Annotated in this window: 80 protein-coding genes and 31 pseudogenes (2 of these 111 only partly in view); 41 read left to right on the top strand and 70 right to left on the bottom strand. The window is 61.0% G+C overall.

Features of this window, described 5'->3' with window-relative positions; translation table 11 throughout:
- Together ACFQAU_RS07520 and ACFQAU_RS07525 are read right to left on the bottom strand one after the other, a co-directional pair.
- Positions 1–793: the 5' portion of a glycine C-acetyltransferase gene (locus tag ACFQAU_RS07520; RefSeq protein WP_132443917.1), read on the bottom strand. 395 nt of this gene lie to the left of the window's left edge; the window shows 793 of its 1,188 coding nt (coding positions 1–793); the start codon lies at positions 791–793; the stop codon falls past the left edge of the window.
- A 94-nt stretch (positions 794–887) separates the two neighbouring features.
- The gene (locus ACFQAU_RS07525; RefSeq protein WP_132443918.1) at positions 888–1,454 is read right to left on the bottom strand and encodes a helix-turn-helix domain-containing protein; all 567 of its coding nucleotides are present in this window, start codon (positions 1,452–1,454) and stop codon (positions 888–890) included.
- Positions 1,455–1,569: 115 nt separating this feature from the next.
- Between ACFQAU_RS07525 and ACFQAU_RS07530 the strand changes: the two genes are divergently transcribed.
- Positions 1,570–2,751, top strand: coding sequence for an acetyl-CoA C-acyltransferase family protein (locus tag ACFQAU_RS07530; protein WP_120352095.1), 1,182 nt, complete (start codon positions 1,570–1,572; stop codon positions 2,749–2,751).
- 27 nt (positions 2,752–2,778) lie between these two features.
- Here ACFQAU_RS07530 and ubiB read toward each other — a convergent pair.
- Together ubiB and ubiE are read right to left on the bottom strand one after the other, a co-directional pair.
- Positions 2,779–4,310 (bottom strand): annotated as a pseudogene (gene ubiB / locus ACFQAU_RS07535) (2-polyprenylphenol 6-hydroxylase).
- Positions 4,310–5,062, bottom strand: coding sequence for a bifunctional demethylmenaquinone methyltransferase/2-methoxy-6-polyprenyl-1,4-benzoquinol methylase UbiE (gene ubiE, locus ACFQAU_RS07540; RefSeq protein WP_132443920.1), 753 nt, complete (start codon positions 5,060–5,062; stop codon positions 4,310–4,312). The pseudogene ubiB and the gene ubiE overlap by 1 nt, the downstream one beginning before the upstream one ends.
- A 100-nt stretch (positions 5,063–5,162) precedes the next feature.
- Between ubiE and mutM the strand changes: the two are divergent.
- The 8 genes and pseudogenes from mutM to gyrB all read left to right on the top strand — a co-directional run bounded on the left by mutM (position 5,163) and on the right by gyrB (position 14,719).
- Positions 5,163–6,012, top strand: a pseudogene (gene mutM, locus ACFQAU_RS07545) (bifunctional DNA-formamidopyrimidine glycosylase/DNA-(apurinic or apyrimidinic site) lyase).
- 64 nt (positions 6,013–6,076) lie between these two features.
- Entirely contained in the window at positions 6,077–6,853 is a 777-nt protein-coding gene (locus tag ACFQAU_RS07550) for an enoyl-CoA hydratase (RefSeq protein ID WP_067622966.1), read from the top strand.
- Between the two features lie 174 nt (positions 6,854–7,027).
- Positions 7,028–7,291, top strand: a complete 264-nt coding sequence (rpsT, locus tag ACFQAU_RS07555; protein WP_120352099.1) for a 30S ribosomal protein S20 — start codon at positions 7,028–7,030, stop codon at positions 7,289–7,291.
- Between the two features lie 517 nt (positions 7,292–7,808).
- Positions 7,809–9,170, top strand: a complete 1,362-nt coding sequence (gene dnaA, locus ACFQAU_RS07560; protein WP_132443922.1) for a chromosomal replication initiator protein DnaA — start codon at positions 7,809–7,811, stop codon at positions 9,168–9,170.
- 162 nt (positions 9,171–9,332) lie between these two features.
- Positions 9,333–10,451: a DNA polymerase III subunit beta gene (gene dnaN / locus ACFQAU_RS07565; protein WP_067622958.1), complete on the top strand. Its 1,119-nt coding sequence runs from the start codon at positions 9,333–9,335 to the stop codon at positions 10,449–10,451.
- Between the two features lie 59 nt (positions 10,452–10,510).
- A complete protein-coding gene (gene recF, locus ACFQAU_RS07570; protein ID WP_067940382.1) occupies positions 10,511–11,608 on the top strand; it encodes a DNA replication/repair protein RecF in 1,098 nt (365 codons plus the stop codon).
- Positions 11,605–12,225: a LysE family translocator gene (locus ACFQAU_RS07575; RefSeq protein ID WP_067940379.1), complete on the top strand. Its 621-nt coding sequence runs from the start codon at positions 11,605–11,607 to the stop codon at positions 12,223–12,225. The genes recF and ACFQAU_RS07575 overlap by 4 nt, the downstream gene beginning before the upstream one ends.
- Positions 12,226–12,304: 79 nt before the next feature.
- The gene (gyrB, locus tag ACFQAU_RS07580) at positions 12,305–14,719 is read left to right on the top strand and encodes a DNA topoisomerase (ATP-hydrolyzing) subunit B (protein WP_120349727.1); all 2,415 of its coding nucleotides are present in this window, start codon (positions 12,305–12,307) and stop codon (positions 14,717–14,719) included.
- A 113-nt stretch (positions 14,720–14,832) separates the two neighbouring features.
- Here the strand turns inward: gyrB and ACFQAU_RS07585 are convergent.
- The 12 genes and pseudogenes from ACFQAU_RS07585 to cysQ form a co-directional block, all read right to left on the bottom strand.
- Positions 14,833–17,021, bottom strand: a pseudogene (locus tag ACFQAU_RS07585) (NADP-dependent isocitrate dehydrogenase).
- Positions 17,022–17,192: 171 nt separating this feature from the next.
- On the bottom strand, positions 17,193–17,849 hold the full coding sequence (gene yczE / locus ACFQAU_RS07590; protein ID WP_120349751.1) for a membrane protein YczE: 657 nt from the start codon (positions 17,847–17,849) through the stop codon (positions 17,193–17,195).
- Between the two features lie 85 nt (positions 17,850–17,934).
- Positions 17,935–19,362, bottom strand: coding sequence for a nodulation protein NodH (locus ACFQAU_RS07595; RefSeq protein WP_132443924.1), 1,428 nt, complete (start codon positions 19,360–19,362; stop codon positions 17,935–17,937).
- A 3-nt stretch (positions 19,363–19,365) separates the two neighbouring features.
- Positions 19,366–21,062, bottom strand: a pseudogene (locus tag ACFQAU_RS07600) (DUF5927 domain-containing protein).
- A complete protein-coding gene (locus ACFQAU_RS07605; RefSeq protein ID WP_206054277.1) occupies positions 21,059–22,045 on the bottom strand; it encodes a glycosyltransferase family 2 protein in 987 nt (328 codons plus the stop codon). The pseudogene ACFQAU_RS07600 and the gene ACFQAU_RS07605 overlap by 4 nt, the downstream one beginning before the upstream one ends.
- Before the next feature lie 68 nt (positions 22,046–22,113).
- Positions 22,114–22,662, bottom strand: a complete 549-nt coding sequence (locus ACFQAU_RS07610) for a glycosyltransferase (protein WP_386281499.1) — start codon at positions 22,660–22,662, stop codon at positions 22,114–22,116.
- A complete protein-coding gene (locus ACFQAU_RS07615; protein WP_386281502.1) occupies positions 22,593–23,309 on the bottom strand; it encodes a glycosyltransferase family protein in 717 nt (238 codons plus the stop codon). The genes ACFQAU_RS07610 and ACFQAU_RS07615 overlap by 70 nt, the downstream gene beginning before the upstream one ends.
- Entirely contained in the window at positions 23,302–24,285 is a 984-nt protein-coding gene (gene galE, locus ACFQAU_RS07620) for a UDP-glucose 4-epimerase GalE (protein WP_132443928.1), read from the bottom strand. Before galE ends, ACFQAU_RS07615 begins: the two co-directional genes overlap by 8 nt.
- Before the next feature lie 17 nt (positions 24,286–24,302).
- Positions 24,303–25,196, bottom strand: coding sequence for a UTP--glucose-1-phosphate uridylyltransferase GalU (gene galU / locus ACFQAU_RS07625; protein ID WP_067916371.1), 894 nt, complete (start codon positions 25,194–25,196; stop codon positions 24,303–24,305).
- Positions 25,197–25,257: 61 nt separating this feature from the next.
- The gene (locus tag ACFQAU_RS07630; protein WP_386281507.1) at positions 25,258–26,532 is read right to left on the bottom strand and encodes a glycosyltransferase family 2 protein; all 1,275 of its coding nucleotides are present in this window, start codon (positions 26,530–26,532) and stop codon (positions 25,258–25,260) included.
- Positions 26,529–27,329, bottom strand: a complete 801-nt coding sequence (locus tag ACFQAU_RS07635) for a 3-deoxy-manno-octulosonate cytidylyltransferase (protein WP_132443930.1) — start codon at positions 27,327–27,329, stop codon at positions 26,529–26,531. The genes ACFQAU_RS07630 and ACFQAU_RS07635 overlap by 4 nt, the downstream gene beginning before the upstream one ends.
- On the bottom strand, positions 27,329–28,126 hold the full coding sequence (cysQ, locus tag ACFQAU_RS07640) for a 3'(2'),5'-bisphosphate nucleotidase CysQ (protein WP_132443931.1): 798 nt from the start codon (positions 28,124–28,126) through the stop codon (positions 27,329–27,331). The genes ACFQAU_RS07635 and cysQ overlap by 1 nt, the downstream gene beginning before the upstream one ends.
- 116 nt (positions 28,127–28,242) lie before the next feature.
- On the opposite strand from cysQ, the gene ACFQAU_RS07645 reads away from it, so the two are divergent.
- Positions 28,243–29,067, top strand: a complete 825-nt coding sequence (locus ACFQAU_RS07645; protein ID WP_120349760.1) for an ABC transporter permease — start codon at positions 28,243–28,245, stop codon at positions 29,065–29,067.
- Positions 29,064–29,672: an SH3 domain-containing protein gene (locus tag ACFQAU_RS07650; protein ID WP_132443932.1), complete on the top strand. Its 609-nt coding sequence runs from the start codon at positions 29,064–29,066 to the stop codon at positions 29,670–29,672. The genes ACFQAU_RS07645 and ACFQAU_RS07650 overlap by 4 nt, the downstream gene beginning before the upstream one ends.
- A 50-nt stretch (positions 29,673–29,722) precedes the next feature.
- Here the strand turns inward: ACFQAU_RS07650 and ACFQAU_RS07655 are convergent.
- Positions 29,723–30,323 (bottom strand): annotated as a pseudogene (locus ACFQAU_RS07655) (alpha-ketoglutarate-dependent dioxygenase AlkB family protein).
- 207 nt (positions 30,324–30,530) lie between these two features.
- Here ACFQAU_RS07655 and dnaK point away from each other — a divergent pair.
- The 3 genes and pseudogenes from dnaK to radC all read left to right on the top strand — a co-directional run bounded on the left by dnaK (position 30,531) and on the right by radC (position 34,555).
- Positions 30,531–32,450 (top strand): molecular chaperone DnaK, encoded by a 1,920-nt coding sequence (dnaK, locus tag ACFQAU_RS07660; protein WP_067939593.1) that lies wholly within the window; start codon positions 30,531–30,533, stop codon positions 32,448–32,450.
- An 80-nt stretch (positions 32,451–32,530) separates the two neighbouring features.
- Positions 32,531–33,678 (top strand): annotated as a pseudogene (dnaJ, locus tag ACFQAU_RS07665) (molecular chaperone DnaJ).
- A 116-nt stretch (positions 33,679–33,794) separates the two neighbouring features.
- Positions 33,795–34,555: pseudogene (gene radC, locus ACFQAU_RS07670) on the top strand (RadC family protein).
- A gap of 12 nt (positions 34,556–34,567) precedes the next feature.
- Here the strand turns inward: radC and ACFQAU_RS07675 are convergent.
- The 3 genes from ACFQAU_RS07675 to secA form a co-directional block, all read right to left on the bottom strand.
- Entirely contained in the window at positions 34,568–36,127 is a 1,560-nt protein-coding gene (locus tag ACFQAU_RS07675; RefSeq protein WP_067939590.1) for a phosphate ABC transporter substrate-binding/OmpA family protein, read from the bottom strand.
- A gap of 19 nt (positions 36,128–36,146) precedes the next feature.
- Positions 36,147–37,118, bottom strand: coding sequence for a hypothetical protein (locus ACFQAU_RS07680; protein WP_132443935.1), 972 nt, complete (start codon positions 37,116–37,118; stop codon positions 36,147–36,149).
- 102 nt (positions 37,119–37,220) lie between these two features.
- On the bottom strand, positions 37,221–39,923 hold the full coding sequence (gene secA / locus ACFQAU_RS07685; protein WP_132443936.1) for a preprotein translocase subunit SecA: 2,703 nt from the start codon (positions 39,921–39,923) through the stop codon (positions 37,221–37,223).
- Between the two features lie 173 nt (positions 39,924–40,096).
- Here secA and ACFQAU_RS07690 point away from each other — a divergent pair, with 173 nt between their 5' ends.
- The 6 genes and pseudogenes from ACFQAU_RS07690 to ACFQAU_RS07710 all read left to right on the top strand — a co-directional run bounded on the left by ACFQAU_RS07690 (position 40,097) and on the right by ACFQAU_RS07710 (position 44,498).
- The gene (locus tag ACFQAU_RS07690; RefSeq protein WP_132443937.1) at positions 40,097–40,945 is read left to right on the top strand and encodes a peptidylprolyl isomerase; all 849 of its coding nucleotides are present in this window, start codon (positions 40,097–40,099) and stop codon (positions 40,943–40,945) included.
- 3 nt (positions 40,946–40,948) lie between these two features.
- On the top strand, positions 40,949–42,175 hold the full coding sequence (gene argJ, locus ACFQAU_RS07695; RefSeq protein ID WP_132443938.1) for a bifunctional glutamate N-acetyltransferase/amino-acid acetyltransferase ArgJ: 1,227 nt from the start codon (positions 40,949–40,951) through the stop codon (positions 42,173–42,175).
- A gap of 4 nt (positions 42,176–42,179) precedes the next feature.
- Positions 42,180–42,578 carry a (deoxy)nucleoside triphosphate pyrophosphohydrolase gene (locus ACFQAU_RS07700; RefSeq protein ID WP_067627863.1) on the top strand — a complete coding sequence of 133 codons (399 nt, stop codon included), beginning with the start codon at positions 42,180–42,182 and terminating at the stop codon, positions 42,576–42,578.
- A 320-nt stretch (positions 42,579–42,898) separates the two neighbouring features.
- A pseudogene (locus ACFQAU_RS22125) lies at positions 42,899–43,215 on the top strand (diacylglycerol/lipid kinase family protein); the annotation flags it as partial.
- Complete coding sequence (locus ACFQAU_RS07705; protein ID WP_465320618.1) at positions 43,198–43,815, top strand: diacylglycerol/lipid kinase family protein; 618 nt, start codon at positions 43,198–43,200, stop codon at positions 43,813–43,815. The pseudogene ACFQAU_RS22125 and the gene ACFQAU_RS07705, both read left to right, overlap by 18 nt.
- On the top strand, positions 43,812–44,498 hold the full coding sequence (locus ACFQAU_RS07710) for a metallophosphoesterase family protein (RefSeq protein WP_386281520.1): 687 nt from the start codon (positions 43,812–43,814) through the stop codon (positions 44,496–44,498). Before ACFQAU_RS07705 ends, ACFQAU_RS07710 begins: the two co-directional genes overlap by 4 nt.
- 128 nt (positions 44,499–44,626) lie before the next feature.
- Here ACFQAU_RS07710 and infB read toward each other — a convergent pair.
- The 6 genes and pseudogenes from infB to pip all read right to left on the bottom strand — a co-directional run bounded on the left by infB (position 44,627) and on the right by pip (position 51,932).
- Positions 44,627–47,094, bottom strand: a pseudogene (gene infB / locus ACFQAU_RS07715) (translation initiation factor IF-2).
- A gap of 9 nt (positions 47,095–47,103) precedes the next feature.
- Positions 47,104–47,724, bottom strand: a complete 621-nt coding sequence (locus ACFQAU_RS07720; RefSeq protein WP_120349771.1) for an RNA-binding protein — start codon at positions 47,722–47,724, stop codon at positions 47,104–47,106.
- 20 nt (positions 47,725–47,744) lie between these two features.
- Positions 47,745–49,371: pseudogene (gene nusA / locus ACFQAU_RS07725) on the bottom strand (transcription termination factor NusA).
- Positions 49,371–49,949 (bottom strand): ribosome maturation factor RimP, encoded by a 579-nt coding sequence (rimP, locus tag ACFQAU_RS07730; protein ID WP_067627882.1) that lies wholly within the window; start codon positions 49,947–49,949, stop codon positions 49,371–49,373. Before rimP ends, nusA begins: the two are co-directional and overlap by 1 nt.
- 152 nt (positions 49,950–50,101) lie before the next feature.
- Positions 50,102–50,968, bottom strand: coding sequence for an ABC transporter substrate-binding protein (locus tag ACFQAU_RS07735; protein ID WP_132443941.1), 867 nt, complete (start codon positions 50,966–50,968; stop codon positions 50,102–50,104).
- Positions 50,965–51,932 (bottom strand): annotated as a pseudogene (gene pip, locus ACFQAU_RS07740) (prolyl aminopeptidase). Before pip ends, ACFQAU_RS07735 begins: the two are co-directional and overlap by 4 nt.
- Before the next feature lie 48 nt (positions 51,933–51,980).
- Here pip and ubiG point away from each other — a divergent pair.
- Positions 51,981–52,739, top strand: coding sequence for a bifunctional 2-polyprenyl-6-hydroxyphenol methylase/3-demethylubiquinol 3-O-methyltransferase UbiG (gene ubiG, locus ACFQAU_RS07745; RefSeq protein WP_132443943.1), 759 nt, complete (start codon positions 51,981–51,983; stop codon positions 52,737–52,739).
- Here the strand turns inward: ubiG and ACFQAU_RS07750 are convergent.
- From ACFQAU_RS07750 to ACFQAU_RS07765, 4 genes and pseudogenes are all read right to left on the bottom strand, one after another.
- Positions 52,714–53,154 carry a MarR family winged helix-turn-helix transcriptional regulator gene (locus tag ACFQAU_RS07750; protein ID WP_067627893.1) on the bottom strand — a complete coding sequence of 147 codons (441 nt, stop codon included), beginning with the start codon at positions 53,152–53,154 and terminating at the stop codon, positions 52,714–52,716. The two genes, ubiG and ACFQAU_RS07750, sit on opposite strands and share 26 nt — an antisense overlap.
- A gap of 11 nt (positions 53,155–53,165) precedes the next feature.
- Positions 53,166–53,995, bottom strand: a pseudogene (locus ACFQAU_RS07755) (carbon-nitrogen hydrolase family protein).
- Positions 53,992–54,252 (bottom strand): glutaredoxin 3, encoded by a 261-nt coding sequence (gene grxC, locus ACFQAU_RS07760; RefSeq protein ID WP_067941907.1) that lies wholly within the window; start codon positions 54,250–54,252, stop codon positions 53,992–53,994. Before grxC ends, ACFQAU_RS07755 begins: the two are co-directional and overlap by 4 nt.
- Before the next feature lie 37 nt (positions 54,253–54,289).
- Positions 54,290–55,021, bottom strand: coding sequence for a ComF family protein (locus ACFQAU_RS07765; protein WP_120349777.1), 732 nt, complete (start codon positions 55,019–55,021; stop codon positions 54,290–54,292).
- 14 nt (positions 55,022–55,035) lie between these two features.
- On the opposite strand from ACFQAU_RS07765, the gene ACFQAU_RS07770 reads away from it, so the two are divergent.
- Together ACFQAU_RS07770 and hemH are read left to right on the top strand one after the other, a co-directional pair.
- Positions 55,036–55,854: a methyltransferase domain-containing protein gene (locus ACFQAU_RS07770; RefSeq protein ID WP_132444176.1), complete on the top strand. Its 819-nt coding sequence runs from the start codon at positions 55,036–55,038 to the stop codon at positions 55,852–55,854.
- Between the two features lie 51 nt (positions 55,855–55,905).
- Entirely contained in the window at positions 55,906–56,979 is a 1,074-nt protein-coding gene (gene hemH / locus ACFQAU_RS07775; RefSeq protein ID WP_132443945.1) for a ferrochelatase, read from the top strand.
- A 104-nt stretch (positions 56,980–57,083) separates the two neighbouring features.
- On the opposite strand, the gene ACFQAU_RS07780 is transcribed toward hemH, so the two are convergent.
- Both ACFQAU_RS07780 and ACFQAU_RS07785 read right to left on the bottom strand, forming a co-directional pair.
- Positions 57,084–57,266: a hypothetical protein gene (locus tag ACFQAU_RS07780; protein WP_067261136.1), complete on the bottom strand. Its 183-nt coding sequence runs from the start codon at positions 57,264–57,266 to the stop codon at positions 57,084–57,086.
- A 141-nt stretch (positions 57,267–57,407) separates the two neighbouring features.
- Positions 57,408–58,019: a L,D-transpeptidase gene (locus tag ACFQAU_RS07785; RefSeq protein ID WP_067627906.1), complete on the bottom strand. Its 612-nt coding sequence runs from the start codon at positions 58,017–58,019 to the stop codon at positions 57,408–57,410.
- Positions 58,020–58,186: 167 nt separating this feature from the next.
- Between ACFQAU_RS07785 and dalA the strand changes: the two genes are divergently transcribed.
- On the top strand, positions 58,187–58,684 hold the full coding sequence (dalA, locus tag ACFQAU_RS07790) for a divisome-associated lipoprotein DalA (protein ID WP_132443946.1): 498 nt from the start codon (positions 58,187–58,189) through the stop codon (positions 58,682–58,684).
- Between the two features lie 67 nt (positions 58,685–58,751).
- On the opposite strand, the gene ACFQAU_RS07795 is transcribed toward dalA, so the two are convergent.
- The 7 genes and pseudogenes from ACFQAU_RS07795 to hslO form a co-directional block, all read right to left on the bottom strand.
- Positions 58,752–59,249, bottom strand: a complete 498-nt coding sequence (locus tag ACFQAU_RS07795) for a L,D-transpeptidase family protein (RefSeq protein WP_132443947.1) — start codon at positions 59,247–59,249, stop codon at positions 58,752–58,754.
- A 114-nt stretch (positions 59,250–59,363) separates the two neighbouring features.
- Positions 59,364–60,586, bottom strand: a pseudogene (locus ACFQAU_RS07800) (class I SAM-dependent RNA methyltransferase).
- 37 nt (positions 60,587–60,623) lie between these two features.
- Entirely contained in the window at positions 60,624–62,456 is a 1,833-nt protein-coding gene (locus ACFQAU_RS07805) for an ABC transporter ATP-binding protein (RefSeq protein WP_132443949.1), read from the bottom strand.
- Positions 62,453–64,290: pseudogene (locus ACFQAU_RS07810) on the bottom strand (ABC transporter ATP-binding protein). Before ACFQAU_RS07810 ends, ACFQAU_RS07805 begins: the two are co-directional and overlap by 4 nt.
- A gap of 165 nt (positions 64,291–64,455) precedes the next feature.
- Entirely contained in the window at positions 64,456–65,616 is a 1,161-nt protein-coding gene (locus ACFQAU_RS07815) for a CCA tRNA nucleotidyltransferase (RefSeq protein WP_132443951.1), read from the bottom strand.
- Positions 65,613–66,253: pseudogene (locus ACFQAU_RS07820) on the bottom strand (CoA pyrophosphatase). Before ACFQAU_RS07820 ends, ACFQAU_RS07815 begins: the two are co-directional and overlap by 4 nt.
- Positions 66,210–67,184 carry an Hsp33 family molecular chaperone HslO gene (hslO, locus tag ACFQAU_RS07825; RefSeq protein WP_067622281.1) on the bottom strand — a complete coding sequence of 325 codons (975 nt, stop codon included), beginning with the start codon at positions 67,182–67,184 and terminating at the stop codon, positions 66,210–66,212. The pseudogene ACFQAU_RS07820 and the gene hslO overlap by 44 nt, the downstream one beginning before the upstream one ends.
- A gap of 76 nt (positions 67,185–67,260) precedes the next feature.
- On the opposite strand from hslO, the gene ACFQAU_RS07830 reads away from it, so the two are divergent.
- Positions 67,261–67,698 carry an NUDIX domain-containing protein gene (locus ACFQAU_RS07830; protein WP_132443952.1) on the top strand — a complete coding sequence of 146 codons (438 nt, stop codon included), beginning with the start codon at positions 67,261–67,263 and terminating at the stop codon, positions 67,696–67,698.
- On the opposite strand, the gene ACFQAU_RS07835 is transcribed toward ACFQAU_RS07830, so the two are convergent.
- The 4 genes from ACFQAU_RS07835 to ilvA all read right to left on the bottom strand — a co-directional run bounded on the left by ACFQAU_RS07835 (position 67,695) and on the right by ilvA (position 70,283).
- Positions 67,695–68,156 (bottom strand): PP2C family protein-serine/threonine phosphatase, encoded by a 462-nt coding sequence (locus tag ACFQAU_RS07835; protein ID WP_386281539.1) that lies wholly within the window; start codon positions 68,154–68,156, stop codon positions 67,695–67,697. The two genes, ACFQAU_RS07830 and ACFQAU_RS07835, sit on opposite strands and share 4 nt — an antisense overlap.
- Complete coding sequence (locus tag ACFQAU_RS07840) at positions 68,153–68,380, bottom strand: hypothetical protein (protein WP_386281542.1); 228 nt, start codon at positions 68,378–68,380, stop codon at positions 68,153–68,155. The genes ACFQAU_RS07835 and ACFQAU_RS07840 overlap by 4 nt, the downstream gene beginning before the upstream one ends.
- Positions 68,377–68,961, bottom strand: coding sequence for a response regulator (locus tag ACFQAU_RS07845; protein WP_386281545.1), 585 nt, complete (start codon positions 68,959–68,961; stop codon positions 68,377–68,379). The genes ACFQAU_RS07840 and ACFQAU_RS07845 overlap by 4 nt, the downstream gene beginning before the upstream one ends.
- A gap of 89 nt (positions 68,962–69,050) precedes the next feature.
- Positions 69,051–70,283, bottom strand: a complete 1,233-nt coding sequence (gene ilvA, locus ACFQAU_RS07850) for a threonine ammonia-lyase IlvA (RefSeq protein WP_206054278.1) — start codon at positions 70,281–70,283, stop codon at positions 69,051–69,053.
- 124 nt (positions 70,284–70,407) lie between these two features.
- Here ilvA and ACFQAU_RS07855 point away from each other — a divergent pair.
- A pseudogene (locus ACFQAU_RS07855) lies at positions 70,408–71,633 on the top strand (argininosuccinate synthase).
- Positions 71,634–71,777: 144 nt separating this feature from the next.
- Here the strand turns inward: ACFQAU_RS07855 and ACFQAU_RS07860 are convergent.
- Entirely contained in the window at positions 71,778–72,191 is a 414-nt protein-coding gene (locus ACFQAU_RS07860) for a DUF7282 domain-containing protein (protein ID WP_132443955.1), read from the bottom strand.
- 67 nt (positions 72,192–72,258) lie between these two features.
- Positions 72,259–72,957: a sulfotransferase-like domain-containing protein gene (locus tag ACFQAU_RS07865; RefSeq protein WP_132443956.1), complete on the bottom strand. Its 699-nt coding sequence runs from the start codon at positions 72,955–72,957 to the stop codon at positions 72,259–72,261.
- 170 nt (positions 72,958–73,127) lie between these two features.
- On the opposite strand from ACFQAU_RS07865, the pseudogene msrA reads away from it, so the two are divergent.
- A pseudogene (gene msrA, locus ACFQAU_RS07870) lies at positions 73,128–73,777 on the top strand (peptide-methionine (S)-S-oxide reductase MsrA).
- A gap of 16 nt (positions 73,778–73,793) precedes the next feature.
- Here the strand turns inward: msrA and ACFQAU_RS07875 are convergent.
- Together ACFQAU_RS07875 and ACFQAU_RS07880 are read right to left on the bottom strand one after the other, a co-directional pair.
- A pseudogene (locus tag ACFQAU_RS07875) lies at positions 73,794–74,668 on the bottom strand (ribokinase).
- On the bottom strand, positions 74,668–76,926 hold the full coding sequence (locus ACFQAU_RS07880; protein WP_132443957.1) for an NADP-dependent malic enzyme: 2,259 nt from the start codon (positions 76,924–76,926) through the stop codon (positions 74,668–74,670). Before ACFQAU_RS07880 ends, ACFQAU_RS07875 begins: the two are co-directional and overlap by 1 nt.
- A gap of 193 nt (positions 76,927–77,119) precedes the next feature.
- Between ACFQAU_RS07880 and mutS the strand changes: the two are divergent.
- Positions 77,120–79,740: pseudogene (gene mutS / locus ACFQAU_RS07885) on the top strand (DNA mismatch repair protein MutS).
- Positions 79,741–79,769: 29 nt separating this feature from the next.
- Here the strand turns inward: mutS and ACFQAU_RS07890 are convergent.
- Positions 79,770–80,333, bottom strand: coding sequence for a nucleotide exchange factor GrpE (locus ACFQAU_RS07890; RefSeq protein WP_067630818.1), 564 nt, complete (start codon positions 80,331–80,333; stop codon positions 79,770–79,772).
- A gap of 9 nt (positions 80,334–80,342) precedes the next feature.
- Positions 80,343–81,406 (bottom strand): annotated as a pseudogene (gene hrcA / locus ACFQAU_RS07895) (heat-inducible transcriptional repressor HrcA).
- 110 nt (positions 81,407–81,516) lie between these two features.
- Between hrcA and rph the strand changes: the two are divergent.
- From rph to hemW, 3 genes and pseudogenes are all read left to right on the top strand, one after another.
- On the top strand, positions 81,517–82,230 hold the full coding sequence (gene rph / locus ACFQAU_RS07900) for a ribonuclease PH (RefSeq protein ID WP_067630810.1): 714 nt from the start codon (positions 81,517–81,519) through the stop codon (positions 82,228–82,230).
- A pseudogene (gene rdgB / locus ACFQAU_RS07905) lies at positions 82,227–82,837 on the top strand (RdgB/HAM1 family non-canonical purine NTP pyrophosphatase). The gene rph and the pseudogene rdgB overlap by 4 nt, the downstream one beginning before the upstream one ends.
- Positions 82,830–83,984, top strand: coding sequence for a radical SAM family heme chaperone HemW (gene hemW / locus ACFQAU_RS07910; protein WP_132443959.1), 1,155 nt, complete (start codon positions 82,830–82,832; stop codon positions 83,982–83,984). Before rdgB ends, hemW begins: the two are co-directional and overlap by 8 nt.
- Here hemW and ACFQAU_RS07915 read toward each other — a convergent pair.
- The 7 genes and pseudogenes from ACFQAU_RS07915 to ACFQAU_RS07945 all read right to left on the bottom strand — a co-directional run bounded on the left by ACFQAU_RS07915 (position 83,981) and on the right by ACFQAU_RS07945 (position 91,322).
- On the bottom strand, positions 83,981–84,880 hold the full coding sequence (locus ACFQAU_RS07915; protein ID WP_120349796.1) for a ParB/RepB/Spo0J family partition protein: 900 nt from the start codon (positions 84,878–84,880) through the stop codon (positions 83,981–83,983). The genes hemW and ACFQAU_RS07915 overlap by 4 nt on opposite strands.
- A gap of 12 nt (positions 84,881–84,892) precedes the next feature.
- Positions 84,893–85,689: pseudogene (locus ACFQAU_RS07920) on the bottom strand (ParA family protein).
- Positions 85,682–86,287, bottom strand: coding sequence for a 16S rRNA (guanine(527)-N(7))-methyltransferase RsmG (gene rsmG / locus ACFQAU_RS07925; RefSeq protein WP_120349798.1), 606 nt, complete (start codon positions 86,285–86,287; stop codon positions 85,682–85,684). The pseudogene ACFQAU_RS07920 and the gene rsmG overlap by 8 nt, the downstream one beginning before the upstream one ends.
- Positions 86,284–88,145 (bottom strand): annotated as a pseudogene (gene mnmG / locus ACFQAU_RS07930) (tRNA uridine-5-carboxymethylaminomethyl(34) synthesis enzyme MnmG). Before mnmG ends, rsmG begins: the two are co-directional and overlap by 4 nt.
- Before the next feature lie 13 nt (positions 88,146–88,158).
- Positions 88,159–89,445, bottom strand: a complete 1,287-nt coding sequence (gene mnmE / locus ACFQAU_RS07935; protein WP_132443962.1) for a tRNA uridine-5-carboxymethylaminomethyl(34) synthesis GTPase MnmE — start codon at positions 89,443–89,445, stop codon at positions 88,159–88,161.
- Between the two features lie 32 nt (positions 89,446–89,477).
- A pseudogene (gene rho / locus ACFQAU_RS07940) lies at positions 89,478–90,748 on the bottom strand (transcription termination factor Rho).
- 124 nt (positions 90,749–90,872) lie between these two features.
- Positions 90,873–91,322, bottom strand: coding sequence for a CopD family protein (locus ACFQAU_RS07945; protein ID WP_120349800.1), 450 nt, complete (start codon positions 91,320–91,322; stop codon positions 90,873–90,875).
- Positions 91,323–91,727: 405 nt separating this feature from the next.
- On the opposite strand from ACFQAU_RS07945, the gene ACFQAU_RS07950 reads away from it, so the two are divergent.
- The 4 genes and pseudogenes from ACFQAU_RS07950 (at position 91,728) to dnaQ (ending at position 94,427) form a co-directional block, all read left to right on the top strand.
- Positions 91,728–92,327: a Maf family protein gene (locus tag ACFQAU_RS07950; RefSeq protein WP_132443963.1), complete on the top strand. Its 600-nt coding sequence runs from the start codon at positions 91,728–91,730 to the stop codon at positions 92,325–92,327.
- Positions 92,324–93,157, top strand: a complete 834-nt coding sequence (locus ACFQAU_RS07955) for a shikimate dehydrogenase (RefSeq protein ID WP_132443964.1) — start codon at positions 92,324–92,326, stop codon at positions 93,155–93,157. Before ACFQAU_RS07950 ends, ACFQAU_RS07955 begins: the two co-directional genes overlap by 4 nt.
- Positions 93,154–93,746 (top strand): annotated as a pseudogene (gene coaE, locus ACFQAU_RS07960) (dephospho-CoA kinase). The gene ACFQAU_RS07955 and the pseudogene coaE overlap by 4 nt, the downstream one beginning before the upstream one ends.
- Positions 93,739–94,427, top strand: a pseudogene (gene dnaQ / locus ACFQAU_RS07965) (DNA polymerase III subunit epsilon). Before coaE ends, dnaQ begins: the two co-directional pseudogenes overlap by 8 nt.
- A 3-nt stretch (positions 94,428–94,430) precedes the next feature.
- Here the strand turns inward: dnaQ and secB are convergent.
- On the bottom strand, positions 94,431–94,913 hold the full coding sequence (secB, locus tag ACFQAU_RS07970; protein WP_067623694.1) for a protein-export chaperone SecB: 483 nt from the start codon (positions 94,911–94,913) through the stop codon (positions 94,431–94,433).
- Positions 94,914–94,978: 65 nt separating this feature from the next.
- A complete protein-coding gene (locus ACFQAU_RS07975; RefSeq protein ID WP_132443966.1) occupies positions 94,979–95,482 on the bottom strand; it encodes an FxsA family protein in 504 nt (167 codons plus the stop codon).
- A gap of 104 nt (positions 95,483–95,586) precedes the next feature.
- On the opposite strand from ACFQAU_RS07975, the gene ACFQAU_RS07980 reads away from it, so the two are divergent.
- The 3 genes and pseudogenes from ACFQAU_RS07980 (at position 95,587) to ACFQAU_RS07990 (ending at position 97,860) form a co-directional block, all read left to right on the top strand.
- Positions 95,587–96,246, top strand: coding sequence for a Tim44/TimA family putative adaptor protein (locus ACFQAU_RS07980; protein ID WP_120349806.1), 660 nt, complete (start codon positions 95,587–95,589; stop codon positions 96,244–96,246).
- A gap of 41 nt (positions 96,247–96,287) precedes the next feature.
- Positions 96,288–97,279: pseudogene (mltA, locus tag ACFQAU_RS07985) on the top strand (murein transglycosylase A).
- On the top strand, positions 97,276–97,860 hold the full coding sequence (locus ACFQAU_RS07990) for a Smr/MutS family protein (RefSeq protein ID WP_132443968.1): 585 nt from the start codon (positions 97,276–97,278) through the stop codon (positions 97,858–97,860). Before mltA ends, ACFQAU_RS07990 begins: the two are co-directional and overlap by 4 nt.
- On the opposite strand, the gene ACFQAU_RS07995 is transcribed toward ACFQAU_RS07990, so the two are convergent.
- The 3 genes and pseudogenes from ACFQAU_RS07995 to hslV all read right to left on the bottom strand — a co-directional run bounded on the left by ACFQAU_RS07995 (position 97,857) and on the right by hslV (position 100,969).
- Positions 97,857–99,074, bottom strand: coding sequence for an MFS transporter (locus ACFQAU_RS07995; RefSeq protein WP_132443969.1), 1,218 nt, complete (start codon positions 99,072–99,074; stop codon positions 97,857–97,859). The genes ACFQAU_RS07990 and ACFQAU_RS07995 overlap by 4 nt on opposite strands.
- A gap of 38 nt (positions 99,075–99,112) precedes the next feature.
- Positions 99,113–100,412, bottom strand: a pseudogene (gene hslU / locus ACFQAU_RS08000) (ATP-dependent protease ATPase subunit HslU).
- The gene (gene hslV, locus ACFQAU_RS08005) at positions 100,409–100,969 is read right to left on the bottom strand and encodes an ATP-dependent protease subunit HslV (protein ID WP_067623712.1); all 561 of its coding nucleotides are present in this window, start codon (positions 100,967–100,969) and stop codon (positions 100,409–100,411) included. Before hslV ends, hslU begins: the two are co-directional and overlap by 4 nt.
- A gap of 100 nt (positions 100,970–101,069) precedes the next feature.
- On the opposite strand from hslV, the gene ACFQAU_RS08010 reads away from it, so the two are divergent.
- Entirely contained in the window at positions 101,070–101,972 is a 903-nt protein-coding gene (locus ACFQAU_RS08010; protein WP_132443970.1) for a hypothetical protein, read from the top strand.
- Between the two features lie 80 nt (positions 101,973–102,052).
- Here the strand turns inward: ACFQAU_RS08010 and trxA are convergent, their stop codons facing one another.
- From trxA to regB, 8 genes and pseudogenes are all read right to left on the bottom strand, one after another.
- Positions 102,053–102,373 (bottom strand): thioredoxin, encoded by a 321-nt coding sequence (gene trxA, locus ACFQAU_RS08015; RefSeq protein WP_007118424.1) that lies wholly within the window; start codon positions 102,371–102,373, stop codon positions 102,053–102,055.
- A 36-nt stretch (positions 102,374–102,409) separates the two neighbouring features.
- Positions 102,410–105,780, bottom strand: a pseudogene (gene addA / locus ACFQAU_RS08020) (double-strand break repair helicase AddA).
- Positions 105,777–108,734 (bottom strand): double-strand break repair protein AddB, encoded by a 2,958-nt coding sequence (addB, locus tag ACFQAU_RS08025; protein WP_132443972.1) that lies wholly within the window; start codon positions 108,732–108,734, stop codon positions 105,777–105,779. Before addB ends, addA begins: the two are co-directional and overlap by 4 nt.
- The gene (locus tag ACFQAU_RS08030) at positions 108,727–109,419 is read right to left on the bottom strand and encodes a nucleotidyltransferase family protein (protein ID WP_132443973.1); all 693 of its coding nucleotides are present in this window, start codon (positions 109,417–109,419) and stop codon (positions 108,727–108,729) included. The genes addB and ACFQAU_RS08030 overlap by 8 nt, the downstream gene beginning before the upstream one ends.
- Positions 109,392–110,404 (bottom strand): annotated as a pseudogene (locus tag ACFQAU_RS08035) (aminoglycoside phosphotransferase family protein). The gene ACFQAU_RS08030 and the pseudogene ACFQAU_RS08035 overlap by 28 nt, the downstream one beginning before the upstream one ends.
- The gene (gene tsaE / locus ACFQAU_RS08040; protein WP_132443975.1) at positions 110,401–110,874 is read right to left on the bottom strand and encodes a tRNA (adenosine(37)-N6)-threonylcarbamoyltransferase complex ATPase subunit type 1 TsaE; all 474 of its coding nucleotides are present in this window, start codon (positions 110,872–110,874) and stop codon (positions 110,401–110,403) included. The pseudogene ACFQAU_RS08035 and the gene tsaE overlap by 4 nt, the downstream one beginning before the upstream one ends.
- A gap of 56 nt (positions 110,875–110,930) precedes the next feature.
- Positions 110,931–112,457: a PAS-domain containing protein gene (locus ACFQAU_RS08045; protein ID WP_132443976.1), complete on the bottom strand. Its 1,527-nt coding sequence runs from the start codon at positions 112,455–112,457 to the stop codon at positions 110,931–110,933.
- A gap of 85 nt (positions 112,458–112,542) precedes the next feature.
- Positions 112,543–113,932 (bottom strand): annotated as a pseudogene (gene regB, locus ACFQAU_RS08050) (sensor histidine kinase RegB).
- Positions 113,933–114,031: 99 nt separating this feature from the next.
- On the opposite strand from regB, the gene ACFQAU_RS08055 reads away from it, so the two are divergent.
- Both ACFQAU_RS08055 and ACFQAU_RS08060 read left to right on the top strand, forming a co-directional pair.
- Positions 114,032–114,646, top strand: coding sequence for an SCO family protein (locus ACFQAU_RS08055; RefSeq protein WP_132443978.1), 615 nt, complete (start codon positions 114,032–114,034; stop codon positions 114,644–114,646).
- 52 nt (positions 114,647–114,698) lie between these two features.
- On the top strand, positions 114,699–115,247 hold the full coding sequence (locus ACFQAU_RS08060) for an ActR/PrrA/RegA family redox response regulator transcription factor (RefSeq protein WP_120349818.1): 549 nt from the start codon (positions 114,699–114,701) through the stop codon (positions 115,245–115,247).
- Here the strand turns inward: ACFQAU_RS08060 and ACFQAU_RS08065 are convergent.
- On the bottom strand, positions 115,244–115,343 hold the end of the coding sequence (locus ACFQAU_RS08065) for a GNAT family N-acetyltransferase (protein WP_386281569.1). It continues 290 nt past the right edge of the window; only the last 100 of its 390 coding nucleotides appear in the window; its start codon lies off the right edge, out of view — the gene reads right to left on this strand; it ends in the stop codon at positions 115,244–115,246. The two genes, ACFQAU_RS08060 and ACFQAU_RS08065, sit on opposite strands and share 4 nt — an antisense overlap.

Raw genomic sequence — 115,343 nt, forward strand, 5'->3', positions numbered from 1 at the left:
CGCGCTGGCGCAGTAGGTCGATCACCGGCTGCGGCCCTGCGATATAGCCGCCGATGGCCCCACCAAGCGCCTTGCCCAGCGTGCCGGTCACGATGTCGACCTTGACCCCGTGATGCGCGGGCGTGCCTGCACCCTTCGGCCCCATGAAGCCGGTGGAATGGCAGTCATCGACCATCACCAGCGCCTCATATTTCTCGGCCAGTGCGGTGATCTCGGGCAGGTTCGCCAGATAGCCGTCCATGGAGAAGACCCCGTCGGTCGCGATCATGATGAACCGCGCGCCATCCTCGCGGGCCTGCTTCAGCTTGGCCTCAAGATCCGCCATGTCGCTGTTGGCATAGCGGTAGCGTTTCGCCTTGCACAGACGAATGCCGTCGATGATCGAGGCATGGTTCAGTGCGTCTGAAATCACCGCGTCCTCCGGCCCCAGCAGCGGCTCGAACAGCCCGCCGTTGGCGTCGAAACAGGCGGCGAAGAGGATCGAATCGTCATGCCCGAGAAAGCCCGCCAGCTTCTGCTCCAACTCGCGGTGGATGTCCTGCGTGCCGCAGATAAAGCGGACCGAGGCCATGCCGAATCCTTTCTCGTCCATCGCCTCTTTGGCGGTGGCGATCAACTCGGGATGATCGGCGAGGCCGAGATAGTTGTTGGCGCAGAGGTTGATGACCTCGCGGTCACCCACCGCGATCTCACCGCCCTGCGGGGTGGTGATGAGCCGCTCGCGCTTCATCATGCCCTCGGCGTCGATCTCGGCTAGGGTGTCGGTGACATGGGATAGAAATGCTTGGGTCATGAGGCTCTCCTTTTCAGGGAGCATCTACCATAACGGAGGCCGTTCCGAAATAGAGGATTTCCGAAATGGCGGATTTATTCCGATATACCGGAGATCAGGCGTCTTGCACCACCAAAAAGGCACGCACCGGCCCAGCGGTCGCGCGGATCGCATGGGGCACGTCGGCGGCATAGCGGGCCGTGTCTCCGGCCTGCAACTGCTCTGTCCCCACACCGCTGGTCACTTCGACTGCCCCCTCGAAAACGCTCAGATGCTCGCGCGCGCCGCGGGTATGCGGCGCACTGTCGAGCATGCCACCTTCGGCGATGAGCAGTTCGTAAACCTCGTGATGCCCGGCCTCTTCGGGCGGGGACAAGATGCGGATCCGGCAGCCTGACCCAAGGTTGCTGATCGTCGGCACGGCGGCGCTGCGCAGCACTTCGATCTGAGCCTCTGTCGGCGCACCATCCAAAAGCCCGGCGAAATCCACCTGCAAGGCGCGCGTGAGGTTCCACAGCGTGGCGATCGTAGGGCTCGATTCGCCGCGCTCGATCTGGCTCACCATGGAGCGCGACACGCCCGAAAGCTTGGCCACCGCATCAAGCGAAAGCCCCTGCCCCTGTCGTGCCGCTTTCAAGCGGGCGGGCAGCTGTGTCAGGATCTTGTCTGTGTTGTCCGTCATGACGGATATGTCGCGCGGCGCCCCGCCCCTGTCAAGCCGCGCTTTGACGGGACGTTTCCACTGACTTTGCCCCGCCCCCGGCCCATAGTGCTGGCAACGACCAAAGGAGAGTTTCATGTCAGACGATATCGTCATCCTGAGCGGTGCGCGCAGCGCCATCGGCACTTTCGGCGGCAGCCTTGCCGGCACCCCACCCACCAAGCTTGGCAGCACCGTCGCGGCAGCGGCGATGGAGCGTGCGGGCGTCAGCCCTGACCAGATCGGCCATGTGGTGTTTGGCACCGTCATCAACACCGAGCCGCGCGACATGTACCTCAGCCGCGTCGCCGCGCGCGATGCGGGCGTGCCGGATGAAGTGCCCGCGATGAACGTGAACCGCCTGTGCGGTTCGGGCGTGCAGGCGCTGGTCTCGGCGACCCAAAGCCTGATGCTGGGCGATGCGGATTTCGCCCTTGCTGGCGGAGCCGAGAGCATGTCGCGCGCGCCTTACATTCTGCCCGATGCCCGCTGGGGCCAGAAAATGGGCGATGTTCGCAGCCTCGACATGCTTTTGGGCACGCTGAACTGCCCCTTCGGCACCGGCCACATGGGGGTCACGGCCGAGAATGTCGCGGATGAACATACCATCACCCGCGAGGAGATGGACGCCTTTGCCCTGCAAAGCCAAGAACGCGCAGCGGCGGCCATCGCGGCGGGGCATTTCAAGGATCAAATCGTGCCGGTCGACGTAAAGGTCAAGCGCGACATGGTGCCCTTTGACACCGATGAACACCCCAAGGCCACCACGGCCGAGGCACTGGCCGGGCTGCGCCCCGTATTCCAGAAGGACGGGCGCGTCACAGCGGGCAATGCCAGCGGTATCAACGACGGTGCCGCGGCGCTGGTGCTGGCCCGCGCCGGGGCAGCCGAGGCCGCCGGGCTCACGCCCCGTGCGCGCATCCTTGGCTACGCCCATGCCGGTGTGCGCCCCGAAGTCATGGGCATCGGCCCGGTTCCCGCTGTCCGCCGCCTGCTGGAGCGCACCGGCCTGAAGGCCGATGATTTCGATGTGATCGAAAGCAACGAGGCCTTCGCCAGCCAAGCGCTGGCGGTGAGCAAGGAGTTGGGATTCGACCCGGCAAAAGTGAACCCCAACGGCGGGGCCATCGCCCTTGGCCACCCGGTCGGCGCGACCGGGGCGATCATCACCGTGAAAGCGCTTTATGAGTTGGAGCGGATTGGCGGCAAGCGCGCGTTGATCACCATGTGCATCGGCGGCGGGCAAGGCATCGCCATGGCCATCGAACGTATTGCCTGAATGGCGGGGCCTCCGCGGCCCCCTGCCCTAAAGCAGCGCGCCGATCAGGGCGATTGTGGTGGCCCCGGCAATGCCGGACATCACCGCAGTCGCCGCGATGTAGCGCCAGAACCGCGGGCGGCGCTCTGGCTGCTCCTCGGCCTGACGGTTCAGCGCCTGTTCGACCAGCCCCGGCAAACGCGGACCAAAGCGGGCCATGACCATCGCCGTGTCGCGCAGATCAGAAACGATCGCGCGCGGCCCTAGCGACTTGGTGATGTAATCGGTCACAATCGGGCTCGCGACTTCCCAGATGTTGATATGCGGGTTGAGCGAGCGGGCCACGCCCTCGACCACGACCATCGTGCGTTGCAGCAAGATCAGCTCGGTCCGGGTTTCCATGCCGAAACGCTCAGTCACTTCAAAGAGGTAGGTCAGCAGCCGCGCCATGGAGATGCGGGTGGCATCCATGCCGAAAATCGGCTCGCCCACCGCGCGCAGGGCGCGGGCGAATTCATCGACATCCTTGTCGGCAGGCACATAACCCGCCTCAAAATGCACCTTGGCCACGCGCTCGTAATCGCGGCGGATAAAGCCATAGAGGATCTCGGCATAGACGCGGCGGGTATAGCTGTCGATATGACCCATGATGCCGAAGTCATAGGCGATGATATCGCCATTGGCCGCGACCTTGAGGTTGCCTTGGTGCATGTCGGCGTGAAAATAACCGTCGCGCAGGGCGTGTTGCAAAAAGAGTTGCAGCACCCGTTCCGACAGCCCTACCCGGTCGTGACCCGCCGCATCCAGCGCGGCGTTGTCGCCCAGCGGCAGACCATCGGCCCAGCCCAGCGTCATCACGCGGCGGCCCGAATAATTCCATTTGATCTCAGGCAGTTGAAATCCGGTGTCATCTTTGGTGTTGGCGGCAAACTCCGACGCGGCAGAGCTTTCCAGCCGCAGGTCCAACTCCCCCGCACAACGCCGTCGAAATGCTCGATCACCTCCATCGGGCGCAAGCGGCGCGATCCGGGAGAGAAGATTTCGGCCATGCGGGCGGCAAGATAGAAAGCGTCGATGTCCTTGCGGAAGGCTTTTTCGATGCCGGGGCGCAGGACTTTGACGGCGACCTCTTCGCCGGTCTCGGCCAGTCGTGCATGGTGGACCTGCGCGATAGAGGCCGCGGCGACGGGTTCGCTGAACTCAGAGAAAATCGCGCTGACCGGCTCACCCAACTCCTGCTCGACCGCCCTGCGGGCCAGCGCCGTGTCAAAAGGCGGCAGCTTGTCTTGCAAGACACGCAGTTGCACAGCCAGATCATCCCCAACCACGTCGGGCCGGGTCGAAAGCACCTGACCGAATTTGATGTAGGCCGGGCCAAGCGCGGTCAGCGCGCGGGTGGCGGGCGGCATGGTCGGGTCGCCTTTGTAGCCCAGCCATTTGAACGGCAGGCCAAGCGCGCGGGCCACGAAACGCAGCGCCGGGGAAGCATCGAAAGCATCCAGCACCACATTCATCGCGCCCGCGCGTTCCAACGTCGCGCCGGTGCGGATCAGCCGCCAAATGTTGTGAGGTCCGCGCATCAGAGTTTCCAGCCCGAATGCAGCGCCGCGATGCCCATGCTCAGGTTGCGGTATTTGGCCTGCCCGAAACCGGCCGTGCGTACCATCGACAGAAACGTTTCCTGATCGGGGAAATTGCGGATCGATTCGACCAGATACTGATAGCTGTCGCGGTCGCCCGCGATGGCCTGCCCCATGCGCGGGATCACGTTGAAACTGTAAAGGTCATAGGCTTTTTGCATCGCCGGGTTGGGCAGCTGGCTGAACTCTAACACCATCAGACGGCCACCGGGGCGCAGCACGCGGTACGCTTCGTTCAGCGCCTCTTGGGGGCGGGTCACGTTCCGGATGCCAAAGCTGATTGTATAGACATCAAAGGTGTTGTCGGGAAACGGCAGTGACATGGCATCGCCCACCACCCAATCAAGGCTGCCGGTCAGGCTGTCGGCCTCGGCGCGTTTGCGGCCTTCGACCAACATCGGCTCGGTGAGGTCGAGCACCGTCGCATGACCGTGGCCCGCGCGGCCCAGAAACTTGAACGACACATCGCCCGTGCCACCCGCCACATCCAGCAACTTCTGACCGGGGCGCGGGGCGAGCCAATCCATCATCGCTTCTTTCCAGACGCGGTGGATGCCCATGCTCATCACATCGTTCATGATGTCGTATTTGCTGGCGACGGAGTTGAACACACCCTGCACCCGACCTGCTTTTTCATGCTCGGGTACGGTCTCGAACCCGAAATGGGTGGTTTTGTCGGCGTCCTGGGTCATCTGCTCTTGCGATCCTCTGGTTCAGTCCCTTGTTATAGGGTGCCGTAGGCTGGGGACAATGCGTGCCTTTTGTCACAGGCAAGCCAGAGGGGAAACCGAGATGCCGGAACTGCCAGAGGTCGAAACCGTCCGCCGGGGGCTGGCCCCCGCGATGGAGGGGCAAGTGATCGCCCGGGCCGAGGTCAACCGCCCCGATCTGCGCTGGCCCTTCCCCGAACGGATGGCAGAGCGGCTGACTGGGCAGCGGGTCGGGCTGCTGCGACGACGGTCGAAATACATCCTCGCCGATCTGGAGGGTGGGGAATCGCTGTTGGTGCATTTGGGCATGTCCGGGCGGATGCTCGTCTCGGGCGACCCGTTGGGACAGTTTCAGCACAACCACCCCGCCCCGGAGAAACATGACCACGTCGTGTTGCATATGGGTAACGGTGCGCGGATCACCTTTAACGACCCGCGCCGTTTTGGCGCGATGGATCTGATGCCCACGGCGGGGGCCGAAACGCATAAACTGCTGGCCTCGCTCGGGCCGGAACCCTTGGGCAATGACTTTCACGAAGCGCATCTGGTGGCCGCGCTGAAAGGGCGCAACACACCGATCAAATCCGCCTTGCTGGATCAGCGGGTCGTGGCGGGTTTGGGAAATATCTACGTCTGCGAAGCACTTTACCGCGCAGGGATTCACCCCGCCCGCAAGGCCGGGCGCATCTCGACCACGCGGATCGCCGGGCTGGTGCCGATCATCCGCGAGGTGCTGGCCGATGCCATCACGGCGGGGGATCCTCGCTCAAGGACTTCCGGCAGGCGGACGGCGAATTGGGCTATTTCCAGCACAGCTTCGATGTCTACGGACGAGAGGGCAACCCTGCCGCCGACCGGGCTGCGACGGCACCATTGGGCGCATCGTACAAAGCGGACGGTCTTCCTTCTATTGTCCGCGCTGCCAAAGATAACTTGAAACATGGGGGTGCCGTGGTATGCACATTCCCCTGAGCGCAACAACAAAGAGCATTCTTGATGGCTTACGAAACGATCACCGTGGACGTGGACAACCATGTGGCCCTGATCACCCTCAACCGCCCGGATGCGCTGAACGCGCTCAACGACGCGTTGCTGGGTGAATTGGCCAAAGCGCTGAAAGGCGCACAGGAAAACGACAAGGTGCGTTGCATCGTCATCACCGGGTCGGAAAAGGCATTCGCTGCCGGGGCCGACATCGCGATGATGCGCGATCAAAGCTTTGTTGACGTCTTCATGGGTGATCTCTTCACGCCCGAGACCGATCAAATCCTGCGCGTGCGCAAGCCGATCATCGCAGCCGTGTCGGGCTATGCCTTGGGCGGTGGCTGCGAATTGGCGATGATGTGCGATTTCATCATCTGTTCGGAAAGCGCCAAGTTCGGCCAGCCTGAGATCAACCTTGGTGTCGTGGCAGGCATCGGCGGCACCCAGCGTCTGACGCGCCTTGTGGGCAAGTCCAAAGCGATGGACATGAACCTGACGGGCCGTTTCATGGATGCCGAAGAAGCCGAACGCTCGGGCCTTGTGTCGCGCGTTGTGCCGGTCAAAAAGCTGATGGAAGAAGCCATGGCCGCCGCTGGCAAGATTGCCGAAAAATCCATGATCTCGGCCACCGTGGTCAAGGAATGCGTGAACCGCGCCTATGAGGTGCCGCTGAGCGAAGGCCTTTTGTTCGAGCGCCGCATGTTCCATTCGCTGTTCAACACCGAAGACCAGAAAGAAGGCATGTCGGCCTTTCTTGAAAAGCGCGAAGCGCAGTTCCGCGACAAATAAGCGATTCCAGTGGCGCGGCTTGCATTGCCGCGCCTGCTGTCTTATAGGCAGCCCCAATACATGCGCGTGCAGCCCGCTCTGGCTAGAATCACCTGCCCTTTTGGGGCCCGGATTTCCGGTAGGGTTGGCGTCACGCATTGCTACGCAACAAAATGAACCCGAAGGCTGATACTCATGGCAAACACAACACAATCCGCAAAGCGCGCACGTCAAAACGAGAAACGTTTTGCGATCAATAAAGCCCGTCGTTCGCGCATCCGCACCTACCTGCGCAAAGTCGAAGAGGCGATCACCTCCGGTGATAAAGAAGCCGCAACCGCCGCTTTGAAAGTCGCCCAGCCCGAGCTGATGCGCGGCGTCACCAAAGGCGTTTTCCACAAAAACACCGCTTCGCGCAAAATGTCGCGTCTGTCCGCACGGGTCAAAGCACTGGGTTAATACGGCTCCACAGCCAACCCTTTGAAAGACAAGAGGCGCCGCATTGCGGCGCCTTTTTCGTGCGGGTGCAGCGAAAAAAACACGCCAGAGATTCTTTTCAGGCAATCTCTGAGTCAAGATGGAAGATATGTTGAAGCGGACCGGAAACACTTGCTACCAAAGGTCCAGCGATTCATTTCGCTTGGGGGGACAGGCCCTGAACAAGGTGTCAGCCGACTGGCAGAATGCCAAGTTTAGGGGTGCAAGTGACCGTGTAAAAACGGTCCCGCGCACTGTCGTGAATGCTGCTGCCAGCACGTTTACCCTGTCGATGAGAACACGAACGGTTCGTTCAGCGCCTCTTGCGCCGTTTTGCGGCGCATCAGGGTTATGGGCTTGCCATTCTTTTAAAGTCCGAAGGACACAGGTCGGTCATCCGCGTGGGACCGGGTGGATGACCTGTTGCCGGGTGAAACAATATTGAGGGCCGGGATCCACTCGGCCTCTGTGCGAAAAGCAAAGCGGGACGTAAGGCACGATGACATTAGATCACTGGGGCGAGATCAAAGAGCGGCTTCTAAAGACGGTGGGGCAGAACAACTACACCACTTGGATTGAACCGCTTGTGCCCGGCGCTGTTGAAGACGGAATCGTGACACTCAAAGTGCCGACAAATTTCTTCGGGAACTACGTCAGCCAGAATTTCTCGGATCTGATCCTGCATGAGATCAACACGGCGGGCACCGATGCCACCCGTTTGAACTTTGCCTTGAATCAGCAACCCAGCCCTGCCGCCGAAAAGCCTGCCCCGGCTGCGCGTCAGACCACGGCTGCCGTGAAACCCGCCGCCAACACCCAGCTGAGCACCGCCCCGCTTGACCCGCGCTTCAGCTTTGACAATTTCGTCGTCGGCAAGCCCAACGAATTGGCCCACGCTGCCGCCCGCCGCGTCGCCGAAGGCGGGCCGGTCACCTTCAACCCGCTGTTCCTTTATGGCGGTGTCGGTTTGGGTAAAACGCACCTCATGCACGCGATCGCGCGCGAATTGCACGAACGTAAGCCTGAGATGAATGTGCTCTACCTCTCGGCCGAGCAGTTCATGTACCGTTTCGTTCAGGCGCTGCGCGACCGCAAGATGATGGACTTCAAAGAGATCTTCCGTTCGGTCGACGTGCTGATGGTCGATGACGTGCAGTTCATCGCGGGCAAAGATTCCACCCAAGAAGAGTTCTTTCACACGTTCAACGCGCTTGTGGACCAGCACAAACAGATCATCATCTCTGCCGACCGCGCACCGGGGGAGATCAAAGACCTCGAAGACCGGGTGAAGTCACGCCTGCAATGCGGCCTGATCGTTGACCTGCACCCGACGGACTATGAACTCCGCCTCGGCATCCTGCAAAGCAAGGTCGAAGTGCAGCGCAAGACCTATCCGGACCTCGAAGTGGCCGATGGCGTGCTGGAATTCCTCGCGCATCGCATCACCTCGAACGTGCGTGTTCTCGAAGGCGCGCTGACCCGGCTCTTTGCCTTCGCCTCGCTCGTGGGCCGTGAGATCGACATGGGTCTGACGCAGGACTGCCTGGCCGACGTGCTGCGCGCCTCCGAGCGCAAGATCTCGGTCGAGGAAATCCAGCGGAAAGTGTCGGATCACTACAACATCCGCCTGAGCGACATGATCGGCCCCAAGCGTCTGCGCAGCTATGCCCGCCCGCGTCAGGTGGCGATGTATCTGTGCAAGCAGATGACCAGCCGCTCCCTGCCCGAAATCGGCCGCCGCTTTGGCGGGCGCGACCACACCACCGTCATGCACGGGGTGCGCCGCATCGAAGAGCTCAAGGTCTCGGACGGGCAGATCGCCGAGGATCTGGAACTGCTGCGCCGGGCGCTCGAATCCTAAGCTGAGCGGCCTGAGGGGTTGTCCTCAGGACACGGTTAAACAGCGATCGGGGCGCAGCTTGCGCCCCTCTTGCATTCACTTAAACAAAGCCACAAAAGTTCTTGTGTAAGCGTGGGAACCGGGTAGTTTGCCTCTCCCGGCAATCGGTATGGGAGAAGGCATATGAAATTCAGCATCGAACGCGCGGCACTGCTCAAGGCCGTTTCGCAAGCCCAATCCGTGGTCGAGCGCCGCAACACCATTCCGATCCTCGCCAACGTGCTGATCGAGGCCGAGGGCAGCGATGTTTCCTTCCGCGCCACCGATCTGGATATCGAAGTGGTCGACAAGGTCGCCGCGCAGGTTGAGCGCGCTGGCGCCACCACCGTTTCGGCCACGCTGCTGCATGAAATCGTGCGCAAACTGCCCGATGGCGCGTTGATCAGCCTGACCGCCGATACCGCCGCTGGCCGCCTGACTGTCGAAGCGGGCCGCTCGAACTTCTCGCTGGCGACCCTGCCGCGTGAGGACTTCCCCGTCATGGCGTCCTCGGAATATGCCTCGAACTTCGCGGCCCCTGCCCCGGTGCTGCGCCGCCTGTTCGACAAGTCGAAATTTGCCATCTCCACCGAAGAGACGCGCTATTACCTGAACGGTGTCTACCTGCATATCGCGGATGCCGAAGGCGGCAAGGCGCTGCGCTGCGTGGCGACCGATGGTCACCGCCTCGCCCGGATCGACGCCGAGATGCCCGAGGGTGCGGCTGAGATGCCCGGCGTCATCGTGCCGCGCAAAACCGTGGGCGAATTGCGCAAGCTGCTGGATGATGACGAGATGGAAATCGCGGTGTCCGTGTCGGAGACCAAGATCCGTTTCGCCACCCCCGCCATCACCCTGACCTCCAAGGTCATCGACGGCACCTTCCCCGATTACACCCGCGTGATCCCACAGGGAAACACCCGCAAGATGGAAGTCGACGCCGCGGATTTCGCCCGTGCGGTGGACCGTGTGGCGACCGTGAGTTCCGAGCGTTCGCGCGCCGTAAAACTGCAACTGGACGAAGACCGTCTGGTGCTGTCCGTCAACGCGCCTGACAGCGGCGCCGCCGAAGAAGAGCTGGCCGTGGCCTATGCCGACGAGCGGCTGGAGATTGGTTTCAACGCCAAATACCTGCTTGAGATCGCAAGCCAAGTGGACCGCGAGAACGCCGTCTTCCTGTTCAACTCCTCTGGCGACCCGACCCTGATGCGCGAAGGCAATGACACTTCGGCGGTTTACGTCGTCATGCCGATGCGCGTGTGAGTTGGGCGGGAATTTTTGAAATTCCCGCGCCGTTTTCTTTCAAAGAAAACGGGGTCTGAATGGCGCAACTGTATCTTTCCAACCTCGGCCTCTCGCATTTCCGCTCGCACCGCCGGGCGGTGATCGACGTGGATGCGCGCCCCGTCGCGCTCTATGGCCCCAATGGCGCGGGCAAGACCAATGTCATCGAAGCGATCTCGCTGCTGTCGCCGGGTCGCGGGCTGCGCCGCACCAGCGCGCAAGACATGGCACGGCGGCCCGAGGCTTTGGGCTGGAAGGTGACCGGGCTGCTGCACGGCCCCACGGTGCTGCATGAGGTCGACATCTGGTCCGAAGCGGGCGCTGCACGGCAGACCAAGATCGACGGCAAGGCGTCCGCACAAACGGCGCTTGGTCGCATTGCCCGCGTGCTCTGGCTGATCCCCGCCATGGACCGGCTTTGGATCGAAGGCGCCGAGGGACGGCGGCGCTTTCTAGACCGGGTGACGCTTTCGATGCTGCCCGATCATGCGGACCTGTCACTGAGCTACGAGAAAGCCATGCGCGAGCGCAACCGGCTGCTCAAGGACATGGTGCGCGAGCCTGCGTGGTACACAGCGCTTGAGACCCGAATGGCTGAAACCGGGGCGCAGATTCACGCCAACCGCCTACAGGCGCTGGCAGCCCTTGAGGCGGCGCAGGCAGAGGCCCAGACTGCTTTCCCCATCGCGACGCTGTCGCTGCTGAACGACATGCCCGAGAGCGCCGATGCCCTGCGCGCTGCGCTCTCGGACAACCGCATGCGCGACCTTGCCGCCGGGCGCACGCTCATCGGCCCGCACCGCGCCGATCTGGAGGGCACCTATGCCGCTAAGGGCATCGCCGCGCGGGACTGCTCCACCGGAGAGCAGAAGGCGCTGCTGGTCTCGCTCATCCTTGCCAATGCCCGCGCCATCGCCGCCGACTTCGGCGCGCCGCCGCTGCTGCTGCTGGACGAGGTCGCCGCCCATCTCGACGCGAGCCGCCGCGCGGCGCTTTACGACGAGATCACCGCGCTTGGTGCGCAGGCTTGGATGACCGGCACCGGGCCTGAACTGTTCGAAAGCCTTGGCGCGCGGGCGCAATATGTTGAGGTCACCGAAGAGGACGGCCTTTCGCAGGTGGAGCGGCGACCGTGACCCTTACCCCCGCCGATCTGCTGCTTTACTGCGGCGCGCTCTTGATCCTGTTCCTCACCCCCGGCCCGGTTTGGCTGGCAATGATGGCCCGTGCCCTTTCGGGCGGGTTTCAGGCGGCATGGCCGCTGGCGCTCGGCGTGGCGATTGGTGACATGCTTTGGCCGCTGGTGGCGGTGCTGGGGATCACATGGATCGTCTCGGCCTTTGACACGGTGATGGAGGTGCTGCGCTGGACTGCGGCGCTGGTGTTCATCGCCATGGGGATTGGCCTGATCCGTCAGGCGGGTACGCAGATCAGTACCGACAGCCGCCTCACCCGCCCCGGGATGTGGTCGGGTTTCGTTGCGGGGCTGGTGGCGATCCTCGGCAATCCCAAGGCGGTCCTGTTCTACATGGGCGTGCTGCCCGGCTTCTTTGATCTGCGCCAAGTCACCGGGCCCGACATCGGGCTAATCCTCGCCGCCTCGGTCATCGTGCCGCTTATCGGCAACCTTGTGATCGCGCTGCTGGTGGGCCGCCTGCGCGGTTTTCTGACCGCCCCGCGCACCCTGCGGCGGATCAATCTGATCTCGGGCGGGATGCTCATTTTCGTGGGGCTGATCATCCCCTTCACCTGACACAAAATCTTGTGTCATTCGCGTGACAATGCCGGGCGAAAACACTATAAATCGGGCAAACGAGAAGGGTTATTTCCGCATGTCCGATACCGCGCAGACACCACAGGAATACGGCGCCGATTCCATTAAGGTTCTCAAAGGGTTGGAGGCTGTTCGCAAACGCCCCGGCATGTATATCGGGGACACCGATGACGGCTCGGGCCTGCACCACATGGTCTATGAGGTCGTGGACAACGGCATCGATGAGGCGCTGGCCGGTCATGCCGACGCGGTAACGGTCACAATCCACGAGGATTCCAGCGTCTCGGTCAGCGACAACGGGCGCGGGATTCCGGTGGGCATCCACGAAGAAGAAGGCGTTTCCGCCGCCGAGGTCATCATGACCCAGCTGCACGCGGGCGGTAAATTCGACAGCAACTCCTACAAGGTTTCGGGCGGTCTGCACGGGGTTGGCGTTTCGGTTGTGAACGCCCTGTCGGACTGGCTGGAACTGCGCATTTGGCGCGAGGGCAAGGAACATGTCGCACGGTTTGAGGGTGGTTTCACCACCAAGCACCTCGAAGTCGTGGGCGAGACGGACCGCACCGGCACCGAGGTCCGCTTCATGGCCTCGACCGAGACTTTCTCGAACCTCGAATACAGCTTCGAAACGCTGGAAAAACGCCTGCGCGAACTGGCCTTCCTGAACTCCGGCGTGCGGATCATCCTGAACGACGAACGCCCCGTCGAGCCGCTGCGCACAGAACTGTTCTACGAAGGCGGCGTGAAGGAATTCGTCAAATACCTTGACCGGCACAAGACCTCCGTCATGCCCGAGCCGATCTTCATCACCGGGGAGCGGGACGACATCGGCATCGAAGTGGCGATGTGGTGGAACGACAGCTACCACGAGAACGTGCTGCCCTTTACCAACAACATCCCGCAGCGCGATGGCGGCACCCATATGGCGGGCTTTCGCGGCGCGCTGACACGCACGATCAACGGCTACGCTCAGACCAGTGGCATCGCCAAAAAGGAAAAGATCAACTTCACCGGCGACGACGCGCGTGAGGGTCTGACCTGCGTGCTCTCGGTCAAAGTGCCGGATCCGAAGTTCTCCTCCCAGACCAAAGACAAGCTGGTGTCGTCCGAAGTGCGCCCCGCGGTCGAAGGGCTGATGAACGAAAAGCTCGCCGAGTGGTTCGAGGAAAACCCCAACGAGGCAAAGCAGATCGTCGGCAAGATCGTCGAGGCCGCGCAGGCCCGCGAAGCCGCTCGCAAGGCGCGCGAGCTGACACGGCGCAAGACGGCGATGGATGTGAACTTCCTCGCGGGCAAGCTCAAGGACTGCTCGGAGAAAGACCCCTCCAAGACCGAAGTCTTCCTCGTCGAGGGGGACAGCGCCGGCGGCTCTGCCCAGACCGGACGCGACCGTCAGACCCAAGCGATCCTGCCGCTCAAAGGTAAAATCCTCAACGTTGAACGCGCCCGGTTTGACCGGATGCTGGGCAGCCAAGAGATCGGCAACCTTGTCATGGCGCTCGGCACTGGCATCGGGCGGGATGAGTTCAACCTCTCCAAACTGCGCTACCACAAGATTGTCATCATGACCGACGCCGACGTCGACGGCGCGCATATTCGCACGCTCCTGCTGACCTTCTTCTACCGCCAGATGCCCGAACTCATTGAGAACGGACACCTCTACATCGCGCAGCCGCCGCTCTACAAAGTGTCGCGCGGCAAGTCCGAGGTCTATCTCAAGGATGAGGCCGCAATGGAGGAATATCTGATCCAGCAGGGCGTCGACGGTGCCATGCTGCGCCAAGGCAACGGCGAAGAGATCACCGGCCAAGACCTCACCCGCGTGGTCGACATGGCGCGCCAACTCAAGCGCGTGCTGGAAGCCTTCCCAACCCATTACCCGCGCCATATCCTTGAACAGGCCGCCATCGCCGGGGCCTTTGTCGATGGCGCGGTGGACAGCGACCTGCAAGGCGTGGCCGACAAGGTCGCCGACCGTCTGAACCTGATCGCGCTGGAATACGAGCGTGGCTGGCAGGGCCGCATCACCCAAGATCACGGCATCCGCCTCGCCCGCATCCTGCGCGGCGTAGAGGAGGTACGCACGCTTGATGGCCGCATGATGCGGTCGGGCGAGGCGAAGAAATCCGGCAGCTTCACCCAGCACCTGCAAGATGTCTATGACCAGCCCGCCAAGCTGATCCGCAAGGACCGCAGCCAGATGATCTATGGCCCCATGGACCTGCTCGGAGCGATCCTCGCCGAAGGCGAAAAGGGCCTGTCGTTGCAGCGCTACAAGGGTCTGGGCGAGATGAACCCGGATCAGCTGTGGGAAACCACCCTAGACCCCGATGCACGCACGCTGCTGCAGGTCCGCGTAGAGGACATGGCCGAGGCGGATGATCTCTTTACCAAGCTGATGGGGGATGTGGTCGAGCCACGGCGCGAGTTCATTCAGCAGAACGCGCTGAGCGTGGAGAACCTGGATTTTTAAAGGGGGAAGTAGGCAGGCGCAAAGACGCGCTTTCGCTCTGCTCAAATTCTTGAAACGGATATCCGCCGCGTAGCTCAGACAGCTACGCGGCGGATTTGTTTATATCAGGCTAATTACCCGATGATGCCATTCAGCGTCTCGGAGGGGCGCATCACGCGGGCAGTTTTGTTCGCGTCGGTGTGATAGTAACCACCAAGATCGACAGCAGCACCTTGGGCCGCCGCAAGCTCAGAGAGGATGTCGGCTTCCTTAGCGGCAAGCTCTTTGGCGATGGGGGCGAACTCTGCGGCGAGCCCTGCGTCATCACCCTGCGCGGCCACCGCTTCGGCCCAATAGCGCGCGAACCAATAGTGGCTGTCGCGGTTGTCGGGCTCACCCACCTTGCGCGAAGGGGAACGGCCGTGGTCGAGGATGCCCTGCGTCGCGGTCTCGACCGCTTTGCCCAACACGCGCGCCTTCTCGTTGCCGCGTGCGTCGGCGAGGAACATCAGGCTTTCACCAAGCGCGCAGAACTCGCCAAGGCTATCCCACCGCAGGTGATTTTCCTCAACCAACTGCTGCACGTGTTTGGGGGCCGAACCGCCCGCGCCGGTTTCAAACAAACCGCCGCCGTTCATCAGCTTCACGATCGACAGCATCTTGGCAGAGGTCGCCAATTCCAAGATCGGGAAGAGGTCGGTCAGGTAGTCGCGCAGCACGTTGCCGGTGATGGCAATCGTGTTCTCGCCTTTGGTGATCGTCTCGAGCGAGGCGCGGGTGGCTTCGCGGGGGCCATGATCTCGAACTTATCGGCCACGCCTTGGGCCTCAAGGATCGGCTTCACGTAGGAGATCAGTTCGGCGTCATGGGCGCGGCTTTCGTCCAGCCAGAAGATCGCCCGGCAGCCTTCGGCCTTTTGACGCGAGATGGCGAGGTTCACCCAATCCTCAATCGGTGCCTTGCGCGCGGAGGAAGAGCGCCAAATATCACCGGCGTCGACCTTGTGCTGGTGCAGCACAGTGCCATCGTCGAGGATCATCTTGACGGTGCCTGCCTCGGCCAGTTCAAACGTGGTGGGGTGAGAGCCGTATTCCTCGGCCTTTTGCGCCATCAGGCCGATGTTCTGCACCGTGCCTGCGGTTGCCGGATCAAGCTTGCCGTTCTCTTTGAAGAAGTTGATCGCCTCGTCGTAAACCGGCGCATAGGAGTTGTCGGGGATCACGCAGTTGGCGTCGTGTTCCTTGCCGTCCGGGCCCCAGCCTTTGCCGCCAGCGCGGATCAGCGCGGGCATCGAGGCGTCGATGATCACATCGGAGGACACATGCAGGTTGGTGATGCCCTTGTCGGAATCGACCATATACATCGGCGGACGGTCTTCCATGCAGGCGTCGATGTCGGCCATGATCTCCGTCTCGCCCTTCACGCGCTCCAGCAGGTCGCCAAGGCCGGAGTTGGGGTTCACGCCCAGTTCCTTGAGCTTTTGCCCGTGCTTATCAAACACCGGTGCAAGGTAGGCTTTGACCGCGTGGCCGAACAGGATCGGGTCAGAGACCTTCATCATCGTGGCCTTGAGGTGCAGCGAGAAGAGAATGCCGTCTTCTTTGGTTTTCTCGATCTGGGTGTTGAGGAACTCCTTGAGTGCCGCGGCGCTCATGAAGGTCGCATCGACCACGGTGCCCGCAGGATACTCAAGCCCGTCTTTCAGAACCGTCTCACCATCCGCGGTTTCCAGCACGATCTTTGCGCCGCTCGCGGCATCGAGCGTGGCGGAAACTTCGTTGGAGAAGAAATCATTGCCGGACATCGACGATACATGCGTCTTGCTGTCCGACTGCCAGTCGCCCATGCGGTGCGGGTTGGACTGGGCAAAGCTTTTGACGGCCTTGGCCGCGCGGCGATCAGAGTTGCCTTCGCGCAGGACCGGGTTCACAGCCGACCCTTTGATGCCATCATATTTGGCGCGCACGGCCTTTTCTTCGTCCGTGCTGGGTTCTTCTGGGTAGTCGGGCAGCGCATAGCCTTGGGCCTGAAGCTCTTTGATCGCCGCGACCAACTGCGGCACGGAGGCAGAGATGTTCGGCAGCTTGATGACATTCGCTTCGGGCGTCTTTACCAGACGGCCCAGTTCCGCCAGATCGTCCGACTGGCGCTGCGCCTCGGTCAGATGCTCGGGGAAGGTCGCAAGGATACGGCCCGCAAGGCTGATGTCTTTCGTGCCGACGCTCACACCAGCGGCTTCGGCGAATTTCTTGATGATTGGCAACAGCGACGCAGAGGCCAGCTCCGGCGCTTCGTCAACTTTGGTGTAGATGATATCGGACATGATTGCTCCAAATTGCTGCATTTGGTGCCCTGATAGCGGAAGAAGCGGCGAAGGTCGACGGTATACCGCAGTATGCGGTAGGGTCGTTTCGGGAAAATATGTGGAACTAGCGGATTTCAGCCTTTCGGCATGCTTCGATGGAGCGCATCCCCCGGATCCCGCGTCTGTGTCTTAGCGGGTCACGCTGCGCGTTTGCAGAATCTGCATCCCGATGGCCATGGCCGGACCGATGCCGACCGCGAAAAGCAGCGTGCCAAGGCCCAGCGTCCCGCCCAAGGCCCAGCCAATCGCCACGACCGATAATTCGATGCTCATGCGGACAAGGGCGATGGGTTTGCCCGTCACCCGCTGCAGCCCCGTCATCAGCCCATCGCGCGGGCCGGGGCCGAGGTTGGCCACAAGATAGATCGCGCCGCCAAAGCCGGTCACAAAGACGCCGGTCAGCGCCAGCATTACATTGGCCAGATAGCTGTCAAACCGCGGCAGGATCGGCAACGCATATTCCAACACCAGTGCTACGATCACCGCGTTCAGAATGGTGCCGATGCCCGGCGTCTGGCGCAGCGGGATCCAAAGCAGCAGCACCGTGGCGCTGATAAGGAACGTGGCCAGCCCAAGGCTCCAACCCGTGATGTTGGTCACCCCTTCGGCAAAGACGGTCCAAGGGCTGACACCGACGCCTGCATTGACCAAAAGCGCCTCGCCCAAGCCGAACATGACCAGCCCGAGGATCAGAAACACCATCGAGGCAAAAGGCGGCTTGAGGGTGAACGCCTTGGGCGAACTCCAGCGCAATGTCGGGACAGAGGTGACAGACAGGAAACTCACGGGCGGCGCGACCTTTGGCGATGCATTCAGGATGCATCCTTGTTCCAGTTTACGCCAAACCCGGCAAGGTCAATCCACCGCCAACTCAGCGCCAGCGGGTGAAGCCGAAAGTCATGTAATCTTTTTGATAGGCATCCGCCGTCAACGCCTCGACCTCATCGTCATAGATATCGGCAAGCGTGAAGGGACCGGGTTCCGCCGCCGCAGGCACGGCGGGGGTGGTCACATGGCCTTGGCCCGCGGCCAAAGCGGGCAGTTCACTGGCCAGATCCTCTTCGCGGATGATGCGATCCGGCAGGCAGAACTCGCCGAACCCCGCGATGGCTTGGGCCTGAGAGCACCATGCCGCATCCACCCGGATCGACGTCTGACCGGCCAAATTGCCTTTGAGAAATTTCAGAAAGGCGACAAAGGCGGTGCGATGCGCATCTCGGTCATAGCCAGCATCGGGGCCATCTTTCGGCAGCGGCATCTTGTAGCGGCGCATCAGCGTGTTGCGCAATTGGCGATAGCTGCCCTCGCCCGTGGTCAGGATGTGGCGGCAAAAAGCATCATGCGCCCGTCGGGCGGGATGGCGCAGCACGGTGAAGCCACGATGCCCCGGCGTTTTGCGCTTCCACTGACGCAGTTCTTTTTGCGACATCTTATCGCGCAGCGCCTCGCGCGGGACACCATCAAGGGCGGCCAGCCAATCCAACACCTGATCCTGCGGCCCGGATTTGATCGGCAGATAGATCAACCCGATGGTCGCCGCCGCCACGTAGGAGGGCACATTCGGCCCGCGCCGCGGCTCGAAATTGGGGGTGCGGGTCAGATCGAAACGGTCCAACCGCGCCAGCGCCACTAGCATCTCGTCATAGTTGCTGACCTTGGCCGAGATCGGGCTGGGGTTCTGCTTCTTGAGGTTCTTGTCCAGCGCCTCCAACTGCTCATCCACGCCAAGATAGCGCGCAAGACCGTTCATCACCTCAACGCTTTGCAGGTCTTCGTATGCCACGTAAAACGCCGTTTGGCCCGAAGTCTGCAAGCGGTTCAGCAGCGTGATCTGAAAGCGCTGCAAGGCGTCCAGATGTGTGCTGAACTCATCGGCGTCAAAGACCGCCTGCGCCACCTTCTGCGCCTTCATATCGGTCAGCTTCCACTGCCCGGTCGCCTGCGCGATCTTCCAACTGACGTAGCTGTCGACCGGATTGCGGGTCAGCACGATTTTCGCGCAGCGGTGATCCTTGAGGATGGTCTCGAATACGCGCGGATCATGATCGTGGAAATAGCGAAAGCCGCCCAAGGCATCCTGTTGACCCCGGATCGCCGCCAGCAACTTTTTAGGGTTTTCGTCCCGCGTGGCCTGATCGATACCTAGGATCGGCTCGCTTTTGGGATAGCCCATGAAGAAAGGGTTAAAGGCCTCTCCATGACAGGCGATCCCCGCGAAAGCGTTTAGGTTCGCCTCCAGAAAATTTGACCCGGTCCGCATCTCGGCGAAGACCACGAAACTGTCGAATTTGTCGCCCATGGGTTATTTCACCAGATAGGGTTTGGGAGAGGGTTTGGCATCGGCACTGCCACCGCGGGCGACAGGGAAATCGCCGACAAGATAGGGGTGCATGCCTTGGTTCTTGAGGTTCTGCAGGAACTGGCCGAAACCGTCCAGATCAACCATGCGCGGCGCCTCTGACAGGCGGCGCAGGCGGGGGCGGCCGATCTCATCAAGGATCTCTTGCAGCGGCTCCATCGGCGCTTCGATGAAATCCGCCATCGTCCAGACCCGCACGCGCGCCTTGGTATAGGGCGAGTGCAGCATGTCCATATGCGTGCTTTCCGTCTTTTGCAGCTTGGCCGCCAGACGGCGTATATCGGCGAAATCGAGGTTCGAGCGGAACAGCGGCACCGCCCAAGCGCCGGTGATGACCGAAATATGCGCGTTAGGGTCTTTGGCGACGCGCCAATTGATGTCTTGGTTGTCCATCGGGCCGAACTGAAAACACTGACGTTTGCCACGGGTGTTCCAGATCAGGTTGGTCAAAAACGCACTGGCATTGTGATCGCGCAGCACCGGATTGTCCGACAAGGCACCGTTCAGCGCGGTCTGCCCGTCGGCGAAATGAACCCGGTCTGGCGCAAAGAGATGCCCATGCACGCGCCCCCGCTGGCACGGCTCAGCCAATGTTCGAAATCCTCAAAAATCTCGGCAAAGCCCTGAAACACAGAATAGGGCGCAGCGGTGACGCCATTCTCCCAATCCTCATTGGGAAAGCGGCTTTGCATATAGAGCCCCGCGCGCCCACGGGTCCGCCGCTCCACGGCCTTGGCAAAGATGCGGTCGATCTTGCCGGGGTTCGGTTCGGTCTTTTTCAGCGCACCGGCCGAATCCGTCAAAAACGCTTGATAGAGCCTGTCTGCATGGGGCCAAATCTTGCGTGCGACAAAGCAATCCGAACGGCGCAATAGCTGCAGGTGGTCGTCGTAAAAAATATGCGGCTTGCCCTGAAAATCGAACTTCGACAGGGTCAGCGACCGGCTTTCGATCTTGCTGGAATAGAGCCGCGTTAGGGTCTGGAAATAGCTCTCATCCGGGATCCAGACGTGGCGAAAGAACTTGTCGTAGGTCGGCCTGTCGGGGTCTTGCAGGATCGCCGACAGGGTGCGCCGGGTCAGGCACCACCATTGCGAGCCCATATGCGGCACGATCCCGCGCGGCATCCGACGTTTGAGCCGCAGCAGGCGCTGCATCTCGACCGCGCGGTCAAACAGATAGCGGTTGCGCCGCCAAGAGAAGGGGAAACGCAGGGTAAACCGCTCTTCATCCAGCCCGCCCACCGTCCAGGGCACATCCGCCGTGGTGGCGCTTTCGATGAAATCGGTCTGCGGGCGGTCCTCAAGATAGTCGATCAATTCCTGCACCGGGCGCAGCGGCAGACAGGAACCCGAGGCCAGATAGACATGGCGCACCTTGGGAAAGCGCGACAGCATCAATTCCGCCGCCCCCTGAGAGGCCGCAACGATCCCCCAAGTGCCCCATTCGCAGCGTTTGCGGGGGCTGAAATGCACATCCTTCAGGTCAGAGAGTGCCGCCACGAAAGCATCATGCGCCCGCCGGGGCACGGCCTTGTCGATGTGGATCACCACCGGGCAGCCCGCAGCGGCCCAATGGCGCGCGACCTGCTCGGCCCGGTCAAAGGCGTTGTGCACCAGCATGACGATCCCGACGCTCATGCCCAGTTCCCCTTGGACATCAGGCCGAGAATCTCAAGCTGCCGCCAATTGATGTAACGCTCCGACCATTTGCACCATAGCTGCGGGTCGTCCTTTAGCTGCGCGGCATAGGCTTTGTATTCCACCGAAGCCGCGTAATGCTCGCTGCGCTGCAACTCCTCCGCCGCCTTGGCGCCGAAGGTGTCGAGGAACTTGGCATGAAGCAGCACGCCCGAGGCTTTCTCTCCGCCCCATTCGTCATAGACCTGATTAAGCCCGCGCGGCAGCAGCATATGGGTCGAACTGACATAGGCATAGCGCCGATCCCATTTGACCAGCGGCACCTTGTTCAACGCCGGCGCCTTGGCGGGTTCATCTGGGAAGAACACCCGCGCCCGTGGCCCGCCCTGAATCCAAAGGTTTCCAAACCGCCGATTGCGCGAAATGGTGTAGTTGCCGCTGTCGAACCACGACGCAATCTCAATCGGATTTTGGCCCGCTTGGTATGGTTCTTCGTCAAGCCGCCCTTTGGGATACATATCCAGCAGCATCGCGGAAAAGCTTTTGATCGACGACGCATCAAGCCAATCGGTCAGCGCCCGCAGGGGCCGCGTGTCGCAAAAGGGATAGACCAGAAATTCATCGGGATCGACCGTCAGCGCCCAATGGCCATGAGCGTATTTCATCTGCAGCCAGTTCAGCCAGTCGACGCCGAAGCGCGCGCGCTTGTAGCTGGCCTTGGCGCTCCAGACCGACACATCGGGTTGCTCGGCAAGATAGTCGAGCGAGCCATCCGTGCTGTCGTTATCGACGAAGAAGAAGTGTCCGACGCCCATCTCGCGGTAGTATTTCAGGAAATAGGGCAGCCGGATGCGTTCGTTGCGCTGCGTGCAGAACACAAGGATATCGTCGCGTTTGATCTGGGCGGTGCGGTTCGCCATGCGGGTCAACTCGCGCCGTTTGCGGAAGGCGCGGATGCGCCAGCGCTTGCGTTGCAGTCGCAATCGATATGACTGAATTAAGCCCAAACCGCCCCTTACCTATCGGATCTGACCGCTTCTCTACCGCGCTATCACGTCGACTTTAACACGGTCTTGAAGTGTTCGGCCCATGTTGGCGCGATAAAAGTCGTCGCGGGGCGCGGGTCTGGCACAGATGCGGCCCATTCTTCGATTGTTCTGATCCATGAATAGGGCTCGCTCAGGGCCGCGTAAACGGCTTTGTCGCCTAGGACCTCGTGCAAGACTGGTAAATCGTTGCATAAAACACGCGATCCAAGGCTCAGCGCCTCGGCGGGCGGCAGGCCGAACCCCTCTGCGTGGCTGGGGAACAGCATCCCCGCCGCACCCTGAACCAATGCGGCCAATCCGGCGTCGCTGAGGCTTGAGAACTCGCGCACAGGGCCGCCCGCAGGCAGCCGATCAAGTCGGTCAAAGACCGCGCTGTTGTTCCACCCCCGAGCGCCGCAGATCAGTAGCAGCGGCGCGTTAGGGCCCATCTGCTGCCATAGGTCCAGCAAGAAACCATGGTTCTTGCGCGGCTCGATGGTGCCTACAACGACGAAATAGGGAAGCTCTGGCGGCAGGCCCGCAGGCAGTTCACCGCCATCGGGCGCGGGCATGTCGAGACCCAGATGCGCGACAACGGCAGGGGAATCCGCCCCCGCATCTGCGCCTCGCTGCGCTGGCGCGTGTCTTGCGAGTTGTAGATCACCAGATCGGCCTGCGCAGACACCCGGTCAATCTTGGCCCGAAACGGCGCGACCGTGCCGAGACGCTGGTAGGCGGGATGGTCTAGCGGAATCACGTCATGGATAAGAACCGCAATCCGGCCCTGCGCCTTTTTCACGCCGCCCAGAACCCGGTCCGTCAAGTTGCTGTGGCCGACATTGAGATAGGCAAAGCCCGGTGGCAGATGCCGCGCGAGCAGTGACGGCAACCCGGCAGGCAGACACCGCCCCCTCGCCAAGCGCCTCAGGTCACTTTCCGCCTGTGTTAGAGCCACACTACGCCCCCGTGGCAAGCGCGACAGAAGGTCTGCCCGCCCCCAAGGGACGCGACCTTCAAGCCGATCATGAAAGCCCCGCATCCCGTCGCGGTCCAGCAAGACATAGCCCAAAGCCGTGCGCGCCACTCCAAAGAGCGGTGCGTCACCTGTCAGAAGATGTGAGAGATAGGCCAGTTCGACCCGATCAACCCCCGTCGCGCCCCGCCCGACCCGACGCAAACTGCGCGTCAGGTCCAAGAGTCGCGCGGCGGGTTCAGCCATCGTAGTGGCCGGTCTGGTGCCACTTCCAAGCGTCTGCAATCATCTTGTCCAAGGTCGAGCGCTTGGGCGCCCAACCCAACTCCTCTTCCGCGCGGGAAGAGCCTGACACAAGTTTGGTACAATCCCCCGGACGGCGCGCGCCGATCTCATGGGGCACCGTTTGATTGGTCACAGCGCGGCTATGGTCGAGCACTTCACGCACCGAAAAGCCACTGCCGGTGCCAAGGTTGAACACGCGGCTGCCCTTCCCGTCCTGAAGCCATTTCAGACCCAAAATATGGGCATCGACCAGATCGCAGACATGCACATAGTCCCGAATACAGGTGCCGTCGGGGGTGTCATAGTCATCCCCGAAAACAGTCAGCGCCGCGCGTTTTCCGGCAATCGCATCCAGCATCAGGGGGATCAGATGCGTCTCTGGCTGATGGAACTCGCCCACTTCGCCTTCGGGGTCCGCCCCGGCCACGTTGAAATAGCGAAAGATCACATGCTGCAGCCCATAGGCCGCCTCAAAGTCGCGCAGGATGTCTTCGATCGCGCGTTTCGATGCGCCGTAGGCGTTGATCGGATATTGCGCACTGTTCTCATCCAGCACGACGTTATCCTGATCGCCATAGGTCGCACAGGTCGACGAAAAGACGAAGCCTTTGCAGCCTGCGGCGACTGCCGCCTCGATCAGCGTGAGAGACCCGTTGACGTTGTTGCGCCAGTAAAGCCCCGGCTCCGCCATGCTCTCCCCCACTTGGCTGAGGGCGGCGAAATGCATCACCGCAATGGGCTGATGTTTCGCAAAGACCTCATCCAGCCGCGCGCGGTCCAGCAGATCGCCTTGCTCAAAGGGGCCGAATTTCACGGCATCGCGCCAGCCTGTCACCAGATTATCGAATGTGACGGGGATAAAGCCCGCCGCTTTCAATGCCTTACAAGCGTGCGAGCCGATATAGCCCGCTCCGCCCGTTACCAATACCTTTTCCATTTTGCGTTTTCCCGACCTTACTGCGCGGCCCGGTCGATTTGGGAAATACTTTGCAGATAGGCCGAAAGATCGTCGCGCAATTCCTCACGGGCGAGACCAAAGGCCACGGTCGCTTGAAGAAAGCCCGCCTTGGAGCCGCAATCGAACCGCTGCCCGCGGAACCGGAAACCATAGACATCACGGCCTTGCTCGATCTCTTGGGCGATTGCATCGGTCAGCTGAATCTCACCACCCGAGCCGGATTTCAGTTTGTTGAGGTTCTTCAAAACGTTCGGCGAGAGGATATAACGCCCGATCACCGCAAGGTTCGACGGCGCTTCGTCGACGGCGGGTTTCTCTACCATCGCTTTGACCTTCACCATATCGCCGCGCTCTTCGCTGGTGTCGAGAATGCCGTAGGAAGACGCACGGGATGGCTCGACCTCCATCGCGGCGACCATGCTGCCGCCGGTTTCCTCATAGGCTTCGACCATCTGCTTGAGGCAGGGCTTTTCCGCCGCGATCACGTCATCAGGCAGCATGACAGCAAAAGGTTCATTGCCGATCAAACGGCGGGCGCACCAGACCGCATGGCCAAGCCCAAGCGCCTTATGCTGGCGGATGTAAGCAATCGCACCGCTGTCCATATTGGTGCTTTGAAGCGTCTCAAGAAGCTCTGTCTTGCCCTTTTTACGCAACTCCTGCTCAAGCTGCGGGGCGTGGTCGAAATAATCCTCCAACGCGCCTTTGCCGCGCGAGGTCACGAAGATGAACTCTTTGATCCCGGCCGCCCGCGCCTCATCGATTGCGTATTGAACCAAGGGGCGGTCAACGAGGGTCATAATCTCTTTGGGCACCGATTTGGTGGCGGGCAGAAAGCGTGTCCCCATACCTGCGACAGGGAAAACCGCCTTTGTTACCTTCTTGCGCATGTTAATCCTTACAACTTATTCGAAAAATACAGAACGCCACGGTAAATCCACCTGCGTCTTTTTAACGGCTACGATCATCGCTGAAACCGCGCTGTCTGGCAACTCGCTTAACTTCTCTTTTCAGCCGATCACACCGCCGCCTTAAGCGAAAAACCGCGTCATCCCGGGCGGATTTTCCGAATATTCCACCTGTTTGCAGCCAAATAGCGTGGGTCGGATCAAAGGCAACGCGATGGTAGAGCGCCGTTGGCGAAAGGCTGATCAGGGTAACGATCTCTCCGGCTTGCGCCTGTTTTGCAGCTTTTGCCCGGTCTCGTGCCAGTTTTATAGGCCGGGTGAAGATCGCCACGCTGCGCCGCGGGCGGGCGGGAAAGGGGCAAAAGGGGCTGTTGGTTGTGCGCGGTACGGTGGTGCTGACGATGGGGCGCTTTAGCCCCTCGGCGTGGCCTTCATCCAGTCTGCGCAGCAGACGGGGAACATCGCTTGGCTCTAACCCACCGCTTATCAGATGGCGCAGCAACCGGCGGCGCTCTGCCGCGCGAAGGTACGCCCATTGCGCGGCACGGTCCTGCGGGGCCAGATGTTTGCGATGGAACACGGCCCAGCTTGCCCCGATATCGAAAAGATCACGCGGCACGCGGTTGGCGCTGCGCATCGCATTGGCGGCGAAACCGTGATGGACCTCGGCCAGGGGCACGATTGCGGTGGCATGGCCTGCCCGCGCCAGTCGCATGTTCAGGTCGGTTTCATCGAGATAGTAATGAAAGGCCGGGTCAAAACCGCCCACCTCCACCAAGACATCACGCCGAAAGGCCATATTGGTGCCTTCGGTTTTGATCGCCCCCCGGGCGGGGGGCAGAATGCTGGGCGTTTCGGGGTCTACATCAAGGTTTTCCGGCTCTCCCAAAGCGTTCAGTTGGCGCGCGCGGTATTGGAACGAGATGCCGTTTCGCCCCCGGACGAAACCGGTCATCGCCGCGACGCCGGGCCGTTGCGCAGGTTCCAGCAGGTGGCGCAGCCACAGCGGCTCTGGCACGGCATCATCATCGATAAAGGCCACGACCTCCCCCGCGGCCTCGGCGATCCCAAGGTTGCGCGCGGCAGAGATGTTCGGCCTGTCATAAGTGACCAGCTTTAGGGCCTCGGCAAAGACCATGTCGCGGGCCACGGTGATCCCTGCGGGATCGGCCACGACGATGACTTCGAAAGGGGCGTATTGAAGTAGCTCCACCCCCGTCAGACAACGCCGCAATGCCTCGGGCCGGTTCCGGCTGACGATCACGATGCTGACAGGCACGCCGCTTTCCAGCGTGGCACTGACGGGGGTGGTGGTCATTCCAGACCCATTTTCGCCATCATGGCTTCGAGCTTCGGCACGTCCTCGGGGTTGTTCAATTCCCAGAACTCGCGCCCCTTGGCCTCAACCTCGGCGCAGAGCACCGGGCGCCCATTCTCAAGGAAACGAAGCTGTTCCAGCCCCTCCAACTGCTCCAAGGGGCCGACAGGCCAGCTGGGGTAGCGCGCCAGCGCGTCGGGCCGGTAGGCATAGACACCGACATGATGGAAAACCGGGGTCATATCAGTCTCTGCGTAGGGCTTTCCGGTATAGGGAACGACCTCTTTCGAGAAATAGAGCGCCTGATTATCGGCCCGGAAAACCGCCGTCGTGCCGCCGACCCGGCCTGCTTTGCGGTCGCCCAGAAGACTGTTCAGCGTGGCACCGTCGCAACGCAACACCGGGGTGGCAATCTCGGCATCGGGATTGTCTTTCAACCCCTGCACCAGCCCTTCGACGAACCAATGCGGCGTTAGCGGTGCGTCGCCTTGCAGGTTGACCACGATGTCATAGCCCCCGCCCAGCGCGGCATGAGCTTCGGCGCAGCGTTCGGTGCCGTTGGCACAGGCTTCCGAAGTCATCACGACCTCGGCGCCGAAACCTTCTGCGGCCTCGCGAATGCGGTCGTCGTCGGTGGCCACCACCACACGATCGACGCCCGAAACCGCGCTGGCGGCCCGCCAACTGCGCTCGATCAGGGACTGTTTTTGCCCCGTAGCTCCGGTGAGGGCCACAAGCGGTTTGCCGGGATAGCGGGTGGAGGCATAGCGGGCGGGGATGACGATCAGAACAGACATCAGCCCGCTTTCAGCTCAACACCCGGTGCATGGGCGATGAAGAAGGGGTTGGCGAAATCTTCCTTGCCGTAGGCCAGCGGGGTGAGGTCATCGAAACGCACCACTGCGCCGCCTGCCCCGTTCAGCACCGCATGGCCTGCGGCGGTGTCCCATTCCATCGTGCGGCCCAAACGCGGGTAGAGATCGGCCTCTCCGGTCGCGACCAGACAGAACTTCAGCGACGACCCTGCCGAGGTCATGTCCCGCACGCCGTATTTGCCGATGTAATCGTCAGTCGCCTGATCGCGGTGTGATTTGGAGGCGACGACCATCAGGGCCGTGTTGTCTGGATTAGAGACTGAAATCGCCTTGGTTTCGCCAAGCTGCCCTTTGGCAAATGCGCCCGTCTCCTCGACCGATTGACCGTCGGCTTGGGTAAAGAACATCCGGGATTTGGCAGGGGCATAGACCACGCCGCGCGTCGGCACGCCGCCTTCGACCAGCGCGATGTTCACCGTGAAATCCCCGCGGCGGTGGACGAATTCCTTGGTGCCATCAAGCGGGTCAACGATGAGAAATGTATCGCCCTTGACGGTATGGGTTGCGGCCTGTTCTTCAGTGACCAGCATGACATCGGGAAAGGCAGCCCGGAGCCCTTCGGAAATGATCGCATCGGCGGCTTCGTCGGCGGCGGTGACGGGGCTGTCGTCGGATTTCGATTTCACCTCGAAATCATCCTGACCATAGATCTCCATGATCTTATCCCCGGCTTCCAATGCCAGCCGCCGCATTTCTGCGACCAATTTCTCGTAATCCATTTTGCCTCCGGCCCTGCGGGCTGTCGTTGCTTCAATTAACCGTTTCCCTTATGCTGTGCAGCTAACGGAACAGCAAGAATTCCGTGCCACGTTAGGGCTTCGTCAAGGACACGCGCATGTTCCAATCCTCCAGAAAGCCGAAATCCGGCTTCGGCTCGGCTCTCTCCATTGCAGAGTTGGTTTACCATTCCGTGGTGCGCAACGTGCGCAAACAGCACAACAACGCCTTCATCGCCATCGCGATGAACATGCTGCAAACGGTGATGTTCGTGCTGGCCTTCTATGTGATGTTCTCGATCCTCGGGATGCGCGGGTCAGCCGTACGCGGTGATTTTCTTGTCTATCTGATGTCTGGCATCTTTCTCTACCTCACCCATGTGAAGGCATTGGGCGCGGTCGCCGGGTCAGAGGGGCCGGCAAGCCCGATGATGCAGCACGCCCCGATGAATACGATCATCGCCATCGCTTCGGCGGCGGTCGGGTCGCTCTATATTCAGGTGCTGTCGCTCTTTGTGATCTTGTTTATTTACCATGTGGCGGTGACCCCGATCTCCATCGATCAGCCCTTTGCCGCTTTCGGGATGATGCTCACCGCGTGGTTTACCGGCTGTGCGCTTGGGCTGGTGATGCTGGCGATCAAGCCGTGGTTTCCGTCCTTCGTGACGATTTTTTCGACCGTCTATCAACGTGCCAATATGATCGCCTCGGGCAAGATGTTCCTCGCCAACTCTCTGCCCGGCTATATGCTGGCGATGTTTGATTGGAACCCACTGTTTCACAGCATTGATCAGGCGCGCGGCTTTGCCTTCATCAATTACAACCCGCGCTACAGCAGTTGGGAATACCCGCTCTGGGTTGGTCTGGTGCTTTTGATGATCGGGCTGATGGGCGAATTCTATACCCGCCGCCATGCGTCGATCAGTTGGAATGCCCGGCGGTGAGACTGCTGGCGATCCTTCTCTGCCTCTGGACGCTGCCTGTTTGGGCGACGCAGGAGGCATGGCCCGCCCTGCATGACGTCAGCGGTGTCGCGGCGCATGACGTGTTGAACATTCGCCAAGCCCCGAGCGCCAGCGCCCCGATCATCGGCAGTTTTGAGCCTGATGCGCAGAACATCGAAGTGATCCGCCCCGACGACCATCACGGCTGGGGCTTGATCAATACGGGCGAAGGGGGCGGCTGGGTCTCTCTGCGTTTCCTCACCCGGCAACCGGGCCAATGGGCCGGTGCGATGCCACCCGTGGCCCATTGCGGCGGGACGGAGCCGTTTTGGTCTTTTGAGGTGACCGGCGAGACGCTGAGCTATGATGCCATGGCGGGCGGCGCACGCGATTACCGCATCACGCAGTCTGGCCCGGCGCAGGGGCGGCGCGACAGTTTTCACATGATCGCCGAGGGGCCGCAGGGCGCGGCCATTGCCGCGCTTACGGCGCGTGCCTGTAGCGATGGCATGTCTGACCGCGCCTATGGGCTTGCGGTCGACCTTCTTTTGCATGGAAATGATGGCTGGCAACATCAGACAGGGTGTTGTTCCCTCAGCCGCTGAAACGACGGACTTTTCAAAAAGTCCGTCGCCGTTTTCTTCAAAAGAAAACGTTACTCCACCACCCGAAGCGTCAAATTGATCCGCCCCCTTGGGCAGCAGGGTCGAGGTGCCGGGCTTGATCCGGTCCACCCCGTGGTAGGTCAACCGTGCCTCTCCGCCCATCACCACCACATCGCCTGACTGCAGCCAGATCGATTCCGTCTTGCCGCCTCGGGTCAGGTTGCCGATCCGAAACAACCCGTCATCCCCCAAAGAGACCGAGACCACGGGCCACTGAAAGTCCGCCTCATCCCGGTCCTGATGCAGCCCCATGCGCGCATCGGCATCGTAGTAATTGATCAAGCAGCATTCGGGACGACGCTCCAACCCCGTCAACTTGTCCCAGATCGTCAGAATCGGTGCGGGGATCTCGGGCCATGGCTGGCCATCGGGATGTTCGGTGACGTAACGATAGCCGCGCCGGTCCGAGAACCAACCATAGCGCCCCGCGGCGCTCATCCGGACCGACATGCGCCCGCCGCGCGGCACTTCGGGGCGAAAGAATGGCGCCTCGCGCACCACACCGCGCACCGCGTCCAGCACCTCCTGCTGGGCCGCTCTTCCCAGAAATTCTTTGTGGATATCGAAGCCCCGCAGGCGCAAAGCAGTCATTTTTCTTTCTTCCTCACTCGTTTGGCAAAAACATCACGGAATCGCGACCATCCTGACCAGCCAATGGTTGCAGGGTGCAAATACCCTCCCTATATACGCTCCGAACCGTCGAAGGCACGTGGTCTTCGATGTCAACAGATCGGGGCAGGATGCCGAAACGGGTCCGCGCCTCGTGTCATCGCCTTAGATTCAAAGAGGGATCGAAACATGTCCAAAGTAATCGGTATTGACCTTGGCACCACCAACAGCTGCATCGCCATCATGGATGGCAGCCAGCCGCGCGTAATCGAAAACGCCGAAGGCGCGCGCACAACGCCGTCGATCGTCGCCTTCACCGACGATGAGCGCCTTGTCGGCCAGCCGGCGAAACGCCAGGCGGTCACCAACCCAGAAAACACTGTCTTTGGCGTTAAGCGCCTGATCGGCCGCCGCAACGACGATGCGGATCTGGCCAAAGACAAAAAGAACATGCCATTCAACGTCATTGATGGCGGCAACGGCGACGCATGGGTCGAAGCCCGTGGTGAGAAATACTCCCCAAGCCAAATCTCAGCCTTCATCCTTGGTAAGATGAAAGAAACCGCAGAGAGCTATCTGGGTGAGGAAGTCACGCAGGCCGTTATCACCGTGCCCGCATACTTCAACGACGCCCAGCGTCAGGCCACCAAAGACGCCGGCAAGATCGCCGGTCTCGAAGTGCTGCGGATCATCAACGAGCCGACAGCTGCCGCGCTGGCCTACGGTCTCGACAAAGAGAACACGCAAACCATCGCGGTCTATGACCTTGGCGGCGGTACATTCGATGTGACCATCCTTGAGATCGATGACGGCCTCTTCGAAGTGAAATCCACCAACGGCGACACGTTCCTTGGTGGTGAAGACTTTGACATGCGCATCGTCAACTACCTTGCGGATGAGTTCAAAAAGGCCAACGGCGTTGACCTGACGCAAGACAAGATGGCCCTGCAGCGTCTGAAAGAAGCTGCCGAGAAAGCAAAGATCGAACTGTCTTCCTCCAGCCAGACCGAGATCAACCAGCCCTTCATCTCGATGGGCAAAGACGGCTCGCCGCTGCACATGGTGATGAAGCTGACCCGCGCCAAGCTGGAAAGCCTTGTGGGTGACCTGATCAAAGCGTCGATGAAGCCCTGCGCCGCAGCGCTGAAGGATGCCGGTCTCTCGGCTTCCGACATCGACGAAGTCGTGCTGGTCGGTGGTATGACCCGGATGCCGAAAGTCGCAGAAGAAGTGACCAAGTTCTTCGGTAAAGAGCCGCACAAGGGTGTGAACCCTGACGAAGTTGTGGCCCTTGGTGCCGCCATTCAGGCCGGTGTTCTGCAAGGCGACGTGAAAGACGTGGTTCTGCTGGACGTGACACCGCTGTCCTTGGGCATTGAGACCCTTGGTGGTGTCTTCACCCGCCTGATCGACCGTAACACCACGATCCCGACGAAAAAGTCTCAGGTCTTCTCGACCGCCGAAGACAACCAGAACGCTGTGACCATTCGGGTTTTCCAAGGTGAGCGTGAGATGGCTGCCGACAACAAGATGCTCGGTGCCTTCAACCTTGAGAACATCCCGCCTGCCCCACGCGGCATGCCGCAGATCGAAGTGACCTTTGACATCGACGCCAACGGCATCGTGTCGGTTGGCGCGCTCGACAAAGGCACCGGCAAAGAGCAGAAGATCACGATCCAAGCCTCGGGTGGTCTGTCGGATGCGGATATCGACAAGATGGTGAAAGACGCCGAAGAAAATGCCGAGGCGGACAAATCCCGCCGCGAGCTGATCGAAGCGAAAAACCAAGCGGAATCGCTGATCCACTCGACCGAAAAGTCGCTGGAAGAGCATTCCGACAAGGTTGACCCGACCACCGTCGAAGCGATCGAACTGGCCATTGCCGCGTTGAAAGACGAACTGGAAACCGACAACGCCGACAAGATCAAATCCGGCATCCAGAACGTCACTGAATCGGCCATGAAACTGGGCGAAGCTATCTATAAGAACGCTCAGGAAGAAGGCAACGACGATACGGCGCAGCCTTCGGATGCTCAGCAATCGCAGGGTGGCGACGATGACATCCTCGACGCCGAGTTCGAAGATCTGGACGACGACAAGCGCGCGTAAGCGTGAAACGGAACCTGTGAAAGGGCCGGTCCGTCAGACGGGCCGGCCCATCACGTTCCAGCGCAGGAGCATGATAACCCATGGCAAAACGTGACTACTACGAGGTGCTTGGCGTTGCCAAAGGGGCCTCTGCCGACGAGATCAAGAAGGCCTACCGCAGCAAGGTCAAAGACCTTCACCCCGACCGCAACAAAGACAATCCAAACGCCGAAGCCCAGTTCAAAGAAGTGGGTGAAGCGTATGACGTGCTGAAAAGCGACGACAAGAAAGCGGCCTATGATCGCTACGGCCACGCCGCCTTTGAAGGTGGCATGGGCGGCGGGCGACCCGGCGGCGGCATGGGCGGCGGTCAGGGCGATTTCTCTTCGGCCTTTTCCGACGTCTTTGACGATCTTTTCGGTGACTTCATGGGCCAACGTGGGGGTGGCGGCGGACGCCGTGCCGCACGCGGTGCCGACTTGCGCTACAACCTGCGCATCTCGCTCGAAGATGCTTTCTCGGGCATGCAAAAGTCGATCACCGTTCCGGCCTCTGTCCAGTGCGACTCCTGTGATGGCAGCGGTGCCGAGGGCGGCGCAGAGCCTTCGACCTGTCCCACCTGTTCGGGCATGGGCAAGGTGCGCGCACAGCAGGGTTTCTTCACTGTTGAACGCACCTGCCCCACCTGTTCCGGCATGGGTCAGATCGTCAAGAACCCCTGCAAGAAATGCCGCGGTGCGGGCCGTGTTGAGAAAGAGCGCACGCTCTCGGTCAACATCCCCGCAGGCGTTGAAACCGGCACCCGCATCCGGTTGGCCGGTGAGGGCGAAGCGGGCATGCGCGGGGGCCGTCGGGTGATCTCTATATCTTTATCGAGGTGGCCGAACATGAGCTCTTTGAGCGTGACGGGCCGAACCTTTTCTGCCGCGTTCCCGTGTCGATGAGCACGGCCGCCTTGGGTGGCAATATCGAAGTGCCCACCATCGACGGTGGGCGTGGCCGCGTGCAGATCCCTGCAGGCAGCCAATCGGGTCGCCAAATGCGTCTGCGTGGCAAGGGCATGCCCCCGCTGCGAGGCGGTGGCGTCGGTGACATGATCATCGAACTGGCGGTGGAAACCCCGGTGAACCTGACCAACAGACAGAAAGAACTGCTGCGGGAGTTTGAGGGCGAAGCCCAGAACAACAACCCGGAAAGCAGCAATTTCTTCTCTTCCGTCAAATCCTTCTGGGATTCGATGAAGGGTTAAATTTGGCCGGGTGAGGCGTATCGCGCGCCTCACCCGCACCCCTAGGTGCACAAGGTAAATAGGACGTCAAAACCCTGTTAACCGAATCCTAACCACCTTCGCGCAAGACTCTGGTCATGACCCGTGCCCCGAGAACCTTGGCTGATCAGCCCCTTCCCTTCCTGATGGATGAAGCGCGCAGACCGCCGTCCAATACGGGCAAACAACCCTCTTATATTGCAGACCACCGCCAGCGCCTCCGCAGCCGTTTTGTCCATGGGGCGCAGCCGCCATCCCGGATTATGAGATGCTGGAGCTTGTTCTTTTCCGCGCCATCCCCCGCCGTGATGTCAAACCGCTGGCGCGTGAACTTCTGGACCGGTTCGGTGATTTTAACCGCGTCATCACAGCCCCAGCCACCCGCCTGCGCGATATCAAAGGTGTTGGCGAAGCGGTGATTGTCGAGCTCAAGATCGTTGAGGCTGCGGCCCAGCGGCTGGCCCGGGCGAAGGTGCTACAGCGGCATATCGTGTCCTCTTGGGACGCTCTGCTGGACTATTGCCACACCACCATGGCCCATCTGGAGATGGAGCAGTTTCGCGTGCTCTACCTAGACCGCAAGAACATCCTCATCGCGGATGAGGAACAGGCAAAAGGCACGGTCGATCATGTCCCGGTCTATCCGCGCGAGGTTGCAAAACGCGCGCTTGAACTGAACGCCAGCGCGATCATCCTCGTCCACAATCACCCCTCGGGCGACCCCAGCCCGTCACGCTCAGACATCGACATGACCCGGCAGGTCGCCGCCGCCTGTGACGCCTTGGGACTGACCCTGCATGACCACCTGATCATCGGCAAATCGCGCGAGCTGAGTTTTCGGAGCGAAGGACACCTGTAAGGCCCGCGCTCCTCAGCGCACCCAAACCTCGACCCGCCGGTTGGCCTGTCGGCCCCATTCGCTGTCATCGCAGGCAATCGGCATCGCCTCGCCAAAGGCATCTACCCGCAGATCGATCCGCGACAGGTTGGCGGTCACCGCGGCGGCGCTGACGGCACGTTGCACTGCCTCGGCCCGGCGCAGCGCGATCTCGCGGTTGGCCCTCGCTACGCCCTCTCCATCGCTGAAGCCCACGAACATCAACCGCCGCGCGTCATATTGCCCCTGCTCCAGCGCCCGCGCCAATTGCTGAACGTTAGAGCGCGACTGCGCGTCAAGCCGGATCGAGCCTGCCTCGAACCGGAAAGAGGTCGTCAGCCGCGCCATCGGCACCAACGTCGCCGTCATGCGCTGCAATTCTTCCAGCGGGGTTTCGATCCCCGCCGTGATAATGGCATTGGCAAAGCGGTTGCCCTGTTCCTCTACCGGGATTTCTTCGGGCGTCTGATCCACGAACCCGGCCCTACGGATCACGATCTGCGCCGAGGGGCCGCGGGTAAAGGCCAGAAACTCGCGTGTGATCAGCGGCAGCCGGCGCGCCGGGAAATAGAGGAACATCGGCGCGGTCAGCGGGTAATCTTCGGTTTTGATCGTGCGCCGCGCGGCATCCAGCGCAAAGCCACAGTTGCCGCCAAGGGTCAGCACCTCGGTCCCGCCCTGTTCGGCATAGCTGGTGATCCCAAGGGCAAAGACATCCCGCGCGACCGCCTCAGCCAGCGCGTCGGGCATGGTGTGGCGCGTGACATCGCCGCTCAGTTCCAGCCCGGCGGGCGTTAATACCTGATCCACAATGGCTTGGCTCAAGCCGCTGTCGGCGGTGGGCAGATGCAGTTCAATGGGCGCGTCCGGCCCGCCAAGGCGCTGCCAGTTCTTAATCTCACCGGAAAACACCCGGGCCAAGGTCAACGGCGAGATCTGTTTCACCGGATTGGACGGGGCAACCACAGGCACCACCGCATCAAGCGCCAGCACCCGGCTGCGATTGGCGCCGGTCAGATCGCCCAGCCCCAACTCGCGGGCATTTATCCGCTCCTCGCGGCGCACTTCGCGCAGGGCCATCACCACATCGGCCTCATCCGCCAGAAGATCGGCAAAGCCTTCGTTGGTGTTGGTCGCCCGGAAATCAAATCGCGCAGCCAGTTTGCCATCATCCTGACGCGAAAGCAGAAGCGCGAAACGTCCGCCTTCTCCGTCTTCGCGGTTGACCGTATAGCCCTGCCGCGCCGCGAAGGCTTCGATCAGCGCGGGCATCAGCACCGCCCCCATGGTCGCCGAGCCCGAGAACCGCACCTCGGCCACGAAATCCTCAAGGTTGGGGCAACCCGGCCCGGCGCAGGACACGCCACTGCTGTCGACGGTCAGCTCGCCGTAGTCGGTTTCGACCCGATAGAATTCGCCGTCGAATCCCAGCAAGGTGCCGCTGAGTTCAACGCTGCCATCGCGCGAGGTCAGCGCGATATCCTGCGCCGCGCCCGTAACCGCCGTAAAAAGCAAAAGTGCGGCGCTGATCGCCGCACGTTTCAACCCGTTCATCAAGACCTACCCGGTTGCGTCAGTTCTGCGCGACTTTCAGGTCTTGGAGCAAATTATTCAACACCAGAAAGTTGCCAACCGCATCACACTCCGGCACAGCGAGGGTCAAGTTCTGGGTTTTCACCGGATCGTCGCCACGCAATTCCAGCGCCTGTGCTTCGATCTCAAGCCCGCAGTTGGCCTCGCTCACCTCTGCCTCGACACTCAGCGCGACATCGCCCTCCTGCGCCGCTTTGGCGACCGGGAAGCTATAGACTTCGGCCATCAAAGGCTCAGCGATGTCGGTGTCGCCATTGCGGGTCATGAAGCCGCCTTCGCCCAGCACGGCAGCGGTCATATCGCGCGGGGCGCCGGACCAGACATGGCCAGCATCACCATAATCCGCGCCGAACTCACGGGCGTGAAGCTCAAACCCCGCGGTGCCTTTCCATTGCAGCACGACACGGTTGAAATCAGACAATTCGGGCACGGTGGTCTGCGCCACAGCGCCGTCACCATTGCCAAAGGCAAGGATGAACACAGCCTCTTCCGCGAGGGCCGGGACGGAGACGGACAACCGCCCTTTGTCATCGGTGACTTCGGTAAAGATCATGCCGTTGTGGTGCACGGTCAGCCGTTCATTCGGCAGACAGGCCGCATCCAAGCTGAGCTTCACCATTGCGGCGGCCACGGCGTCTGCAGTGGCGATGATATCGCAGGTCGCGGGGATCGCGGTGCTGTGGCTCTCAGGTGCGGGCGGCAGGCTTTGAGGGGCTGCGGCTTTGACCACCCGGTCATCCAGCGTCGGCAACGCGATGGGACTGTCCAGCGCGGCAGAGGTCAGGGTGATGCCCTCAACTTCGAGCAGCGCGCCATTGTCGGCCACCAGACGCTGCGCCTCAGCCGCGCCATAACGCTGCTGCGCCGTGTCAGAGCTTTGCATGACATAGCCGATGCCCACGGCACAGGTGAGAGTGCCAACAGCCGTCAGAATTTCTTTAGTGCGCCACATGACAAGTCTCCTTCAACGGATTCGTTGGAGACTTTATGAGCGGGGATCAGGGCCGGGGTATGGCCCTGAAACGCCAAGTTATGGGCGAAAAGATGTCGCGGCTCAGGTGATCTGGCCGTGGCAGTGCTTGAACTTCTTGCCAGAACCGCAGGGGCAGAGATCGTTCCGGCCCGGGTTGCCCCATGTGGACGGATCGTTTTCGTCAAAGCCCGGTGCGGCGGCCTCGGCCTGCTCAGATGCCTCATCTGCGGCCTCGGTGGCAGCGGCCTGCATGGCGGCCTGACGGGTGGCCATTTCCTGCATCATCTCGCGACGCTGCTCTTCGCTCATCGGTTGGATTTGCCCCAGTTTCTGGGTCACGTCCTGCCGCAGGCTGTCGAGCATCGTCTCGAACAGTTGGAAGGCTTCGTTTTTATACTCGTTCAGCGGGTCGCGCTGCGCGTAGCTGCGAAAGCCCACGACCGACCGCAGATGCTCCAGCGTCAGCAGGTGGTCGCGCCATTTGGTGTCGATGGCCTGCAACAACAACTGTTTCTCGATGTTGCGCATGTTCTCTTCACCGAAAGCCTCGGCCTTTTTGGCCATCAGCTCATCCGTGGCCTGCATCAGACGTTCGCGGATCACGTCATCATCCACACCGTCTTCTTCGCACCATGCGATGATCGGCACATCGACGTTCAACTGTTCGATCACCGCGGCATAGAAACCTTGGGTGTCCCACTGATCGGCGTAGGTTTTGGGCGGCATATAGGTGTCGATCAGATCGTCGATCACCTGCTCGCGCATGTCGGTGACGATCTCATTGAGGTTGTCCGCCTCCATGATCTCGCGGCGCTGGCCAAAGATCACTTTACGCTGCTCGTTCATCACGTCGTCGAACTTCAAAAGCTGCTTGCGGATGTCAAAGTTGCGGCCCTCGACCTTCGCCTGCGCGCGCTCCAGCGATTTGTTCACCCAAGGGTGCACGATGGCTTCGCCTTCTTTCAGGCCCAGCGTGGTCAGCACCTTCTCCAGCCGTTCCGAGCCGAAGATACGCATCAAGTCATCTTCGAGCGACAGGAAGAAAGAGGTGCGGCCCGGATCGCCCTGACGGCCCGAACGGCCCCGCAACTGGTTGTCGATGCGGCGGCTCTCGTGACGCTCGGACGCCAGTACGTAAAGGCCACCGGCCTCTAGGACCTTTTGCTTTTCCTCGGCGTGCTGCGCTTCGATCTGGGCGCGGATGTTGGCCGGATCGGCCTCCGGATCGGCATCCAGCGCGTCGAGCACTTTCAGCTCGACGTTGCCGCCCAGCTGAATGTCGGTGCCGCGGCCCGCCATGTTGGTGGCGATGGTCACGGCGCCCAGCTTGCCCGCTTCGGCGATGATCTGCGCTTCTTGCTCGTGCTGGCGGGCGTTGAGCACGTTATGCTCGATCCCGTCGGCGGTCAGCATGGCGCTGAGCTGTTCAGACTTTTCGATCGAGGTGGTGCCGACAAGACAAGGCTGACCCTTGGCGTGGGCTTCCTTCACCTTTTCAATCATCGCCTCGTATTTTTCGCGCGCGGTGCGGTAAACGGCATCGTCTTCGTCGACACGGGCAATCGGCACGTTGGTCGGCACTTCGACAACGCCAAGGCCGTAAATCTCGGCGAATTCCTCGGCTTCGGTCAGGGCCGTCCCGGTCATGCCGCCCAGTTTGTTGTAAAGACGGAAGTAGTTCTGGAAGGTAACGCTTGCGAGGGTCACGTTCTCGGGCTGGATTTCAACGCCCTCTTTGGCCTCAATCGCTTGGTGCAGACCATCCGACAAGCGGCGGCCCGGCATCATGCGGCCCGTGAATTCGTCGATCAGCGTGACCGCACCATCGCGGACGATGTAATCTTTGTCGCGCTGGAACAGCTTGTGCGCGCGCAGACCTTGGTTGACGTGGTGCACGATGGTCGTGCTTTCGGGATCATAAAGGGTCATCCCCTCTTCGATCAGATCACGGGCGCGCAGTTGCTCTTCGAGGAACTCGTTGCCCTCATCGGTGAAGGTCACATTGCGGGTTTTCTCGTCCAGCTCGTAATGCTCATCGGTCAGCGAGGGGATCAGCGCGTCGATGATCTGATACATCTCCGAGCGGTCCTGCGAGGGGCCAGAGATAATCAGCGGCGTCCGCGCTTCGTCGATCAGGATACTGTCGACCTCGTCCACGATGGCAAAGTTATGCCCGCGCTGCAGCATGTCCGACAGGTTCGACTTCATGTTGTCGCGCAGATAGTCGAAGCCCAACTCGTTGTTGGTCGCATAAGTAACGTCGCAGGCATAGGCCGCGCGCTTTTGGTCTTCGGGCATGCCGGAATAGGCGACCCCGGTGGTCAGACCCAACGCGCCAAAGACTTTGCCCATCCATTCGGCGTCACGTTTGGCGAGGTATTCGTTCACCGTCACCACATGCACGCCTTTATGCGTGAGCCCGTTGAGGTAGGCCGCGAAGGTCGCGGTCAGGGTCTTGCCCTCACCGGTCTTCTGCTCGGCGATATTGCCCTGATGCAGGAAAATCCCGCCCAGAAGCTGGGTGTCGAAGGCGCGCAGGCCAAGGGTGCGGCGCGCAGCCTCGCGGCAGTTGGCAAAGGCTTCGGGCAGCAGATCGTCAAGGTCCTCGCCCGCATTGGCCCGTTTGGCCAACTCTTCCGTGCGCAGCTTGATCTCGTCGTCGCTTAGCTTTTCGAATTCAGGCTCCAGCGCATTGATCCGTGCCACAAGCGGACGGGTCGCCTTGATCATCCGGTCGTTTGGCGTGCCAAAGACCTTTTTGGCGATTGTTCCGATACCCAGCATGTAATCTCCCGCCGAAGTTATGATGTCTTGCGCCGATCTGGTTGCCGAGCGCCATGGCAGCCCATAGATAGTGGATGAGCCCGCGCCTCTCAGCGCCATAAGGCGATGTAAGGGGCGTGCCATACACTGTCAATGTAGCAGCCCTGCTACGAACGAAGCGATTGGACCCAACCATGCAAAAACCCCTCACTTTTCTGTCGTCTTTGGCGCTTGCCGCCGCTGTGGCGCTGCCTGTAGCCGCCCAAGACGAACCGGGTGTCGACACGGTTGTTGCCACCGTCAACGACACTGAAATCACGCTTGGCCATATGCTCGTGGCGCGTGCCACCCTGCCCCAGCAGTATCAGCAACTGCCTGATGACGTGCTGTTCCAAGGGATCCTCGATCAGCTTGTGCAGCAGACAGCCCTTGCCGACAGCTTTACTGGCGAATTGCCGCCGCGCGTGACCCTGTCGATCGAAAACGAGACACGCTCGCTCACCGCTGGTGAGGCGATCGAAGGCGTTATGGCCGAAGATGTCAGCGACGAAGAACTGCAAGCCGCCTATGACGCGCAGTACAAAGACGCCGAGCCTGAGCAGGAATTCAACGCCTCGCATATCCTTGTCGAAAGCAAGGAAGAAGCCGACGCGATCAAGGTTGAACTCGACGGCGGTGCGGACTTTGCCGAAGTTGCCAAAGAAAAATCGACCGGCCCCTCCGGCCCCGGTGGCGGTTCCTTGGGTTGGTTTGGCCCCGGCATGATGGTCCCCGCCTTTGAAGAAGCCGTCGCCGGCATGGAAGCAGGTGGCGTGTCTGAGCCGGTGGAAACCCAGTTCGGTTGGCATGTTATCAAGCTGAACGAGACCCGCACCGGCGAAGCGCCCGCGCTTGAAGACGTGCGCGAAGAGCTTGAGACCCAAGTGCGCCAGACCAAAGTGCAGGAAGCCATCGAAAGCCTGACCGAGGCCGCCGAGGTTGACCGCAGCGCCGCCGAAGGCATCGACCCAACTGTTCTTAAAAACATTGAATGGCTGAACTGACCCATGGGTAAATCACTGGCTGTCTCGCCGCTCGCCCCGGCCCGTTTTCCCGACCTTCCGGTTATTGACGGCGTGACATTCGCCACCATCGCTGCTGGCGTCCGCTATCAAGGGCGCACCGATGTGATGTTGGCGAAGCTGGCACCGGGCAGTGCTGTGGCGGGGGCGTTCACACGCTCTGCCACCCGCGCGGCCCCGGTGCTGGACTGCCAGGCAAAAATCGGCGGTGCCTCGGATGAGGGCGCCGCCATCGTCGTGAACTCCGGCAATGCCAACGCCTTTACCGGGCGGGGCGGCACCGACGCGGTCGAGGCGATTACCGCCGCCGCCGCCGAAGCCTGCGGCGTGCCGCAATCGCGGGTTTTCACGTCGTCCACCGGCGTCATCGGCGAACCCCTGCCCCACGAACGGATCACCGCCGTGCTGGGCGATCTCCACGCGAAACTCGACCCTGCGGGCATCGAAGCCGCCGCGCGGGCCATCATGACAACGGATACTTTCCCCAAAGGCGCCAGCGCGACCGTAGAGATCGACGGCAAAACCGTCTCTATTGCGGGGATCGCCAAAGGCTCGGGCATGATCGCGCCCGATATGGCCACCATGCTGGTCTATATCTTTACCGATGCGGTAATCGCGACAGATGCGCTGCAACACCGCCTTTCGACCCATACCGAGACGACATTCAACTGCATCACCGTCGACAGCGACACCTCAACCTCTGACGCGCTGATCATGGCCGCGACGGGGGCCTCCGGGGTCGAGGTCGCTGACAACGAAGCCTTCGACGCGGCGCTGCGTGACGTGATGATGGACCTTGCACATCAGGTCGTCAAAGACGGCGAAGGCGCGCAGAAATTCGTCGAAGTGGCCGTCACCGGTGCCTCCAACGATGACGAGGCCAAGGTCCACGCCATGGCCATCGCCAATTCGCCGCTGATCAAAACCGCCATTGCTGGTGAAGACCCCAACTGGGGCCGCGTCGTCATGGCCATCGGGAAATCAGGCGCTCCGGCAGACCGCGACCGCCTGTCGATCCGCTTTGGGGATATCGAAGTCGCCCGCGACGGCTGGCGCAGCCCCGACTATTCCGAAGAGGATGCCGCCGCCCATATGAAGGGCCAGAATGTCGTCATCGGCGTTGATCTGGGCCTCGGCGAAGGCCGCTGCACCGTCTGGACCTGTGACCTTACCCACGGCTACATCGACATCAACGCCGACTACCGGTCCTGACCCTATGAAAACAGTGCTCGTTTCCGCGGCGGCCTTGATCGACATCGATGGCCGGGTGCTTTTGGCACAGCGGCCAGAAGGCAAGCCAATGGCGGGCCTATGGGAGTTTCCCGGCGGCAAGATCGAACCCGGTGAAACGCCAGAGGCGGCGTTGATCCGGGAGTTGCACGAAGAGTTGGGGATCGAGACATGGGCATCCTGTCTCGCGCCGCTGACCTTTGCCAGCCACAGCTACAGTGATTTTCATCTGCTGATGCCGCTTTTTGCCTGTCGCAAATGGGGCGGCACCCCGGTTTCGCGCGAAGGGCAGACCCTGAAATGGGTACGTCCCAATGAAATGCGCGGCTATCCGATGCCCGAAGCAGACGTGCCGCTCATATCAATATTGCGTGATTGGCTCTAGCCTAGAGTGGCAGAATTGCACTAGTGATCCCCAATCACTCAGCATGTTGCGGATTTTTCAACCCAAAGCGCACCATCCTGAGGCAGAGTTGTAACATCTGTATGAAAGGGTGCCGACATGTTGAGAACCATCGCAATCGGAAGTTCCATTTACGTTCAGGGTATTTTTGTAAAAATGTTGGCGGGCGGTCGCATGGCTGTTCAAGTCGACGGTAAGATTTTCGAAGGCAGACCAGTCTGAAAAATCTGGGCGGAACGCCTATTTAGGTGAACAAATAGGCGTTCCACCGCGTTTCCCCTGAGCATTTGGCAGGGGATTTTATGTCATCGAAGCGCGCTATTGTCATCCTGAACCGCGGTTCGGGCCGTCAAAACGGTGACCAAGCCGAAAGCACCATCCGATCCGCCTTTGCGCGGCACGGGATCACGGCAGAATTCATTCACATCGACAAACGGAATGATCCGGCCAGTGCAGCCCGGCAGGCTTTGTCTCAGCCTGAAGGCATCATTGCCGTGGCTGGGGGGATGGCACGATCTCTGGCGTGTCCTCGGCCATGAAGGATCAGGACCGCCCGCTTGGCATCATCCCGCAGGGCACCTTCAACTATTTCGCGCGGTCGATGGGCATCCCAGAAGATCTTCAAGAGGCGGTTGATGTCATCGCAGGCGGCGAAAGCCGCGCGGTGCATGTGGCGACGATCAACGGTGAGACCTTTTTGAACAATGCCAGCATCGGCGCCTACCCGGCAATCCTCAAGACACGGGAGGGCATCTATCGCCGCTGGGGCCGCAGTCGGATCGCCGCTTATTGGTCGGTGATCAAAGCCTTGATAGATTTTCGCACGTCGCTCAAGCTGACCATTGTGGTCGACGGCAAAGAGACCGAGCTCCGCACCCCGCTTGTATTTGCCATCAACAACGCCTTTCAATTGGATCAAATGGGTCTGGCCGGGCAAGACTGTATCGCGCGCGGCGATATGGTGCTGCTGGTCGCCCCCGATACCTACCGCTTTGGCCTGCTGCGCCATGCGGTGGCGTTGGCCACGGGCATGGCGAAACATCATACCGATTATGAAATGCTCTGCGGGTCCGAGATCGAAATTCGCATGAAACAGCGCAAACGATATGTCGCGCGGGATGGAGAGATTGCGGTAATGAAGGGCCCCTATAGGCTCACCCGTGCGACCTCGCCCATCCATATTTTCGTCCCGCGCGCCTCTGGAAAGGACGTGCGATGAGCCGCTTGATCCACTTATCCGACCTGCACTTCGGCAAGGACCGGCCCGACCTTCTTATGCCCTTGTTGGAGGCCGTGAACGGTTATGACCCCGATCTGGTGATCATCTCGGGTGATCTGACCCAACGGGCGAGGGAAAAGGAATACCGTGCGGCGCGGGCCTTTATAGACCGGATCAATGCGCCTGTCTTGAGCGTGCCGGGCAACCACGATATCCCCCTGCACCGCCCCTTTACCCGGTTCTTGGCCCCTTGGCGTTACTACCGGCGCTGGATCCATCACGATCTGACCCCGGTGCACGAAGGCGCGGATTTCGTCGCTGTGGGGATCAACACCGTCGACCGCTTCAAATGGCAGACCGGCAAACTGGGCCTGCGCCGTTTGGGGCGGGCCTGCCGTGCCCTCTCGCGCGGCGGAAAGAACACGTTGCGCATTGCGGTATGCCACCACCCGCTGGATCACCCCAATGAAACCCACAAGCGGCCCATTCCGGGCGCGCAGCGGGCCTTGAAACGGCTTCTGGACTGCGGCGCGGACCTGATCCTGTCAGGCCATCTGCACATCTGGCACGCAGGCACCTTTGCCCACCCGGCACCGGAGCATGACGGCCATCTAGCGATCCAGTTGCACGCGGGCACCAGCCTGTCGTCGCGACAGCGGGGGAGCCGAATGATTTCAATTTGATCGATATCTCGCCCCTACACGTCAACCTTGCGCGGATCAGCTTTGACGACGGCAAAAAGGCCTTCACAAAAGCAGAGGCCCGGCAATTTGACCGGGCCTCTGGGGAATTTGTCTTGTAAGCGCTTGGCTTAGGCCAATGTGCGGGTCACTTCTTCGCGCTCGAAAATCTCGATCACATCGTCGGGACGAATGTCATCGTAGTTCTCGAATGCCATGCCGCATTCCTGACCGGACTGAACCTCGGGCACTTCGTCTTTGAAGCGCTTGAGCGTTTTCAGCGTGCCTTCGTGGATCACGACGTTGTCGCGCAGCAGACGCACACCGGCGCTGCGGCGGGCGACGCCCTCGGTGACCAGACAGCCTGCGACTTTGCCCACACCGGTGACCTTGAAGACTTCTTTGATGTTGGCATAGCCAATGAAGTTCTCTTTGATCTCGGCACTCAGCAGGCCGCTCGCAGCCGCTTTCACGTCATCCACAAGGTCATAGATGACCGAGTAGTAGCGGATTTCGACGCCCTTCTGGTTCGCGGTGTTCCGCGCCGATGCATTGGCACGCACGTTGAAACCCATGATCGGTGCGCCGGAAGCTTCGGCCAGACCGACATCCGTCTCGGTGATCGCGCCCACACCGGAGTGCAGAACCCGAACGCGGACTTCGTCGTTGCCGATTTTCTCCATCGCTTGAACGATCGCTTCGGCAGAACCCTGCACGTCGGCTTTGACCAAGATCGGCAGCTCGCTGACGTCTTCGTTCGCCTTGGCATTGGCCATAAGCTGTTCCAGCGTCGTCGCAGCACCAGCAGCGGCACGTTTGTCCTTAGCTGCATTGGCGCGGTATTCAGCGATTTCGCGGGCCTGCGCTTCGGTTTCGGTCACGTTCAATACGTCACCGGCCTCTGGCGTGCCGTTGATGCCAAGCACCTCAACCGGCACCGATGGCCCGGCTTCTTTGACGCGCTCGCCTTGGTCGTTGATCAGCGCACGGACCTTGCCGTATTGCTCACCCACGACAAAGATATCGCCCTGACGCAGCGTGCCGTTCTGAACCAGCACGGTCGCCACGGGGCCGCGGCCCACGTCCAGCTGCGCTTCGATCACCGCGCCCACAGCGGCCCGGTTCGGGTTCGCCTTGAGTTCGAGGATTTCAGACTGCAGCGCGATGGCTTCGAGCAGTTCGTCCAGACCTTGGCCCGTTGCGGCCGAGACTTCGACATCCTGCACATCACCGGACATCTTCTCGACGATGACTTCGTGCTGAAGCAGATCGGTACGGACTTTGTCGGGATTGGCGGCAGGTTTGTCGATCTTGTTGATTGCCACGATCATCGGCACTTTGGCCGCTTTCGCGTGGGCAATCGCCTCGATCGTCTGTGGCATCACGGCGTCATCCGCCGCGACCACCAGAACCACGATATCCGTTACCTGAGCCCCGCGCGAACGCATGGAGGTAAAGGCCGCGTGGCCGGGTGTGTCGAGGAAGGACAGCACCGCACCATTGTCGGTCGTGACCTGATAGGCACCGATGTGCTGGGTGATCCCGCCGGCTTCGCCAGCAACCACTTTCGCATTACGGATCGCGTCGAGCAGCGATGTTTTACCGTGGTCAACGTGGCCCATGATCGTGATGACCGGGGGCGACCTTGCAGGTCTTCGGGCTTGTCTACGATCTCTTTGATGACATCTTCGACATCAGAGTCGCTGACGCGCACAACCTTGTGGCCAAACTCTTCGATGATGAGTTCAGCGGTATCCGCGTCGATGGTTTCATTCTGCGTGACCATCATGCCGTTCTGCATCAGCGCTTTTACAACAGCGCCGGTCTTTTCGGCCATACGGTTGGCAAGCTCGGATACAACAATTGCCGGGGGCAGATTGACGTTGCGCACGATCTTCTCGCGCTCAACCTGACCACCCATCGCTTTTTGACGGGCACGTTCCTGCTTGCGCTTCATCTGCGCCATGGAACGTTGACGGCCACCTTCGCCACCGGCGAGTGCCTGATTGACGGTCAGCTTGCCCGCGCGGCGGCTGTCGCCACCTTTGCTGCGCTTCTTGCTGTCGTCGCGGTCACGGTCCGTGGTTTTGCGCGGCGTGGCGGCGGGCGCGGGCTTGCTGCCCGGCTCGCGTGCTGCGGCAGGTTCGGGCGCAGGCGCTGCGGCAGCGGCTTCGGCCTCTGCCTTGCGGCGGGCGTCTTCCTCGGCCTTGGCTTTAAGGCTTTCTTCGCGCTCACGCTCTTCGCGTTCCTTGGCTTCGATCTCGGCCCGGCGGCGCTCACGCTCTTCGGCGCGGGCCTTTTCCTCGGCCTCGCGCGCGGCGGCTTCCTCAACCTCACGAGCTTTGGCGGCCTGAACGGCCTTCAGACGACGCTCCATCTCGGCATCGGTGATGCCTGCGGGGCGCTTCTTGGGATCGCCAATCGGCCCGGCGCCCGGCCCGGTTGGTTTCTGGCCACCCGGCTTGGGCACCACAACACGCTTGCGCTTGGTTTCGACCACAACGTTTTTGGTACGCCCGTGGCTAAAGCTTTGCTTTACATTCCCCGGACGTGCGCCACCGCGCAGACCCAATGTTTTCTTGCCGTCACTATCGCTCATGAAGCTCGTCTATCCTTTCGGATGGCCGTTGCCACCCTCGTTTACGCGCACGCCTTTAAGTCGTCCGGCTTCCTCTACAACACGTTGCGTGAGTCCACCAGAGGCGAGCGCCCCATGTATCACAGTTTGGCGACCGAATGCCAAACCCAATTCATCGGCTGTCAACCAACCGATGTAATGGCCATAGTGTGGGGTGCTCAGCTTGGACTTACCGCGCCCTGACCCGTCTACGGCCTGTATCAATACTTCGGCCTCTTCGGTTTGCAACCAACCTTTGACCTTTTCGTAGCCGGCGACCGCCTTGCCTGCCTTGCGCTGGAGCGAGATCAAGTCCACCACCCGGCGCGCCAATTGTTGTTCTACTTCGTCGATCAACCCGTCTGGCAGCGTGACCGGCTGTTTCGCCGACCGAGCAAAGGCCTTTTTCTTTACCGCAAGTTCCAGCGCGGCACGGTCAGCCGAGACATAGATGCCCCGGCCCGGCAGTTTACCCAAAATATCTGGGTAAACCTGATTGTCCGGGCCGATCACAAAACGGATCAACCCGTGTTTTGGCTGCACGTCGCCCGTGGCGATGCACTTGCGTTCCGCACCGTCTGAACGGTCATTCGAGGCGCCACCGCGTCCCATGTGCAACCCCCGAGGCCCGCTTAGGCCTCGGCCTCCTCGGCGGTTTCGCCGTCTGTTTCTACGTCGTCCTCGTCCGCATCGGCTTCAAGCTCGGTCGGATCGACCCAGCCCAGCATGACACGGGCGGTCATGATCATAGCTTGGGCGTCTTCAAGGCTGACCTCAAAGGGCTCAAGCGCACCATCGTCCTTAACACGCTCGCCGTTGACCGTGGTCCAGCCGCCAGCCAGTTCCCAATCGGCACAGGTGGCGAAATCTTCCAAGGTCTTCACGTCGTCCTTGGCCAGCGCTTCTAACATTTGGGGGTCAGACCCTCAAATTCAACCAGGCTGTCTTCGACACCCAGAGCACGGGCGTTATCAAGCGCCGCTTTGTTCTGCGCTTCAAGCACGTCGCGGGCGCGGGCCTGCAACTCGCCAGCGGTGTCTTCGTCCACACCGTCGATGACCAGCAGCTCGTCGACTTCGACGTAGGCCACTTCTTCGAGGTTGGTGAAGCCTTCGGAGACCAGAAGCTGGGCAAAGAATTCGTCCAGATCGAGGTTGTCCATGAACAGCTTGGTGCGCAGTTCAAACTCGGCCTGACGGCGCTGGCTTTCCTGCTCTTCGGTCATGATGTCAATATCGAGGCCGGTCAACTGGCTGGCCAGACGCACGTTCTGCCCACGACGGCCAATCGCAAGCGACAGCTGCTCTTCGGGCACGACGACTTCGATCTTGCCGGCTTCTTCGTCCAGAACCACTTTCGACACTTCAGCAGGCTGCAGCGCGTTCACAAGGAACGTCGGCTGGTCTTCATTCCATGGAATGATGTCAATCTTTTCGCCCTGAAGCTCGTTCACGACAGCCTGAACGCGGCTACCGCGCATACCAACGCAGGCACCGACAGGGTCGATGGAGCCGTCATGCGAAATCACGGCGATCTTGGCGCGCGAACCGGGGTCACGGGCGACGGCTTTGATCTCGATGATGCCGTCATAGATTTCCGGCACTTCCATCTTGAACAGCTCGGCCATGAATTCAGGCGCGGTACGGCTCAGGAAAATCTGCGGGCCACGCTGCTCGCGACGCACGTCTTTGATGTAGACGCGGATACGGTCGTTCGGGCGATAGCTTTCGCGGCCGATCTTCTCGTTGCGGCGCAGGATCGCTTCGCCAGCGCCCACATCGACGATGACGTTGCCGTATTCTTCGCGCTTGACCAGACCGTTGATGATGGTACCGGCGCGGTCTTTGAATTCTTCGAACTGGCGGTCGCGCTCAGCTTCGCGTACCTTCTGCAAAATCACCTGTTTGGCCGACTGCGCCGCGATGCGGCCCATCTCAACCGGGGGACTTCTTCGACGTAAGTGTCGCCGACCTTGGGGTCAGCCATATACTGCTTGGCTTGATCGACAGTGAATTCGGCCTGATAGTTCTCAAGCTCTTCGTCCTCGACCACGGTGCGAACGCGGGTGAAGGTCGCTTTGCCGGTCTTGCGGTCGATATCGACCCGGATGTCCATCTCGGCGCCGTAGCGGGACTTGGCGGCACGGGCGAGGGATTCTTCCATCGCTTCGACGACCAGACCGGGGTCGATCATCTTTTCGCGCGCAACTGCCTCGGCGGTTTGCAACAGCTCAAGCTGGTTTGCAGATGTAATGGCCATTAGGTGTCTCCCTCAGCAGACTCTTCAGTCTCGATATCATCAAATTCGTTTTCGTCGATCGCGCCGGACGCTTTGCGCTGGCGGAGCATTTCTTTGATCAGGTCGTCGGTCAGCACCAGCTTGGCATCGCTGAGCCAGTCGAACTGGAGGCCGATGGTGCCTTCTTCGACATTGATCAGCACTTCGCCACCTTCGACGCCAGCCAGCTCACCCTTAAAGCGGCGGCGGCCATCGATCAGCTCGGTGGTTTCGATCTTGGCCTCATAGCCCTCAAAGGCATCGAAATCCTTGAGCCGCGTCAGCGGACGGTCGATGCCGGGGCTGGAAACCTCAAGCGCGTATTCGTCAAGGATCGGGTCTTCGACATCCAGGACCGCGCCGATGGCCTGCGAGATCTTGGCGCATTCATCCACTTCGATCCCGCCATCAGGCCGGTCGGCCATGACTTGCAGGATGGTGGACTTGCCCGACATCAGGCGGACGCGCACCAGTTCAAAGCCCATGTCCTCGATCACCGGGGTGATGATCTCGGCCAGACGGCGGTCAATGGCAGCTTTGGCAATCAGGTCATTCGACATGAGACATCCAATTTAAATCAGGCAGTTTCGTTCAGGCATAAAAAAACGGGCGCGCGGCCCGTGTTCAAGATCGGTGGAGCCTTCGGTTTGGACCCGAAAGCGCCGCTGTTGAAAGGGGATATAGGCCGGAAAGCCTGAAACTGCAACCCCTCTCAGCCGAACCACCACCGCTCGGGCGCGCGCAGGTTGTCCATCGGCGCTTGGCGTCCGGGGTTCGGCGGTTGGCGCAGATCGTCCGACAGGGCGCTGACCCCGCCAGCACTATCGGCCTGAAGTGTCACATCGCCCCGCTCGCGATAGCGGGGCCGCGCGGGTAAATCCGCTGCATCAACAAGCCTTTCGCTCAATGCCTGCGCCCGGACCTCCCGCGCGGGGATCGAGACAAGCTCGACCGTATCGAACCAACCGGCAGTGCCGTCCTTGTAATGGCTCTCCACCCGCTCGGCCAAAACCTGACGCCCGGCGGAAAAGCGCCGCAGACTGTAAAGCCCAGTGCCGATCCCGGCCTCGGGGGCGTGGGCGGGGCGGATCACATAGCGCGATTGCGCCAGCAGCAGCGGCAGGTCAGGATTCGCCGCGGCCAATGTGACCTGCACCTTCAGGTCGTCTTGCACCGCGACCTCAGCTTCGGTCAGGACGGATTGCAGGCTGGCCACAACATCGCGGGCGGTCAGCGGGCTGCCATCGTGAAAGCGCACATCGGGGCGCAGATCGAATTGCCATTGCCGCGCGCCGTCGCTGGTTTGCCAGCCAGTCGCCAATTCACCCTTGAGGATGCCATTGCCGGTAACTTCGGTCAGCGTGTCAAAAATCAGCCCTTGCCGCGCGACCTGCATGAACAGGCCGTCGCCGTGAACCCAAGTGTCCTCTCGCGTGGCACCGGAAAGCGCCAGCCGCAGACGGCCCCCGCGCCGGGGTGGCTCTCCGGCGCCCGCGCCCGTCGCGGCCAGCAAAGCCGCCGCCGCACCGGTGGTGAACAGCGCCCGGCGATCCAGCAAAGAGTTGCGCCCGCGCGTCACTGGCCAATCCTATCCATGGTCCGTACCAATTCTGCGCTGATCCCCGGCTCTGACAGGGCGTGACCCGCGTTGCGGATCATCCGCAGATCGGCATTGGGCCAGCGCTCGGCCAGCGCGTAGGCGCCCGAAGGGGGCAGATCATGTCGTAACGCCCCTGCACGATCACCCCCGGGATATGCGCGATGCGGCCCATATGTTCGAGGATCTGACCGTCGAACTCCAAAAATCCGTTGTTGGTGAAGTAATGGTTCTCCAACCGCGAGAAGGCCCGCGCATAGGCCGAAGGACCGCCATGCGAAACGCCATCGGAATGCACCGAGGCCAGCGCATTCTCCCAAGAGGCCCAGGCGCGGCCATAGTCCTGCTCGACCCGCAGATCGCCCGAGAACAGCCGCCGATGATAGGCCGCGATCAGATCGTCACGCTCATCTTCGGGGATCAGGTTCACGAACCGCGCCCAAAGCTCGGGCCAGAACCGCCCGGCCCCGCCGCCGTAGAACCAATCAAGTTCGGCCTGCGTCATCAAGAACACGCCGCGCAGGATCAGATGACGCACCGCTTCGGGGTGCGCTTGGGCATAGATCAGCGCCAGCGTCGCGCCCCAAGAGCCGCCAAAAACCATCCATTTGTCGATACCCAGTGTGCTGCGAATCAGCTCGATATCCGCGACCAAATGCCATGTCGTGTTGTCCGTGACCGACGCATGCGGGGTGGAGCGCCCACAGCCGCGCTGGTCGAACAGTACCACCCGGTAAACCTTGGGATCGAAATAACGCCGCATCGCCGGGCTACAGCCGCCGCCGGGGCCGCCATGGAACACGACAACGGGGATACCATCGGGGTTGCCGCATTGTTCGACATAGACCTGATGCCCCTGCCCCACAGACAACATCTGCTGGTCGAAAGGCTCCACCGGCGGATAAAGATGCGCTGCGTCGCGTTTTTGGTCGGGATACTTGTCCATTGCCGCCCTATATAGTCATTGAACCCAAAAGAGCACAGGGAGATCAGAATGCAAGCGGATCAATCAACCATCGACCCCGCCGAGATCGCCAAATTCGAAGCGATGGCCGCCGAATGGTGGGATCTGAACGGCAAGTTCAAACCGCTGCATATGCTGAACCCCTGCCGGTTGGATTATATCACCAGCCAGATCGCGGGCGAGTTTGACCGCGATCTGACTGCCGAGGCGCCGTTTAAGGGTCTGCGCATTCTCGACATCGGGTGCGGCGGTGGATTGCTGTCGGAACCGATGGCGCGGCTGGGGGCCGAGGTGGTCGGCGCGGATGCGGCGGCGGGCAACATCCCCGTCGCGCAAATCCACGCGCAGCAGTCTGGACTGGAGATTGAATACCGCCACACCACCGCCGAAGCGATGGCCGAGGCGGGTGAGAAATTCGATGTGGTGCTGAATATGGAGGTCGTCGAACACGTTGCCTCCCCCATCGACTACCTGATCGCCTGCCGCCGCCTGCTGAAACCCGGCGGGCTGCACATCTGTTCGACCCTGAACCGCAATCCAAAGTCCTTTATGATGGCGATTGTGGGCGCAGAGCATGTGATGCGCTGGCTGCCCAAGGGCACGCATGACTGGAACAAGTTCATCACGCCGGATGAACTTTTTGACCTGCTGAACCGCGCCGGATTGGAGCCTGTGGACCGCAAGGGTTTCGTCTTCAACCCCGTCGCATGGTCTTGGCGTCTGTCGGATCGGGATCTGAGCGTGAACTACGTCACCGCAAGCCTCAACCCTGGCTCAACTGACGCCTGAGCGCGCGCAGGATCGGCAGCGTGGCGCGGACCTGCTCTTCGCCCAGATCATCCACCACGTTGGAAATCATCGGCGTGATCGCGTTCACCGCTGCATCCCGTGCTTGTCGCCCGGCAGGGCTGATCGCGACCATCTTGCGCCGCGCGTCATCCCAATCGGGGCGGATATGGACGTAACCGGCCCATTCCAGCTTGCTCAGCGTGTTGGTCATCGCCCCGCGGGTGACGTTGAAAGTCTCGGCCAATTGCGCGGGCGAGCGTTCGCCGCCGTGCCACGACAGAGAGTTCAGCACCGAAAAATGCGAGATCTCCATCCCGCGCGGCAGAACCCGCGTGAGGCGGCTGCGCACCTGTTGATCGGCGGCCAGCAATTCACCGAACAGCATGATCGCAAGTGTGTTTTTATCGTCGGTCATCTTAGGTCCGGTCAGGGCGCGGCAAAGGGGCGGCGGTTGGCAAGGCTGGGCACTTTGGCGCGGGCCTTGTTACATTCTTCCATGTCCATGTCACAAAAGTAAACGCCGGGGGCCGTCCCGGCATCCAGCACAACCTCCCCCAAGGGGCCACGACCAGCGAATGCCCATAGGTATCGCGGGTTTTGTGTCCGGCACTGGCGTGCGTGCCGGTCTGCGCCGGGGCCAACACATAGCAGCCATTCTCAATCGCCCGCGCCCGCAGCAGGCTGTGCCAATGCGCGGCCCCCGTCACCGGAGAGAAGGCCGCAGGCATCGTGAGGATACGCGCCCCCGCCTCTGCAAGCGCTTGATAAAGCGACGGAAAGCGCATGTCATAGCAAACCGACATGCCGATCTTTCCAAAAGCCGTCTCGGCCACCACGGCCTTGTCACCGGGGCGATAGCCTGCGGATTCGCGGTAGGTCTCGGTCGCGCTGATATCCACGTCGAACATATGGATCTTGTCGTAACGGGCCACAATCTCTCCCTTCGGAGAGATCAGGAAAGACCGATTGGCAAAACGCCCATCGCCGCCCCGCGTCTTGAGCGCGAGTGAGCCGATCAGCAGCCAAATGCCCGCCTTCGCCGCCTCTTCGCGCAGGGCGGCGAGGGTGGCATCGTCTTCCTCATAGGCGAGCACCGCCTGCTGATGGGTCCGGCTGGTGCTGACGCAATTCGTCACCTCAGGCGTCAGGACAAACGTTGCCCCGCCCGCCACCGCCTCGCGCAACAAGGCGCGGGTTTCGATCAGATTGGCAGCCGGATCGTCCGAGACGTTGAGTTGCAGCAGCGCGATTTTCATCTGTCTTGCAGCAGCGCGTCGAGTTTGCCCGCACGGTCCAGCGCATAAAGTTCATCACAGCCGCCCACATGCACGTCACCAATGAAGATCTGCGGCACGGTACGGGCACCGCCGGCGCGTTGGATCATTTCTTTCTTGCGCTCAGGCTCCGACAGAACATCGACCTCATCAAAGGCCGCTCCCTTCTGGGTCAGCAGGCGTTTGGCGGAATGACAAAAACCGCAGAGCGGCGACGTATAGATTTCGACAGGTTGCATAGGATCACCCTTTGAACAGTTAACGTTGCACAGTGATCTAGGTCTCTTTGGCCACGCGCGCCAGTGCCAGCACGAAAACGGGGCCGGAACCGGCGGCAAGACATGCCTCTGTGCAGGCGGTCAGTGTAGCGCCAGAGGTGAACACATCGTCCACCAAAATCACCGGTCGCATGATGATACGGTGTCGCCGCCGCGGATGAACTGCGATCGCTTCCTGCAGGACGCTGTACCGTTCCGCCCGACCCAACCCATCCAGCGACGGCGTGTGCCGGACCCGCTGCAACAGATCGGGACACCAACTGCGGCCGGTTTCAGCCGACAGGGCTTTGGCCAGCAAGGCGGATTGGTTGTAGCGCCGTTTCAGCAAACGCCGCCAATGCAGCGGAACCGGCGCGATCAGAGCCGTATCAGGCAAGAGGCCCTGCGCCGCCTGCGCCATCCACCGCGCGCCCGGGCGCGCGATCTCTTGGCGGTCACCGTGTTTCAGCGCCAAGACCAGCCTGCGCCCCATATCGCGATAAAGCAGCGCCGTCCGGCCCTGTGCCCAAGGCCGCGGCGTGGCAAGACAAGCATCACAATGCGGTGAAGCCACATCACCGCCGCCCGGCAGCGGCACGCCGCAGGCGTCGCAGACCGTGCCACCGATAAAGCCCGTGTCGCGCCAACAGGTGCCGCAAAGCCCAAAATCTGCATCGACCAAACCGCCGCAGCCCAAACAGCGCGGCGGATAGATCAGTGATACTGCTGTTTGAAGTCCCCGTGGCGGCATTCTATGTGTTCCTCATGACAGCACAGCCCACACTGACCGACCCCAAGGCCCTCGCCCATCGCCGCGCCCGCGCGACGGTGCGGGGCATGTTCTTGCAACAGGCAGCCGCCGATGAGGTTCAGGATCGGGTGGGATTGGTTAAGAAAGCGTTTACCGCTCCAGCCATCGTGACCGCTTTCCCGCAGGTCTGGGCAGCCGCCTTCCCTGAGGCCCAGATTATCCCCGAGGCCGAAGTGCTGGCGCTGGAACCGCAGGCCCATGATCTGGTGATCCACGCCATGGGGCTGCATTGGGCGAATGACCCGATCGGCCAGCTGATCCAATGCCGCCGTGCGCTGCGGCCCGATGGGCTGTTGCAAGCCGTGGCACTGGGCGGGCAAACCCTGCATGAACTGCGCGCCTGCCTTGGCCAAGCTGAAGCCGAAGTGACCGGCGGCCTGTCGCCGCGCATCGCCCCGATGGGGGAACTGCGCGACCTTGGCGCGCTGTTGCAACGCGCCGGACTGGCGCTGCCGGTGGCCGATAGCCAACCGCTGACCGTGGAGTACGAACACGCTTGGGCCCTGATGCGCGACCTGCGCGAGATGGGTGAGACCAACGCCCTGCAAGCCCGCCTGCGCCGCCCCACGGGCCGCGCGGTTCTGACCCGCGCGGCAGAGCTTTACGCCACCCATTTCACCGCCGCATCGGGCCGGGTTACCGCGACCTTCGATATGATCTTCCTCGCCGGTTGGGCACCGGATGAAAGCCAGCAGAAACCCCTGCGCCCCGGATCGGCCCAACAGCGGCTTGCAGATGCGCTGAATAGTCGCGAGGAGCCGCTCCCCGATTGACCCAATCTGCAAAGCGGCTATCTCTGCGCGGATCATATGCGAGGAAACCCCATGCAGGCAGCCCAGCCCCAATCCGCCCAACCAGACTCCGGCCAACCGGAACACGGCCCCAACGACCACCCCAAAGTCCCGCGTCCCAAGGTTGGCGTCCTGCTCGCCAACCTCGGCACGCCGGACGGCTATGACTATTGGTCGATGCGCCGCTACCTAAGCGAGTTCCTCTCGGACCGCCGGGTGATCGACTACAGCCCGTGGAAATGGCAGCCGCTGTTGCAGACGGTGATCCTTTCCAAACGCCCCTTCACCAGCGGCGCGGCCTATAAATCCATCTGGAACGAGGCTGAGAACGAAAGCCCGCTGGCGACGATCACCAAGTCGCAGACAGCCAAGATCAAGGCGGCGATGCAGGCGCGTTACGGTGACGATGTGATGGTCGATTACGCCATGCGCTACGGCAACCCATCGACCCGGTCCAAGGTCGAAGCGATGACCGCTGCAGGGTGCCAGAAGATCCTGTTTTTCCCGCTGTACCCGCAATATGCCGGGGCCACGACCGCAACGGCGAATGACGCTTTCTTTGCCGCGCTGGCCAAAGAGAAATGGCAGCCCGCGTCGCGCACCGTTGCCCCCTATTTCGACCGCCCCGACTATATCGAAGCGCTAGCCCAATCGGTTGAGCGTGCCTATGCCGCGAAGGACAAAAAGCCCGACCTACTGGTCTGCTCCTACCACGGTCTGCCGCAGCGCTATCTGATGGAGGGCGACCCCTATCATTGCCAATGTCAGAAAACGACGCGCCTGCTGAAAGAGCGTCTGGGCTGGGGCGACAGCGAGATCATGACGACTTTCCAGTCGCAGTTCGGCCCCGAGGAATGGCTGCAACCCTATACGGTCGAAGAGGTCGCCCGACAGGCCAAGGCTGGCAAGAAAAGCATCGCCGTCTGCGCGCCTGCCTTCTCGGCCGACTGCATCGAAACGCTCGAAGAGATCAACGAAGAGATCAAGGAAAGCTTTGAAGAGGCCGGCGGCGAGGATTTCACCTATATCCCCTGCCTGAACGATGATGCCGCGCATATCGAGGCACTGACCACGATCATCAGTGAAAATCTGGCTGGCTGGGTCTAAGCCCGCCTTGGGGTCGCTGCGGCGGCCCCTTTTTCAAAGCCATACGCAGAATACAAAAAAGGCGGTGCATTGCACCGCCTTTTCCGTTTGATCGTCAGTTCCGATTAGTCGGAAGCAACAGCTGCGGCAACCAGTGCCAGCAGGATCAGGGGAACCAGGATGCCCGAGGACGAACCTGTTGTTTCTTCCACGATGACCGGTGCTTCGACGATCGGCTCGGCCAGCGAACCAGCAAAAGCAGTCGATGCAGCAGCGGACAGAGCAGCGGCGAGAACGAGTTTCTTCATAACATAACCTCCAGAATAGGCGTGCTGTATCATATACATACACGCACCCAAGACTTACCTCGTAATCTCGTTCTAAACAGTATCGGCAAAAGTTTGCAAACCCGGAATCAGCTATTGCATCAAGGAATCAGGGGGATGTCGTCAAATAAGCAACACCTGCGTGCCGACCTTTGTCATGGCAAAAAGTTCGGCGATATGTTCGTTATAGAGCCCAATGCAACCATTGGAAGACTTACGCCCAATTTTTCTTGTGTCATGGGTTCCGTGGATACGGTAATACGTCCAGCTGAGGTACAGCGCATGGGTGCCCAGCGGGTTATCCGGGCCGGGCCCGACATAGGGCGGCCACTCGGGATTGCGCTTGAGCATGGAAGGCGTGGGACGCCAGCTTGGCCCCTCGACCTTTTTGATGACACGGGTGCGACCCCGGCGCGTAAGGTCTTCGGTCAGCGGCACCGATGAGGGGTAGAGTTTGTAAACGCTCTGGTCCTCGGACCAGTAATGCACCGCCCGGCTGTCGATATCGACCAGCACCGCGCCGTTGCGCGTGTTGCTGAAATAGGGGCGCCAATCCAACATCCGGAAGCTCGAGACATTGCGCTGGACCGATTCAGTCAGATCGCGCTCTGTCTCGGTCGTCGCGGAGGAGTTGAAAGAAGAGGTGCTTTGCGCCAGCGCCGGTGTGGCAAGCATCGCGGCGCTGCCAGCCAGAAAGCCACGGCGGCTCTTAATCGAAAAACGGTGAGCGGACATGGAGCGTCTCCAAACTGAAATTATGCTAATTAACGCCATATATATGGCTCGAAAGACGCAGTTTCAATTGAAACCGGCCCCACACGGCAGAGTCACGCCTATGTGCGTTTGAACTGCAACGCGCCCCGATGTAAGGCAGAAAAAATCTCATTGCGTGGAGCGCTCATATGATCCGTATCCTGACCATCCTGCTGGCGCTGACGGTTGCGCTGTCTGCCTGTGCCCCGTCCAGCACGAGTGGCGGCAAAGTCGGCGGTTCCTACCGCATCAGCCGTTCCGACGCGGGTACAATCCAATTCCGTATGCTCGACTCGGTGAATGCGCTGCGCAGCTCGGCTGGGGTCACGCCTTTGGCGCTGGATGCCAAACTGAACGCCGCCGCCGCGACCCACTCGCGCGATATGTCGGTGCAAAACCGTCCATGGCACTTCGGCTCTGACGGGTCGTCGCCGATCGACCGTATCCAGCGCGTTGGCTATACCGGCGGTCTGGTCGGCGAAGTCATCTCGGAAACCTATGAGACCGAGCTTGAGACCCTCGCCGCCTGGATGGAGCAGCCAGACACCCGCCGCATCTTGATGGCACCCGATGGCCGTCAGATGGGTTTCTCTTGGTATCAGGAAAACGGCGGCAAGATCTGGTGGACGCTGGTCGTCGGCAACTGATCTTTCGCTGAACAAGCGGTTTATCCGGCCCCTGCGGGGGCCGGTTTCGTTTTAACCGACCCGGTGATCAGGGTGTGATCAGGATCGGCGTGCCATCGCGCACCATCGCATAGACATCTTCGATCTCTTTGTTGGTGACCGCGATACAGCCCCAAGTCCAATCGGTCTTTTCTTTCTGCCGCGGGTCTTTTTGCCCGTGAATAAAGATATCGCCGCCGGGGCTTTTGCCCATGGCGCGGGCGGTCTCGATATCCCGTGCGTTGGGGTAATCGATCCCGACGGAAAGATGAAAGCGGCTGTTCGGATTGCGACGGTCGATTCGGTACAGCCCTTCGGGCGTGCGCCCATCCCCCTCAAAAGTCTTGTGACCCACAGGAGCGAAGCCCAGCTTGATCGAATAGTCCTCCAACACGCGGTTATGATGCAACAGCATCATGCGACGTTGGCTTTTGTTCACAACCACATAGGTCACTTCGGGACCATTGTATCGTTTGAATTTACTGTTGCTGCACGCCCCAAGCGCCACCATAGCGGTGCCGCCAAGTATCATTGTCCTGCGCTTCATCACTGTGCCCTCAAAGCCCCGGCCATTCCGGCCCTTTTTACCTGAGCTACCACAATGAGGGATTAATTTCATTCAAAAAGAGGTGATGAGCCGAGCCAAATGCAGCCCTTTTGCCTAACCTTCCGGCAGTGTCAGGCAAGCGGAAAGCTCCACATGCGACGACCAGCGAAACTGGTCCACGACCTGCACCCAGTCCAGCCGATACCCTGCCGCCACCATATTTTGCACATCACGGGCAAAGCTGACCGGGTTGCAAGAAACATAGGCCACGCGCGGCACCCCGGCGCGGATGATCTCGGCCACCTGCGCCTCGGCCCCGGCGCGGGGCGGGTCCAGTACGACGGCGTCGATCTTGGCCAATTCATCCGGCAAGAGCGGACGGCGGAACAGATCGCGTGTCTCAACGGTGAGCGGTTTGGCCCCCTTGGCCCGTCGCCAGCCGCCCTCAAGCGCGGCGATCATCTCGGCATCGCCCTCAACCGCATGAACCCGCGCCTTTTGCGCCAGTGGCAAAGCGAAGGTGCCGCAGCCTGCGAACAGGTCCGCCACGGTCTCGGCCTCCCCCACGGCATCCACGACGGCGGCGCGCAGGGCCGCTTCGCCATGGCGGGTGGCTTGCAAAAACGCGCCCGGCGGGGGCGTGACCGCTGCGTTGCCAAAGCGCTGCGCGGGCGGCGCACGCATCGCGATCACCTCGCCATTCCAAGTCAGCCGTGCTAGCGCCAAAGCCTCACAGGTCTGCGCCAACTGTTGCCTCAGCGGCCCATCGAGCGGTTTGCCATTGGCAACCGACACGTCCAGCCCCTCTTCCGACAGCGTCACGGTCACGGCCAATTCGGCCTTGCGGCTGGTGCCGATCAGCGCCAGTTCCTCTGCAACCTTCAACCCCGGCAAAAGCGCGGGGTCGACCAACTGACAGCCCGGCACCTCGATCAACACGTCGGAAGCGCGGCCATGGAACCCCGCCATGGCGCCCTTTTTCGTGCGGCGCGCAGCAAAGGTGGCCCGGCGGCGCGATTGCGCGGGTGAGGTTTGGATGGGGCGAAATTCTGTCTCTAACCCATGCGCCGACAGCGCATTGCGCACCACATCAACCTTCCACGCAGCCACGAAATCATCTGCGGCATGCTGCAACTGGCAGCCCCCGCAGGATTTGAAATGGCGGCACGGCGGCGCGACCCGCTGTTCTGACGGCGTAACGATCCGCACGTCGCGCAGCAGTTGGCCCTCGACCTCACCGCTGACGGTTTCCCCGGCAGGGTCATCGGAGCAAAGATCGGACCTTCGGCGATGCCGTCGCCGTGGTGGCCAAGGCGCAAGATGTGATGTTCTGTCATAGCCTGCCCATAGCGCGGCAAAGGCCACAGCGAAAGCCTATTCCGCCGCCCTCACATCCAGAAACCCGCCTGACTGACGATGCCAATAGCGTGCATAAAGCCCATCTTGGGCAAGCAGATCAGCATGGCTGCCGATCTCTGCGATGCGGCCTGCGTCCAACACCATGATGCGGTCCATCTCTGTCAGGGTCGATAGGCGGTGGGCGATGGCCAGCACGGTTTTGCCTTCCATCACGCGGTCTAGGGTCTGCTGGATGGCCGCCTCAACTTCGCTATCCAGCGCGCTCGTCGCCTCATCCAACACCAGTATTGGCGCGTCTTTCAGGATCGCTCGGGCCAAGGCGATGCGCTGACGCTGTCCACCCGAAAGCTTCACCCCACGCTCCCCCAGATGCGCGTCATAGCCGCGGCGGCCTTTGTGATCCTCGAGTTCCTGAATGAATTCATGCGCTTCGGCACGTTCGGCCGCCGCGATAACCTCGGCCTCGGTCGCATCGGGCCGCCCGTAAAGGATGTTGTCCCGCGCGGAGCGGTTGAACATCGCGGTTTCTTGCGTGACCATGCCGATATTGCGCCGCAAGCTCTCTTGCGTGACTTCCGATGTATCCATTCCGTCAATCACGATCTTGCCCTGTTCCGGTTCATAGAGCCGTAAAAGCAGCGCAACGAGGGTCGATTTCCCTGCCCCCGAGGCACCAACGATCCCCAGCTTCTCGCCCGGTTTGATGGTCAGTGAAATTTGGTCGATCCCACCCGTCTGGCGGCCATAGGCAAAGCCGAGGTCGCGCAGTTCGATCTGCCCGGCCTCCACGACCAATTCCTGCGCATCAGGCCCATCATCCAACCGCACGCGCGGCGTCAAAGTGCGCATGCCGTCTTCGACCTCACCAATGTTGGAATAGATCGCCATCAGCGTGAAAGACACCCAGCCGGTCATCTGGGCGATACGGATCGCGATGGCACCCGAGGCCACGATATCCCCCTCGCTCGCCATGCCGCGCTGCCACAGCAGGATCGTGCCGCCCAACAGCAGAACCGGCAGAAGCCCGGCAAGGCTCATCAGCGCCAAACGGAACCCTGCGGCGAGATAGCCAAACTCCAGCGCCCGGGCTCGAAAGCTTTGCATCGCGGAAAGCGCTGCGCGGTCCTCGTGATCGGCATGGGCAAAGAGTTTCACCGTCTTGATATTGGTGATCGTATCCACCACCTGCCCCGACACCAACGCCCGCGCCCCGGCACGGCCCGCCGCCCGCTTGCGCACGCGCGGCAAGAACCAGTTGATCAGCGCCAGATACATGACCAGCCAGACCGAAAACCCAACCGCCACGCGCCAATCGATCGCCAGAAGCAGCGCCACCGACCCCACGAGGGAGGCGAGCGCAAAGGCCACCACGTTGATCACCTCAGCCGCCACATCCGTCACCGCCCGCGCCGCCTGCATCTGCTTTTGCGCGATGCGCCCGGCGAAGTCTTCGTCAAAGAAATTTACGTTCTGCCCCAGCGTCCAACGGTGCAAACGCGACAGCACCAGCGGGTTGACATTGGGCTGCACCATGATCGCGTTCGAGGCCGAGGACAGGCCGAACAGCACAGGCCGCGCCACCAAAAAGAACGCCACCGCGCCCAGTACTAACACCAGACTGCTGCCTTCGAAAAACCGCTCGGGGCCCGTGCTGACCGTGGCATCGATGACCTTGCCCAAAATCCACGCCGTGCCCGCCTCCATCGCGCCAGCGGCCGCCGATAGAAAAGCCGCGAGCCAGAGCACCGGCCAAGCGCCCGACAGGCACCAGCGCATGAAAGCCCCCAGCGTTTGCGGCGGCGGACCATTGGCGGGGTGAAACGGGTTGATCCAGTTCGAAATGCTCACGACTTGTCATCCAATGCGAGAAAACCGCCCGACTGACGGTGCCAGAAGGCTGCATATAGGCCAGCTTTCTGCAAAAGCGCGTCATGGGTGCCTTCTTCAACGATACGGCCCTGATCCAAAACCAGAATTCGGTCCATCTCGGCAATCGTGGACAGGCGGTGCGCGATGGCGATGACCGTCTTGCCCGCCATCATGTCATAGAGCGTTTCTTGAATGACCGCCTCCACCTCACTGTCGAGCGCGCTTGTCGCCTCATCCAGCAGCAAGATCGGCGCGTTCTTCAGGATGACCCGCGCCAGCGTGATGCGCTGACGCTGCCCGCCGGAAAGCTTCACACCCCGTTCACCGACACGTGCCTCATAGCCCGCCCGCCCCTCCGGGTCAGTCAGATCAAGGATGAACTCATGCGCCTGCGCCTGTTTCGCAACCGCGATCATCTCAGCCTCGGTTGCATCAGGGCGGCCATAAAGGATGTTTTCCCGCACCGAGCGGTGCAGCAGCGATGAATCCTGCTGCACGACACCGATATGCCGCCGCAGACTGTCTTGCCGCACCTGTGCAATGTCCTGCCCGTCGATCCGGATCTGACCTGTTTCGGCATCGTAGAACCGCAGCATCAGTTTCACGAGGGTCGATTTCCCTGCGCCAGAGCGGCCAACAAGGCCAATCTTCTCCCCCGGCTGCACGGTGATATCGATACCTTGGATCCCGCCGCTTTCGCGCCCGTAATGATGGCTTAGCCCTGCCATCTCGATCCGGCCTTCGGTCAGCTTCAAGGGGGCGCATCGTGTCGGTCGGTCAGGGCGAGAGGCTGGGCGATGGTCTCCATCCCCTCGGCCACGACACCCAGTTCGCGGAAGAAACTCGACAGAGCCCACATGATCCAACTGGTCATTGAGTTGAGCCGCAGCGCCAGCGCGGCGGCAGCGGCCACGACGCCGACGCTCGCTTCGCCCGCCATCCAAAGCACCAGCGCCCAGCCGACGATACCCACGATCAACATGCCGTTGAGAAGGGTCAGCACCACGTCCATGATGCTGAAAATCCGCATCTCGCCCTGAAAGGTACGCCGCGCCTCTTCGATGGCCTCTCCGGCAAAGTCGACCTCTAAATCATGATGCGCGAACATCTTGACCGAATGGATATTCGTATAGGCATCCACCACGCGCCCCGTCACCTGAGACCGCGCGTCCGACGCCGCCTTGGACGCAGGCCCGACCCGTTTGATCGTCCATGCCACCAAGCCAGCGTAGAGGATAAACCACCCCAAAAGCGGCACTAACAAGCGGATATCAGAGGTGGACAGCAGGATCGCCGCGCCGATCATATAGGCCAGCGAATAAGAGATCGCGTCAAAAACCTGAAAGATCACCTCCCCCGCTGCCGGGGGTGTCTGCATGATCCGGTTGGCGATACGCCCGGCGAAATCATTCTCGAACCAGCCGACGGATTGCCGCAACACATGCCGATGCGCCCGCCAGCGGATCAGGGTGCCAAAGTTCGGCAGGATTGCATTGTTGAGAAGCATCACGTCGACCGCCTGCACCAAGGGCCGCAGGAACAGGACGGCAAGGGCCACGAGGGTCAGTTCGGTGCCATAGTCCTCCCACATCTGCGCGGGGTCGCTGCCGAGCAGGTCAACGATACGGCCCATATAGTAGATCAAACCGATCTCGATCGCTGCGACAAGGATCGCCATCACCCCGGCGAGGACAAAGACCTTTTTAAACGGCTGCGCGTAGTCCCGCAAAAAGGGCAAAAGCCCCTGCGGCGGATGATCCTTTTCCCGATAGGCAACATAGGGATCAACGAGGTTTTCGAAAAAGCGAAACATGGGGAGACCTTGGAAATAGACGTGCAAAATACGCGGCAATGCCCAATAGCAAAGCCGCAAAGGGGCAATGGTTATGCCAGCTTAGCTAAACCAGATCCCGCGGTACATCTCGCCCATCTCCCTTGTAATGCGGTTTGGATAGCCGAATTTCCGCGCGATGTCGACCTAGCTGGACTTTCGCAGCAACTCCGCGCGGGTCTGGGTGAAGCCGGAGTTGATCCAGATTTGCTCCAGCCGGGCAAGCTCTTGCCCTAAGGCCGGGCCTTTGAACGCTGGCATCAGGTCTTTGGCCATTACCGGAAAACGGGCAGTGGCGGCGTTCGAAATCGTCTCTAACACGGTGATTTCGGGCATCTGTTCTGCCATAGCGCCGCGTAGCATTGCAGCGCCATGGGCGATCCCTGCCCCATGACGATAGGCAAGTTCGGCCAGCGGTGGCCCGGCAAAGCCTTGCTCTTGCAGCAACGTCAGGCGCTTGGCCTCTGCCTTGCTCAACCGCAGACGATCCGCCAAAGCTTCCCCGCCCAGCGCGGCCAGCCGAACCAGCCAGTCAGGCTCAAGCCCCAACATTTGTTCAAAATGAACCAGCATGGATAGCCAGCGGTCATCACTCCCCGGCAAAAGCACCGGCAAGGCACCGGTTTGCCGCATCAACGCCAAGGCGGGGGCGGGATCCGGCGCGCGGAGCAGCTTTTTGAACTCCTGCCCGACACGCTCTGCCGAAAGCGTTTCTAACCCATCCAAATTCGACGCGATGGCATCCAGCGCCTCCGGCTCCGGCCCCGCCTCCGGGTCGCCATACCACGCCATGAAGCGAAAATAGCGCAGGGTGCGCAGGTAATCCTCGCGAATACGCTGACCTGCATCCTCGATAAAACGCAGCCGTCGCGCGTACAGGTCAGGCAGGCCGCCCAACGGGTCAATCACACGGCCCTCGGGCGTAGCATAGAGCGCGTTCATCGTGAAATCACGGCGGCGGGCATCTTCGGCGATATCGGTGGAAAAGGCCACGACAGCCCGGCGGCCATCGGTTTCCACATCGCGCCGAAAGGTGGTGATCTCAAACGGTTTGCCGCCCGACACAAGCGTTACCGTGCCATGGTCGATCCCTGTCGGCACGGCCTTGACCCCGGCGGCCTTGGCCAGCGCCATCACCGCTTCAGGTGTCGCATCGGTGGAGAGGTCCACATCGCTGTCCGGCAGACCCAACAGCGCGTCGCGCACGCAACCGCCGACGAAATAGATACGGTGCCCGCCATCCTGCACCACGCGGCAAACCCGCTGTGCGTCTGCGTCATGTAACCATCGCGTCGTGGTTGGAATCATGTGTTCATGCGGGTCGCCCATGCCCGCAACATACGCGCGGTCGCGCCCCAGATGTAATAGGGGCCATAGGGAACAGCGTAATAATACCGCCGCTGGCCCCGCCAACGCCGGGAATGCACAAGGTAGTTGCTGGGGTTCAGCACATGGTCGAGCGGCACGCGAAACACCTCTTCGACCTCGCCGGGTTCTGGCACCACGGTGAAATCGCGCGTCACATAGCCGATCACGGGGGTGACGCTAAAGCCGGTGACCGTCTCATGGGCCGGAAGAACACCCAAGACATCTACGATGTCGCTCGGCAGGCCGATCTCTTCGCGCGCTTCGCGCAGGGCGGCGGCGATGACATCCGCATCGCCGCCGTCTTGTTTACCCCCGGAAAGGCAATCTGCCCGGGGTGATGTTTCAGCGCCGAAGACCGCTTGGTCAGGATCAGTTCCAGCCGCGTTCCGGTATCCACCACCGGGGCGAGCACACCCGCAGGCCGCAGACTGCGCCCCTCGGGCAGGGTGACCTCCGGGTTCAGATCGAAATCGGAGGATTCCACCCCAGTCTGGGCAAGCGCCTCGCGAAAGGACTGGAACCGGTCGCTCACCCTAGGCCTTGGCGTCGAAACCGACCGTGGCCGGATCAAGGTCATAATGCGCGCCGCAGAACTGGCAGTCTGCGGTCACCCGCCCTTCGTCCGTGGTCATCTTTTCGATATCGCGGGCCGAGTAGATCGACAGGCTCTGACGCACGCGGTCTTCGGAACAGGTGCAGCCGAAACGCACCGGCTGAGGGTCATAGACCCGCGGTTGTTCCTCGTGAAACAATCGCAACAGCAGATCGGTCGGCGGTACGCTGGGTCCGATCAGCTCAAGATCCTCAACCGTGCCGAGCAGGATGTTCACGCGGTTCCAATTCTCGGCCTCGTCGCCTTCGACCAAATCATCGGCCTTGAGGACCTCACCCGTCCCTTCGCCCGACGCCGATAGTGGCGAGGCTTTGGGCATATGTTGCAACATGATGCCACCAGCACGCCAATGCTCTGGCTCGCCCGGACCCGACGATTTGCCAAAGCTTAGCGAAAAGCGGGTCGGCAACTGCTCGGACTGGGCGAAATAGGCTTCCGCACAGGCAGCCAAAGACCCACCGGCCAGCGGCGTGATGCCCTGATAGGGGGTCATGCCTTTGCCTTGGTCGATCATGATCGCGAAATAGCCTTCGCCGATCTGTTCAAACGGGGCGTCATCGGTCAGCCGATCCGCATCATAGCTGGCATAGGCGCGGATGCGCGCAGGCTCGCCTTCCTTTTCGGGGCCGTAGTAATCGGTCGCGATCATCCGAACGGCACCTTTGGATTGCACCTGTAGCGACAGTTTCCAACGCAGTTTGATCGTCTGACCGATCAATGCGGTCAACAACGCCATCTCGGCCACCAAGGCTTCGACCTGCGGCGGATAGTCGTGCTGCTTCAGGATGCCCTCCAACACGCCATCAAGCCGCGCCACGCGGCCGCGCATGTCGACATCATCAAGCTGAAAGGGCAGAACGGTATCGTCCCACGCGATTTTAGTTCCTTGGGTCATCGGGTTTCCTTATCGGGGGCCGCTTGGCATACCGCGTCTATATAGGCGCAGCAACCCATGGAAAAAGGGGCAGCAGATGATCCGACGTACAGGTGAGACACCACAGCCCGGCCAAAGCTACACACCGCGGCCCGGGGTCTATGCCATTCTCCCGCTGCAACGCCGTTTTCTGATGACGCTGGAAATGGCCCAAGACACCGAGGTGCAATTGCCCGGCGGCGGTATCGAAGCGGGAGAATCCCCGCTCCAAGCACTCCACCGCGAAGTGCTGGAGGAAACCGGCTGGCGCATTGCCCGCCCGCGCCGATTGGGCGCGTTCCGTCGCTTTACCTATATGAAGGATTACGACCTCTGGGCGCAAAAGATCTGCCATATCTACGTCGCGCATCCCGTGCGCCAGATCGCCGCGCCGACAGAGCCGCATCACGCCACCTTGGTGCTATCGGCCAGCGAAGCATTGGCGACCCTCGCAAACGAAGGCGACCGCCTGTTTCTGCAACGCCACCTGCGCTAAACGTTGCCCTGATACTCCAGCAATATCCCTGAAACATCATCGGGGAAATCACGGCTGCCCGCGAATTCGGAAAGCTTCCAGACCAGCGCGCTGAGAAGCGCCGGACCGCTGAACCGGCGCAATTCACCCAGCATCCGCGCCAAACCGTCTTCGCCCAACATCTCTCCGCCCGGATCGGGGCATTCCGTCACCCCATCCGATAGGATCAACAGCCTGTCCCCCGGCGCCATCTGAAGCTTATATTCCTCAAATCCCACCCCGGCGAGCAAGCCAACAGGAAAGCCCCCGGTGCCCGGCTGTTCGACCTGCCCATCGCCGCGCAGCAAAGCGGGATGCGGGTGCCCTGCCTGCGCAACTGTGACCTCCCCGGTGGTGAGGTCGGCAATCGCCAGCATCAGCGTAAAATAATGCTCCGTCTCCATCTCATGAAGAACAAGATCGTTAAGCTCTTCGATCACCTCCCCCGGGGGCGCGCCGCATAGCTGCCCCCGGGCAATAGCGTGAGCGCAAGGTTCTGGTCCGGCGTCGACGCCGACAGATATCCGGCCAGCCGCGCCGTCATCAGGGCCGAGCTGATGCCATGGCCCGACACATCCAAACCGAAAAGCCCCACGACCCCCGGCCGCACAGGGAAATACCCCACCAAATCGCCGCCAACATGCCCGGCGGAGCGCAGCATCATCGACAGATTGCCCCCTCCATGGCGCGATAGCGTTCGCGGAGCAGCGATTGCTGGAATTTCTTGGCCTCAATCAAATCCTTGTCGATCAGCGCATGCACCTGCCGAAGAACATCCAATGTTTCGGTGATCAGCTTGTTTTTCTGCGTCAACTCACGCTGCATGACCAGAAAACGCTCCCCTGCCATGACCCGTGCGCGCAGGTCCGGCGGACCGATTGGCCGGATCAACACATCATCCGCCCCCGCATCAAGGGCGCGGGTCACCACGCCACCTTCAGGCCTGTCGGTGAGCAAAATGAAATAGCCACGACGCTCTTCCGACAGGCTTCGGAAAGCCCGGCAGACGTCGAGCCCCGACAGCCCCGTCATCGCCCAACTGCAGAGCACAATATCAGGCAAACGGCGCTCGCAAAGGGTCAGAGCCACAGCACCCGACGCGGCAGAAATCACCTCATACCCCCATGCCCTCAGAGACGCCGAGAGAAAACCCCGATGGGTTTCATCCCCCTCAACCACCAAAATCAATGGCGACACAGCAGGCGTCGCCACCGCTTCAGAGAGGCTGGGGATATCCAATTTCATGCGACACGATCCTGACAGGCCTGCTGATCTAAACAGCGATGGCTTACCGAAACGTGAATTCTTCTGTAAATCCGCCGCGTCGGGCGCGCCTACAGCACGAACTGCGCCAAGGTCTCGTCGTTGGTGATATCCGTATAGGTAAAGCCGGATTGCCCCAGCTGTTCAAGGAAGGGCTTAAAATTCTCAGGTCGCCGCGTCTCGATCCCAATGAGGACAGAGCCGAAATTTCGCGCCGACTTCTTCAAATACTCAAACCGGCAGATGTCATCCTCCGGACCAAGCAGCATCAGAAACTCCTTCAACGCCCCCGGCCGCTGCGGCATGCGCAGAATAAAATATTTCTTCACGTTCGAATAGCGCTGCGCCCGCTCTTTGACCTCTGGCAAACGCTCGAAATCGAAATTGCCGCCCGAAGCCACACAGACCACCGTCTTGCCGACAATCTGATCGGCCACCTCGCCCAGCGCATCTATCGACAGCGCGCCTGCTGGCTCTAAAACGATGCCTTCGACATTCAACATCTCGTTGATCGTCACGCAAATCCGGTCCTCCGGCAGATGCACCACATCCGCCGGGTTCACCCCGCGCAAACGCTCAAAGGTCCGCGCGCCGATCTTGGCCACCGCAGCGCCATCCACAAAGTTATCAATCGGAGAGACATCAACCGGCGCCCCGGCCTCCAACGCCCGCGCAAGGCTCGGAGCCCCTGCGGGTTCGACGAATGTATAGTCGCAGGCGTCCCCAAAATAACTGACCACCCCCGAAGACAGCCCGCCGCCGCCTACGGGCAAGATCACCCGATCCGGCACCCGGCCCAATTGCGCGGCAATCTCCACAGCAACAGAAGCCTGCCCCTCAATCACGTCATCATCGTCAAAAGGCGACAGGAAATGCGCGCCCTCGTCCCGGCAAAAACTCTGTGCTGCCGCCAAGGTGGCATCGAAATAATCCCCCACCAGCCGGATCTCGACATTCTCACCCCCGAACATCCGGGTCTTTTGCACCTTCTGCTGCGGCGTGGTCACCGGCATGAAAATCACGCCGCGCACCCCGAAATGGCTGCAGGCAAAAGCCACCCCCTGCGCATGGTTCCCCGCCGAGGCACAGACAAACAGCCCCTGCCCCGGGATCACTTTGCGCATCGCATTGAACGCTCCGCGCAGCTTGTAAGAGCGCACCGGGCTTAAATCCTCGCGCTTCAGCCAGATTTCCGCGCCAAAGCGGTCCGACAGATGCTCATTGCGGAGCAGCGGTGTCGCCGGGAACAATGCCCGCAGCGCCTCTGCCGCCGCCTGTGCTTGCTGTGCAAATTCATCCGCCATCTGTGCTCTCCTTGCTGCCATTCGTCGATAGGCGCGCAGCCTGCATAGGTCAACGCAGGCTTCAATCTTGCCCGCGCCCGCGAAAACCGCTACCTCGCAGGGCGAACTTGAAAGGAACCCCGTCATGTCCGCGCCCAAGAAAGTCGTGCTTGCCTATTCCGGCGGCCTCGATACCTCGATCATCCTGAAATGGCTGCAAACCGAATATGGCTGCGAGGTGGTGACCTTCACCGCCGACCTCGGCCAAGGTGAAGAGCTTGAACCGGCCCGCAAAAAGGCCGAGATGATGGGCATCGCGCCAGAGAACATCTACATCGAAGACGTGCGCGAGGAATTCGTCCGCGACTTCGTCTTCCCGATGTTCCGCGCCAACGCGGTCTATGAAGGTCTGTATCTCTTAGGCACCTCCATCGCCCGTCCGCTGATCTCCAAACGCCTCGTGGAAATCGCCGAAGAAACCGGTGCCGATGCCGTGGCCCACGGTGCAACCGGCAAAGGCAACGATCAGGTCCGCTTTGAACTGGCCGCCTACGCGCTCAACCCCGACATCAAAGTCATCGCCCCTTGGCGCGAATGGGATCTGTCGAGCCGCACCAAACTCTTGGAATTCGCCGAAGCGCACCAAATCCCCGTCGCAAAAGACAAACGCGGCGAAGCCCCTTCTCCGTCGATGCCAATCTGCTGCACACCTCTTCCGAAGGCAAAGTCCTCGAAGACCCGGCCATCGACGCGCCCGACTATGTCTACCAGCGCACGGTAAACCCCGAAGACGCGCCGGACACGCCCGAATACGTCGAAATCGGCTTTGAGCGCGGCGATGCCGTCAGCATCAACGGCGAAGCTATGTCCCCCGCCACGATCCTCACCAAACTCAATGAGCTTGGCGGCAAACACGGCTGCGGCCGTCTCGATCTGGTCGAAGGCCGCTTCGTCGGCATGAAATCCCGCGGCATCTATGAGACCCCCGGTGGCACCCTGCTGCTCGAAGCCCACCGCGGCATCGAATCCATCACCCTCGACCGCGGCGCCATGCACCTCAAAGACGAGCTGATGCCGAAATACGCCGAACTGATCTACAACGGCTTCTGGTACAGCCCCGAGCGCACCATGCTGCAAGCCGCCATCGACGCAAGCCAAGCCCATGTCACCGGCACCGTGCGTCTGAAACTCTACAAAGGCCACGTCCGCACCGTGGGTCGCTGGTCCGATCACAGCCTCTACTCCGAAGCCCATGTGACCTTCGAAGACGACGCCGGCGCCTACGATCAAAAAGACGCCGCAGGCTTTATCCAACTCAACGCCCTGCGGCTCAAACTCCTCGCCGCCCGCGACAAACGCACCAAAGGCTGAAACACGGGGGACCTAGACCCCCTTCATTCTTTCTTAAATACCCGCGGGGGTCCGGGGGCAGCGCCCCCGGCGGCTGGCCCCAAACAAAAACGCAAAAGGCCCGGACGCTTCCGCCCGGGCCTTTCTACATCTATCAATGCCAAATCAATCGGCAGTGACGACTTTCATCACCAATTCGCCGTTTGGCTTGATCGGCCCATCTTCCTTGGCGCCCAGCGTGTATTCGAACACACCGGTCTTCATGCCGCCATCTTCGGAATGCACCATCAGCATCAGCATATCACCCGAAGCCACGTCCTCTTGCAGGATCGCGGCCACGTCGGTGTTCTCACCCGCACGCAGCGGCGCATAGCCCACAACAGGGCCGGGCTTCATGTCGGCATCGGTGCGGTGCACGACCAGCCAGCCATTCTCTCCTGCCATCACTTTATCGGCGCTAACGACGCCATTCGAAACATCTTGGCCCGACGCGTCGACCATTGCCATGGCATGAGCATCAGCCCATGCGCCACCGGCGATCATGGACAGGGCGACTACGGTGCTTGCAAATTTTTTCATCTGGTTTTCCCTCCGTTTGAAATAACGCCGTAGTCACGACAGCGACCCAAAATAAGTTTCGCAGATTTCAGAAATTTTTAAGACGTTCCGCAAATAGCTGCTCATAATAGGGTAAGGCGGCGGCCAGAACCTCAGCATTCGCCCCGTTCAGCAGGGGCAAATCCCCCTCGGGTCCGGCAAACCCGGTACTTTGATGGATCGCCCCATACCAATGCGGGGCCCAAACCCCATCCTCGGGGCGTGGCCCTGCAGACCAGTGCAGCATCGCTGGGTCGAAAGGCAGATCGATCGCGGCGCAGAGTTTGCGCAGCATCCCCTCCGGGTCCGCACGGATATCGCCACTGTCGATGACCAGCCCGCCCAAACGCTCAAACAGCATAAGCTGCCGGTCAAATCCAATGTCCGCCAAACGGGGCGCTTCACGTTTCGCGGCGTAGCTCGCGATCACCCGTGCGGGATGGCGGATCAGATGGATGTTCACACAATCCTCCGCCCAGTCCAGCGGAAACCCGTCAATCATATGCTGCGCCATATGTTTCATATAAAGGTGCCGCGCACCTTCCTGCACAAACCCTAAGGACACCCGCGCAGGGTCTTGGTCCTGTGCTGCCAGAACCGCGTCGCGCATCGGATGTTCCAACCCGGTCGCCTTCAGATAGGCCGCGTAGAAAGGCTCATCCATCGCGGTAAAGTCCTGCCGCGCCCCGAAACTATACATCATCGCGGTGCTTAGATTGCGTGGCCCTGACCACATCGCAATTCGCATGAAAGGTTTCCCCCATTGCCGTTAAACCCGGAACGCTAGAAAGAACGCGCCATCTCGCCAAGTGGTAAATTGCCTTCACCAGCGCGTGACTTCCCCTGCCCCGGCCTTGCGCTATCTCAGCCCCAGCGGCAACCCTACGCCAGAGGAGGACCATCATGTTCCGAAAATCAATGTTCAAACCCGCCATTCTGACCCTCGCCATCACTTTGGGCCTCGCGACGCAGAACCGTCCTGCCGCAGCGGCGCAAACCGAGGTGCTGACCGTCGCGGGCGGCTGTTTCTGGTGCGTCGAGGCGGATTTCGAATCCGTCAAAGGCGTGAAAGAAGCCGTCTCGGGCTTTGCCGGGGGCGCACCCAGAACCCCACCTACAAACAGGTCACCGGCGGCAACACTGGCCACTATGAGGCCGTGCAAATCCAGTTCGACCCAGACGTGGTCAGCCGCAAAACGCTGCTGGATCTCTTTTTCCGCTCAATCGACCCGACGGATGCGGGCGGCCAATTCTGTGACCGAGGGGAAAGCTACCGCACCGCGATCTTTGCGGGCAGCCCCGCCCAGAAAAGCGCTGCAGAGGCGGCAAAGGCCGAGGCGCAGACCGCCCTCGGCGCCAAAGTCGTGACCCCAATCCTTGGCGATGCGCCGTTTTATCCGGCTGAGGATTACCACCAAGACTACTACAAAAGCAGCGAGCGGCTGGCCTTCAGCAGTGTCGGCGTGGCGGTCAAAAAATCAGTCGCCTACAAACGCTACCGCAACGGCTGTGGCCGGGATGCCCGTGTGAAACAGCTTTGGGGCAGCGCGGCACCCTTCGTAAAGTAACCGCGACACCGATCGCTTAGGTACGAAAATCGTGATCCCGGATCTCTTTCAGGTCGGGGATCACATCCGCGGTGCCATGGCGCATGACCATCAGCGCCCCGGCGCGCATCGCCAGATCAATCGCCTGCGGCATGGTCATCCCCCGATCCAACCCGGCGACCAGATAGCCGGTAAAGGTATCCCCCGCCCCGGTCGTATCCACCGCCTCGACCCGATAGGCGGGGTAACTTTCCACCAGATGCGCCTTGTTAGAGACCCATTCGCAACCCCCGGCGCCCAGCGTCACCACGATGTCATCGACAGGCAGTTGCCGCAGCTCACCCCCGTCGCGGCCCGAAGCTGCGCCGCTTCGACCTCGTTCAATACCAACAGATCGATCTGGTCTAGGATCGCCGTCACCGCGGCTGCATCGAAAGGCGCGGCGGCATAGGCCAGCCGCAGGCCCAATGTTTTTGCGGTCCGGGCCGCGAACCGCTGGCCGTTGGTCTCATTCTGCATCAACAGCCAATCGCCAGAGGAGGCCTCACTCAGCGCCGCGCCGATCATCTCATCGGTGATTTCGTGGTTGGTGCCGGGGAAAATGACGATGTTGTTCTCGCCCTCAAGATCAACGGCGATATTGGCGTGGCCGGTGACCCCCTCCATCAAGGTGATATGCGCCGTCTCGACCCCGTATTCCAACAGCCGTTCCAGCGCCCAACCGCCATCGGCCCCAAGCGCGCCGACATGCATCACCCGCGTCCCGGCGCGGGCGGCGGCGACCGACATATTGGCCCCCTTACCGCCCAGCCCTTGCCGAAAATTGCGGGCCGAAATCGTCTCCCCCGGCCCCGGCAGATGGGGCAACAGATAGAAGTTATCCGCGTTGATAGAGCCGAGGTTCCAGATCATCAGCCCACCTTGCAGGCCGCGAGAATGGCCATGTTAAGAATGTCATTCGCCGTGGAGGTGGAGGAGCAGATCTGGATCGATTTGTCCAAGCCGGTGAGGATCGGCCCGATCACCGTGGCCCCCGCCATCTCTTGCATCAGCTTGACCGAGATGCTGGCCGAGTGCCGCGCTGGCACCACGAGGATATTGGCAGGCCCCGTCAGCCGCGAGAACGGGTAGTTCGCCTGACTGGCCGCGTTCAGAGCCACGTCGACGGTCATCTCGCCTTCGTATTCGAAATCGACGCCGCGCCGGTCGAGCACTTCGGGCGCGAGGTGCATCTTTTCGGCGCGTTCCGAGACGGGGTAGCCAAAGGTCGAGAAGCTGACGAAGGCAACCCGCGGCTCCAGCCCCAGATGCCGCGCCACACGCGCGCCGCTTTCGGCGATATTGGCCAGATCGTTCTCATCGGGCCATTCATGGACCAGCGTATCTGCGATAAAGACGATGCGACCCTTGTGCAGCAACGCCGTGATGCCTGCGGCTCCCGCTTCGGCATTTGCGTCAAAGACGTGGTTCAACCGTTCCAACACATGCGCCGATTTGCGCGTGGCCCCGGTGACCAGACCATCGCCATGTCCATGCGCCAGCATCAGCGCCGCGAAGACGTGACGATCGCGCGAAGCAAGGCGGTGGATGTCTTTGCGGTCAAACCCTTTGCGCTGCAGACGGCCATAAAGGAAATCTTTGTATGTTTCCAAATGCTGTGTATTGGCGGCGTTCACCACCTCCAACTCGCGCACCGCGTCGGCCATGCCCGCTTCTTCGAGCTTGGCACGCACGTCATCCTCGCGGCCCACGACCAGCGACTTGCCGAGACCCGCACGCTGGTACATCACTGCCGCGCGCAGCACCTTGGGATCATCACCCTCAGCAAAGATCATCCGCGCCTGATTGGCCCGAGCGCGGGCGTTGATGCCGCGCAGGATGCTCGCCGTCGGGTCCATCCGCGATTTCAGCCCCAGTTCATAGGCATCCATATCGATGATCGGCCGCCGGGCGGCCCCTGTGTCCATCCCCGCTTTGGCCACGGCAGGCGGAATGCGGTGGATCAAACGCGGATCAAAGGGCGTGGGGATGATATAGTCGCGACCAAAGCTCAGCGTGCGGCCATAGGCCAGCGCCACCTCATCGGGCACATCCTCACGCGCCAGTTGCGCCAAAGCATGGGCGCAGGCGATCTTCATCTCATCGTTGATGGCGCGTGCGTGAATATCCAGCGCACCGCGAAAGAGATAGGGAAAGCCCAGCACGTTGTTAACTTGGTTCGGATAATCCGACCGCCCGGTGGCGACGATGGCGTCCATACGGACCTCATGCGCCTCTTCGGGGGTGATCTCTGGATCCGGGTTCGCCATGGCGAAGATCACCGGGTTATCGGCCATGGAGGCGACCATTGTAGGCGTCACCGCGCCCTTGACCGAAACCCCAAGGAACACATCCGCCCCCTTCATCGCCTCTTCAAGCGTGCGCAGCTCGGTATTGGCGGCATGGGCCGATTTCCACTGGTTCATGCCCTCGGTACGACCCTGATAGATCACACCCTTGGTGTCGCACATGATGCAATTGTCATGCCGCGCGCCCATCGATTTGAGCAGTTCCAGACAGGCGATGCCCGCCGCCCCCGCACCATTCAGCACGATGCGCACGTCTTCGATCTTTTTGCCCGACAGATGCAGCGCGTTGATCAGGCCCGCGGCACAGATCACCGCCGTGCCGTGCTGGTCGTCATGGAAGACGGGGATGTCCATCTCCTCCTTCAGACGTTGTTCGATGATGAAACACTCAGGCGCTTTGATGTCTTCGAGGTTGATGCCGCCAAAGGTCGGGCCCATCAGCTTGCAGGCGTTGATGAAAGCCTCGGTATCCTCTGTATCAAGCTCGATATCGATCGAGTTCACATCGGCAAAGCGTTTGAACAGAACCGCCTTGCCCTCCATCACTGGCTTGGACGCCAGCGCGCCGAGGTTCCCCAAGCCCAGCACCGCCGTCCCGTTTGAGATCACCGCCACCAGATTGCCCTTGTTGGTGTAGTCATAGGCCGTCTCGGGGTTTTCCGCGATCGCCTCGCAGGGCACCGCCACGCCGGGGGAATAGGCGAGGCTGAGGTCCCGCTGGGTGGTCATCGGCACCGTGGCCGAGATCTCGAATTTGCCGGGCGTCGGCTCAAGGTGAAAGGCAAGCGCCTCTTCAGAGGTGATACGGTTCTTTCTGGTCACGATATGGCCCTTCCCTTGCTTTGGAATCTTCTTAGCCACGATCGGACGCCTGCACAACGCAAGCGCCGCGTCAGAGCAAAATTGCCCGATAAAGGCCGCCCATCACGCCTGCACCCCCTTTCCCTGCTTCGGGGGTTTTGTAGGGTCCGCGCTGCAATAGGGGGCCGCCGTGCAGACAGAAAAAGTAACGCCAATGATGGCGCAATATCTTGAGCTTAAAGCGGACCACGCGGATGCGCTGCTGTTCTACCGCATGGGCGATTTTTACGAGATGTTTTTCGACGATGCCGTGGCCGCTGCCGAAGCGCTGGACATCGCGCTGACCAAACGCGGCAAGCATCAGGGCAAGGACATCGCCATGTGTGGCGTGCCGGTCCATGCCGCCGAAGGCTATCTGCTGACGCTGATCCGCAAGGGCTTTCGCGTGGCGGTCTGCGAGCAGATGGAAAGCCCCGCCGAGGCCAAGAAACGCGGCTATAAGTCAGTCGTGAAACGCGATGTGGTGCGGCTGGTGACACCCGGCACCCTGACCGAAGAGAGCCTGCTGGAAGCCCGCCGTCACAACTACCTCGCGGCCTTTGCCGAGGTCCGTGACGCCTGCGCGATGGCATGGGTCGATATCTCTACCGGTGCGTTTCACGTCATGCCGCTGGCGCAGGTTCGTCTGGGGCCGGAACTGGCCCGCCTCTCGCCGTCTGAATTGATCGTCTCTGAGGCGAAAGAGAGTGAATTGCACGAAGTCGTCTCTGATTTCGGGATTGCGTTGACGGGCTTGGCCCGCTCGGCCTTTGACAGCACCAGCGCGGAAAAGCGGGTCTGCGACCTGTTTGATATCGCGACGCTTGAGGCATTCGGCAGCTTCACCCGCGCCGAAGTCTCGGCCATGGGCGCGGTAATAGAATACCTCACAATCACGCAACGCGGCAAGCTGCCCCTGCTCCGCCCTCCACAGAAAGAGGCCGAAGCGCGTACCGTACAGATCGACGCGGCAACCCGGCGCAATCTGGAACTGACGCATTCTCTGAATGGCGGACGCGGCGGGTCTTTGCTGTCGATCATGGACAATACCGTCACTGCCGGGGGCGCGCGCCTGCTGGAACGGCGGATCTCAAGCCCCTCGCGGGTCGTTGACGTGGTGTCCGCCCGCGCCGATGCGGTCAGCTTTGCCCATGAGAATGCCCGTCTTGCCGAAGACATGCGCCGTCGGCTGCGCAATGTTCCGGACCTCGACCGCGCATTGTCGCGACTTTCGCTTGACCGGGGCGGCCCGCGTGACCTTGCCGCGATCCGCAACGGGTTGATCGAAGCCGAGGCTTTGCACCAGAGCCTAACACAACAGGAACTGCCAGATCTGCTGCGCGAGGCCGCCGAAGGTTTGCAGGGTCATGGCGACCTCATCGACCTGCTGGATCAAGCCTTAGTCGCCGAACCGCCGCTGATGGTGCGGGATGGCGGCTTCATCGCGCCCGGTCACGATGGAGACCTCGACGCCGCGCGCGAGTTGCGCGACGAAGGGCGCGGCGTAATCGCGGGCATGCAGCAGCAATTTGTTTCTGACACGGGGATTTCCTCGCTCAAGATCAAGCACAACAATGTCTTGGGCTATTTCGTCGAATGTACCGCGACCCATGCGGAAAAAATGCTCTCTCCGCCGCTGTCAGAGACCTTTATCCACCGTCAGACAACGGCGAACCAAGTGCGGTTCACCACCGTCGAACTGTCTGAGTTGGAGACGAAAATCCTCAACGCCGGCAACCATGCGCAGGAGATCGAAAAACGGCTCTACGAAAGCCTTCGGAGTGCCATTTTGGAACATGCAGCAGAGATTGGCCAAACCTCTGCCGGGCTAGCCGAAGTCGACCTTGCGACAGGTCTGGCCGACCTTGCGCGGAGCGAGAATTGGACCCGCCCGCGCGTTGATATGTCTCGGGCGTTTGACATCAAGGGCGGGCGGCATCCGGTGGTTGAGCGCGCTTTGACCCAACAATCAGGCGAGCCTTTCATCGCCAATGACTGCGACCTTAGTGCCGAGGGCGAAGCCGCGAACATCTGGCTGCTGACCGGCCCGAACATGGCCGGTAAATCGACCTTCCTGCGGCAGAACGCCCTGATTGCGTTGATGGCACAGATGGGCAGTTTCGTGCCCGCAAGCTCGGCCCATATCGGCGTTATCAGCCAGCTTTTCAGCCGCGTCGGCGCGTCGGACGATCTGGCGCGCGGGCGCTCGACCTTCATGGTGGAGATGGTCGAAACCGCCGCGATCCTGAACCAAGCGGATGACCGCGCCTTGGTCATCCTTGATGAAATTGGCCGCGGCACGGCCACTTATGATGGCCTCTCTATCGCTTGGGCGACGCTGGAACATCTGCACGACGTGAACCGGACACGGGCGCTGTTTGCCACGCACTATCATGAAATGACGGCGCTGGCGGGCAAGCTGCCGGGTGTCGACAATGCCACGGTAGCGGTCAAGGAATGGGAGGGCGAGGTCGTCTTTCTCCATGAGGTGCGCAAAGGCGCGGCAGACCGGTCTTACGGGGTGCAGGTCGCGCAACTGGCGGGCCTGCCTGCGCCGGTGATCGCACGCGCCCGCGTGGTGCTGGAGGCGCTGGAAAAAGGCGAGCGCGAAGGCGGCGCGACGCAAAAGACCCTGATCGACGATCTGCCGCTGTTCGCCGTCAGCCCGACTCCACAGCCGAAGCCCGCGACGACATCGGCTGTCGAGGAAAGGCTGAAAGAGATCATCCCCGATGAACTCTCCCCCGTGAAGCGCTTGAGCTGATCTACAAACTGAAAGAGGCGGCCAAGTCCTGACCGCCTCTTTCAAAGATATCTGACTGGGCTTAGCTCGCCGGGGTCGAAGACACCCCAACCTGCGCGGGGCGCAGCAGACGGTCGTGCAGCATGAAGCCTTCGGCGGCGACCTGAATGATCTCGCCCGCGACGGTGCCGGGCACCGGGGCTTCGAACATCGCTTCGTGATGCTTGGGGTCGAACTTGTCGCCCACTTCGGGTGCGATCACTTCGATGCCGTGCTTTTTAAAGACGTTCAGCAACTCGCGCATCGTCAATTCCACACCTTCCAGCAGCGGGCCAAAAGCCTCTTTCTGCTCTTCGGTGGTGGTTTCCAGCGCACGCTTCATGTTGTCGTAGACCGGCAGCATGTCACGGGCGAGCTTGGAGCCGCCGTAGTTCTCGGCCTCGCGCCGATCCTTGTCGGAGCGTTTGCGCGCGTTCTCGGCATCGGCCAGCGCGCGCATGAAACGGTCGCGGTATTGGTCACGCTCGGCGCGCAACTCTTCCACCGCAAGGGCTTCTTCGTCGATCTCGGCCATGTCTTCGGCGTATTCTTCAGCTTCGGCGCTGTCGATCTCGTCCAAAAAGTCGTTTTCTTTCGGCTCTGCCATGTTCCACCTCTAGTTCCGGTCGGAAATCAGCTTTCCCACCAGTTGTGCCGTGTAGTTCACAATCGGCACGATACGTCCATAATTTAAGCGTGTCGGGCCAATGACACCCACGGCGCCGATCACCTTACGATCAGCGTTCATATAAGGGGAAACGACCAGAGAGGAACCCGAAAGTGAGAAAAGTTTGTTTTCGGAGCCGATAAAAATGCGCACACCGTCCCCATCTTCGGCCAGTTCGAGGAATTCGGCGATGTCTCGCTTGCGCTCAAGGTCATCAAAGAGGCTGCGGATACGATCGAGGTCTTCGGCTTCCCCTCCCCGCTCAGCAGATTCGACCGGCCCCGGACAATCAAGCGTTCGGAATGCTCCCCTTCTGCGTCCCACAGCACGGCACCGCTCTCGACCAGTTGCTGGGCCAAGACGTCAATCTCCTGACGGCGTTTGGCGATCTCTTGTTTGATGCTGCGTTGCAATTCGCTGAGGGTCTTTCCCTCAACGAAAGCATTCAGAAAATTCGCCGCCTCGCGCATCGAACTGGGCGTTTGCCCCGGCGGAGGCGTGAAAAGCCGGTTTTCCACATGGCCATCTGAAAAGACAAGCACAACCAAGGCCCTATCAGGCGACAGAGAGACGAATTCGATATGCTTTATCGGCGCTTCGTGCTTCGGCGTCAGCACAAGGGAGGCGCCATGCGTTACCCCCGACAAGGCAGAGCCAATCCGGTCCAAAAGCCCGCCCACATCGGACGAGTTATTGCCCAGCGTCGCGTCGATCTTTTCGCGGTCCAACTCTGTCGGGTCGCCGATCTCAATCATGCCATCGACGAACATCCGCAGCCCCAATTGGGTTGGAATCCGCCCGGCCGAGACATGCGGGCTGTCGAGCAGCCCCATGTATTCGAGATCCTGCATCACATTGCGGATCGTCGCTGCCGAAACCTTTTCGCTGAAGTCGCGCGTCAGCGTGCGCGACCCGACGGGATCGCCACTTTCCAGATAGCCTTCGACCACCCGGCGAAACACCTCGCGGGATCGGTCGTTCATGTCTTTCAGCAATTCAGGCGTGTTTTTCATCGGTGCTCGCTCTCTTCCCCAATAAAGGTACAAGCCGGGCAAACGTCAATCGGGGTTGCATCAAAGCCTTGTGGGGCGGTATCCCCGGGCAACATCAAAAAGGATATGTCATGCGTCCCTCTGGCCGGAAACTCGATGAAATGCGCGCCGTCTCGATCGAGACAGGTTTCACCAAACACGCCGAAGGGTCGGCCCTGATCAAGATGGGCGACACCCATGTGCTGTGCACCGCCACGATCGAAGACCGCGTGCCGCCGTTTATCAAAGGCTCCGGTCTGGGTTGGGTCACCGCCGAATACGGCATGCTGCCCCGCGCTACCAATACACGAATGCGCCGTGAGGCCGCGTCGGGCAAGCAAGGGGGCCGCACGGTCGAGATCCAGCGCCTGATCGGTCGTGCCCTGCGCGCCGGTGTCGACCGCTCCGCTCTGGGAGAGCGTCAGATCACCGTCGATTGTGACGTGCTTCAGGCCGATGGCGGCACCCGCTGCGCGTCGATCACCGGCGGTTGGATTGCCCTGCGGTTGGCCGTGAACAAACTGATGAAAGCGGGCGATGTCGTCTCTGATCCGCTGGTTGATCCGGTCGCCGCGGTAAGCTGTGGCATCTATGCAGGACAGCCGGTGCTTGACCTCGACTATCCCGAAGACTCTGAGGCCGGCGTTGACGGTAACTTCATCATGACCGGGTCCGGCAAGCTGATCGAAGTCCAGATGAGCGCCGAAGGCTCTACCTATACGCGCGACCAGATGAACCAGCTGATGGATCTGGCCGAAAAAGGCGTCGGCGAACTGGCCGCGATTCAGAAATCGGTCACCGCATGACACGCAAGTTCACCGAAAGCCGGATCCTGATCGCCACCCATAACGCGGGCAAACTGGACGAAATGCGGCAGCTTTTCGCGCCCCATGGGGTGGAGGTCGTCGGCGCGGCAGAGATGGACCTGCCCGAGCCAGAAGAGACCGAGACCACATTCGTCGGCAACGCCCGGATCAAGGCACATGCGGCGGCCAAGGCCACCGGCATGGCCGCCTTGGCCGACGATTCCGGCATTGAGGTCGAAGCGCTGGCCAACGCCCCCGGTGTCTATACCGCCGACTGGGCAGAGACCGAGAATGGCCGCGATTTCATCATGGCCATGACCAAAACGCGGGACCTGCTGGAGGAAAAAACGCCCCCTACCCGCGCCGCGCCCGGTTTTGCGCGACGCTGGTGCTGGCTTGGCCCGATGGCCACGACGAAGTCTTTGCGGGTAAGGTAAATGGCACGCTGGTTTGGCCCATGCGGGGTGAACAAGGGCATGGCTATGACCCGATGTTCCAACCCGATGGGCATGACATCACATTCGCCGAGATGGACGCGGAACAGAAAAACAGCATCAGCCACCGCGCCGATGCTTTTGCGAAATTGATTGCGGGCTGTTTTGGCTGAAGATTGGCAACAGGGCGGCTTCGGCCTTTATATCCACTGGCCATTTTGCGAGGCGAAATGTCCCTATTGCGACTTCAACAGCCATGTCAGCCGCCGGATTGACCAAGCCGCCTGGCGTGATGCCTATCTGGCAGAGCTTCAGAGAGCGGCGGATGAGACACCGGGCCGCGTCCTCAACGCAGTCTTTTTCGGGGGCGGCACACCCAGCCTGATGGACCCGGATGTCGTGGCCGATATCATTGCCGCGATCCGGCGGCACTGGCCCACCGCAAATGATCTGGAGATCACGCTCGAAGCCAACCCCGGTTCTGTCGAAGCGGGCCGTTTCACCGCTTACCGACAAGCCGGCGTTTCACGTGTCTCTATGGGAATTCAGGCGCTCAACGATCGGGATCTCAAGCGTTTGGGCCGCCTGCACTCTACTGAAGAGGCGTTGACGGCTTTCGACATCGCCCGCAATACGTTCGAACGGGTCAGTTTCGATCTTATCTATGGCCGTCAGGATCAGACCGCGGCCCAATGGGAAGCCGAGCTAAAGCAGGCTCTATCGCTTGCGATAGACCATATTTCGCTCTACCAACTGACCATCGAACAAGGCACCGCTTTCGGTGACCGCTACGCCCGTGGCAAGCTGCGCGGCCTGCCCGACGAAGACTTGGGCGCGGATATGTTCACTCTGACACAAGACATCTGCAACGATATGGGCATGCCCGCCTATGAGGTCTCAAATCACGCACGCGATGGCGCCCAATCGCGTCACAACCTGATCTACTGGCGCTATGGCGATTACATCGGTATCGGCCCCGGCGCGCACGGACGGCTGACGCTTGGCGGACAAAAACTAGCAACCGTCGCCTACAGCAATCCGCAACGGTGGCTTGATGGGGTCGCAAAAGGCGAAGCGGAGAAACCCCGCGCCGCCATCAGCCGAAGCGAACAGGCGACCGAGTTTCTCCTTATGGGTCTACGCCTGAAAGAAGGCGTCGAACTGGCTCGCTACGCCAATATCGCCGGGCATGAAATCGACGAAAAGGCGGTCGATCACCTGCAAGATATTGGCATGGCAAAGCGCGAAGGAGGCAGATTAACCGTGTCCGATCAAGGCGTTATAGTTCTAAACGCCGTGATCGAAACGCTTTTGCCCTAAGACCCGCCCAGCAGGCGGCAGATCTCGTCCAACTGGTCAAGCGTGGTATAGTGCAACGTCACCTTACCCGCTTCTTGGCCCGGTTTATGGTCCAAACTAACCTTCATACCAAGGTTAGCTGACAGGTCGCCTTCAAGCGCCTGAGTATCGGCGTCTTTCTCTGAGCGCTGCGAGAGGCGCTCTTTATTTACCATATTACCGCGCTCGCCAGCCTGATCTCTCTTGACCAACGCTTCGGTTGCGCGCACGGAAAGGCCACCCTTGATGACCTGCTGGGCCAATTTCATCGGGTCCTTTGCCGGGATCAGCGCCCGCGCGTGCCCCGCGCTCAATTCATTCTGACGCACCATTTCCTGCACCGGATCTGGCAGGTTCAACAGACGCAAAAGGTTCGCAATATGGCTCCGGCTCTTGCCAAGCGCCTCTGCCATCTTCTCCTGCGTGTGCCCGAATTTATCCATCAGCTGACGATAACCCGCCGCTTCCTCGACCGAGTTCAGGTCGGCCCGCTGGATGTTTTCGATGATCGCAACTTCGAGCACTTCAACATCGGTGAACTCGCGCACAATAACCGGAAGGCTATGTATCTTCGCGATTTGCGAAGCCCGCCAGCGCCGCTCACCAGCGACGATCTCGAAGTTGCCATTGTCCAGCGCACGCACGATTAGGGGCTGAATGACCCCCTTTTCCTTGATAGATGCGGCGAGATCGTCCAGATGCTCTTGCTCAAACCGTTTACGCGGCTGATCTGGGTTCGGCTTGATCCGCTCAATCGGAACGAACTGCTCCGCCGCCGCGGCCCCCTTGGCGGCCACGCTCTCTGTCTCAGCTACGTCCGCCATCAGTGCCGAAAGCCCCCGGCCAAGGCCCCGTTTACGCTCTTGTTTATCTGCCATACTGCCACCTTATTAACCATTGTTTCTCGTTAGCTCTGCCGCCAAATCGCGGTAGGCTTGGGCCCCTTTCGAAGTAGGATCGTAACTCAAAACGGGCATCGCAAAACTTGGCGCTTCGCTTACCAGAACATTCCGCGGGATGACGGTCTGGAACACGAGATCTCCAAGGTTTGAACGCGCATCACTTTCAACCTGCTGCGACAGGTTATTCCGCCTATCATACATCGTAAGAAGCACGCCCTCGATCCTCAGATCTTTATTCCCGCTCTGCCGCACTTCGCGGATCGTAAGCATAAGCTGGGAAAGACCCTCCAGCGCAAAAAACTCGCTCTGAAGCGGCACGAGAACAGAATGCGCCGCGATCATTGCGTTTACTGTCAGTAGGTTGAGAGATGGCGGGCAGTCGATCAGAATATAGTCGAACTCAAACTGATCCATTGCCGGTTGCCGCAGCGCATCGTGAAGTAGGAAGCTCCTTTTCTCATTCGAGAAAAGCTCAATATCCGCAGAACTGAGGTCCACCGTCGCGGGAACGATAAGTAATCCGTCCGTTTCAGTGCGCTGGATGACATCCTGCGGCAAGCTGTCGTCAAGCAAAAGATCATAGGTCGTGAACTCTCGATCCTCTACTTCGATCCCAAGCCCGGTAGAGGCGTTCCCCTGCGGGTCAAGATCGACAACGAGGATCGCTTGCCCGCCTCTGCAAGCGCTGCCGCGAGGTTGATCGTGGTTGTGGTCTTACCAACGCCGCCCTTTTGGTTCGCAATAGCAACAATTTTCGGTCCAGCCGGACGAGATAGGTCAGACACGAGTGATATCCTTAATCTTCAAAATAGCGGCAGTCGGATTTGTTTTGCTCTCTACGGCTTCGAGCGCGTAGGCCCAGACTTGCTTAGCATCACTGTCTTCACTTCGCCAATTCTGTCCCTTGGGAAAGAGCGCGGTACCGTCAGAATTCAGATGAAGTTCAGTGAAGTCCAGAAGTTGCGTCAAATCAGCAAGAGCCCGTGCCGACAATATATCGGCTCCAAGGCCATCCAACTGTTCGATTCTCTCGGTTTTGACTAAAGCGGTCAGGCCGAGTTCCCGTATTGCGGTACGGAGAAACGCGCATTTTCGTTGATCACTCTCGACCATGGTCACTTGAAAATTCTGCGCTTCTTGATTGAGAATCGCAACCACGATTCCCGGAAACCCTCCGCCGCTGCCAAGATCAACCCAATGGCCCTCGCCCTCAGCAAGTTCGAAAACCTGTACGGAATCGAGGATATGACGTTGCCAGAGATCATCCAAGCTGTTTTTGGAAACCAAATTGATCTTCGGATTCCATTTTCGTACTAGCTCAGCGAAAGCTGCCAGCTTGTCAAATGTTTCACGTGAAACATTCAGGGCGTTCTCTATCGTCATGCAGACCTCTTACCCGTTCCTCTTTTCACCCGCGCGAGTATTAAGGTTAGGGCAGCTGGCGTCATCCCGTCGATACGGGCCGCCTGTGCCATCGTCTCCGGCCGGGCCAACGCGATCTTCGACTTCAATTCATTGGAGAGCCCAGCAAGCTCGTCGAACATGAAATCAGGCGGGATCCGAAGGCCCTCGTCCTTTTTGAGAAGATCGATCTCTTTCTGCTGACGGAAGATATAAGTCGCGTAAAGCGCATCGCGCTCGATCTGGCGTCGTACCTCTTTTGGGGCTATCTCTAAGCTACTATCGAGCGACAGAAGATCCTCGAACTTAACGTCCGGAAACGCGAGGACCTGAAAACCATTCCGTTTAGAACCGTCTTGATTGACGGCAATACCACCTGCCAGGAGTTCCTTCGGGGTCCAATCTTTTGCCTGCAATTGCTCCTTAAAGGCCTCCAAAGAAGCCAGCTTACGCTGAAAGAGCTTACCGCGAGCTTCCGATACGCAGCCGAGCTCGATTGCCAGGGGCGTCAGGCGCTGGTCAGCGTTGTCTGCGCGTAGGGACAACCGGAACTCCGCCCGGGACGTAAACATGCGATATGGCTCACTCACACCTCGGGTCGTCAGGTCATCAATCATGACGCCGATATAGCTCTCAGCACGTCCAAATACCACAGCGTCCCTACCCTGCGACATCAAAGCAGCATTTAGTCCTGCGACGAGGCCCTGAGCAGCGGCTTCCTCGTAACCTGTGGTGCCATTGATCTGACCCGCCAAATAGAGGCCCGGCACGGTCCGCACGGCGAGGGTCGAAGACAGAGCACGCGGGTCTATGTAATCATACTCAATGGCATAGCCGGGCTGGAGGATTATTGCATTTTCGAGCCCGACCATACTCCGTACGTAGGCCTCTTGCACGTCTTCCGGCAGGGACGTTGAAATTCCGTTCGGGTATACAGTGTGGTCGTCTACGCCCTCAGGCTCCAAGAAAACCTGATGCGAGTCTTTATCCGCAAATCGAACCACCTTGTCTTCAATAGATGGGCAGTACCGCGGGCCCACACCATCGATATGCCCTCCGTACATGGCGGACCTATCTAGGTTCTCGCGAATGATCTGATGAGTTTTCTGGTTGGTGTGCGTTATCCCGCAGGCAACCTGCGGTGCAGATACTTCTGTGGAGAGGAATGAAAATACGACAGGCTCCTCGTCGCCTGGCTGTTTTTCCAAAATATCCCAGTTAATGGTCCGGCCATCCAAGCGCGGCGGCGTCCCTGTCTTCAACCGTCCCATAGGAAGGCCAAAGGAATCGATCCGTTCAGCGAGCCGAACGGAGGCTTTGTCGCCCATTCGTCCACCCTGGTGCGATACGTCGCCGATATGAATGACGCCTCGCAAAAAGGTTCCAGTGGTCAGCACCACAGAGGTCGCTCGGATAGTAGCGCGGTCGGCCAGTACCACCCCGGCCACCGTGTCGCCATCCATCGCGAAATCCACGACTTCGCCTTCGACAATATCGAGGTTTTCTTGGCCTTCGATCTCTTTGAGCATCTCGGTACGGTAGATCCTGCGATCTGCCTGGGCACGCGGCCCTTGAACCGCGGGGCCTTTGCGACGGTTCAGCAGACGAAACTGAATGCCAGCCTTATCCGCCACCCGCCCCATAACGCCGTCCATCGCATCAATCTCGCGGACGAGGTGACCTTTGCCCAGCCCCCAATCGCAGGATTGCAAGACATCACACCGATGCCGCTCCGGTCCATCGTCACAAGAGCGGTATGAGCTCCGAGGCGCGCCGAAGCGTGGGCCGCTTCCGCGCCCGCATGGCCGCCGCCGATCACGATCACATCAAAATGTTTCACGTGAAACACTCCATCATTTACCTACGCAAAAGCTGGTGAAGATTTCATCCAGCAGGTTTTCGACATCTATTCGGCCAACTAAGGCTTCGAGCGCGCGTATAGCGAATCGCAATTCCGCCGCGGCTAAATCATAAAAGTCGGGTCCTCGCTGCAGGATAACATCTACCTCAGCCAAACACGAGACGGCTTGCTCCAGAGCGACGCGATGTCGCTCATGTGTCGCAAGTCCGATGCTGGCGCTCTTCGTCGAAAGGGTCGTTTGAACCCGGGCAATAAGCTCGGAGATGCCCTGCCCGGTTTTTCCAGATATCCCGCTTTCCCCGATACCTGTGAGATCCGCCTTTGGTCGGACCACAATATCATCAGGCTCCGGAGCGATCATCAAAGTCTCATCCGGGGCGGCAAGGAAGACCCGCAAGTCGGCGGCTTTCGCACGTTCGATAGCCCGCTCGATTCCGATGGCCTCAATCTTATCATCGCTATCGCGCAGACCCGCCGTATCCAACAGCGTCACTGGAAGACCGCCGAGGTCCATCCTTACCTCGATAACGTCGCGGGTCGTGCCAGCGATTTCGGATGTAATCGCAGCGTCACGGCCTGCGAGAGCATTTAGCAGGGTCGATTTACCGGCGTTAGGTGCGCCGATGATGGCAACTTCAAAGCCATTGCGGACGCGCTCTGCAACATAGGTGCCCCGCGCTTCGGCCTGCAACTCTTTCCCGACTTTGGTTAGCAGCGCGTCGACCTCTGGGGTAACATCAACGGGCACCTCTTCGTCTGCGAAGTCGATCGTCGCTTCTAGCAGGGCGGCGGCTCGGATCAGGTCTTTCCGCCAGTCTTCGACCCGCGCACCAAGGTGCCCGGAGAGAACGCGGAGAGCTTGTTTTCTTTGAGCCTCGGTTTCTGCTTCGATGAGATCTGCCAGACCTTCGACCTGTGCGAGGTCCAGCTTTTCATTCTCTAGGGCGCGACGGGTGAATTCACCTGCCTCAGCCATTCGTGTTTCCGGGAATGTCGAGAGCAGTGAGAGCATAGCGCGCACGACAGCGATCGAACCGTGAACTTGCAGCTCGACAACATCTTCGCCGGTGAAGGAATTCGGCCCGGGAAAGCTGAGGAGTAAGGCTTGGTCGATGACCTCCCCCTCGGCGCCCCGAAGATTGCGCAGCACGCTTTCGCGCCCCTCAGGGCGTTGGCCGGTGATCTTCTCTGCGATCGCAAAGGCCTGCGGGCCGGAAATGCGAATCACCGCAACTCCGGCACGGCCCGGCGCTGACGCTTGGGCGAATATCGTGTCCATATTTCACTAACCTATTGTTATTAATCAATAACTCAGGTGTTCATGGAGTCGAAGAAGTCAGAATTCGACTTGGTCTGCTTGAGCTTGCCGAGCAGGAACTCGATGGCGTCAGTGGTGCCCATCGGGTTGAGAATGCGGCGCAGGACAAAGGTCTTTTGCAGGTCCACTTTATCGACCAGCAAATCCTCTTTCCGGGTGCCGGACTTGAGGATGTCAATCGCCGGGAAGACGCGCTTGTCGGCGATCTTGCGGTCCAGCACGATTTCAGAGTTGCCGGTGCCTTTGAACTCTTCAAAGATCACCTCATCCATGCGGCTGCCGGTGTCGATCAGCGCTGTGGCGATGATGGTGAGCGATCCGCCCTCTTCGATGTTCCGCGCAGCGCCGAAGAAACGTTTGGGGCGTTGCAGGGCGTTTGCATCTACACCACCGGTCAGAACCTTACCCGAAGACGGCACCACGGTGTTGAAGGCGCGGCCCAGACGGGTGATCGAATCGAGCAAGATCACCACGTCGCGCTTATGTTCGACAAGACGCTTGGCTTTCTCAATCACCATCTCGGATACGGCCACGTGGCGCGTTGCGGGCTCGTCGAAAGTGGAGGAAACGACCTCCCCCTTTACCGAACGCTGCATGTCGGTGACTTCTTCGGGCCGTTCGTCGATCAGCAAGACGATCAGATAGCACTCTGGGTGGTTTTTTCGATGCTATTGGCGATGTTCTGCAGCAGCACGGTCTTACCGGTGCGCGGCGGGGCGACGATCAGCGAACGCTGGCCCTTGCCGATGGGCGAAACCAGATCGATGATCCGTGCGGAGCGGTCCTTGATGGTGGGGTCATCGACCTCCATCGTCAGACGCTCGTCGGGGTAGAGTGGCGTCAGGTTCTCAAAAGCAACCTTGTGGCGGGCCTTCTCAGGCGCCTCGAAGTTGATCTTGGTCACTTCGGTCAGCGCGAAATAGCGTTCGGTGTCGTCAGGCGCTTTGATCAGCCCTTCAATGGTGTCCCCTGTGCGCAGCGACCATTTGCGGATCATGTCGGGCGAGACATAGATGTCATCGGGGCCCGGCAGGTAGTTCGCTTCGGGCGAGCGCAGGAAACCGAATCCGTCTTGCAACACTTCCAGCACGCCGTCGCCTGAGATCTCCCAGCCCTCATCCGCGCGTTCGCGGAGAATTTGGAACATCATCTCGCCTTTACGCATGGTCGAGGCGTTTTCGATCTCCAGCTCTTCGGCCATGGCGAGCAGGTTTTTCGGCGTCTGCGCCTTGAGATCAGCGAGGTTCAGCGTTTCGGTTGTCATGGAGCATCCTGTTCAGCCGCAGCAGAATGCGGGCTGGTCGATCATTTGAATGTGGCAAGCAGAAACCGCCCCGGACGGGACAGTGGCGCAGATATAGGCAACGGGGCTGCTTGAGTCAATTGCTTCAGAATTTCACAACGACCGAGAAGACGATCACGATCATCAAAAGCGTCGGCACCTCGTTCAAAAGGCGGAACTGACGGCCTGTCACCGTGCTGTCGCCGCTTTCGACGGATTTGACCTGTTTTTTTAGCCAAACGTGGAAAATCGTCATGGCGACGACGCTAGCACCCTTGGTCCAAGGCCAGATCATCGTCCAATCCACGATTCCGGGCGTCAGAACGAGGGCGAGGCCGAAACCCCATGTCGCCATCATCGCGGGGCGCATGATGAACTGAGCGAGCTTAAATTCCATCATCGAGAAGGTCTCATGCATCCGACCTGCCGAGCCTGCCTGTTCGACATGATGCACGAAGAGCCGCGGCAGATAGAACAGCGCGGCCATCCAACTGATGACGGACACGATATGGAGCGCTTTGATCCACGGATAAGCGAGGCTGAGAAGATCGAACATGGGGACGGCTCCGGTGTGCGTGCTTCTTTCTTAATAAATAAGAAAAGAGAAAAGATGTAGTTGATTGTAGGGAACCGGATTCCTGTGGATTAATGATTTATACCGCCGCTTATCAACAGGTGAATAAACTTCACGGCCACCTGTGGATAAACCCGCCCCGATCGCGAATATTGAACTTTCTCAGGAACTTGCCAGCGTATTTTCCGGGGGACAAAATGTATCAAAGCGGGGATAACCGGTGAAGTGCCGTGGTTATACGCACAAGCGGCTTATCCCTATCCATCGGGGTGGGAATCGGCGACAAAAACCGCGACTCGGGGCGAGATCTGCGGGCTTGTGCTGTCAACTTTTATCTCGCAGAACAAATCCTCAAGATTTGCGCCAGATCATCACAGGGTTATCCACATGCCGCAGAAAATCGTCCTCGCCTCCGGCTCGGAGATCCGCGCGAAACTCTTGGCGCAGGCCGCGATCCCGCATGAGGTTATCCCGGCGCGGATCGACGAAGAGATGATCACCGCTGCCCTGCGCGCAGAGGCGGCGAAACCGCGCGACATTGCCGATACATTGGCCGAGATGAAGGCCCGCAAGGTGAGCGAAAAACACCCCGGCGCGCTGGTATTGGGCTGCGATCAGGTCTTGGAGCATCGCGGAGAGATGTTGCACAAGCCGCGTGATCGGGATGAGGCCATCGCGCAGCTTTACCAGTTGCGCGGGGATCGGCATTCGCTGCTCTCTGCCGCCGTGCTCTACGAAGATGGTGAACCGCTGTGGCGGCATGTCGGCCAAGTGCGGCTGCGGATGCGTGACGCCAGTGACGCCTATATTAAGGACTACGTCGAACGGAACTGGGACAGCATCCGCTACGCGGTGGGCTGCTATAAGCTGGAAGAAGAAGGTGTGCGGCTGTTCAGCCAGATTGAGGGGGATTACTTTCACGTCCTCGGTATGCCATTTCTTGAACTGCTGAATTACCTGACGCTGCGCGGAGACCTCACGACATGAGCCTGTCCAAAATCCCCCTTGCCGGTGTGATCGGATCGCCCATCGCACATTCCAAATCCCCGCAACTGCACCGCCATTGGCTAGAGACCTACGGCATCGCGGGTCATTATGTACCGCTTGATGTGGCGCCCGATGATCTGGAGCAGGTTTTGCGGACACTGCCCAAGATGGGTTTCGTCGGGGTAAACCTGACGATCCCCCATAAGGAGGCGGTGATGAAGATCGCGGATCTCATCACCGACCGCGCCACATTGATTGGTGCTGCCAATACGCTGATTTTTCGTCCCGATGGCAAAATTCATGCGGATAATACGGATGGCTATGGGTTCATCGAAAACCTCAAAGCCGGTGCGCCCGATTGGGATCCAAAATCCGGACCAGCGGCGATCTTGGGTGCAGGCGGCGCGGCGCGCGCTGTGGTCTCGTCGCTTTTGGACGCTGGGGTGCCTGAGATCTGCCTGTCGAACCGCACCAGCGTGCGGGCAGAGCAGTTGCAGCGCGATTTTGGCAGCATGGTCAAAGTCGTCGATTGGATGCAGGCAGGCAATATGATTGATCATGCCGCCTTGGTGGTGAACACCACATCGCTTGGTATGATTGGCAAGGGTGCTTTGCGTGTGCCGCTTGATGGGCTGCGCCCCGGCACCGTGGTGACGGACCTCGTTTATGCGCCGCTGCGGACACATCTGCTGGAAACGGCCGAGGAAATGGGCTGTGTCACGGTCGACGGCCTTGGCATGTTATTGCATCAGGCGGTGCCCGCGTTTGAGCGTTGGTTCGGCCAGCGGCCAGAGGTTGACCGCGCCACGCGCACGGCGGTGCTGCGCTGATGTTTCACCTCGGGCTGACCGGGTCGATTGGCATGGGCAAATCGACCACGGCAAAGATGTTTGCCGAGGAGGGCTGCGCCGTTTGGGATGCCGATGCAGCGGTGCACCGGCTTTATGCAAAGGGGGCGCGGCGGTCGCGCCCATGCAGGCGGCGTTTCCGACGGCGATAGAGGCTGGCGCGGTTTCTCGCGCCGCATTGAAAGAGATCATCGCCGCTGATCCCACCGCCCTGCCCCGGATCGAGTCAATCGTACATCCATTGGTGGCCCAAGACCGGGCGACATTTCTGGCCGAAGCCTATAGCGACATTGCCGTGCTCGACATTCCGTTGCTGTTTGAAACCGGCGGCGACGCTGCGATGGACGCGGTGGTCTGCGTCACTATCCCCGACGCCGTCCAACGCGACCGCGTGCTTGCCCGTGGCACCATGACCGAAGCGCAATTCGATGCCATCCGCGCCAAGCAGATGCCCGCCAAAGAGAAGTGCGCCCGTTCAGACTATGTGATAGTGACCGACACGCCCGACCATGCCCGCGCGCAGGTGCGGGATGTGATCCGCGACATTAGGGAAAAGCTACGTCATGCGTGAAATCGTGCTCGATACCGAAACCACCGGCTTTGACCCCGAAAGCGGCGACCGTATCGTCGAAATCGGTGCGGTCGAGCTGATGAACCATATGGCCACGGGCGAGACCTACCACCAATATATCAACCCCGAACGCTCCATGCCCGAAGAGGCGTTTCAGGTGCACGGATTGGGTGATGATTTCCTGCGCGACAAGCCCAAGTTTGCGCAGATCGGCAAGTCATTCCTCGACTTTATTGGCACGTCCAAGCTGATCATTCACAACGCCGCCTTCGACATCAAATTCCTGAATGCCGAACTGCGCTGGATGGGTCTGCCGCAAATCCCATGGGAGCAGGCACTTGATACGCTGGAGATCGCCCGCAAACGCTTCCCCGGCTCGCCCGCGTCGCTTGATGCGCTGTGCCGTCGCTTCGGGATCGACAATACCTCTCGGACACTGCACGGCGCCCTGCTCGACAGTGAGATTCTGGCCGAAGTCTATCTGGAATTGATCGGGGGCGGCAGCCCGACTTTGCGCTGTCATCGGCGCCCGAACGGAAATCCGGTGAGCCTGACACGCGCTGGACCCCGAAACCGCGGCCCAATCCCCTGCCCTCGCGTCTGACAGAGGCCGAAGCCGCCGCCCATGCCGAATTTGTCGGCAAGCTGGGCGACGACGCGCTGTGGAAACAGCTTGGCTGACGCTTAGGCGTCGGCTTTTGGCGGGGTCTCGGCCTGACGGCGGGCAACTTCGTTGCGGTAGAGCGACAGGAAGTCGATGTTCTCGAGGTTCAGCGGCGGGAAGCCACCATCGCGGGTCACGTCGCTGACGATGCGGCGCAGGAAGGGGAAGATCATCCGCGGGCATTCGATCAGCAGATAGGGGTGCATCTGCTCTTCAGGCACGCTTTCGACTTGGAAAATACCGACATAGTCGATTTCCAGCACGAAAAGCGTCGCGTCGCCGTCTTTCGCTTTCGAGGTGATGTTCAGCTTGATCGCGGTCTCATACTGGTTTTCCCCACCACGCTTTTTCGCGTCGAGGTTGACCTGAACCTGCACATCGGGCTGCACATCTGCAGGGGCGCCCTTTTGCGCCATGATGTTCTCAAACGACATGTCGCGGATGAACTGGCCCAGCACGCGCATCTGCGGCTGTTTCGGTTGCGCTGTTTCGTTTTCTGCCATTTTCTGTGTCCTGTTGTGGTGAATTTCTTAAATCTATCCGGACTTAGCAGGTCGGCACGGGCCGCTCAATCCTTAGTCCAGCCCGAGGGGCCCTTGGTCTGGCGCGGCTGTTCGGAGATCTCATGGAAATCGCCATCGATCACGTCACCGCGACCGCGCGGGTTGCGTCTGCCCTGCGGGCCGGGGCGCGGGCCCATGCCGCCCGGGGTGCCAAAGCTCTGGACCTTCACCCGGTCGCGGATCGCGCTGTAGGCCGCTTGCCGGAAGCGCGGGATCAGGAAAGCAAAGCCGACAGCATCGGTGAAAAAACCCGGCGTCAGCAGCAGCGCGCCGGAAAACAGGATCATCGCGCCATGCACCAAAGGCTCTGTCGGGTCGCGCAGGTCATTGAAGGAACTGCGCAATTGACCAAGCGCCAGCGCCCCTTGAGAGCGCACCAACCATGTGCCCAGAACGGCGGTCAGCACCACCACGGTCAGCGTCCAGCCAAGGCCGATGGCGCCACCGACTTGGATGAAAAGCGTGATCTCGATCAGAGGCACGGCGATAAATGCGATCAATAGCCACATGTGGCGGGGTCCTTTCGCTGGGGGCAGAGTGGACTTGCCCCGGTCGAACACCTACATAAGAGCTTAACTCGCATGTTTCCATGCCACCCCTGAATGAGGTTTCGATGAATTCTCCCCTGATACAGCTTCTGGTGCTTGCCGGTATCGCCGTATTCCTGATCCTGCGGCTGAAAAACGTGCTTGGCACCCGCGAGGGTTTTGAAAAGCCCCCGGTAACCGATCAAACGCCAAGCGCCCGCAGCGGCCCCGCGTTTGAGGTGATCGAAGGCGGTCCCGATCTCGATATCACCGACCACGTTCCCGAAGACAGCCCCTCGGGCAAGGCACTGGCCGAGATGAAACGGGTTGAGCCCTCGTTCGGCGTCAGCGATTTTCTGCAAGGCGCGCGCGGTGCCTATGAGATGATCGTCATGGGCTACGAGCGTGGCGATCTGGCAGAAATCCAGCCGTTTCTGGCCGATGATGTCTATGAAAGCTTTGTTGACGGTGTCGCGGCGCGCGAGGATCAAGGTCTGACGATCGACGCCAACTTTATCGGCGTGCGTGAGATGGAATTGGTCGACGCCACGATGGACGAGACCACCAAAGAAGCCGAACTCACCATTCGCTTCGTGGGAGAGCTGACCTCTGAAGTACGCAACCGCGAAGGCGAGGTTGTCGAGGGCAGCAGCAACGAAATCAAACGCCAAAAAGATACATGGGTCTTCGCCCGTGTCATGGGCTCGGATGATCCGAATTGGCTGTTGGTTTCCACAGACGGGTAGCGCGTGCGCTTGGCGCACTTGCGCTGTTGGGCGGTGTGTCGATGAACACGCCGTCCGCAGCAGAGGTGCATTATACGGTGATGGATTTCGACCAGCTTGACGGCTGGGCCGAAGATGACCACGCCGCCGCCTTTGAGGTGTTCACCAGCACTTGCGGCGACATGAAAGATGTCGATTGGCGCGCGCTGTGCAAGCTGGCCAAAGATGGCCCCGACCCCCGGCAGTTTTTCGAATTGTTTTTCCGGCCCGTGTTGATGGAAGACGGAAAAGATGGGCTGTTCACAGGGTATTTCGAGCCTGAGTTGGACGGTGATCTCTACCCCTCTGCGCGGTTTCAGTACCCCATCTACGCCATGCCCCCCGAGGCCGAAGAGAACCGCCCCTGGCTTACCAGACGTGAGATCCTAGATGGCGACGTGATGCGGGACCGCGGATTGGAAATCGCTTGGGTCGATGACCCGGTTGAGCTTTTCTTTTGCAAATTCAAGGCTCTGGACGTATCCGCCTGCCCGATGGCAGCTACCTGCGCGTGGGCTACCGCGGGGCGAATGGCCATGATTACCGCTCTGTCGGGGTCGAACTGGTGCGGCGCGGGGTCTATGAGGCGCATCAGGTCAGCGCCGATGTCATCAAGAATTGGGTACGCCGGAACCCCGAAGATGGCCGCGAATTGCTCTACCACAATCCATCCTATGTTTTCTTTCGAGAGGTCAGCCGGGTGCCTGCCGACAAGGGGCCGCTTGGGGCGATGAACCGTTCCATCACCACGCTGCGCAGCATCGCGGTGGACCCGTCGCATGTGCCGCTTGGCGCGCCGGTTTGGATCGAAAAAGACGGCAAGAAACCCATGCGGCGCTTGATGGTCGCGCAGGATACAGGCTCGGCCATCAAGGGCACGCAGCGTGCGGATGTGTTCTTTGGCACCGGCGACAAAGCGGGCCGCGAGGCAGGCCGCCTGCGCGACGCGGGGCGGATGATGGTTTTGATGCCGATCCAACGCGCCTATGCTTTCCTGCCGGAGAGCGCGATATGAAACGCCGCCGCCTGAACGAAGACGATCTTGCGCTTTGGCGCAGGGTCACGGAGCGGACAGAGAAGCTGGAGCTGAACAAGCTTTTCACGCAAGAGATCGACGCGCCCGCCCCTGCCCCGCCGCAGGTCCGTCGGGCCAAAATCGCGCTCCAAGGCAACAAGCCTCAGCCGACCATGAAGAAACGCAGCAATGACTTGCGCCCGACATTGTCAGAACAGATGAAAGCCGCCCCGGTTCAGATGGATCACAAAGCCTTCGGCAAGCTGAAACGCGGCAAACTGCGCCCCGAAGGCCGGATTGATCTTCATGGCATGACGCTTGACCGCGCGCATCCGGCGCTGAACGGCTTCATCATGGATGCCCATGCGCGGGGCAAGCGGTTGGTGCTGGTCATCACCGGCAAGGGCAAGCGCCGCGACGATGGTGGCCCGATCCCTGTGCGCGATGGTGTTTTGCGCCATCAGGTGCCGCAATGGCTGTCGATGCCGCCGCTCAACGGCCTTGTGCTTCAGATTGCGCAGGCCCATGTCAGCCACGGCGGCGGCGGGGCCTATTACGTCTATCTCCGGCGCAACCGTTAGCCGCGCAGCAGCGGCCTGTAGCGTCTTATCGCCCATGCGGCCAACCCAGCCGCCAGCAGATAGTAAACCGCGATCGGCAACATTTGCTGCGGGAAATCGACGCCCAAGTCGATGAAAAGACCCGTCACCCCCGGCCCGATGGCCGAGCCAAAGACCATCAGCGCCGCGGCGACTGCTTTAATCGACCCCACATGGCGGGTGCCGAAATACTCGGCCCAAAAGGCCGCCGGGGCGGTGGATTGCATGCCCTGCCCCATGCCGAAAATCACCAAACCGATCCCCGCCATCCACAGCGTGTCGGCATAGGCCAGCACCGCGAATGACAGGGCAAAGGGCAGCATCATCACCGGCACCACGCGGCTGACGCCAAAGCGGTCAATCGCCCAACCCGAAAGGAAGGTCGAGGCTACCGCCGAGAGCGTGTAGACCGGCATGAGCGCCACGAATTCGACCAAGGCCCAGCCTTTCACTTCGGTCAGGTGAACCTGCTGGAAAAACAGCGCGGTGCCCCATGCGGCGGGGCCGATGGCGAGGGGGATGATCATCCAAAACAGGCCCGAACGGAACATCTCTGCCCGCGTCCAATGCCGCCCCTCCATGCCCGCGCGCTGCGCCTGATCCGCCATGCTCTGCGGGGTGCGCTCTTGACGCAGCAGCATCAGGATCACCGGGATGGTCAGCAGCACCAGCCCGGCGGCCAGCACCCAAAGGCTGCGCCAATGAAAGCTGGCGAAAAGCGCCACAAAGATTACCGGAAGAAACGCCTGACCGGCCGCAAATCCCATAGAGGATAGCGAAAGCGCTTTGCCGCGCGATGCCTCAAACCAGCGGACCATGGCGACCTGCCCAAGCTGAGACATCATGCCCTGCCCGGTCAGCCGCAAGGCATAGATAACGAAGATCAGCGCGATCCAATTCGGCACCGCCGCCATCGCCAAACAGGCCCCAGCAAGCGCCACCATCACGCCGAAAGCCAGCACCCGCACGCGAAAACGATCCGTCAGCACCCCGGCCCAGACCATGGTGACTGCCGAAAGCGTCGTGCCGATGGTATAGATGCCGCCCCATTGCCCATCACTCAGGCCAAAATCGCCCTTCACCGCCCCGGCAAAGAGCGAGATGAAATAGGTTTGCCCATAGGACGAGGTGAATGTCAGCAGGAAACCGGCCAGCAGAAACAGCCAGTTGCGCCGCAAAAATGAGAGGTATTCCATGCCCCTTTCATCGCCGGGGCATGGAGGAAAGGAAAGCCCTAAAGAACGTAGCGGCTTAGATCGGTGGAGCGGGTCAGTTCGCCCAAGTTCTTTTCGACAAAGTCGGCATCAACCGTGATCTCTTGCCCCGACCGGTCGGGCGCATCAAAGGAGACCTCCTCGAACACCCGTTCCATCACCGTATAAAGCCGCCGCGCGCCGATGTTCTCGACCGAGGTGTTCACATCCGCCGCGATCTTGGCCAGTGCTGCGATGCCCTCTTCGGTGAAGGTGACGGTCAGATCTTCGGTTCCCATCAGGGCGGTGTATTGCCGCGTCAGCGCATTGTCGGTCTCGGTCAGGATGCGAACGAAATCACCCTCGGTCAGCGCCCGCAGTTCGACGCGGATCGGCAGACGGCCCTGAAGCTCGGGCAACAGGTCCGACGGTTTGGCGATGTGGAAGGCACCAGAAGCGATAAAGAGGATATGATCGGTCTTCACCGTGCCGTATTTCGTCGACACCACGGTGCCTTCGATCAGCGGCAGCAGATCGCGCTGCACCCCTTCACGTGAAACATCACCGCCCCGCGCATCGGAACGGGCGCAGACCTTGTCGATCTCATCCAAAAAGACAATGCCGTTCTGCTCGACCGCTTCGATGGCGGCGCGGTTCACGGCTTCATCGTCCAGCAATTTGTCGGCTTCTTCGCCGACCAGCACCTCATAGCTATCGGCCACGGCCATGCGTTTTTTGGTGGTGCGGCCCCCATGGCTTTGCCAAACATATCGCCAAGGTTCATCATCCCCATGCCCTGTTGGCCGGGAATGTCCATCATTGGGAAGGGGCTGGAGGTATCGGAGACCTCAAGCTCGATCATCGTGTCGTCCAACTCACCACTGCGGAGCTTCTTGCGGAACATCTCGCGGGTGCCGTCGCGGGCGTCGGTGCCAGCGATGGCGTCGATCACGCGCTCTTCGGCGGCCTGCTCGGCCTTGGTTTTCACGTCTTCACGCATGAAATCGCGGGTCATGGCGATGGCGCTGTCCACAAGATCTCGGATGATCTGCTCCACGTCGCGGCCGACATAGCCCACTTCGGTGAATTTCGTCGCTTCGATCTTGATGAACGGCGCGCGGGCCAGCTTTGCCAGACGGCGGCTGATCTCGGTCTTGCCGACGCCGGTGGGGCCGATCATCAGGATGTTCTTGGGATAGACTTCGTCGCGCAGGTCATCGCTTAGCTGCTTGCGGCGCCACCGGTTGCGAAGGGCCACGGCAACGGCGCGTTTGGCGTCATTCTGGCCGATGATATAACGGTCCAGTTCGGATACGATCTCGCGGGGGTCAGGTCGGTCATGCGGTGATTTTCTCCACGGTGAGTTTGCCGTTGGTGTAGACGCAGATGTCGGCGGCGATCGCCATGGCATCACGGGCAATGGTTTCGGCGTCGCGGTCGCTGTCCATCATGCCGCGCGCAGCGGCGAGGGCATAGTTCCCGCCCGACCCGATGGCCGCGACCTCATGTTCGGGCTCCAGCACATCGCCTGCGCCGGTGATGACCAGCAGGTCTTTCCCGTCGGTCACGATCAGCATCGCTTCGAGTTTTTGCAGGTATTTGTCGGTGCGCCAGTCCTTGGCCAATTCGACACTCGCGCGGGCCAATTGCCCCGGTGTCGCTTCGAGCTTGGCCTCCAACCGTTCCAGCAGGGTAAAGGCATCTGCCGTGGACCCCGCAAACCCCGCCACAACGTCATAGCCGCCGGGGCTGAGCTTGCGCACTTTGCGCGCGGTGCCTTTGATCACGGTCTGGCCAAGGCTGACCTGTCCGTCACCGGCAATCACCACTTCGCCGCCTTTTTTGACGCCAATGATCGTGGTCCCGTGCCAACCGGGGAAATCGTCGTTCTGTGCCATGGGGCCTCCTGTCGCTTGGCGCTCTATATGGCCCCCGTGGCAGGGCAGGACAAGGGCAGCGCCGCTTGTGAGCGGTCGGGCGACGGGCTAGCCTTTAGCGATGCAGGATCAAGTCCAAGTTGATATCTACCTTGAACCCCCGCTACGGCAGAGCGCCGAAGCCGGGACGCATAACTTCATCGGAAAACTCGCGCGTGTCCTCGAAAATGCTCAATTTAGGGTCACATATCGAGATATCGGCGCGCCCGCCCGCGCGGCTGATGCGCTTTCATTAAGCCATATGGCCCCTGCCCCAACGTCCCGCGGTTTGGTCTTTCGGCGCTGCTACTACTACCCCTTTTGGCAGATCGAAGCGCGCCCTGAACGGTGGCTTTGGGATGTCGTCGTGGCCGAGTTTGATCCAAGCGGTGTCGATCCAAAGCAGGCGCAACGCTTCTACAGTTTCTGGCAAAAGCGCCTGTTCGGAGATGCGCCGCGACAGTCCAACCGTGATGGGCCGATCTACGTGCCGCTACAGGGCCGCTTGTTGCAGCGGCGGTCTTTTCAATCTTGCAGCCCACTTGAAATGCTGACCCTCACGCTTGCCCATAACACCGGCCCCGTCGTCGCGGCCCTGCACCCGAAAGAGGTCTATAGCCCCGAGGAGCTAACCGCGCTCGAAGCCCTCGCTGCGCGCCATCCAAGATTGACCCTAACGATGGGTGAGATGGTGCGGCATTTGCAAAGCTGTGCATTCGTCGTGACGCAGAATTCAGCAGCCGCGTTCTCTGGCTACTTCTTTCGCAAACCGGCGTTGTTCTTTGGCCAGATCGATTTCCACCATATCGGCGTGCGGGCGGATCTTGCGGATCTCAGCCACAGCTTTGCCGCCGTGGGGCAGACAGCCCCGGATTTCGCCGCCTATATCTGGTGGTTCTGGCAAGAGCATTGCATCAACGCAGGCCGCGCCGAGGCCGAAGAAAAGATCGTTGCCCGGTTCAAACGCTTTGGCTGGCCCCTTTGACTGGCTCCCGTGACCGCAAATGAAAAGGGCGCCCCGAAGGACGCCCGTTTTCGTAAGTCAAATCTGGTAAGGTATTGACCTTAGATGGATTCTTCGATCCAGCTTTGCAGGGCCGCCTTGGGGCGTGCGCCAGCAAGGTTGGACACGACCTGCCCGTCTTTAAAGATGAACAGCGCCGGAATACCACGCACGCCGACCTGAGCGGGCGAGTTCGGGTTTTCGTCGACGTTGACTTTGACGATCTTCACGCGACCGTTCATCTCATCCGACAGCTCTTCCAGCGAAGGGCCGATCTGTTTGCACGGGCCGCACCATTCGGCCCAGAAATCGACCAGAACCGGAATGTCCGAATTTTTGACTTCGGCGTCGAAAGTGTCGTCGGTGACTGCGACGGTTGCCATGATGCTCTCCTGACAGGAATGGGTTGAGGCCTGAACCTATGAACGCGGGGCGGTGGCGTCAAGATATGGCAGGGCACGCAGCGCATTTGTCACGATATCGTTGGGTAACACCATAAGAGCGGGGCGGGCGGTCCACAGAATGGCGGTCTCGATCCGCCGATCGGGGTAGATCTGGCGCAGCATATGGGCATAGGCGCCCATCTGGCGCAACAGCCCGTCGGGGCAGGCGTCGGCGGTCCCGGGGACCACGCGGTTGGTCTTGAAATCGACGGCAAGGATATGGTCCTCGGCGATCACCAAGCGGTCGACCGTGCCGTGTAGACGCTGATGGCCCAAGCTGCCGGTCACGGGGACTTCGGCAAGGGTCGTCTCGGTGAATAGCGGGGCGAGGGCAGGGGTGCGCAGAACCGCGTCGGCCTCACTTTCGGCGCGGGCAATCATTTCAGGTGGATGCCTTCGGGCCAAGCGGTCCAGAAATACCTGCCGTGCGTCCGGCCCCATGAGGGGCAGATTCTCCAGCAATTCATGGACCAAAGTGCCGTAGCTCAGCGCGGTATCCATATCAAAGCCGGCCTCACCCGCCAGCGCCTTGGCACCGCCAAGATCGGAGGGCGAGAGGGTCTTGTCCCCCCCCGGGGGGACGGGGCGGAACGGGTGAAAATAGGGTCTAACACGGGCGTTGTGACAATTTTCTCTGGCGTCTCTACGACGTCGAGCGCATCCCAATCGCCCTGTTGATAGCGCAGCGTGCCATCATCGCCCAAGGGCTCGGCCCGCAACCGGGCCAAAGCGGCAGCGGTGATCTGATACCAAGAGGATTCATCTTTCGACAATTCCCCTGCCGCCGCCACGATCAGCCATTTTTCGGCCCGCGTCATGGCCACATAGAAAAGCCGAAGCCGCTCTTGCAATGCGGCCTCTTTCATCTCGTCCAACCGCGCGCGCATGGGCTGGGGCATGTCATCTGCCGGGGCTTTCCAGACGGGCGTGCCGTCGACGGTGATGATCTCATCCTTGATCGTCACATCGCGCCGCCCGGTGTCGGGCAGGATCACGATCGGCGCTTCCAGACCCTTTGCCCCATGCACCGTCATCACGCGGATCTGGTTCGAAGCACTGTCGATCTGGCGTTTAATCTCCAGATCATCGGTCTGCATCCATTGCAGAAATCCGGTCAGGCTGGGCACCGTGCCGCGCTCGTAAGAGAGCGCTTGGCTCAGCATCGCATTGATCCCATCCTCGGCCTCTGGCCCCAACCGCGCCAGCAGTTTGCGGCGGCCATCGTGGCGGGTGAGGATGCGTTCGATCAGGTCGTAGGGGCGCAGGTAATCGACCTGCCCGCGCAGGTCGCGCAGCACAGCGAGGGTGGCGGCGTGGGTCTCGGTCTGGCCGCGCAGGGCTTGCCAGAGGTGATCCTCTTTGCGGTAATGGGCGAGGGTGAAAAGGTCTTGTTCAGACCAGCCGAAAAGTGGTGATTTCAACGCGGTGGCGAGCGAGAGATCATCGTCAGGTGTCGCCAAGAACGACAGGATCGCCGCCAGATCGCGCACCGCCAGTTCGGCCCCGACCTTGAGCCGGTCCGCCCCGGCGATGGGCAGTTCCGCCGCTTTGCAAGCGCGGATGATCTCCGAAAACAGGGCCGAGCGGCGCTGCACGAGGATTAGGAAATCCCCCGGTTGGATGCGCCGCCGTGCCAAGTCGCCCTTGCTGTCGTCGGGCAGGTAATGCGCCTCGGTGGTTAGCTCTTTGATCCGCCGCGCGATGCGTTCGGCCAGTTGCACGGTGTGATGCCGCGCGCTACGGCGGTCAACGGGGTCGGTCCAGTCGCCTTCTTCATCGGGGCCTGCTTTCTCAATAAAGGGCCAAAGATCGACACGGCCGGGCAGGCGGTCCTTAAAGGCCATATGCCCGTCATTTGTGAACCCGGTTTGGATGTCCGGATCGAAAACCCCATCGACTGCCTGCAAAATCGCCGAAGAGGAGCGGAAGGAATAGGCGAGGCTGCGGCGCTGAAAGAACTGCCCCGCTTCGCCGATTTTCTGCTCGAATGTCGTGCCTTTGCGGTCCAGTTCTTCGGGGTCGGCCCCTTGGAAAGAGTAGATCGACTGCTTCTTGTCACCCACGACGAAAAGCGTCCGATCCACCTCGTTACGTGCGCCAGCGCCTGAGTAAAATTCATCTGTCAGCCGTTCGATCACATCCCATTGGCGCGGCGAGGTGTCCTGCGCTTCGTCAACAAGGATATGGTCAATGCCACCGTCGATGCGAAACAGCACCCAAGCCGCCACCGCCTTGTCGGTCAACAAAGCGCGGGCTTTGAGGATCAGATCGTCAAAGTCGAGCCAGCCGCGTTTTTGTTTCTCATCGGCATAACGCTCAAGGAAACGGGCCGCGAACCGGTGCAGCACATAGGACTTGCGCGCCGCCTTTAAGGCCAGCCGCGCTTCGCGGGCGTCTTCGACGCGCTGCATCAACTGCTCAAGCTGCGGCATCTGTTCGGCGATGACCTTTTGTGTCGGCTTGGTCGGAAAACTGCCGATCTTCGCGGTAAATGGCGCCTTGGCGCCGCTGCCGGTCAAAAGGGTATTTTCAAGCTGGGGCAGGGCAGAAAGATCGTAGCGGTCAATCTCTTGCAGCGCCGCGCCAGCCTTGCCGTCATTGCCGCCCTTGGCCAGCAGATGCGGGATGATCTCGGCCATCATCGCCGCTTCGCTGCCAAGAAAGACCGATGCCGCGATTTTCTCTTCGGTCAGGTCTTCGGGCTGGGCGAAAAGCGTTAAGATCTCGGCCCATGACCGGGGGTCGGTGAAAGCATCGCGCTGGCCCACGATGCTACGGGTAAGGCTGGCGAAATCTTCGCCGGTGTAATGCCGCGCAATGTCGGCCACCAGCGGGGCGTCTTCGCTCTCGGCCATCTCATCGACGATCTCGGCCCGCAGCAGATCGGCGGCGCGGTCTTCGATCTCGGTGAATTGCGGGCTGACCTGCGCCTCCAACGGGAAGCGGCGCAGAAGGGCCGCGCAGAAAGAGTGGATGGTTTGGATCTTCAGCCCGCCCGGTGTCTCAATCGCGCGGGCGAAAAGGGTGCGGGCGTTGCGCAGTTGCTCGGGCGTCAACTCTCCCTGCACGCCGAGATCGGCCAAAGCGCTGCGCAGCGTCTCATCTTTCAGCATCGCCCATTCGCCCAAACGTTTGAACAGACGGTTTTGCATCTCTGACGCGGCGGCCTTGGTATAGGTCAGGCAAAGGATGTGCTGCGGCTCCACATCGTCCAGCAACAACCGCGCCACGCGGTCGGTCAGCACGCGGGTCTTGCCAGAGCCTGCGTTGGCGGTGAGCCAAGTGGAGGCATCGGGCCGCGCCGCTTCGATCTGGGCGCGGGTGGCATCGTCAAAATCGCGCATCATTCCAAATCCTCTGGACGGGCAGAGCTGGTGCCGTCCCATTCGCCGAAACGGGCCAGTTGGTCATAATTTCCCGCAAAGGCATCGCTTTGCACCATGCGGCGCGCGGTGAAACCCTGCCCCTCATCAAGGTAGCGTGAGAGCAGCGCGTGCAGCCCGGCGAGCACCTCTTGAGGGTTCTCTTCTTCCAGCGGGGCAGGGACTTCGACGGGTTTCGACCCGAGCCCGATAAAGGCGGCATGGGCCACATGGGCCACGCCCACCTCGGGGAAACCGCCACGCTCGACCATCGCCGCTTCGATCAGCAGTTGTTTGTCGAACAGCCGCTGTTCCTTTTTGCCCGGCGGCGTCCCGGTCTTGTAGTCGTAGATCAGCACATCACCATCATCGGTCTGGTCGATCCGGTCCGCAAAGCCGCTGAGGGTAAAGCCGAGGTCGGCGAAGGTGTAGCTGCCGCGCGCGCCCTGCTCAAAAGCGACGGGGCTGGAAAATCCAGCGCGTTGGCTTTCACGGGCGATGAACCAATCCGCGATCCGGTCGATCCGCGCCAGCCACATAGCGCGAGCGGCGGGCCATGGGGCTTCCTCCTCCAGCACTTCGGCGGCCACTTGCATCAGCGTGTCACGGGTCAGCCGCGCGGGGTCGCGGGCCACCAGCTTCACGAAATCCTCCATGATGCGGTGCAAAACGATGCCCCGCACCGGCGCGTCGGGAGATTGCACCAGCGGGTTGATCGGACGCAATTTCAGGCTGTGCTTGGCGTAGACGGCATAGGGATCACGGATCAGCGTCTTGATCTCGGTCACCGACAGTTTGCGCGGCCGCGCGGCACGGGGCGGGCGCGGCGAGGGGCGCGGCGCGGGGGCCGTACGCTCCACCGCCTCAAGGCCGCGCACCTGATCCAGCCAATAGCCGCCGCGTTGTTGCATCGCCTTCCACGCCTCCGGCCCGCCGGTATCGCCCAAGCCGCCCAGCAGGTTGCCCAACCGGTTCAGCCAGCGCGAGGGCACCATCTCTGCCTCATCCGACCGGATCGCGCGGGTGATCCAAACCTCGGGGCTGGCGATGGCCTGTTGGTAGTCATGCGCCGACAGGCCGATGCGCCGTTCGGGCAACAGCAGCCCGGCCTTTTCGCGCATCTGACGGTTGAGCCAAGGATCGGGCGGCGGCGCTTCGGGCCAAGTGCCTTCGTTCAGACCGCCGAGGATGACCAACTCGGCCCCCTGCACCCGCGCCTCCATCGTGCCCCAGATCATGATGTCGGGATGCGGGGTATCGGCCTCGCGCACTTCTTCTTGGGACAAAAGTGCGCCAAGCAGGTCGGCATAATCGGCGGCATTCATCGCGCCGCCATGGGCGGCGTGCTCCGTCAGGTTGGCCATCACCGCCGCAGCCGCGATGCCCGCACCCTGCTGCCAGAGCAGGTGATCGGGGTCGGCGGGTTGCCCGGCGGCGATCCTTTCGGCCAGCGCCAAATGCGCGGCGACGCAATCGGGCAGGGGCCGCTCTCCGGGGGTGTCGTGGCCGGGGAAAACCTCGCCCAGCCAAGCGACCCAATCCCGGAAACCGCTGGGGTCTTCCATCCGCTTCGCGGCCCGCTCTGCAATCTCGGTCAAGTTCTCTGCATCGGGATAGGGCAACCCGTGACGGCGGATCTCGGCCTCCAACCGCTGGGTATAGAGCTGGTGAAAGTTCCGCCCCGCGCCGCTGTGTGTCAGCGGGTGTTTCAGCAGGGTCAGCAGTGCCTCGGCATCCAGTTTCCGGACGAACAGCGCCGCCACATGGCGCAAGAACCGCCCCGGCGGAGAGAGTTGCAGCGGCATCCCGGCGCTGTCGTCGGGCAGGATGTTCCAGCGATCAAGCGCAGCCGTGACCTGCCGGGTAAGCATCCGGTCGGGCGTGATCAACGCGGCTTTCACCCCGTCTTCGGCAGCTTGGCGCAGACGCAGCGCGATGGCCAATGCCTCGACCCGCGGCGTGGGCGCTTCGATCAGAGTGATGTTGGCGGTGGCACCTTGCAGGTCTTCCAGTTTTGGCCCTTCGTTCAGCCAAGCATGGGTGACCGGCGCGGGCCGGAGCGAGAGCGACAGCAGCTTGTTGCGGGCCATCGAAACCGGGGGCATCTCGCACCAGGGCGCGACCGCGCCGCGCACAACGCCGAGCATGTTCATCAGCTTGCGAAACCGGTATTGCGGATGATCCTCGGCCAAAAGCGCCTGATCCAATTCATTCCAAACGGCGGTCGGCATCTCGAAATCGAAACCCGGCAGGATGATCGCCCCTTGCGGCAGGCGGGCCACGGCCTCCATCAGCAGCGCGGTGGTCCCGCGCGACCCGGTAGAGCCGGCAAGGATCACCGGGTGCTGCGGTGGATTGTCCTGCCAGCGGGCGATGATCCGGGCGACGAGTTGACGCCGCCGCGCTTCGGCATCCGGGCGGGTGGTGGTCTGACCTAGATAGTCATGGGCGATGGCTAGGAACCGCTGCGCGCGCTCCCAATGGGCCGAGAGATGGCCAACGTCCAGCCCCGCCACCGTCTCGGGCGAGACCCCTTCGCCCTGCATTTCGTCGATCAGGCCCGCAAGACTGTCCGACAGCGCATAAAGCGACGCGCGCGGCGCGAGATCCGGCGCGGCATCCAGCAGGCGCGACACCAGTTGAATGAGTTCCAGCCGCCGTTGCAGCGGTGGCGTTGGGGCAGGCAGCGCAATGCCGGGGCCCAAGGCATCAAGGTCCGTAATCAGCCGAATGCGGGGCAGAAACCCCGCCGGTCCTGCGTCGAAATCATGGCGCAACCGGCGTGCCATTCGGTTGGTGTTGACCAGCAGTTCAACGCGGGCCATCGCCTCGGGCGGGCCATTCTCCAACCGGTCACAAAGCCCGCGCACCAACCCGCGTGGAAAGTCGACACCGGGGGCGAGGCCAAAGACTCGGGGGCTGTCTTGCGGTTCAAACATCGGCGCCCGCCAAAAGGCTTTCGGCAAGGGGAATGCCGCCGGGATGGCCCACATCGCACCAACGCCCAGTATAGGGCAGGCCAAACAACGTCTCGCGCTGAAGCATCATATCCCACAACAGGTTGAGCGAGAATTTCTCGGCTTCGATATCGGCCAGCAGGTCGGTTTTGATGATCTGTATCCCGCCATAGACCTGCCCCGGCCCGCGTTGCAGGCGGCCATCCGGGGCGCGGGTAAAGTCGCCCGTGCCGCCATGGCCAAGGGTGTTTTCCAGCGGCACGGTCATCAATAGCGCTTCCATCCGCGCCGGATCCCACGCTGCTTGCAGCATCGCGAGCGGGTTCGGCCCGGCCCAAAGTGCGTCACTGTTCATGGTGAAAACCGGCCCCGCGCCCAGCAACGGCAGGGCATTGCGCAGCCCGCCGCCGGTGTCGAGGATCTCAGGCGTCTCGATCACGGTCTTAACATCCTGCGCCCGCAGATGGGCATCAAGCTGGTCGGGCAGATAGTGCAGGTTCGCCACGATCCGGGCGGGGGATATCCCGCGGGCGAGGTCCAGCGCATGGTCGATCAAGGGGCGACCTGCGACCGGCACCATGGGTTTGGGCTGGGTCTGGGTGAGATGTTTCATACGCGTGCCGAACCCGGCCGCGAACATCATGATGGCGTCGGGATAGTCGCGCATTGGCTTTTCAGATGCTCCAAGAAATCGGGGGTCGGAAGGGGCAGCACGCCCGCGATAGAATCCGCCACCGCGGCAAGCGCGGGATGACGCAGGTTATGTTGCAGATGCTGCCACACACGGGGGATCAGATCGACGTAATGCGGTTTGCCATCGCGCAGGCAAAGGCGCGCAAAGATGCCCAGAATGCGCAGGTTGCGCTGGGCACCAAGCAGCGCATAGGCGCGGCGGAAGGGGGCGGCTTCTTGTCCGGTCTGGGCAATGTAATAGTCGATGATCTGTCCCTCCACCGCGCGGGGGACATCGCGGCGGGCGTCTTGCAGGATTGAGACCAGATCATAGGCCGGGTGGCCCAGCAGCGCGTCCTGAAAATCCAGCAAGCCGACGCGCGCGGCACCTTCGCGCTCCGGCAGCCAGAGCAGATTTTCGGCGTGATAGTCGCGCAGGATCACGGCCTTGGGCGCGTCATCCAGCGCAGCGGCGAGGGGGCGGAAAGCCTGCGCGAAAGCGGCGCTTGCCACTTGCCCACCCTCGGGTGCGTAAAAGTCGAATGCGGGGGCTGCCATATCGGTCAGCCAATCGGCATCGCAAAGCGGCAGTTCCGGCAAAGGGGCGCTGTGAAGTTTGACCAATACGTCTGCGGCGGCGCGGTACAGCGGAAGTTCCCGAGCGGGATCAGCCGCCATCAGCCGGGCGAAAAGATCATCGCCAAGGTCTTCGATCAGCAGCAGCCCGTGGTCGCTGTCCTTGTGGTAAATCTGTGGCGCGCTGAGGCCGCAGGCCGTCAGATGCGCCGCGACATCAAGGAAGGGGCGCACGTCTTCGCCGCGTTCGGGTGGGGCATCCATCAAGATGGCCCTATCCCCATTCGCTTTGCGCAGCCGGTCATACCGCCGGTTGGAGGCGTCGCCCGCCAGTAGCTTTCGGGTGCCCCGGCCCAGCCGGACGTTTGCAAAAAACCTTCGATCAATGCGGCGCGTTCGGTCATGTGCGCCAAACTGTCAACTTGGCGGCCCAACCGCTGCCGGACCATTCGGCTGTCAGCGCGCGGCTGTCTTCGTGGGCGCCGGGGGAAAGGCTGACCCGTAGCGCCCCGGCGGGGGCGAGCGGGCCCAGACGATCCGGCCATTCCACCAGACAGATCGCGTCATGAAAAGCGTCGATCAGCCCCAGCTCCTCAATCTCATGGGTGGAGGTCAGACGGTAGAGATCGGCATGCCAGATCGCGCCGCTTGCCCCCTCATATGTTTGTACCAATGTGAAGGTGGGCGAGGGGATGTCCTCGGGGTAGTCGAGCAGTTCGGTGATCAGGGCGCGGGCGAAATGGGTCTTGCCCGCACCGACATCGCCGCTGAGCAATATGACATCGCCGGGTGACAGGCGGCGGGCCAATTGCTGGGCGCGCCGGGCGGTGTCATCGGGGCCGCTGAGCAGGAGGGAAAGGGTATCGTCGAACATGCCCCATGCTTAGCGTGCCGACACGCAGCCGCAAGATTAAAGCGGCGGGGAATGCCCTAGTTGGAGGGTTGTCGCCGGTCGCATGCCGAAGGCATGGCGCTGCGGTCCGGGCGGGCCGTTCCAACCGGGGTCGGGCGAAAGCGCAAAAGCGTCGCGCCGGAAGCGATGGCCGAAATCTCACAAGTGAGGGCCGCGCCGTGGAGCGGAGCGACAGGCATGTTCCAGCCCGCGCGGTCCCCTCTGCCCATGACAAATTCGGCCACGTCGGGCCAAAGCGGATTGGCTGCCGACATCTTTTGCCAGACGCGGATCGCGTCATTGATTGTAATCTCGGCAAAGCTTTTGTCGGGGTCTTGTTTCCATTGGTCGCGATAGGCGGCGTTGCAAAAGGTCAGCACGCCGGAGGCGGAGAAGACGGCGAAGCCATCTTCGAGCTTGTCCAGCAGGCTTTGGCTTTGCTCAAGCTCAGCGCGGAAATTGCGGGTCAGGGTGACTTCGGCGGTGATGTCTTCGATCAAGAATGCCGTGGCCCCGTCGGGGTGGGGCCGGCCACGGATACTGTAGGTTTGACCGTTCTCAAGCGACCATGTCTCTTGATAGCGCCCATCGGTTGCGGCGGCGATCACCTCGGCAATCTCCTGACGCCAATTCTTGTAGTTTTTTGGTTCCGGCATGCGGCGGCTTTCGCGCAGCTGATCGAAAAAGGACACCATCGTCGGTCGGGCGCTAAGAAAGGGGGCGGGCAGGGCGGTCAGGTCAACCAGGGCAGGGTTGAACAGGGCCAACTGCCCGTTGCGGTCAAAGATCGCCAGCCCGATGGACAGATGCGCAAAGGTCTTGGCGAGGGTTTGAACGAAGTTGCGCTGCGCCTCTTCGGCGGCGACCACGGCATTGATGCAGGTGGCGTGGTAGACCTGCACATTGTCCTCTGTCGTGGTGGTCAGGGCGTACCAATCGGGTTTGTCCCCGTCGCCGCAGCGCAGGCATACGCGGTTGGGATGTTCGGGCGAAGGCGTGCTGAACAAAGCGGCGCCGCCGCATTCAGGATCGGCCGGTGCCTTGCGTTTCAGGGCCCCGTAGGCCCGGTTGTGCCAGATGATGCGGCCTGCGGCATTGGTCTGCCATGCGGGGTTGGGGCTGGTTTCGCTGGCCCGGCGCAGCGCGGCGAGTTTTTGGAACGTCTCTTGCGTGATCTCTTCGGCTGCGCGGGTCTGGGGCAGGTGCAGCCAGCATAGCGCGTCCCGCCATGTGATGCGAAGTTCCGAGGGGCTGTCGCCATCTTCTGCCGTGAGGGTCAGTTTGCCGGTGGCCCCGTGCCGGGCCGTGCGGGGGAATTCAGGAAACCGCGACAGCAGCGCTTCGCGGATGTCCTCCCACTGGTGGTGGCCGGGGGCGAGGGCAAAGCGGGTTAGTGCGCTGTCGGAGCCGTGGATCAACTCGCCGTCTTCGAAAAGCAGGCTCATATCGTCGATGCCGGGCGGTGCCGCAGCGGGGCGGCCCGCTGCTGTGCTAAGCCACCAAAGGGCGGCCAGAGCGGTGGCGAAAGCGGCAGCAAGCACGATGATAACGTCTGGCAATGCCATGACGGATAACCCTTTCGGCAAATGCGACGCCCTATCTTGAGAGCCAAAGGTTAACGGCGGGTTAACAAAAGCGCAGTTCCCCCTTTCAAGCCGTCAGGCGCTGGTTCTCGCCCATCACGGCATCATCGGGGCCAAGGTCCAGCAGGCGGCGCGGCCAGACAACTTCGACAACCGCGCCGCTGCCTGCGGGCGGCAACCCGCGCAGCCAACCGCTGTCTGACCCATTGGCAAACCGCAGCCGCGCGCCGGAGCGTTCAAGGAAGGTTTTGGCGATGAAAAGCCCCAGCCCCATGCCCTCATATTCAGGGCGCGCCGTCTCGTTTGCCGTGCCGCTACGGCGGCGCAGGAAGGGGTCGCCGATCCGCCCCAGATGCTGCGGCGGAAAGCCCGGCCCGTTGTCGATGATCCGCACCGAGATATCCTCGGCAGACCATTCGGTTTCGATCCAAACCGTGGTTTCGGCGAAATCCACCGCGTTCTGCACCAGATTGCGCAGCCCGTGAATGATCTCGGGTTTGCGCGGGATCGTCGGGGGCGCGCGTGATCTCGGGCCATCGGGTTGTCAGAGAACATCACCGTCTTGCCCCGCTCCAGATGTGGTTCGGCGGCCTCTTTCACCACGGCGGTGAGTTGCGCGCGTTGCATGTGCAGATCGTCTTTCCCAATGCGTCCCATATCGCGCAGGATATCGCGGCAACGGTCGGCTTGATCGCGGATCAGCGCGGCATCTTCTGCCAGGTCGGGCCGGTCTTCGAGGTCACCCAGCAGTTCGGTGCTGGCTAGTTTGATGGTGGCTAGGGGCGTACCCAATTCATGGGCTGCAGCGGCCACAACACCGCTCAGGTCCGACAATTTCTGCTCCCGTGCCAGCACCATCTGCGTGGCTGAGAGCGCATCGGCCATGGAGTGGACCTCAGTCGTGACGCGCCGCGAATAGGCGCTGGTGAAAACGATGGCGATCAGCAGCGCCGCCCAATGGCCAAAGACAAAAATGCCGGGCTGGCGCAGCACATCGCCCGACTGGGTGACAAGCGGCAGATGCCACAGCGCCAGCACCGAAGCCGCGACAATCGCGGTAGCGCCCAAAACCAGTGTCGAACGCAGGCTGAGTGCGGTGGCCGAGATCGTTACCGGGGCCAGCAGAAGCAGCGCAAAGGGATTGTGCAGCCCCCGGTCAGCCCCAGCAGGGCGGTTAGTTGCAGCAGGTCAAACAGGACCATGGCAAGGTTCTCGCGCTCGGACAGGCGTTTGTTCTGGGGAAAGACAAAGGCCGCGACGAGGTTGCCCACCACCGAGGCACCGATGGTCAGATAACATAGGCCAAAGGCCAGTTGCAGCCCTAGCGCCCATTGCGCCACGGTGACGGCGGTCAACTGTCCGGCGATGGCGAACCAGCGCAGCAGGATCATCGTGCGCAGGCGGATCCAACTGGCGCGGGTGCGCCCGTCGAGGGGCCGAATGTTTGCCTGCGTCATCTTAGCCCCATCACTTTATTGCGTCTTGCATCACCTGCGATCTAGCGTAGGTCTGCGGCGAAACACGATCAAGAGCGGCCATCGGCGCAAAGGACTGACATGAAACAGATGATTGCATTTGGTGCGGTTGGGGTTGCAGCGGTATTTCTGGCCGGGACGGCCTTTATGGTGCTGCGCGGCGAAGATGATCCCTATGCCTCTTGCCGGTCAAGCCAAGTGGCGGGGGGCGATATTGGCGGTCCGTTCGAATTGGTCAACGGCGCGGGCGCAACCGTGACCGATGCCGATGTCATCACCGAGCCTGCCTTGCTCTATTTCGGCTATACCTCTTGCCCCGATGTCTGCCCGCTGGACGTGGACCGCAACGCCGCCGCCACCGAAATTCTGGAGGAGCGCGGCCAAAGCATCACGCCTGTTTTCATCACCGTCGACCCGGCACGTGACACGCCCGAAGTGGTCGGCGACTTTGCCGAGGTGATGCACCCGCGTATGGTGGGGCTGACCGGCTCGCCTGAGCAAGTCAAAGCAGCCAGCCAAGCTTACCGCACCTACTACAAGGCCCACCCGGCAGATGAGAATGGCGAATACCTCGTCGATCACTCGACCTTCAGCTATCTGGTCATGCCCGAAGAAGGCGTCGTCGACTTTTTCCGCCGCGAAGTGCGGTCCGAGCAGATGGCCGACAGCATCGGCTGCTTTATAGACCAAACGTAAAATTGACCCCCGGCCATAGCCGCCGCATACTAGCCTAGAAGAGGGGACATTGATGCAGGATATTTCCGACTTAGGCCCAGACCGCAGCTTGCTTTTGGTCGATGACGATGAGCCGTTTCTGCGCCGCTTGGCCAAGGCGATGGAGAAACGCGGCTTTGAGGTGGAAACTGCAGGCTCTGTCGCGGCGGGCAAGGCCATCGCCACCGCGCGTCCCCCGGCCTTTGCCGTGGTCGATCTACGCCTGCAGGATGGCAACGGTCTTGATGTGGTCGAAGTGCTGCGCGACAAACGTGCTGATGCAAGGGTCGTTGTGCTGACTGGCTATGGCGCGATTGCGACGGCGGTTGCTGCGGTCAAAAGCGGCGCGACAGATTACCTTTCAAAGCCCGCAGATGCCAATGATATCGTTAACGCATTGCTAGCCACCGGGGGCAACCTGCCCGAGCCGCCGGAAAACCCGATGAGCGCGGACCGCGTTCGGTGGGAGCATATCCAGCGAGTCTATGAGCTTTGTGATCGCAATGTTTCTGAAACCGCGCGGCGGCTCAACATGCACCGGCGTACCTTGCAGCGCATCTTGGCAAAACGCTCGCCGCGCTAAAGCTCGAACCGTTTCCAGATTTTATCGACGCGGGTGCCATCGGCCAGCGTACAACTGGGCAGGCGGCGGAAATCTTCGAAACCGCGGCTTTGGTAA

The sequence above is a fragment of the Sulfitobacter profundi genome (assembly GCF_042661425.1).
In the GTDB taxonomy this organism is placed as follows: Bacteria; Pseudomonadota; Alphaproteobacteria; order Rhodobacterales; family Rhodobacteraceae; genus Sulfitobacter; species Sulfitobacter profundi.

What these genes read in the sequence shown, in the direction of transcription:
- rsmG (WP_120349798.1), bottom strand. Translation starts at nt 86,287, where the DNA reads ATGACGATAGAGAACGCCCTGAATGTTTCACGTGAAACATTTGACAAG.
- ACFQAU_RS07765 (WP_120349777.1), bottom strand. Translation starts at nt 55,021, where the DNA reads ATGCCGCCACGGGGACTTCAAACAGCAGTATCACTGATCTATCCGCCG.
- ACFQAU_RS07550 (WP_067622966.1), top strand. Translation starts at nt 6,077, where the DNA reads ATGGCTTACGAAACGATCACCGTGGACGTGGACAACCATGTGGCCCTG.
- dalA (WP_132443946.1), top strand. Translation starts at nt 58,187, where the DNA reads ATGATCCGTATCCTGACCATCCTGCTGGCGCTGACGGTTGCGCTGTCT.
- ubiE (WP_132443920.1), bottom strand. Translation starts at nt 5,062, where the DNA reads ATGACCCAGGACGCCGACAAAACCACCCATTTCGGGTTCGAGACCGTA.
- dnaN (WP_067622958.1), top strand. Translation starts at nt 9,333, where the DNA reads ATGAAATTCAGCATCGAACGCGCGGCACTGCTCAAGGCCGTTTCGCAA.
- ACFQAU_RS07780 (WP_067261136.1), bottom strand. Translation starts at nt 57,266, where the DNA reads ATGAAGAAACTCGTTCTCGCCGCTGCTCTGTCCGCTGCTGCATCGACT.
- mnmE (WP_132443962.1), bottom strand. Translation starts at nt 89,445, where the DNA reads ATGGACACGATATTCGCCCAAGCGTCAGCGCCGGGCCGTGCCGGAGTT.
- ACFQAU_RS07710 (WP_386281520.1), top strand. Translation starts at nt 43,812, where the DNA reads ATGAGCCGCTTGATCCACTTATCCGACCTGCACTTCGGCAAGGACCGG.
- ACFQAU_RS07645 (WP_120349760.1), top strand. Translation starts at nt 28,243, where the DNA reads ATGTTCCAATCCTCCAGAAAGCCGAAATCCGGCTTCGGCTCGGCTCTC.
- ACFQAU_RS08055 (WP_132443978.1), top strand. Translation starts at nt 114,032, where the DNA reads ATGAAACAGATGATTGCATTTGGTGCGGTTGGGGTTGCAGCGGTATTT.
- ACFQAU_RS07865 (WP_132443956.1), bottom strand. Translation starts at nt 72,957, where the DNA reads ATGCGAATTGCGATGTGGTCAGGGCCACGCAATCTAAGCACCGCGATG.
- secB (WP_067623694.1), bottom strand. Translation starts at nt 94,913, where the DNA reads ATGGCAGAAAACGAAACAGCGCAACCGAAACAGCCGCAGATGCGCGTG.
- ACFQAU_RS07635 (WP_132443930.1), bottom strand. Translation starts at nt 27,329, where the DNA reads ATGTCTGTTCTGATCGTCATCCCCGCCCGCTATGCCTCCACCCGCTAT.
- ACFQAU_RS07795 (WP_132443947.1), bottom strand. Translation starts at nt 59,249, where the DNA reads ATGAAGCGCAGGACAATGATACTTGGCGGCACCGCTATGGTGGCGCTT.
- ubiG (WP_132443943.1), top strand. Translation starts at nt 51,981, where the DNA reads ATGCAAGCGGATCAATCAACCATCGACCCCGCCGAGATCGCCAAATTC.
- ACFQAU_RS07915 (WP_120349796.1), bottom strand. Translation starts at nt 84,880, where the DNA reads ATGGCAGATAAACAAGAGCGTAAACGGGGCCTTGGCCGGGGGCTTTCG.
- trxA (WP_007118424.1), bottom strand. Translation starts at nt 102,373, where the DNA reads ATGGCAACCGTCGCAGTCACCGACGACACTTTCGACGCCGAAGTCAAA.
- ACFQAU_RS07680 (WP_132443935.1), bottom strand. Translation starts at nt 37,118, where the DNA reads ATGTGGCGCACTAAAGAAATTCTGACGGCTGTTGGCACTCTCACCTGT.
- dnaK (WP_067939593.1), top strand. Translation starts at nt 30,531, where the DNA reads ATGTCCAAAGTAATCGGTATTGACCTTGGCACCACCAACAGCTGCATC.
- ACFQAU_RS07690 (WP_132443937.1), top strand. Translation starts at nt 40,097, where the DNA reads ATGCAAAAACCCCTCACTTTTCTGTCGTCTTTGGCGCTTGCCGCCGCT.
- ACFQAU_RS08060 (WP_120349818.1), top strand. Translation starts at nt 114,699, where the DNA reads ATGCAGGATATTTCCGACTTAGGCCCAGACCGCAGCTTGCTTTTGGTC.
- ACFQAU_RS08045 (WP_132443976.1), bottom strand. Translation starts at nt 112,457, where the DNA reads ATGGCATTGCCAGACGTTATCATCGTGCTTGCTGCCGCTTTCGCCACC.
- ACFQAU_RS07860 (WP_132443955.1), bottom strand. Translation starts at nt 72,191, where the DNA reads ATGAAAAAATTTGCAAGCACCGTAGTCGCCCTGTCCATGATCGCCGGT.
- ACFQAU_RS07890 (WP_067630818.1), bottom strand. Translation starts at nt 80,333, where the DNA reads ATGGCAGAGCCGAAAGAAAACGACTTTTTGGACGAGATCGACAGCGCC.
- gyrB (WP_120349727.1), top strand. Translation starts at nt 12,305, where the DNA reads ATGTCCGATACCGCGCAGACACCACAGGAATACGGCGCCGATTCCATT.
- hslV (WP_067623712.1), bottom strand. Translation starts at nt 100,969, where the DNA reads ATGGCACAGAACGACGATTTCCCCGGTTGGCACGGGACCACGATCATT.
- ACFQAU_RS07950 (WP_132443963.1), top strand. Translation starts at nt 91,728, where the DNA reads ATGCCGCAGAAAATCGTCCTCGCCTCCGGCTCGGAGATCCGCGCGAAA.
- hslO (WP_067622281.1), bottom strand. Translation starts at nt 67,184, where the DNA reads ATGACCCAAGGAACTAAAATCGCGTGGGACGATACCGTTCTGCCCTTT.
- dnaA (WP_132443922.1), top strand. Translation starts at nt 7,809, where the DNA reads ATGACATTAGATCACTGGGGCGAGATCAAAGAGCGGCTTCTAAAGACG.
- ACFQAU_RS07700 (WP_067627863.1), top strand. Translation starts at nt 42,180, where the DNA reads ATGAAAACAGTGCTCGTTTCCGCGGCGGCCTTGATCGACATCGATGGC.
- addB (WP_132443972.1), bottom strand. Translation starts at nt 108,734, where the DNA reads ATGTTTGAACCGCAAGACAGCCCCCGAGTCTTTGGCCTCGCCCCCGGT.
- rimP (WP_067627882.1), bottom strand. Translation starts at nt 49,949, where the DNA reads ATGTCGAATGACCTGATTGCCAAAGCTGCCATTGACCGCCGTCTGGCC.
- ACFQAU_RS07630 (WP_386281507.1), bottom strand. Translation starts at nt 26,532, where the DNA reads ATGACCACCACCCCCGTCAGTGCCACGCTGGAAAGCGGCGTGCCTGTC.
- tsaE (WP_132443975.1), bottom strand. Translation starts at nt 110,874, where the DNA reads ATGTTCGACGATACCCTTTCCCTCCTGCTCAGCGGCCCCGATGACACC.
- ACFQAU_RS07845 (WP_386281545.1), bottom strand. Translation starts at nt 68,961, where the DNA reads ATGAAATTGGATATCCCCAGCCTCTCTGAAGCGGTGGCGACGCCTGCT.
- ACFQAU_RS07975 (WP_132443966.1), bottom strand. Translation starts at nt 95,482, where the DNA reads ATGTGGCTATTGATCGCATTTATCGCCGTGCCTCTGATCGAGATCACG.
- hemH (WP_132443945.1), top strand. Translation starts at nt 55,906, where the DNA reads ATGCAGGCAGCCCAGCCCCAATCCGCCCAACCAGACTCCGGCCAACCG.
- ACFQAU_RS07720 (WP_120349771.1), bottom strand. Translation starts at nt 47,724, where the DNA reads ATGGGACGCGGTGGCGCCTCGAATGACCGTTCAGACGGTGCGGAACGC.
- ACFQAU_RS07815 (WP_132443951.1), bottom strand. Translation starts at nt 65,616, where the DNA reads ATGATTCCAACCACGACGCGATGGTTACATGACGCAGACGCACAGCGG.
- ACFQAU_RS08030 (WP_132443973.1), bottom strand. Translation starts at nt 109,419, where the DNA reads ATGCGCGACTATCCCGACGCCATCATGATGTTCGCGGCCGGGTTCGGC.
- ACFQAU_RS07980 (WP_120349806.1), top strand. Translation starts at nt 95,587, where the DNA reads ATGAATTCTCCCCTGATACAGCTTCTGGTGCTTGCCGGTATCGCCGTA.
- ACFQAU_RS07840 (WP_386281542.1), bottom strand. Translation starts at nt 68,380, where the DNA reads ATGATGCTGCGCTCCGCCGGGCATGTTGGCGGCGATTTGGTGGGGTAT.
- ACFQAU_RS07530 (WP_120352095.1), top strand. Translation starts at nt 1,570, where the DNA reads ATGTCAGACGATATCGTCATCCTGAGCGGTGCGCGCAGCGCCATCGGC.
- ACFQAU_RS07955 (WP_132443964.1), top strand. Translation starts at nt 92,324, where the DNA reads ATGAGCCTGTCCAAAATCCCCCTTGCCGGTGTGATCGGATCGCCCATC.
- ACFQAU_RS07945 (WP_120349800.1), bottom strand. Translation starts at nt 91,322, where the DNA reads ATGTTCGATCTTCTCAGCCTCGCTTATCCGTGGATCAAAGCGCTCCAT.
- galU (WP_067916371.1), bottom strand. Translation starts at nt 25,196, where the DNA reads ATGCGCAAGAAGGTAACAAAGGCGGTTTTCCCTGTCGCAGGTATGGGG.
- cysQ (WP_132443931.1), bottom strand. Translation starts at nt 28,126, where the DNA reads ATGGATTACGAGAAATTGGTCGCAGAAATGCGGCGGCTGGCATTGGAA.
- ACFQAU_RS07770 (WP_132444176.1), top strand. Translation starts at nt 55,036, where the DNA reads ATGACAGCACAGCCCACACTGACCGACCCCAAGGCCCTCGCCCATCGC.
- ACFQAU_RS07615 (WP_386281502.1), bottom strand. Translation starts at nt 23,309, where the DNA reads ATGGCTGAACCCGCCGCGCGACTCTTGGACCTGACGCGCAGTTTGCGT.
- secA (WP_132443936.1), bottom strand. Translation starts at nt 39,923, where the DNA reads ATGCTGGGTATCGGAACAATCGCCAAAAAGGTCTTTGGCACGCCAAAC.
- ACFQAU_RS07675 (WP_067939590.1), bottom strand. Translation starts at nt 36,127, where the DNA reads ATGAACGGGTTGAAACGTGCGGCGATCAGCGCCGCACTTTTGCTTTTT.
- recF (WP_067940382.1), top strand. Translation starts at nt 10,511, where the DNA reads ATGGCGCAACTGTATCTTTCCAACCTCGGCCTCTCGCATTTCCGCTCG.
- rpsT (WP_120352099.1), top strand. Translation starts at nt 7,028, where the DNA reads ATGGCAAACACAACACAATCCGCAAAGCGCGCACGTCAAAACGAGAAA.
- ACFQAU_RS07705 (WP_465320618.1), top strand. Translation starts at nt 43,198, where the DNA reads ATGGGCATCCCAGAAGATCTTCAAGAGGCGGTTGATGTCATCGCAGGC.
- ACFQAU_RS07610 (WP_386281499.1), bottom strand. Translation starts at nt 22,662, where the DNA reads ATGCCCGCGCCCGATGGCGGTGAACTGCCTGCGGGCCTGCCGCCAGAG.
- rph (WP_067630810.1), top strand. Translation starts at nt 81,517, where the DNA reads ATGCGTCCCTCTGGCCGGAAACTCGATGAAATGCGCGCCGTCTCGATC.
- galE (WP_132443928.1), bottom strand. Translation starts at nt 24,285, where the DNA reads ATGGAAAAGGTATTGGTAACGGGCGGAGCGGGCTATATCGGCTCGCAC.
- argJ (WP_132443938.1), top strand. Translation starts at nt 40,949, where the DNA reads ATGGGTAAATCACTGGCTGTCTCGCCGCTCGCCCCGGCCCGTTTTCCC.
- ACFQAU_RS07830 (WP_132443952.1), top strand. Translation starts at nt 67,261, where the DNA reads ATGATCCGACGTACAGGTGAGACACCACAGCCCGGCCAAAGCTACACA.
- ACFQAU_RS07595 (WP_132443924.1), bottom strand. Translation starts at nt 19,362, where the DNA reads ATGGGCGACAAATTCGACAGTTTCGTGGTCTTCGCCGAGATGCGGACC.
- ACFQAU_RS07525 (WP_132443918.1), bottom strand. Translation starts at nt 1,454, where the DNA reads ATGACGGACAACACAGACAAGATCCTGACACAGCTGCCCGCCCGCTTG.
- ACFQAU_RS08010 (WP_132443970.1), top strand. Translation starts at nt 101,070, where the DNA reads ATGCAGGATCAAGTCCAAGTTGATATCTACCTTGAACCCCCGCTACGG.
- ACFQAU_RS07785 (WP_067627906.1), bottom strand. Translation starts at nt 58,019, where the DNA reads ATGTCCGCTCACCGTTTTTCGATTAAGAGCCGCCGTGGCTTTCTGGCT.
- ACFQAU_RS07990 (WP_132443968.1), top strand. Translation starts at nt 97,276, where the DNA reads ATGAAACGCCGCCGCCTGAACGAAGACGATCTTGCGCTTTGGCGCAGG.
- ACFQAU_RS07995 (WP_132443969.1), bottom strand. Translation starts at nt 99,074, where the DNA reads ATGGAATACCTCTCATTTTTGCGGCGCAACTGGCTGTTTCTGCTGGCC.
- ACFQAU_RS07750 (WP_067627893.1), bottom strand. Translation starts at nt 53,154, where the DNA reads ATGACCGACGATAAAAACACACTTGCGATCATGCTGTTCGGTGAATTG.
- grxC (WP_067941907.1), bottom strand. Translation starts at nt 54,252, where the DNA reads ATGCAACCTGTCGAAATCTATACGTCGCCGCTCTGCGGTTTTTGTCAT.
- ilvA (WP_206054278.1), bottom strand. Translation starts at nt 70,283, where the DNA reads ATGGCGGATGAATTTGCACAGCAAGCACAGGCGGCGGCAGAGGCGCTG.